This is a genomic window from Halobacteriovorax vibrionivorans (assembly GCF_003346865.1).
Classification (GTDB): Bacteria; Bdellovibrionota; Bacteriovoracia; order Bacteriovoracales; family Bacteriovoracaceae; genus Halobacteriovorax_A; species Halobacteriovorax_A vibrionivorans.
The window spans coordinates 288,357-403,699 of record NZ_QDKL01000001.1; the positions used below are offsets into that span (position 1 = coordinate 288,357).

The following is a 115,343-nucleotide window of genomic DNA, read 5'->3' on the forward strand; positions in this document are numbered from 1 at the left end:
ACGACAAGCTTTCATTAATATAGTTATTAACTTCACTAGATGAAGGAAAATTTGTATAATCATCAGTAAGATCTTCCATCGCCTCTTGTGATGATCTGTCTTTAATTGGCCTTCCATCCGGACCAATGACATCATCAACAGCATCAAGAATATCTGATTCTTTATAGATACGTTCGGCCATCATCTGAGATTGACCATTTTGAATTTGGTCACCAGTCATCTGACATGACGTACTCACGGCCAAAATTATGAATATAGAAATAATGTGTTTTAAACTCATCTAAGTTCTCTCATCTCGGTAACTTATCGGTAAATTTCACCATAACTTTAAATGTAATATCAATAACTTATTAACTTCACTCAATAGTATTCATGGGATGTAAGAACTTGTTACAAATTACTCATGACGCTACCCTGTACTTTTTACACATAACGTTGATAGAAGGATGCACGCACAAAAATAAGGAAAGAAAATGAATTTTAACTTCAATGTATTACTCACTCTTACTCTACTTCTATCATCTGTTAACACTCTTGCTATCGATAAGGTTGTTTACGGTGAAGATAATCGACTAGATCAATATGAAGTTATGAATCAAACAAAGCTAGATCTTCAAAGATCAACTCTAGCAATGATACCAAAAAACAAATTAAAGAAACAAAAAAATCAAGACTCAGATACATACAAGGCCATCGACTCTAAAATCAACCTTTGTGAAGGCGAAAGATTTAATAAACAAGTCGACGTTGCAGACTGTTCAGGCTTTCTAATTGAAAAAGATGGAAGACAATATGTTGCAACGGCAGGTCACTGTGCAACTTCAGTAACAGATTGCTACGATAATTACTGGGTTTTTGATTATTCAAAAAAAGATCCTCGCGACGATGCTAGAACAATTGAAGCAAAGAATGTTTATTCTTGTAAGAGAATTGTAGTACAAAAACTTAGCCGTTACACAGGTGAAGACTTCGCCCTAATTGAATTAGATAGAAGAGTTGAAGATCGTGCACCACTTGAATACCGAACGAAGAAATCTGAAAATATTAGAAAAGGTGAAAAAGTATTTGTTATTGGACACCCATCAGGTCTGCCTTCAAAAGTAGCTGCAGGAGCCTATGTACGTGATGATAGCGACTTCTATAGCTTCGAAACAAACCTAGATACATTCTCTGGGAACTCAGGTTCAGCAGTATTCAACGAAGAAACAGGAATCGTTGAAGGAATCCTAGTTCGTGGAGACGAAGACTACAAATACAATGCTCGTAAAGATTGTTACGAAGCAAATGTTTGTAAAATGGGTAGCTGTGGCGGTGAAGAAGTATTCAGAATGAATAGAATTCTCTACCTAGGAAGATAAAACTATAAAGAAAACTTACCTTCCAAGCAAGAGTTCACACGTTCTTTTGCTTGGTTGAGATCCTCATTAAAAACTGCTCCAACTTCAATCGATAGATTCTCAAGTAGCATTTCAAGATATTTCGACTCTGCTGCGCCTTTGTCACTAATTTGAAGTAGCTGTTGAATATTAGTTACAAAAGTATCGATATCTTGTTTTTGAATATTAGACTTAAAGAAGTTAATACGATCCTTTTTAGAGTCAAACTCTAAAGGCTTACTCTCTTCAGTAATACGATCAAGAGTTTTACTTAATTCATTTTCAGAACTTAAAGGGCGAAAAGCATCTTCTTTTACCGTTGGAATCATTGTAGTTGAGCGACCTTCAGTAGACTCAATAATATAAAACTCTGCACCACTCATATCTTTAATTTCTGTTATAACACCAACACCAAAGTTTATTGATACTACTTCTTGTCCGATTTCTAATTTTGGCATAATTCCCCTTTCGTTAGATAATTATTATATCACACTTGAATTCGATTTTCTCTAAGGCATTTGATTCGTAACGAGACACGTCAAATGACACCATTAGCTTTCTAGATAATGAGTAAAGTGATATAAGCCTTTTAATATACATAAGTACAAGGGGTATTAAGAGTGAATAATAATTCTTTTCAACAGGCAATATTAGAAGGTATTCCTAAGGTTTTACCAAAATATAAGAAATATGAAGAAGATATTAACCACGCACCTAAGCGCAAGAAAATACTTAATCAAGAAGAAGAGAAGCTTGCCCTTAAAAATGCACTACGCTACTTCCCAAGTGATTTACATGCTGAACTAATTCCAGAGTTTAAGGAAGAGCTTGAAAAGTACGGTCGTATCTATATGTATCGCTATCGCCCTGATTATAAAATTCATGCGCGATCGATTGATGAGTACCCTCACAAGTCAAAACAAGCAGCGGCCATCATGCTAATGCTTTCAAATAACTTAGACTATGCTGTAGCTCAACACCCTCATGAGCTAATCACTTATGGTGGAAACGGTGCCGTTTTTCAAAACTGGGCCCAGTATCTTTTAACAATGCAATATCTTGCGACAATGACAGATGAGCAAACACTCGTTCTCTACTCTGGTCATCCAGCAGGATTATTTCCATCCCACAAAGATGCACCAAGAGTTGTTGTGACTAATGGAATGATGATTCCAAATTACTCAAAGCCAGATGACTGGGAAAAATTCAATGCACTTGGAGTAACTCAATACGGACAAATGACAGCAGGTTCATTTATGTATATTGGGCCACAAGGAATTGTTCACGGAACAACTATCACTGTTTTAAATGCTCTAAGAAAAATTTCTAAAGAGGCCGTTACTGAAACAGCTGGTAAAGTTTTTGTTACTGCAGGACTTGGTGGAATGTCTGGAGCGCAACCGAAAGCCGCGGTTATCGCAGGTTGTATCGGTGTTGTTGCGGAAGTCAATCCAAAGGCCGTAAAGACTCGCCATGAGCAAGGATGGGTTGATGAAGTTTTCACTGATCTTGATGAGCTAATGGCAAGAATTAAAAAAGCACAAGATAATAAAGAAGCTGTCTCCCTTGCTTACCAGGGAAATATCATTAACCTTTGGGAGAAGATTGCTGACAGTGATCTTCATATTGATATTGGCTCTGACCAAACTTCTCTTCATAATCCTTGGGCCGGAGGTTACTACCCTGCTGATCTTTCATTTGAAGAATCAAATGAGATGATGGCAAATAACCCAGAACAATTTAAAGTTGAAGTTAGGAAGAGTTTAATAAGACACGTAAACGCGGTTAATAAACTTGCAGATAAAGGAATGTACTTCTTTGACTACGGAAATGCATTCTTACTTGAAGCATCTCGCGCAGGTGCTGATATTATGAAAGAAGGATCTACTGAAGACTTCAAGTACCCTTCATACGTTCAAGATATCATGGGCCCAATGTGCTTTGACTATGGCTTTGGTCCATTTAGATGGGTTTGTACTTCTAGCACTCAAGAGGATCTTGATTTAACAGATCAACTTGCAACAGAAGTTCTTGAAAGACTAATGCAAGAGTCACCAAAAGAGATTACACAACAGATGCAAGATAATATTACTTGGATTAAAGGTGCTAAAGAGAACGACCTTGTGGTTGGCTCAAAAGCACGTATCCTTTATGCTGATAGCGATGGAAGAATTGAAATTGCTCTTGCCTTTAATAAGGCCCTTCGTGAAGGAAAGCTTAAGGCACCAGTAGTTCTAGGTCGTGACCACCACGATGTTTCAGGAACAGACTCTCCTTTTAGAGAGACATCAAATATTTATGACGGTTCTCGCTTCACAGCTGATATGGCCGTACAAAACTTCGTTGGTGACTCATTTAGAGGAGCAACTTGGATCTCTCTTCACAACGGCGGAGGTGTCGGTTGGGGTGAAGTTATGAACGGTGGTTTTGGAATGGTTCTCGATGGAAGCGAAGATTGTGATCGCCGTATTAAGTCAATGCTATTTTGGGATGTGAATAACGGAATTAACCGTAGAAGCTGGGCCCGTAATGAAGGTGCAACTTTTGCAATTAAGAGAGCGATGGAAAAAGAGCCTCTTTTAAAAGTCACTCTACCAAATCTCGTTGATGATAAGTTATTATAATAAAAAAGAGAGCTCCCATAAGGGAGCTCTACTTTTATTCTATGCCACAGCTCGATAGTTAAGGCTAAAGGGGTAATATATCTCCTGGGCATCTTTATTAATTATATCTTCGACCAAAGATATAAATTCAAATTCATCTAATCCATTTAAGGAAGCAGCAGTCCAAATTGGTGTTAATTTCTCTGAGAATAAATCGGCATTAAAATCACCATCAATCGTCGTTTCTAAATAGATACCTTGAACTTCATTTCTTGCTTCATTTAAAAATGTTTGCTTAAAATTATCTTTTTGCATTAAACGTCCCCTGAAAAAATAAGTAGCGTGTACTTCATTTCTACAAATCTATTTTGCTACAATTTTTAAATACTAATAATTTTTTTGGATACTCGTTTAATTTCAAGTACTTCTGAAGATGAACAATAAATGATCTTTGCTTTTGTCAAAAAAATTTCGTCACTTTTTCATGGCACCAAACAATTTCAGTTTAAGCCCTTTCAAAACTAACGATATCGTTAGGCTTTTGTCGCTCTTTTCCCATTGTTTTCTATTTCAATTCAATTTATATTGGCCCCATGAAAGGTATAATTCTTCTAAGTATTGCATGTGCGATTTGGGGTATGGGCTTTGCCGGAACTCGCTTTACTCTTGTTGACTATTCACCAGTATGGTCAAATTCTCTACGCTATATTTTTGCCGGTCTTTTCGCTTTATTAATCCTTCTCTTTAGAGGTGATTTTAAAAAGTTATCAAATAACAAAGATGAAGTTATCGGTGGATTAGTTTGCTCAGCGCTACTAATGACTGCTCTTCAACTGCAAACAGTTGGGATTGCACTAACAACAATGGCCAAATCAGGCTTCTTTACAGTCTTTTATGCCGTTATTACGCCAATTATTGCGGTTATCTTTCTTGGACAACGTGTTCGTAAAACCTTCTGGCTCCTTCTCATGACTTCAATGCTTGGGATTATGATGATGAATGGTATGGACTTTAATAATTTTAATATTGGTGATGGTTTTGTCATCGTATCAGCAGTCTTTTTCTCTCTTCATATTATAGCAACAGATCGCTATGCAAATAACGTGGATGCAATTCGTTTTAACTTTCTCCAATGTATCTTCATGGGGATTATGGGATTAGTTTTTGCTCTAATTTATGAAGGAGCAACAAGTCTTGAAGTTCTCTACTCTGCAAAGGCGCTAAGCTTCCCTTCTGCACTATGGGGATTCTTAATCGTCTCTATCTTTTCATCACTAATTGCTTTTTCTCTACAAATAGTTGCACAAAAAACAATCCCTGCTCATATTGTAGGTTTAGTCTTTTTAAGTGAATCAATTTTTGCGGCCTTATTTGGCTACCTATTCTTTAAAGAGACCCTGGACCCTACGGCCATGTTAGGAGCTTTTGTCATTGTAATCTCAGTAGCTCTTGTACCGCGTTTCACTAATATTAAAAAAGAAGATGATAATTCAGATGGTGTTTTTGATGAAATAGAAAATACCGGGGTATCGTCTGTTGTCAACGATACCCGAGTATTATGAAAGTAAAATACAGCAATTAAGCTGCAAGCGGTATATCGTCAGTGAATGGGAAAACGACGTTATCAAAGTAAGTTGGAATAATTTCAGAAACTAAAGTTGAAAACTCATCTTCAGTTAGTCCATTTATTTGGGCATCGGACCAAATAATCACTAATTTCTCATTAAAGACGTCACAGTTGAACTCGCCTTTAATTTTTGATTGAGAGACGATTGATTTAATTTCATCTCTTGCATGGGCAATAAAAGTCTCTCTAAAGTTTTCAATATTCATTTATAAACTCCTCTTCCTTCACTCATGATTGTTGAGCTATTAACTATTATGCGCAAGAAATGTCGAATTCTGAGATAATCTTTACTTTTATGTGATTACAGTACTCTATCTACTGCAACTGGGGATGAGTCGTAGTTAATTTATTTATTGAACATGATCGCGATTGCCTAGAACTTGCGCCACTGTCAATAAAAACATGAGCTTATATTCTCAACAATTTTAGATGAGACAAGATGTTAAACCCTTCTTCTTCAAATATTTTTGATGATATTCTTCTGCCTTTACGTAATTTTTAAATGCTTCTAATTTAGTTACAACGGGATTTGGGAAGCGATTACTTTCATCAAGCTCTTTTATGGCCTTTTCACCTTGAACTCTCTGATCCTCATCCAAATAGAAAATTACACTTCGATATTGGCTACCCACATCTACTCCCTGACGATTAAGTGTCGTAGGATTATGGTTTTTAAAGAAGACATCCAAGAGATTTTCAAATTTGATGACATTAGGATTGTAGGTAATTTTAATGACTTCAGCATGGCCAGTTGTATCAGTACACACTTCTTCATATGTTGTTTGATCCGACTTACCACCAGCATAGCCAACTTCTGTTTCAACTACTCCAGCTAACGTTCGGAAGGTCTCTTCAACACCCCAAAAACACCCTGCGCCAAAAACAGCTATTTGATTTTCATTTGATGTCTCATTGCTCATTGCAAACCTCCGATTTATTTCGTAATTTATCCCAAGTATGAGCAAGAAAACAAGAAAATTCTTAGAAAAGAAATTAGAGAAAGAACTAGAGATAGCCAAAGAAAAAGCTGTTCACGGACAACATAAAATTATTATTGTCTTGGACCACTTAAAGGGTGGCTTCAACATAGGAAAGATCCTTAGGTCATGTGAAATATACAGTATTTATGAAGTCCACATTGTTGGAACGAAGTTCTTCGATGTCACAATTGCAAAGGGCGCTCTTAAAAGAGTGAAAACATTCTTTTTCAATGAGATTGAAGAGTCAATTGAGCGAATAAATGAACTTGGTTACACTCCTCTCACTCTAGATTCAAAAGCAGAAACATTTCTAAATAAATGCGACCTTCCACAGAAGTCAGCATTTATCTTTGGTCACGAAGAATTTGGGCCACTGAAAGATATGCCAGGAATAAAAAGGTTAAAAATAAAGCAATACGGTCTAACTGAATCTTTAAATGTTTCAATAGCGGCAAGTATTGTTATGTACGAATACACAAATCAACACGCAAGCGAGTAATTAAATATGATTGAAACAAATGGCCTCACAAAGAAATTTGTAAGTTACAAGAAAGAAGAAGGTTTTAAAGGTAGTGTAAAGTCTTTCTTTAATAGAAGCCCCATTACAAAATATGCAGTAAAAGACTTCAGCTTCAAAGTCGAAAAGGGTGAGATCAAAGGTCTCTTAGGTCCAAACGGTGCCGGTAAAACAACTCTTATGAAGATGTTAACTGGTATCATCGTTCCCTCTGATGGAGAGGTTTCAATTGCAGGTTATAAGCCGTGGCAAAGAGATAAAGAATTCCGTAAGAAAATAGCCCTTGTTATGGGGCAAAAGTCGCAACTATGGTGGGATATTCCGGCCATGGACTCATTTAAGTTACTTCAAAAATATTATGAAATACCAGATGATATGTTTAAGAAAAAACTTGGCTATATGGGAGAGCTTCTTGATGTAACGGAACTTTTTCATATTCACGTAAGAAAGCTTTCTCTCGGTGAGCGTATGAAGCTTGAACTAATGGCCTCTCTTTTACATGAACCAGAAGTTTTATTTCTCGATGAACCAACTATTGGACTTGATCTTGTGGCCCAAGAAAATATGAGAAACTTCTTAAAAGAGTATCACGCAAAAAATGACCTATCGATTATTTTAACATCGCATTACATGGCCGATGTACAAGCACTTTGTAAGGACCTTGTTCTTATTTCAAAGGGACAAAAAGCATACGATGGGCCTCTAAAGAATTTGGAGAGAATTCTTGGTGATAAGAAGTCTGTTTACTTTAGCTTTGATAAATCAATTGATAGCAATGAAGAGTTTTGGACTAAGCTAGATTGTGATTTCTTTGATCACAATACAAGTGTTGAATTGAGAGTAGATAAAGAGGAGCTATCACAATTATCCTCTGCAATTCTTTCTAAGTATCCAGTTATCGATTTTCATACAGAAAAGCTTCCTATTGAAAAAGTAATGAAAAAGATTATGGCGAATCCGGAGATCTTAAGTAATGTCTAATCTTATTAAGTGGTGGCAAACAATTAAAATTTCCGTAGTGAAGTATACGGCATATCGCCTAAACTTCTTTTTACAAATTATTGGACCTGCTATTGTCTTCCTATTTATTAAATACAATCTTTGGACGGCAATTTTTGAAAGTACAGGTCTTGATACTATTAAAGGCTATACTCTTAGTGCAATGTTAACTTACCACGTATGGGCCTTTGTTGTCTCACAACTTGCACAAGGCCACACTGCTCTAAACCTAGCACTTGATATTAGAATGGGAAGAATATCAACTTATCTCATCTACCCTTTTAACTTCTGGGAGTTCCACACGGCATCATTCATTGGATTTCAAATGATTCAATTATGTGTCACAGGTTTTGCAATATTCTTCTTTTCTCTTGTTGGAATCCTACCAAATATAGACTTTATAACTCTTTTAAATGGAGTTGCCGTTTGCCTCTTTGTAAGTCTATTTTGGTTTTCTCTACAATACCTAACTGGGGTTATGGCCTTCTGGCTTGAAGAGACATGGATCCTAAGGGTTATGCTTCAAATGATCACAGTATTTTTATCCGGAGCAATTATTCCTTTAGAACTCTATCCAGACTTCTTTAGAGAAATTCTCATGTACACACCATTCCCTTATCTAACCTACTACCCGATTAAAGTCTTCATGGGTGAGCCAGTTAGTTACTCAACGTTCTTTAGCGTATTAGGTCCTTGGCTTATAGGTGTTAGCGTAATCTGTACATTAGTCTGGAAACGTGGAATTAAACTTTATACGGCAGCGGGGATGTAATGAGTTTTAAAAACGAATGTAAACACTACTTAAGCGTTTATTCAAAGTTTGTCTCGACAAGTACTTCAGTAGCAATGAGCTTTCGTACTAGCTTTGTTCTCATGATCTTTATGGATCTCTTTTTCTTTGCTTCAGCATATTTCACACTAGACTTTATCTTTGATCACGTTGATCAAGTGAAGGGCTGGAACAGAGATGAATTCATGTTATTTTTGACATATATGCTTTTAATGGATTGCTTTCATATGATTATCTTTAGTCAAAACTTTTGGCGCTTTAGTGATGATCTAAAATCTGGTCAGCTCGATTATACAATCCTACGACCTCTCAACTCAATTTTCAGTGTCTTCTTTCGCTATGTACGCCCATCATCTCTTCCGACATTGATTCCAGCGATCTCTATATTTTGCTACTACGCTAATGCCAACGGCTTTACTTTAATACAATGGCTTCTTGTGCCCCCATTACTTATCCTATCATTAACATTACTAGCAGTTATTGAATTCGTTATAAGTTGTGCAATGTTTTGGCTTGTTGAGGGTGTTGGAATAAATTTCTTTAGAATGCAGATGCAACAATTATCACGTTGGCCAGATCTAATCTATGGAACAATGACAAAGAGAGTTTTTTCTTTCTTTATTCCAATTCTGCTAATTGGCTCTGCACCAGTACGCTTCCTACTAGATATGAGTAAGTGGCACTACCTTCTGATCATGGTAGGAGCAACGATAATCTTTTGGTTTGTTTTAAAGATACTTTGGGAAAAAGGCCTACAAGTCTATGATTCAGCCTCTTCGTGACAAAGGAAGAGTACTCATAAACTTGAGGCCAGATTATTTTAGGCAGCTTTGGGGGCCGCTTCATCGCCAAGTATGGCAGTTTCAATTTCATCAATTGATTTATTAACGTGAACAACTTCATTTAAAAGTTTTCCAGCAACTTTAGACGCTTCCTCAGCAATACCTGTATTAGATCTTGAAGACAGATCAATACTTGAGATAGAACTTTGAAGCTCTTCAATACCTTTTGCTTGTTCAAAAGTGGCAGTTGAAATCTCGTTAATGGCCTTTGTCACATCATCAACACTTTCAACAATACTCTCTAGAATATCACCACATTCTCCCGCAACCCTAGTTCCAGAGTTAACACTATCTCTAACTTTTGAAACAAGTGAATTAAGTGTTTCGTTAGATTCTGTAATCATACGATTTACTTCCTTTACACTTGAGCTAACCATTTCGGAGATATCAATAGAAGCGTGTCCACTCATCTCAGCAAGCTTACCAACTTCTTCGGCAACCACTGAGAAGCCTTTACCAGACTCTCCAGCTCTCGCCGCTTCTACTGATGCATTAAAAGAAAGTAGCTTTGTTTGAAAAACAATATCATTAATAACCTGTGTTCTTTCTTCAATTTTTTCAATTAGATTGATAATCTTCTGCATCTTTTCTGTATTTGACCCCAGCTCTTCAACCATCTCGACAATATCGCTATCAATTCCATTCATTGAATCAATCATTTTCTTAACGATCTTCTGTCCAAAAGCAGCCTTATCTAAACTCTCTTTTGCAAGTTCTGTAGACTCTTGAGCATTATTTGAAGTCACCCTAATCATAGAACTTACTTGCTCGATTGCCGCAGAAGACTCCTGCAATGAGAGATCTTGGTTTCGAGAAGAAGATGTTAGATTATTTGACGTAAGTGAAATATTATTTGCACTTTTAGTCATAAAGTTTGAGCTCTTTGCTAAACGCTCAAGTGTTTCTCTAATACGTAAAGAAATCTTATTAGCGTAAACAACACCGGCACTAAGACCTAGAATCACCCCAATAATTGATACAACGAGAAGTGTATAATTAAGAGAGCTTACAGTCTGATTAAATGCTGCCGCAGAAGTTACAACTTCTAGAGAAATCTTTTTAGTGTAAAGATCTAAAGCGACCTGATAACTTTCAGCTGCCTCAGGACAATGTACATGAAAGATCTCTAATAACTCTTTTCGCGCTTTAACACTTCCGTCTTTTGCTAATTCAATAGCCCTTGCACCAACCGCTTTAAAGTTTATCCACTCTTTTTCAAGATTATTAAAAATCTCTTTTTCATTTTCATCGCGGATCTTTGACTTTAACTTCTTAGCAGCATTATCGTATTTTGTAATCATCTCAAGAGTTGAGTTTATCGCTGCTTCATTTTCTGATGCGGTATTATTCTCAAGCCCTAATGTTCGAACAGAAATTCTAGTTTTCTGATAACTAACATCCATTTCATTGAGAAGAATACTGCGTGGTATAATATCGCGACTAAATTCATGAGACTCATCGCTCAATTTTGAGATTCCAAAATAGGATACAGTACTAATCGAAATGCTAACAATTGATAAAAAGACACATAGTAAAATTAATTTAAACTTAAAACTTTTGTTCATTTATCACCCCTAGTTATCGCAACTATCGGGCAATAAGATCAATAACTTAATCTTTGTTTATGTAGTTAACCTTAATTCAACTGTTAACCCTTGCAAATTCAACTGTTAACCTTCTAAGTTAAATAATGGCCTTTTATAAATAAAAAAATCTAGTGAGATTCTATCTTGTCACAGGCCCCTTGATGCTTAATTGGAACACCCTTGCATCGAGCATTACATGAGCTACCATAAGTTTTTCCATCAACACCACAAACAGGTTTCCAAATCATAGGACATACACAAGTAGATGGTTTAGGCGGAGAAACATGAGAAGGCTTATTTTTCTTTTTTTCAACAACTTCACAAGCACCATTCTTTATATCAGTTGCTCCTGAAGACTCTGCCATACAAGCATTTGTATAAGTAACTCCATTGGCACAAACCGGAAGGTAATCTTTTGAACAAAGAAGAGCATATATTTGAAACTGAGATAAAATTAAAAGAAGAGATATTATTTTCATAAATAAATTATAACACAAAGGCTTCAAATGGCCTTAATCTTGGAATTTCATGCGCATCATGTTAATAATAGTGCCCTAAACGACTAGAAAAAGGATAAGTACATGGAAAACTTTATTGATCAAATTATCAAAAATTTAAGTGCCAATGGTTTCCCTCAAAAGAAGGTTTCTCTACCAACAGAGAAAATGTATGAAATCGCAGATTCAAAAGGTCTTAGTCTAAATAAAGTTCTCGATGAACTTCGTGAAAAAAAGATGATCGGTAGTGAAATTGGCCCAGAAAAAATCATCTTCTCAATGGAGAAGTTTGAGAATCAAGAAGATATGTATGCAAAGGCACAAGAGATGATGTCTCAAATGTCACCTGAAGAAATGCAAAAGATGCAAGAGATGGTTCAAAATATGACACCAGAACAGCGTGAACAAATGATGGAACAGGCCCGTAAGATGGGGATGCTCTAATAAAGTCATTCTTTAGCCTCCCACTTTCACAACTAGAGTCCTTTGTAATTGAGCATGGGTTTACAAAAGTCCATGCTCAAACAATTTATACTCAAGTTTATAAACACAGTAAGAAGTCGTTTCACGAAATTGAAGGCTTACCAAAGAAGCTCTACCCTCTTTTAGAAGAAAACTTTATTTTTGATTTTCTTGAAATAGCAAAAGTTCAAGAGTCTATTGATGATAAGACCATTAAGTTACTTTTTAAGCTTAGCGATGGACGCACAGTTGAAACCGTTTGTGTCCCCTTTCAAAAGAAGTACACTCTATGCCTATCTTCTCAAGTTGGCTGTTCAATGAAGTGCTCATTCTGTTTTACAGGAACACAGGGCCTTACTCGCTCCCTTAAAGAAAAAGAGATCATTCTTCAATATATTCAAGCGTATAACTTCATTAAAGAAAAGTTTAATGGCCATCAAGCGGCTCCTAATATTGTCTTTATGGGCCAAGGTGAACCACTTCATAATATTGAAGAAGTAGCACAGGCAATTTCAATCCTGAGGATAAATGAAGGTATGGGCCTAGGTCCAAGACAAATCACTCTTTCAACAGCAGGCTATTTACCAGGGATAAAACGCTTTAAGGAATTAGGTAGTATCAACTTTGCTCTTAGCTTCCACTCACCATTTAATGATGAAAGAAGTGAACTTATTCCATTAAACAAGGCTTACCCTATTGAAAAACTAATTGAGGAATTAAAAGGCCTTAAACTTATGAAGCGCCAATACCTTACTTTCGAGTACCTTGTTATCAAGGACTTAAATCATAGTAAGAAGCACTTAGAAAAGATTGGAGAGCTTTTAAAAGGAATGCCTGTTATCTTCAATCTCATTCCATTTAATGAATTTCCTGGTGCCCCTTATAAAAGGCCACTGATGGAATCTGTTGAAGAATTTAAGGTTGGCCTAATGGAGCTTGGCTTTCATGCAAAAATAAGAACGACTAAAGGAGATGACATCCTGGCGGCATGTGGCCAGCTTACATCTGAAGAGCTAGAGGAAGCGCTCTGCTAAGTCAGCTTCAGGAATAGGACAGACATCAAGTTCTTCCCCAATAATATAACGATTCTTTGCTATAAACTGATAAATTCCATCACGAATGAAACGCGGGATAAAACGAAAGAGTTTAAAATATGTATGACCCAGCGTCACCATGATATTAATGGCCGCATCAGACTTCGTTGAAATCTTACCATCTTGATAGAAAACGACAGTTGATAAATTCTTAACGAAATCTTGTTCTAGATAATTTAGCGCCTTCTCATCTTGGAGATGACAGAATTTGATCCGTTTCTTACGATCAATTCGATAAATAAATTTGATGATGCCATTACAAATCAAGCACTTACCATCGAGAAAGACGATATTCATGGTTTATATCTTACACTAAAGTCATTCAATAATCTAAATTGTAAAAATTATATTGAGACACATACTGATACATAGTTCATCTTTCTTATGCTAGATTTTGGCCAACATTAATCAAATATTTGAGAGAGAATTTATGAAGAACGCCCTACTTCTAACAACACTTGTATTTACCTTAGCTGGTCTCACTTCTTGTGGTGATCGCTCTTCCCTATACGACAACACTGGCCCAACATTAAATAGCCAAGGCCTTGGTGGAGTCTCAATTGCATCAGCTCTAAATGAAGCACCTTTTGTATGTGATCGATATTCAAAAGATGGATGTATAGATGAAGTCTTACTGATGGGTAAATTAAATCGTGGGCGACTTCAAACATGTGCATCGTTCTTTGTTGGTGATAACTTAGTTGCTACAGCAAAGAAATGTCTTCCAAGACAAGAAAGAGATCAATCTTTTGGAGACTGGATGGCATCTGCATGTAAGCAAATTGCTTTCAAGGATTTAAAAGGCTTCACTTACACATGTGACTCAATTGAGAACCAAAGATATTCTGAAATTGTTCTAGTTAATACAAAACAAAAAAGTAATGTTGGATTCCTAGAAACAACATTTGATGGTGTTAAGTTTGGAGATAAGAATAAAACTTTTGAAATAACTTCATTCTCAAGAGGTGGAACAACAAATTACGCACTCTCAGAAGGAAAGTACACTCGAGCAAAGAAAGAATGTAAAGGTATTACAAATTCACTACTTACTACAATTAACGGAACAAAAGATTCTAAGAACTTTGTTCTTTCTAATTGTGCAATCGACTGGAACTCAACAGGTGCTCCAGTAATTGTAGATGGAAAAGTAGCTGGTATGCTTCATGGAAAGATTGAAGGTGATGCTGATTTCGGTGCAAAAGTAAGTGAAAGAGACGGTGTTGCTCTTGCTGAAAACTTTGCATGTCAAACAAAGTTCAACCCTTCAACTCCAGCTGACTGTAACCTACACCATGATACTCACAAGCGAAATGCTCTAACTAACTTGATTCAAGAAGCGCTTGTAAATAATGGTTCAACTTTTGAATCTTCATCAAAAGATATTACAATTTTTAGAAAAGATGGAGATCTATTAGTACTTGAAACTCAAAAACCAGCTCTATGTTCTTCAGTTGGAGACACTGGTAGCTTCCAAGCATGTAAGGTTAAGCTTCCAATGAAGAATAAATTCTTATCGATCATTGATATTGAAAATGTTGCTCTTGATTGTGAAAGTCCTGTAGCAATAAGTTGGAAAGCTGTTAATTATAATGATGAACTAACAAGAGCACTAAGCTTTGATGATTTAAGTCTAAATGGTTATCACACTGATTTAAACTTTAAGAAATTAAATTCATGTCTATAAGTAAAAAGGCCGTCAATAAGACGGCCTTTTTTATTTAAAGTGTATTTTGTAAAAACTCTCTCATCATCTCCCAAGATTCTTTATCCGCTTTTTCATTATAAGCTAACGGTAAGTTAAACTTCTTTCCTTTTTCTGTCGCAGCAGGATTAGTAAAGGCATGAGTGGCACCTGGAAGGTTCACAAACTTCATGGAAAGTTTCGAATCTCTAATAACATTCTTAAAGCTCTTTATATCTTCTTTTGAAACAAGTGGGTCATCGGCACCATTAATTACAAGTAATTTAGCTGTTGATCCCTTTTTTACTGTCTTTATTCCACCTAGAGATCCATGAAATGAAACCACTGCTTTTAGATCTGCTCCTTGAGTTGCATTAAAAAGAACTACTGCCCCACCAAAGCAATATCCAATTGCACCTATTCTTTCAGGGTCGACACTTTCTTGCTTCTTTAAAAGTTCTACCGCAGCATTAAACTTTGCCTTTAACAATTTAGGGTTGCTAAAAGCCTGCTTTGAGAATTTCATCGCATCTTTTGGATGCTCAGCAGTTTTTCCATCACCATACATATCAAGAGCAATAGCATTATAGCCAAGATCAGCTAATTGATCGGCCCTCTTTCTGGCATAATCATTATGCCCCCACCATTCATGAACAACAACAATACCAGGGCGCTTATCATCAGCGCTTCCATTAAGTGCCATATAACCTTTGAAATTCTGTTCTCCTACTTGGTAGTCAACATCTTTCGTTGTGACTGATGAACAGCTTACAAAGCTGAATAAGAACAAAATAGGTAGTAAAATTCGCATTATTCCTCCTTAAAGATTGACTGGCCCAATGCAATTGGTTAATTATGCATTATGACAAAAGATAGCTTATATAATTTAACTTTAGAAAGTTTCCCATATGATGAAGCAAAAATCATGGGAAAGTGGGTCTATAAAAAGTTAAATTTCAACCCTGATACATGGGAGCATGCGCCAAGAGTGGTACGTGAAAAAGCTAAGGAATATGACCTTTCTTTACTCAAAGTATTATGGCAAGGCCTGTCAAAAGATGGGACGAGAAAGTTTCTCCTAGGTCTTAAAGATAAGAATTCAATTGAAGCTGTTTTGATCGAAAGTGAAAATGACAAGCGACTACGATCAACTCTTTGTATCTCATCACAAGTTGGCTGTGCAATTGGCTGCACCTTTTGTCATACTGCCACCCAGGGCCTTACAAGACATCTGACGACAGCTGAAATTGTCGGTCAATACTTAACTGTATCAAGCTGGATGCGCGAGAATGTAGATAAAGATTATCAAATCTCAAATATTGTTTTTATGGGCCAAGGTGAGCCTCTTCATAATTTTGAAAATGTTAAAAAGGCCTGCTACCTCTTAACTGATCCTTTAGGAATTGCCCTTAGTAAGCACAAGGTAACTATCTCAACATCAGGATTAGTACCCAAGATTAAGCAATGGGAAGAGCTACCGGATGTGAATGTTGCCATTTCACTACATGCAATTAGAAATAACCTACGCTCTGAGCTTATGCCAATTAATAAGCGCTACCAAGTTGATGGCCTACTTGAGGCATTGAAAACAATTCCTGTTAAAAACTCTCGACGTATCATGTACGAGTACTTACTCATTAAAGATCTAAATGATACTCAAGAAGATATTGATGGCCTCATTGAAAATCTGCCTAAAAAAGAATCAAAAATTAATATTATCCCTTTTAATGAGTACCCAGAAAGTAAGTTCAAGAGACCAAGTGATGAACACATTGAATGGTTTCAAAGATCACTACAAGCAGCGGGACTAACCTGTACGGTACGAGAAACAAAGGGCGATGATATTTTAGCAGCTTGTGGACAATTAAAGACTCAGTACGAAAAGCTCAATCTTCCTAACTCAAACTAATTAACTAGTTTCGTTATTAACTTTTTATAGCTTATCCCAGCTGACTCTGCAGCCATCGCAAACTCATCTTTCATGGCGATATTTGGATTTGGATTGGCCTCAATAATATATGGGATCCCATTTTCATCAACACGTAAATCAATCCTAGCATAGCCATTTAACTCAAGAACTTTATATGTTCGCTTACAGATTTTTATTATTCGCTCTTTAACTTCTTTAGGAATATCTGCTAACTCAATATCGATACCTTTTGATTTGCGATACTTCATATTCCATTTGGCCTTCTCTGAATAGAGTTCAAGTTCAGGCTTATCAACTTTGTTAAAACGAAGTTCAAGAATTGGTAGAATCGTTAATCGTTTATTACCGATAACTCCCACAAAGAATTCACGACCTTCGATAAATTCTTCAACAATGACCTCTTCTTCGTATTTATCCATGAGATACTTAATACGTTCAAGTGCCTTCTCTTCACTTTTTACAATTGAAGCTCCACTAATTCCTAATGAAGCATCTTGGTATAAGCACTTAACGATTAGTGGGAACTTCAACTTCTTAGAAAGCTTCGTTTTTTTACGATTTTTAAAGACTTGAAATTGTGGTGTTTTTATTCGGTGATATGAAAGAAGCTTCTTGGCCATTGCCTTGTCACGTGCAATCATTAAGCCTCTTGGATTATTACCTGTATACTTAACCTTAAGTAGCTCTAAGTAGGAAACCACATTTTGATCAAAGAGAACGTTACCATTGAATTCCTCAAGTAGATTAAAAACAATATTTGGTTTGAATTCATCGATGGCCTCTCTAAGAGGCATTAAGTCAGAATAAAGACCTACGACTTTTACGTTATGACCAAGACTCTTTAAAGTCTTAATAACATTGTATTCAGTAATCCAAGGCTTATATTCAAAATCTTCCCGTGCTTCCTCCTCCTTAGAAATATCTTGAGGTGGAATTAGATCTGAATGGACAAGTACGAGAACTTTCTTTTTACTCACATGATAATCCTGTCGCGGCCCTCAGTGAAAAACTTTTTAGTATGACTTAGCAAAAGTTTCTCTAAGTTTTGAGTTCCTCTTTCATTTGGAATATATAGCTTCTTAACCGAAGTGATATTCTCCAAATCTTTAACAACAGAATCTATTTTATATTGATATGTATTAGTCTTCAAGGCGATGTTTCTAATTAACTTCTGGCGATTATTTTTTAGAACAACTCTTAAATCTGTTCCAGTTGTTGAATTATCATTTAAGTATGACTCAATATGCTTAAGACTTCGTCTCGTTAAAGACTGCTTACGTAGTCTCTTCTTCTTAAGCTGAAGATACTCTGCTACAGTTAAGGTGCTCTCCTCTATCGAGTCGACTTCTTTATAACAAACGACATTTGGCTTCTTACCGCGTAAACTCTTCATTTGAGAATCAACGTATTTAAGCTTTGTTAGAGCTGGCCAGTTTTCATATATATTTCTCCAATTTGATCTTGGAGTTAGCCAGGTTGCAAATGTTTCTGCAAAGTCTTCCTCAGGATGGGCCTGAGCATAATGATCTTCTAAGTGATATACATAATTCTTAGAGAAAACTTTAGGAATATATGAATTTGGATAACGTTTATCATGATCACCAAAGATACTCTTTCTTCTTTGCTCATCTTTTAAAAAGTAGGCATTATCCATAACATGCCCACATTCGTGTCGCATAAGCTTCATAAACCAGTCACGAGTTTCACCTTCGACATGACCGATGTACTGTCTTTCTAATGCTATTAAACGTGGGTGCATTAGAGTAAATGGTATCGCAATTCCAGAGATAGAATCAGGACAAAACCAATCATCACTAAGCCAAACCTTTGGTCGAACTAATAAATTCTTATTTTCTAATTCCTGATTTAGCTGATCTAAACAATTTGAAAAAATACTCTTATCAAATGAGATATCGAGTTCCCATAATTGGGCCCCCAATATATCTCTTTGATTAGAATTTTCTAAATTTAGTTTCTTCATTTGCTCTTCCAGTTAAGGGCCAATTATAGCTGTAACTGGAAGAAATTAAAGAAGAAAGGCCTTGGCATGAATTATTTATAAGTCATTAATACAGACTTGGCCGTTACGATTAATCTTGAGCTTAAAGTCGACTCCCTCGATCTTTGCTCGAATATGAGAGAGATGCGTATTTATCGTTTTATTGGTCACAACGACAGGTCCCCACGCTCCCATTACTAATTCTTCTAATTTGTAAATTCTCTTTCCCCCTGAGATTAAAAAGTAGAGAACCTTATACTCTGTTTTTGTTAAAGCTACCTCATTATCTCCAACATAAACCTTCTCCTCTTTGTGGTTAATCCTCAGGTTTCTAAATCCTACCCAATCATTCTGGATAATAAATGTCATATTTTTAACTCCTCCCCCTTCAATAAATTAGGTTAATGGGAGGCGAAAAAATTAACAACTTATAGATAGGAAATGTCTAAACAATTATCCTAATCATAGAAATATTATTTCCTACAGATATGAAAAATGGCTATAAATTCAATACATTACAGATCGTGTAAGCAAATTTGGTTGTTGCGATTTATACGAATCCTGAAATCAACACCTTTTGTTTTATGTCTTAGGTGTGTGAGGTGGGTATTGACAGTTTTATTTGCCACATCTACATCTCCCCATATAAATTTAACTAGTTGCTCCCTCGGATAGACTCTTTTGCCACCATCGAGAAGAAAAAATAGGATCTTACACTCGGTTTTTGTCAGCTCTACCTTTCTTTCATCAACATAGGCTACTCGATTTTTTGGGTCCAAGGACAGATTTCGAAAAGATAGGGTCTGATTATTTGAATTATTAAGTGGTTCCATATTCATTTCTCCTCCAGAAGAATCATTGAGAAAATTTTATTCCATTGAACATGTCCATGTTTGTGAGGTAAAAATAAACCTATAGGGATTATTCACATATTAATTGGACTTAAGAGTAATTGATGAAAAATAAGAAAGTACTATTTTGGAGCGGTGGTTTAACCTCTCTTGCAACATTAAAGAAACTATTAGAATCACATAAAAAGGATGAAATTATTCTTCTTTGTCTTCTTAATAAAGAAGGTAATGAATTAGGTCATACAGGAATCCCCGAAGAAGTACTCCAGCTACAAGCTCGATACTTAGGTTTAAAATTAGTACGACTCTATCAAGATGAGTTAAGTAAAAAGGTCTTAGAGAAATTTGTCCAACAGGGATTTGAATTCTATTGTGGGTCTCGAGATGGCCACTTCATTGAAACAACCCCTCTACTGAATTCCCTAAAAGTTGAAACTCCTCTTAAAGGTATTGCATATACTGAGTTAATGGAACAAGACCAGTCGAGAACAATTCTAACTTCGGTACAAAACGAAGAGGATCAAAGGTTACTTGGTAAAGAAATAAGTGATATTTCACAATATCTTCAACAGAGTAATCAGCGACTAGATACTTTTGTGATTTACGATCCACTTTTTCGAATCCGCATTCCATTTTCAAAAAATATTGTTGTTGAAAAAGATGGTTATTTTATCTGTAAGATAAGAAGCGTTTAGTATTCAAGAAGTTTTCTCTTAACTTGAATTTATTTTAACATTACCTCCATACTTGCTTGCCTCTTGGGTCATATAATCAATGGTGATCACTTTTGGAGGTTTTATGAAGTCAGAAAGTAAAAGAAGGAAGTTTCTCTTTGTTGGTGCTCGAATTGTTATGGGAACGGTTCTACTTCTAGGAGGAGTTACTCCAGGTCTAGGGCTATTAACAGAGTCACAATTTACACCTGAGGCCCTTTCCTTTATTAATTCTCTGCAAGAAACTGGTTATCTTTACTACATGATTAAATCACTTGAAATTGTACTTGGGACAATGTTTCTATTAAATTTGTTCATTCCATTATCGGCCGTAATTGCAGCACCACTTGTAATTAATATCTTATTTTTTGAGTTATTCTTATGTAACTCATTTTTAATAGCGCCGATATTACTAATTGCCTGTGAGACAATCGTGTATCTAGAGCATCGTAAATTATTTAATTGGTTATTTAAGTATCAAGTTCATACACATACAAATGATTTAGATGCACCAGATATGATTATTCTCTCAGACTTAAAAGAGAAAGATCCTAAAACTTATAAAAATGTCGTCAATTCTCAGTACTATCACAATATATAATTTCTATCTTATGGCCCATTGTCTTCAAGCTCTTCTTGACAGACAATGAGCCTCCTGTGAAAATTCATGAATTGAAAAATTCGACAAGGTGAACTCTGTGAAATTCAGAGACTGTCCCGCAACGGTTAAAGTCCGATCCCTGTTTTTTAAACTTTATATCTCGGAGGAAGATCATAAGAACGCCACTTATTCTATTATCTATAGTTTCATTACCAATTCATGCTGACATTTTTATCAAGGCCTCAAAGCTTGAAACATCAAAAGAAAAAATAACTAGCGATGTGACTGTCATTACCGCCCAAGAAATTGAAGACTCTGGAGCAACGACCTTGCAAGAGCTTTTACAAGGTAGGTCATCAGTATTCATACCCCAAACAGGAGGACTTGGATCAATCGCAAGTTTTAACTTAAGAGGACTACCAACAGGTTTTTCTAAAGTTATTATCGATAATATCGAGCTTGTTGATCCAACTGATATTAATAACTCTTTTCAAGTGAATAATCTTTTGCTCGAAAATATCGAAAGCATTGAGATCTTAAAAGGAAGTCAGTCGATACTCTATGGATCAAACGCTGTTGGTGGTGTTCTAAAGATTAATACAAAGAAAGGACATAAGAACAATTCATTAAATCTTGAATACGGAAGTTTAAATACAGTTAAAGCTGGCCTTCAGAGCAGCGGCAACTCTGATAAGCTCAATTATGGATTAAGTGCGAGTTACCTCTCAAGTGATGGCTACTCTGCTGTCAATGAAGATAGAATCGAAAATGCAGAAGATGATTCATTTAAGAACTTAAACCTCAATCTTAATTTAAGCTATCTTTTAAACGAACAATTAGAACTTAATTATCAAGGTCAACTTCTTGACTCAGAAGTAGAAATTGATGGTTTTGAATCCACTCCACCGTATGGTCCAATCGATGTCGTTGAAAACGATCTTAATGAATACCTTCAATCAAATCATTACCTAGGGTTTAATTATTTTTCTGAAGATGAAAAATTAACGATAACTCCAAGTATTCGTTATTCACATATTAAGAGAGAAGACCCTACGAATAGCTTTACGCCATTATATAAAGGTAATGAAATACAAGCTAAACTTGATATTAAGTATAAGCACACTCAAAACCTAAGCCTACTTTCTGGAGTTGAGTACACAAAGCAAGAAGACGAAGTTGAGAATTCTCAAAGTGAATTATACTCAGTTTACACTGCAGCAAACTTAAGTCTTGAGAAATGGTTTTACGATCTTGGACTGCGATTTGATGACTTCTCATCAATACAGTCTAATAATTCAAACGTAATAGGTAGCGCAGGTGCAGGTTATCGAATAAATAATGAGACCTCTTTAAAGGCACATATTTCACAAGGATTTAAACTTCCTACACTTTATCAACTGGCCAACCAAGTTGATGATTTAAAACCAACAGATAGTATAAATACTGAGTTTATCTTTAGCTACAATACGATAATGTCTCAATTTGAGGCCGCTATATTTAACTATGATCTTAAAAATCAAATTGATTACGATACTACTGCTTTTGGTTATGACAATATAGCAAAATCTCAAATTCAAGGGATTGAATTAAATCATTCAATAGAATTTAAAAATAGTTTTAATATAAAGACATCTCTAACTTTTCAACGTGCAAAGAATGAAACAGATGATTCTGATTTATTAAGAACACCAAAACAATTAGGAAGCTTAGTTCTTGGTTATCAAATAAGTAAAAATCAAAGACTGATTAATAATTGGCAATACGTTGGAAAGAGAAAAGATGTTGGTGGAGAGCTACCGTCCTATGTTGTAGGTAATTTCACTTATCATTATAAAAACTTTTCTTTTAAAGTTTTAAATATTCTTGATAAGAATTACGAAAACGTCGAGTACTATGGAACGATGCCTAGAAGCTATTATCTCTCTTATAAACTCTCATTTTGATGATATCTTTTAACAAGACTCATCGCTATGAAAAATGAAACTATAGAGCCAATATTTAAGAGATAAAAGAGGTAGAAAGCGTTGCCAGCACCAAAGCGCTCAGCGATTGCACCAAAGATAAAGTGCATGATTGCAATTCCTACTCCAATATAACTCATGGTACTACCAAGGACGACATGGTTCTTTTTTGGAAATGAATTTGAAATCCAATCGACAATGACAGGGAAACAAAACGACATAAACAGCCCTGTCATTGCATAAAATATTTGATGTATCTCACCTAAGCTAAAACAAATTAATGTCGAAACTAAAGAGATAATAATTAACTTTTTCGATTCTAATTCAATCCTAAAAAATGCGAATCCTAATCGCCCAATCATAAGAAAGAGAAAGAAATAAGAAAGATAATTATTTGCTACGTATTCACTAAATCCATGGGCCTCTACAAGATAATACTTAATTCTAGAAGAAACCATAATCTCCGAGGCTACGTAACAACCAGCAAACAGGCCAATTAAGAGATTCATGAAAAATGCATCCTTCATTGTACCGTGGTTTTCTTTTATATCTTGATGATGACTATCATGAGTAAAAAATGAATAAATCAAAACAATAGCACAAGGAATTGCTAAAAATTTAAAATAGTGAATCCAACTAAGATTAACATAAAGAAATAGTGATAATAATTGTGGGGCAAGGAGCGAAGAAAGCCCATAAGCTCCATGTAGCCCCGATAAGAATCGCCTTTTTTGAAAAGGTGGTGCTCCCGAATCAACCATAAAATTCATCGTGATACCAGTAATTCCAAATCCAAAACCAGCTAAGGCTCCAAAGACTAAACTTAAGTCGAAGTTTTGAAAGTCTCCTCCTGCACCAATACCATATGTTCCAATTGCCATCATGATCATAGCAACTCGAGTTGAGACAACAGGCCCTAGCCTAGGTAGCCAAAGAGAAGTTGATAGGTATGCTAGAACAGAGGTAATAGACATTAGAGAAAAGATTAATGAGCCCTTATCAGGCCCAATTGAAAAGAAGCGAAGTAGTTCTGGATAAACGGCCCCACGTCCATTATCAATAAAGCTTAGAGCGACTAAGGACATATAGCCTAGAATTACGTATCCAAAATTTTTCAAACTTCTTCCTCTATAGTCTCTTACTTAAGCAATAAGAGACTTATCCTTATATAGTAACCATAATTGGTGGATTGCACGTGTCGCTGCTAAATGTAGACGTTTACGAGCAGTGTTATCAATTGGATAGTTTTCCTTATCGCAATCTGGAATGATGACATAATCAAATTCGAGTCCTCGGATTTGTTCTACTGTTGTGACTTCAATCCCAGGCTTCAGTGAGAAGTTCTCATCTAAAACAAGTCGAACACTTCCGACCTCTTCAATTTCTCGATACAGTTCTCGCGCCACACTCTCCTTAGCACAAATAATGGCAACAGAGGCCTTCGGTTCGCGATTCATTAGTTCAATAAGAGCACTACTCACTAGCATCGCCGCATGTTCCAAATGTTGAACAGATGTTTCAACAATTGGTCCACCATCTCGCTTTGAATCAGGTAATTGCTTAGGGGCAAGTGGACCTAGTACATGATGAGCGAAAGAGACGATCTCTTTTGGTGAACGGTAAGAAACATTGAGTTCTTCAACTTGAATATCATCGACATCTAATTCAAGGTTATGACAGACATCGTGCCATGAAGTGAATTCAAAAGTGCGATCAATCTGCTGAACACTATCTCCAGCGATTGTGAAATTTCCATCACGATGTTTAATTTGACCAAGTAGCTTAAGTTCACTTTGTGAAAGTTCTTGTGCTTCGTCTAAAAAGATATGCTTATAGAATTTAAATTCACGGCCAAAATACTTTAAATGTCCAAATTGTTTTACAATTAAATAATTATAAAGTGATAGATCGTACTTATCCACAAATCCGGTGACTTCACTATCACGAGACTCTTTACTAACGTAATCACTATCAGAGTCCATTAACTGAATTTGTTTTGCAGTATAAAACTTTAAGTCCTTAAGCATATGTGACGTTACTTGACGATTAGTCATCTCAGGAAGTTTTTCCATTAGACTATAGTCTGAAAAGATATTTAATAACTCTTCTCGTACATTTTTAAAGCTCTTTAATAACTTTCTTAATTCTACTTTTAAGATCGAATCATGAGTCTTCTCACTAACTCTCTTAAGTTTTAAATAAAGAGGGCCATCTTGATTATCGAAAAATTCAAGGTCACGATCTTTAAGTTTTGCTCGAATTCCTTCTTCTTTCTTTTCAAGATATTCATCAATTAAACTAAGAAGCTTAGGATTTCTTTTTACAGTGGCAATTGAATCCATCGGATTATATTCAATCTTCTTAGGTATATTTCTTATATTTTGAAAAATAATCTTTTTAATAAGATCATCAAGAGTAGAGACTCTTACATTTTCAAGATTAGACTCAATTAGAAGCTTCTTTGAAAGCTTAACAAGTCCTTGGTTTGGAACAATAACCATTACATCTTGTTGGCGAATTCCATCTTCACGACAAAGTTTTGCAATCCTATAAAGAGCAACTGTAGTCTTACCACTACCTGCTCCCCCCGTAATTAGAAGTGGCTTATTCACACTTTGATTAACAAGGTCATATTGAGTTTTATCTAGGAGTGAGATTACTTCTGGCCCATCAAATCCAGTACGCCCACTACCAAGGGACTGATTTGCACTCCCTTCTCCTCCAGCAAGTTTTTTAACTGTTTCATTTAGGGACATCCATTTATTATCACGATAAACAAATGAGTCCCCTTCTCGGTCAACTCGTACCAGTTGTCCATCTCTAACAGTTAAGATGGCCTTCTCTAAAATACGTCCTTCGATAACTCGATCATCGAGATCAAAGTCAAAGTCATCACCTTGTCCATATTGATAGAAGATTCTCGCCATTGGTGATTTCTTCCAGTCAATAATCTTAAACTTTAGCTCTTTATGTGAAAATGGTACGTGTCCAATAAGGAAGTCTTTTAACTTTCCATTTTGCTCAATTTTAAAGTGACCAAAGAATGGAGATTCCAGGCTTGGCATACTTTGGTGCTGTTCGTAACGCTCGGCCAATTGATTCAATAAATTCATCTGCTGGATAATTCCAGGTAAATCATCTTCCTTACAATTTAGCGACTCGTCGCGCAAAGCCTTAATATTATCTGCAATATCGGCCAGTGCTGCGGCGTTTAAATCAGGTAAACGTTTTACCAATTGGATTGTTTCCTCAAGGAATCCATTGATTTTTTCGATGTATTTTACATTATCTAATTCACTCATTCTTTATTTGCCTTCTATCAAATACATTGTTAGGCTGAGACTTTATACTCTTTTTTATTAATAAACACTAACAACATGAGGGCTTATTATGCCAAAAGTTATCGGATTTAACTACACATTAACGAACTCAAACAATGAAGTTTTAGATACTTCTTCTGAACATGGTCCACTTCTTTTTCTTGAAGGTGTTGGACAAATTATTCCAGGACTAGAAGAAAAGGTTATTGGAATGGCAGTTGGAGAAAAAGCAAAAATTGACGTAGCAGCAGCAGATGCTTACGGAAATAAGAATGACGAACTAATTATTAAAGTTCAAAAGTCACAATTTCCAGCTGACGCTCAATTAAATATTGGAGACGTATTCCAAGTAAACCAAGATCAAGGTCTACCTCCATTTACAATCGTCGAACTACAAGGTGAAGAGGTTACTCTTGACGGTAATCACCCTCTTGCAGGACAAGATCTAACTTTTGATATTGAAATCACTGAAGTTAGAGAGGCAACTGATGAAGAAGTTGCTCACGGTCACGCTCACGGTGTAGGTGGCGTACAGCACTAAGAATTTACTTTTCTTAAGTTAAAAAACCACACAAAACCCTTTTACTATTAAATTAGACTAATTTTAGTGAGGGTTTTGTGGGGTATATTCAAAAATATCTTTTTATAATATCCATTCTATTTACTCCTAAAATAATTCAGGCCAAAGACCTTGGTGGAAATTTTAGTCTATACGGAAAGCTTTCAATGGCCGCTATTGGCCAAGCGGGAGTTCAGTCGCTAAATAATAACTCCTCTCGTTTTGGGTTCAAATATGAGAGAGATGACCTACTCGAGGGGTTCACCACTGGTCTTCGTGCTGAGTTTGGAATCAATACCAGCAATACGAGCCAAAGCGTTCAGGAAATTCCTAATACGACCGGTCGTTTTCAAGTAGATAATACTAGCGACCGGCCATTTTCAACAAGACTAACTTACCTCTCCTTATCCAAGGGAGACTTTGAGGCAACGATTGGAAAGAACTGGTCTGTCTGGTACGACATATCTGGCCTAACAGATATCTTTATGGTGACAGGTGCATTTGCCTCTTCAACTTATACTTCAAATGGTGAAGTTATTGGAACGTCTCGTGGAGTCGATCTAGTCCAACTACGTTATAAGCTAGGAAATATTCACTTGGGGGCCCAAGCAAAACTAACAGGAGATGAGTCAACAGATATAACCGACTCTGCTGGCAATGTTATTGGCCAGCTCGTCTTAGAACATAGTATTGCAGCTTCTATTCGCTATATCACAAAGAATATCATTCTTGGTGCAGCTGCAATTAATCTCATTACAGATAGCACAGGAAAAGATATTAGCGAGACATCGGTTTCAGTTGGAGCAAGATACATCTATAAAGAATTTTTTACAGCATTTAATTATGCTGATGCAAAGGATCTTGAGCTAGTGGATGGAAACTTTATTAGAACTGATGACTTTGAGGGATTAATTGGTTGGAATATCACAAAGAGACATCAATTAATGATCGGCTATAATTGGCAAAATTCTGATGAAGTTAATTATGAAGACTACGAAATGTCCTATTATCTTGCCTCTTATATTTACCGATATGGTCAAGTTGAACTAGGTCTTGAGTTTGTCTTTGATGATAGCACTGAGCCAAGTGGTGAGCGCCCGGAAAACCATCAAGTTATCCTAGGCGCAACATTGTATTTTTAGAAGTTCTCAGGTGGAACTTTCTTAAACATAAACGCAGGGATTACACTTGCAACTAGTGTATAAATAACAAGCCCCGAAACGATCTCTAGTGGTATATCAAATCTTTCTCTTGAAATTTGGGCCATAACAAGACCAAAGATAAGAGTTGGAAGAAGTGACATAGTAATTTCCTTACGATCAGGCCAAAAGTCCTTCATAAAGAAGTTCATATTTGAATATGTATTGATAATTCTCAATGGAATAAAAACTCCTAAGAAAACTAAACCAATGATTAATCCTTCAGTACTAAATAGGTCTTTTGTAAAACTAACCCCTGCTTTGAAGAAGTAGAATGGGATAAAGAATGAGAAGAACATTTGTAAGTTCTTAATGATCTCTTCTGACTTATCCGATTTTCCAAAGTGCTTAAACTCTGAAGCAATAAATCCTACGATAAATGCACCAACAAGATAATAAGTTCCAATCTTCTTTGTAATTACACCACAGATAAGAGCTGTAAGAATAAGGAAACCAACTTCTGAGTCTTTTGCATAAGGCGCTATATACTTGAAGAATAATTTATATGCTAATGGTAAGAAAACACTTAGTGCAATAAGAACCATTGTTGAACTTCCAAGGTTCACAAGGCTTTCAGACTGCAATGTAACAAAGAGTAATAAGATCGCTGCAATTTCTTTAGAGATGGCCTTTGAACGAATCCAATACTCTTGACCTTCTGAGAATCCATAATTTTTTAGAGAGTTTAAAATAAAGCCTGTCGATGGCGTCATAATACCAAGAGCAATTAAAGTCGCAGGCCTAAAGGCAATTTCAAAGTAAAGAGAAATTCCAAAAGCAACTAAAAGCGTAATTGCTAACATTTGAGTTACTCCTAAAAATAACTCCTTCCAATTTTGCTTTAGCTCTTCTATTTCAACTTCAAAACCAGCAAAGAGAAATAAAGAAGTAATACCAAGACGAGATAGCATAAGAAGAAGCTCATCTCCTCTAAACCACCCCAGTCCTAATCCAGCTCCGACACCCAATGCAATCGAAGAAATCCCTATTGGGATCTGAAACCTCAGTAAAAGCTTTGGCAATATTAAGAGCACTGTAAATAGAATTAAATACTGTGCTTCAGTATTAACTAAGTGAATCATATTTAAATCCTTTCCAAATATTCTTTATAGTTCCCAGGAAAAATTCTTACTTCACCTTTATCGACTTCGTAAACCTGTTCGGCCAACTCACTCAAAAAGTGTCTATCATGGGAAACAAACATTATCGTCCCTTCATATCTCTTAAGAGCATCTAAGAGGACTTCTCTCGATTTAATATCTAAATGGTTTGTTGGCTCATCGAGAACCAGAAAATTATTATTTTGTGAAAGAAGAGTTGCAAGAACAAGTCGCGACTTCTCTCCTCCAGAAAGATACTTAACTTTCTTATCAACGTCTTGCCCGCGAAATAAGAATGCCGCAAGAAGGTTTCTAATATATCCATCACTAGCTGTTGGTAGATCCTTTCTTACTTCATCAAAAACTGATGATTCAGGATTTAATACCTCTAGTGAATATTGTGAAAAGTAGCCAAGTTTAATACTTGGGCCAATGCTAACAATTCCTTTTGTTGCGTCTGTATGGCCAGTGATACATTTTAATAACGTTGACTTACCTGCGCCATTAACACCCACAACGGCAATTTTATTTGTTCTTTTAACAGTTACTGAAAGGCCATCAAAGACATCGTGTTGCGCTCCTTCACTTAAAGGCCAAGACTTTGCAAGGTCCTTAATAATAACAACATCATCTCCACCTCGCGGAGGTGTTGGAAATTGAAAGCTTATGCTTTCTTCTTCAGCAGGAACTTCAATACGATCAATTTTATCTAATTTTTTTACACGAGATTGTACTTGTGCCGCATGAGAGGCGCGGGCCTTAAACTTTGCAATAAATTCTTCTTCTTTGGCCAACATATCAGCTTGCCTTGAAGCTTGAGCGATTAATTGCTCTCTTCTAATATCTCTTTCTTTTTCGTAGAACTCATAATTTCCCGAGTATGTGGTAATTCTCTTATGAGCGATCTCAATAATTTTATTACAAACATTATTCATGAAGTCGCGATCGTGGGTCGTCATAAAGATTCCCCCTTCAAAAGTCTTAAGCCAATCTTCAAGCCAAAGAATCGACTCCATATCAAGATAGTTTGTCGGCTCATCCATGATAATAAGATCAGGACTTATCACAAGAACTCGCGCAAGGGCGATTCTCATTTTCCAACCACCAGAGAAGTCTTCAATCATCTTCCCGTGATCTTCTGGCATAATCCCCAGTCCTGTCAGAACTTCTTCAGCACGAGTTTCGAGGTCATAACCACCTCTTTTTTCAAACTCTGATTGAACATCACCCATTTTCATGAGGACATCATTCATTTCGTCATCACTCATATTGGCGCAATCGGCCAATTTATCTTCAAAAACCTTAAGTTTTTCACCTAATTTTGAAATTTTATCATCTCCAGACATAACAACTTCAAGAGCTGTTTGGCCCGCAAGCTCACCTACTTTTTGTGAAAAATAGGCCCAACGTAATTTATCGGGAAATGACACTTGTCCTTCATCTGGCTTTTCTTCTCCAATAATCATTCGAAATAGTGTTGTTTTACCAGCTCCATTTGGACCGACGAGACCAACTTTTTCACCTGGATTTATTTGAAAACTTCCTCCTGAATAGAGAGTTTCACTACTTTGAATTTTTGAAATATTGGAAACGTTAAGCATATGAACAAAAGTCCTTTATTTTTGATTACTTATAAATGATTTTCAGGTTGATTAATTTTATCACTATGTTATTAACTATGTCTTTAACATTTGCAATTTTGTGCAAATAGTTATTCTGGATTTATGGATTTGAGACTATAATTAAGCTTATGAAATTAGAGAATATTTTTATTAATGCAAATGGTGAAATTAAAAAGTCAGTATATTTAGTATTACTGATTATTCTTTTCTATTTTATTAATCACTTTGTCTCTTTTGTACTAAAGAAGACAAAGTCAGTTTCTACAGAGCAGAAAAGACGTTATGTTGTTAATACAAATATCTCTCTAACAATTTTATTTGCTTTTATTGCACTGTATATATATTCGGCAGAGATTAAAAACTTGGCCTTTTCACTCGCTGCTGTTCTTGTTGCTATCGTCCTTATTACAAAGGAATTCTCCCTTAATTTAATTGGTGGAATCTATAAAACTTTCTCTGGTGGCTTCATAATTGGTGATGCTATCGAAGTCGATGGAAGAAGAGGAAGCGTTATCGATCGCGATCTTTTTACAACGACTCTTTTAGAATTTGGGCCAAATAAGAACTCTCATAATTTTACGGGACGCTCCATCATTATCCCAAATTCAGTATTTCTAAGCTGTAAGGTAACAAATGAAACATTCTTAAAAAGCTATGTTCTTCATAGCTTTAATATAATATTAGATCCTCATGATGATTGGGAAAAAGCAGAGCAAATACTCCTTGAAAGAGCAGACTTCTATTGTTCAGAGTATTTTGAAGTGGCCCAAAGAGCTCTTAATAAGCTATTTACAAAGTCTCACCTTGAAACCCCTCTTTTAAAGCCAAGAGTTCAAATTACTTTTAATTCAAAGGAAGAAATTGAGTTAAATGTAAGAATCACGGCCCCTTTTCGCACAAAAGGAACAGTTGAACAAAAGATTATTAAAGACTTTATGCGCGAGTTCTACAATTAATTAGTAGTGTCATTTTGTCTCTAGACAGCATCACTCCCCCGACGATATAGATTGTTCATATTTCGATAGGGGGAAATAAATGAAATCAATCTTTGGTATATTTCTTATCATGCTAATTTCTATTTCAAGCGCACAGGCAGGTATCTTTCCAACAAAACTTGCTCCTTTTGACCAAGCTGGATCTTACTTTGATGAAGACCAAGGTCTTATTATTGGAAGCGATGGATTAAAGTATTGGCATGTGGATAACTATGAAATGCGAAATGAAAAAGGTGTAATCTTTAAATTTGGACTATTCGCAATTAAATCATCAGATGGAAAGCGATATAAGAAAGCAAATAAAAGACATATAAAAGAGAATTGGGATGAGAGAAGATATCCCGTTAAATTAAGTATGCGAATGCTCACAATTAGAGAGGATGCCGATATCGACTTTAAAGAGTTATCAAGAGCAGTTGAAAATGGAGAAAGCATTTATCTCTCTGAACAAGAAAGAACATCACTATCTGCTTATCTTACAATGAGACAACATGATCAAGACAGCTGGGATGGTAGTTTTCGCACAAGCAGAAGTTCAGGAAAAACTGAATGTACAACAATTGGAATGAATACTTTTTGTACGACAAGATCATATTAAAAAGCCTTCTAAGAAGGCTTTTTTTTTAATTTAAATCTTTCATCAATGCTTTAAATTCTTCACCAACTCTTATTACTTCTTTCTTATCAGACTCTTCGAAAGCCTTAACGATTTTATCTGTCGTTGTTAATCGATATGAATTAACATCAAGCTTTCCCTTAAACCACTTATCCATATGCTTCACATGCTTTAATCGATCATCTAAGAAGAAAATCGCTTTATACTTCTTTTTTAAATTAGGTCGATTAATAAGATAAGTAAGCATCTCACCTTTGTTTAACCCTGACGTTAAGAAGACACCATCTGCATAACGAACCTTTCGCCCATTCAGCTTAGTAGAAAATGGCCATTTCGGTGCATTCCTCTTATCAAAATCAACGCCATTTCGATTCAGTTCACGAATTGTTGCTGGATGATTAACTGGCCCACGTGATGTTAGAGCAACAACCCCATAATTAGCTTCCTGAAGGCTTCTGATAAGCGATGGGATCTCTTTTTCGACAAGTAACATACGTGACAAGAAAGTCGCATTATACGAGTACTGAAGCACTCCCCCAACAGATTTTGCGATACAGTGTTTTGGGCATCCTTTTTTTATCTGATCTTTTTGCCAGTTAAACCACTGATCACTAGCAAAACTCGTTTTAAAACGCAGTAAAGTATTATCAATATCGTAGATGACAAGAATGTCACTTGGAGCGACTTTATTCTTTAAAGCATAGTGAGTTACTTTCTTATAAAAGTTAGTGTGTGAAGAGATTTCTTCATAAGCAAAAGTATTAAAAATTAATAAAAATGAAATTAAGAATTTCATAAGGTCTCCTTTCTAAGGCGAGAAGCTTAGCAAGAAGAGCAACAAAAGACAAAGGCCTTCTTTTTTATTAGAAGGCCTTATTTTAGATATTAATTTTACTTAAGAAATAAGTTTAAGATGCCATATCATCAATATCAGGCTCGTGCTCAAGCCAAGCACTCTCTGGATCAAGGATCTCGATATCTTTATGAGGCATCTTTTTGCGATTACGCATTTTCTCTTTTTTCTTCTGCACTTGCTTTTCAATTTTAGCAACTGCTAGGTCAATTGTTTTGTAGAGGTTTTCCGAATGAGCTTCAGCATGGAAGTCAAACCCTGGCCCTAGAACCTCAATTTCAGCATAGTGCTCGCGACCATCTCTTACTTCACAGCTCCACTTCAAATGGAGATTACCGTCCAGATATTTTGCAATCTTCTCTGACTTTTCGTGGATTCTCTCATCAAGTGCTGGCGTATGCTCAAGGTGTCTAAAACTTACTGTAACTTTCATAAAATACATTCTCCTCTATGATATAAAGTATCTTGGAACTGACCTATCGGCTGTTTTTCCAAAATATCGAGCTATTTTACTTTTCTTTTTGACGACGACAAAATGCCAAGACTTTCTCGGTACTTAGCGACTGTACGTCTTGCTACTTTCATCTCCTCTTGACTCAAAAGGTCGGCAATCTTCTGATCTGATAGAGGCTTCTTTGGATTCTCATTGTCTACAAGCTCTTTGATTTTAAGCTTAACAACTTCACCTACGGCATCCACTCCACCTTTATCTCCACCAATTCCAGCGTTGAAAAAATACTTTAATTCAAACATTCCAATTGGTGTGTGCATATACTTATTTGAAGTAGCACGTGAAACTGTCGACTCATGAACTCCTAATTCATTGGCAACATCTTTTAGAACCATTGGCTTTAAATGCTTAGGTCCTTTTTTAAAGAACTGCTGCTGTTTTTTCACAATTGATTTTGCCACTTGGTCAATTGTTCTCTGTCTCTTATTTATAGACTTAATTAGCCATAAAGCCGACTTAAGTTTTTCTTCCACAAATTCTTTAGCTTCTTTATTCTGTAGGGATTCTGCTTGATTAAGCATATCCTGATACATTTTAGAAATTCTTAATCTTGGTACACCGTCGTCATTAACCTGAACAACGAATTCTCCACCGATTTCAACTACGTAAACATCAGGAGTTACATAATGAGTTTCTCCCCCACCAACAAGTCTTCCTGGCTTTGGATGAAAATTATGAAGTAGTTTTGCTGTTTCAATAATCTGCTCTTCTGCAACACCAGTATCAGCTGTAATTTTCTTATAATCTCTATTTTTAAGATTCGTTAAATGAAAACGAATAAGTTTTTCTAGTAAAGGTGAACGCTCTTCAGCGATACGCGCCTGAGCAAGAAGACAATCAACAAGGTCTTGAGCACCACATCCTACAGGATCAAGTCTTTGCACAAGCTCCAGCATTCCCAAACACTCTTCACGCTCAAGGTTTGAAGTCTCAATTAGTTCATCAAACTTACATGAGAGATAACCATCATCATTAATATTTCCGATGATCTCAATTGCAAAATCAATTTCCACATCGTTAAGGTCTTCCATACGTAGCTGCCACTCTAAGTGCTCAGCTAGTGAAGCACCTTTGGAAACCATATTTTCATAATTAGGCATATCATCTGGACTAAGAGATGGTGTTGCCATATTTGGTTCATATGTAGTTGAGTTGTAACTATCGACATACTTTTGCCAGTCGATATCGTCACCACTACTCATCATGGCCTCTTCTTTAAAATCGTCGGCCTTTGCTTCTTTAGATTGATTCTCTAACTTATCTAGTTTGTAATCTCCCTCACCATGGGAAACTTCTTCTAGCATCGGATTTTCAACCATCTCCTTAGCAATAACATCTGTCATTTCTAAGTGACTTAATGTGAGTAGTTTAATCGCCTGCTGAAGTTGCGGCGTCATCACGAGTTGTTGAGACTGATTTAGACTTTGTGAAAGTTTAGTGGCCATAGTGGTTCCTTATTCATTTCGTAACCAGACCTCTACTTTAGTTTATTGGTCTAGCTACATTTTAAATTCTTCACCAAGATAGAACTTCCGTGCTCTTTCATCGTTTACAATATCTTCCGGTGTCCCACTTACAAGTAATTCTCCACTACTCATAATAAACGCGCGATCAACTACTCCAAGTGTTTCTCTAACGTTGTGGTCGGTAATGAGGACTCCAATATTCCTCGTTTTTAAGCTGTTAATAACAGTTTGAATGTCATTAACGGCTAACGGGTCAACTCCAGCGAAAGGTTCATCGAGAAGGACAAACTTTGGCTCTAATGCCAGTGTTCGTGCGATCTCAACTCTTCTTCTTTCCCCACCGGAAAGAGCTGAACCGAGAGACTTACGGATATGTCCAAGACCAAAGTCGCTTATCAAGTTATCAAGAAGTGTCTTCTTCTTGGCCCTTGGTAAGTCTCGGTTTTCAAGTACCGAGTAAATATTGGCCTCAACCGATAAATCTCTAAAGATGCTAGCTTCCTGAGGAAGATATCCAACACCTTTTAGGGCCCTAATATGAATTGGCTGCTCCGTTAAGTCTTCACCTGAGAGATCAATACTACCCTCATCTGCTTTAACGAGCCCAACCATCATGTAAAACGATGTTGTCTTTCCAGCACCGTTTGGGCCGAGTAAACCGACAACTTCTCCTTGCTTAACATCGATGCTTACGCCTTTAACGACTTCTCGTCCGCCGTAAACTTTCTTTAAACCATGAGCTGATAACTGTGCTATTTCTTCTGACATGCTATTACCTTATTTTAAAATTCGTATTAGCATCATCAACTTCAATGGTTTCGATGTCTCGCCTAAGAACAATTGTGTTACCTCTCAATAAGTCTTTCTTTTGATAAACCCTTGGAAGACCTAGCAGAACGATTTTTTCTTCTGCCATAAATCCCTCGAGTCTCTCACTGAAAGCCTTCCTTTTGAAAGGTGGCTGTCCTTTAGGAGAAACAGTTTCCTCAATAACCACATCGTCATAAAGTGCATAATACTTGAGCTTTTTGTTATAATTATCTAGGTAGATTTCGCCATTTCGAGCACTTGCAACTAGTTGAGATTTAAGAAATTTTACATTTCCACTCAAATTGGCATTGCGCTTGCTCTTATCGACGACAATCGAGTTGGCCTCAAATTTGATATCATCTTCATAGGCCCTCGTTCGACTTACCTTTCCTTTTACATTTCCATCATATCTAACTAACTCATTTGAGAGATTGTATGAAAGATTATCTGCGCCAACTTCAATTTCATAAGCAGCATCGAAATTCTTAGATGATGATTTTGCATTTCCTTGAAAATTTACCATTTGGGAATTATCAGAATATGTCATTGAGTCAGACTCGATACGAATATTTGGATCTCTTAAGATGACATTTCCTCTTAAAGAAAGATACTTCTTATTAACATTGATTACACCTGTGTAGGCATCGTAATACATCGGCTGCGACTGATAGTCGTTTATTAGAACCCCACTCGGCTCTGTTAGAATCAAAACATTGGTTGTTAAATTTTGTGAAACCTCAGCAGCATCTAAATGATAACGTCCTTGCTTATCAGACATTTTAAAGTACTTCACATTTTTAAAATATGAGTAGACGTCTTGATCAAGAAGCTCATTCATACTCTCATCAATACCCGTTGTATTGTAAGTAACAAAGAGTCCCATATATGTAGAAGCGAAGATGCCAAAGAGAAATAACCAAATTGACAACCTCTGTCCAACGCTTAGCAAAATAAATTCCTTAAAAATTGAGTAAATAATCAGCTATTTACGTCCTTCTATTTTACGACAAATATCCGCGTCATGCCAATTGTAAGTATTGGAGTCTTTTCCAATGGTTGCGTATTTGGTAGAGTTAATCGCTCAGGAATACACAACACATATGGGAAACAATAATATGACTTTAGAGATTGAGAAAATCGTGGCCGAAGGAGTAAAGCTAACTCCAATGATGGCCCAGTATCACGAGATCAAAACCCAATATCGCGACCACATGCTAATGTTTCGCATGGGTGACTTCTATGAAGTTTTCTTTGAAGATGCAATTAACGCTTCTAAGATTTTAAATATTGCTCTTACTCACCGAGGAAAACTTGGAGAGCACAAAATTCCAATGGCCGGTATTCCACATCATGCAGCCGCAACTTATATTGATCGCTTTTCAAAAGAAGGATTAAAAGTTGCAATATGTGAACAGGTCCAAGATCCAAAAGAAGCAAAGGGAATTGTTGAGCGTGCAGTAACTCAAGTTGTTTCTCCAGGGATGCCCTTTGATCTCGATAAGACCGACTCAAAAGAAGATCAATTCATTGTCGCTTGTAATGAAACAAATGGACGCTTTGAAATTATCACAATCGACTTCACAACAGGATTCTTCAAAGGTTTTATTCTTGAAACTTTTGAGGACTTTATTGAAAAGCTTCGTGTTCTTGCACCAAAAGAATTTCTTACATACCTAGGTCAATGGGATAAGTATGAAAACGTTGCGACTTTAAATGAACACAACGGGACTCTAGTTACTCACCTTTCAAAAGAATACTTTAAAGAAAAGTACTCGAGTGTCTATATTGAAAAATTAATTCCGACTTATAAACGTGACCAAGTTATCAAAGAAAATGAAACGGTATTAGAACCAATTGGTGCCCTTTCATATTATATTTGTTCAACTCAAAACCACGAAGGATTCTCTCACCTTCATACTTTTAGCCTAAGTGATGAAACAGGCTCAATGAAAGTGACGATACCAACTCTAACTGGACTTGAGATTCTGCCAAAGTCTCGTGAAACCTATAAAGAGTCTCTCCTTGGTTTTATGGATAAGACAAAGACTTCAATGGGTTCAAGAAAACTTAAAACGATTTTCACATCTCCACTTACGAGTAAGGCAGAAATTAAAAATCGTCTTGATACAATTGAGTACTTCTTAAAAAATGATGAACTTCTACAAGATACGCGTGAGTCATTAAACAACGTACGCGACTTAGAAAGAATTCTAGCAAAGGCCGCGACAAATCGTGCAAATGCCGGAGATCTTCTTAATATTGCAAGTGCTGTTGATGTCTATGAAGATCTATTAAACTCTCTTAAGAAGCTTCCTACTAATGTCTTTGGAAAATTAAATAAAGAAGCAAAAGAAAGTCTTTTTGAACTTCGCAATGAAATTAAGTTAACGATCAATGATGAAATTGGTGCAAGCCTCGATAAAGGAAACTTAATTAAGGAAGGTGCAAATAAGACACGTGATCGCCTTGCTAAAGTTTCACAAAATACGGCCCAGGCCCTTGTTGAGCTTGAAAATCGATACCGTGAAGAGACAGGAATTCAAAAGCTAAGAATTAAATCAAATAATGTTGCTGGATACTTCATTGAAGTTTCAAAAACTCATACAGATAAAGTTCCTGCAAACTTTGTACGTAGGCAAACTCTCGTAAACTCTGAAAGATATGCAACAGAAGAACTAACTCAATTTGAGAAAGAAGTTGTGGTAGCTCGTGAGAAACTTGAAAAGTTAGAAAGAGAAATCTTTAAAAACCTAATTAAGCAAATCACAATGCTAAGTAATGCTATTCAAAACCTAGCAAATATTCTGTCCACAACAGATACTCTCCAATCACTTGCTTGGATAGCTCGTAATGAAGAATTTTCGAGACCGACAATTTCGGACAAGTCCCGTGACATGGATATTCACGGTGCATGGCATCCGTTAATTAAAGCTGCTATAAAAGATCAGTTTATTCCTCACGATCTCAAACTTAATGAAAAAACATACTTTGGTCTTATCACTGGTCCTAACATGGCCGGTAAGACAACAGTTATGCGTGAAATCGCAATCATTCAATTACTAACGCAAATTGGATCATACGTTCCTGCTGAAAATGCAAAAGTTAGTATCTGTGATTTCTTATTTAGTCGTCTTGGTGCAAGTGATGATATTTTAAAAGGACAATCAACTTTCATGGTTGAGATGGCCGAAACAGCTGAGATTCTAAGGCACGCAACAGAGAACTCTCTTATCATTCTTGATGAAGTTGGACGAGGAACATCGACTTATGATGGCCTTTCTATTGCGTGGGCACTAGTTGAACATTTCATTGAAGAAACAAAAGCTCTATGTCTTTTTGCTACTCACTACCATGAATTAATTGATCTTGCTGATAGTTATCCACAAGCAAAGAACTTAACAGTAGAAACTTTAAATCATAAAGGAAATGTAAAATTCCTATATCGCCTAATAGAAAAAGCAGCTTCGCAGTCATTTGGTATCTACGTTGCTAAACTTGCTGGCCTTCCTCCTTCTGTTTTAAAACGTTCTCAAAATGTTTTAAAGAGCATGGAGAAAGAAACAAATATTTCAAAGGCCCTTTTAGGACAAGATGAGACTGCATGTGGTGAGCAACTTGATTTCTTTAATATTGAAGTAACTCAAGAAGTACCTGACTATTTAAAACAAGTTGAAGATGATCTAACAAAAATGGATATTAACAACTTAACGCCAATTCAAGCACTTAATAAGCTTCATCAATTAGTCGACCAAATTACTTTTAGCTAGATAATTATAGAATAAGCAATATTTTCCAAGGACGTGTTCAACACGTCCTTTTTTTTTATTCCCATGCCTAGATGCCGATACGTAGGGCATGAGCGCAAACCAGAAACTGACAGAAATTTACGATCATTATAAACAATCAAAAGCGGCCAAGAAGCTTCGAAATGATAGGCTTAGAAAAAGAGCATATGCATTTATTTGTGACCTCTACATTATTGTCTTTGCCAATAAGGCCCTTTCATTTGTTTGGCTATCTTTTATAAATAATTATGTTTCAAATATTTCAACGTCACCGAGAGTTTCGACGTTTACGTTTCAAGCCCACACAACAAACCTATCCCTGGCGATCATGTTCTTTAGTTATTTCTTTTTTTCTTATTACTTAGGAAATGGACAAACGCTTGGAAAAGCTTTCTTTAAGCTAAAGGTTGTTAGCTCACGAGATATGACAGAAGAATTAAGTGCCCTCGACTGCTTTGGCCGCTCTATTGGATATGTCTTTGCTAGCCTACTAGCGTATCTACCACTTGCCTTAAACTTTGTTAGGAAAGATCAAAAAGGTGTTCAAGACTTTATCTCTCACACTCATGTAGTATGTATGGATGATTTTGAATATGCCTTAGCACAAGCGGAAGTATCAACTCCTGAAGAAGCACAACAGATCGCTCTCTTTGAAGAAGTTTCTTAGTCTTTTCTTAGGGGCGCGGGTACCAATGGAACTTTCAATAGTTTAGCCCCTCATTTCCAATTGAAAACATCATAATCTTCTTTAAACTTACGTTTTAAATCGTTTTCACAAGATAAAATGATCTAAAGAGACTTATATAGGGCAGCTTAAGCACTTATAAGTAAGCTAAGTACCTGAAACTTCCATTGGTACCCGCGCCCCTAAAAGTCTAAGTCAGAAAAGATTTCACTGGCGCGCCCAACAACGCGAGACTTTAATTTCTCATCAGAAGTAGGTGCTTTTGATTCTTTATAAGGCTGCATCACAGACTTAGATGCGACTTTTGATTTATTATAGCCTTCACTATCACTCTTAAAGAGATCTCTCTGATCACTATCTTTAGAATCCCATGGCCTTTTTACATTGGCCTTTAACTCACCTTTTTGCTTACGACGTGAGCGCTCTTCTTTATGATCGAGAATAATCTCCAAAAGAGATTCATCTGAACTCTCAATACGTTTTTTAATTTTGGATTTTGAAGATTTTTCAAAAGTTTTATTTAAACTTAGGGCCATAATATTCTATTTTATCTGCCCCTATGATTTCGTGCAACAAAGATCTTACTATTTGTCGTAAAGCTCTTTAATACTGGCCTTAAGCTGGTCCATACTTTTTGTTTTAAGAATAACTTCATCACTATTTAAGAGAACCTGAACTTCTCGGTCTACAGTTCGTCCATTTTGCCTAACAATATTATCAAGTACTGTAATACTGCAATTATCTCTTCCTTCTATATAATGATGTTTAACATTAGAGTCCTTTGTTTTCTCTGACATTCGTAGGTTTCGACTTGTTTGCCTCTCTAGAATCCATGCAATAGAAGCAGCATCGCAAAGTTTTGCAAGATCAAGTCTTGAAACATTCTCATAACAATCCTCTTCCAAAACACCTAATGCTTGTAGCTCTTCTTTTTCCATGAAGCTTAGAAGACCTTCATCCATTGCAATCTTTAAATAGTCTTTTGGATACTTCCCGTCTCCACATGGAACTTCTAAATTACCACCGAGTGCCTGATAATGAGACATCATATTTACATTATTAACAACTGCTCTTTCTTTGAGCTTTTTAATCATTTCTTCTTGTTCATAATTCATTTGAGGATATGAGCTTGCACCATTTGGTAGCATGGCACTACTTTCTTCCTTCCACTTATTAGTGTTTAGATAAACACCTTTTGCATACTCACAAGCGAGGTTATCGCCGAAGTTATTACGAAAAGACTCAGTAACATCAATATGTTTCTCAATTAGACCTGAAAGTGGTGTTGGTTTTCCACCTAAGGCCCTGGTCGTAATTTCATGTCTGATTAAATTCATAACTTTATCATTAGATAACTCCCCTTCTTCTAACGAGAGTTTCATTAATTTATAATAACCATCAGTCAAATTGCCGCTACTATCCACACCAGTGTACATAGCATATTGATTGGCCGCTTCGGCCAATTTCTCTCCGGAGAAATTATCCTTTAAGTATTTAACTAGACCGTCTACATCACCTTGATAACTAATATAAGCTTGAGCAAGTTCACGATCTTTATAGGACTCATCAGAAACATTATATCCCGTTGCCTGGCTTGATCTGATTAGACGATCGATATTTGGGCTAACGGTATAACGTCCAACTCCTGTTTTAGAATCAAATTCGTAGAAAGGAGTTGTCGAGCGACTAATTAAATCAGCAACAATTTCTTCGCGATCTTGTCGTCTTAACTCATTTTCAGGATCAACACTATTGAAGTATTCATCCAGATTAATAGTGTCTTTATCAGAATTGCCAATATGATATTGAAGTTGGTTCATTGCGTATTGCTTTGCAATCTCCTTCTTTTTCTTTGGAGTTAGCTCGTTAGTGATTCCAACGCCGTAACCCCCCATACCGCTTCCAAAAACTCCCCCACTCATACCGCCACCAGAAGTAGTTGGGAATCCTCCGCCAGAAAAGCCTCCACTCGGATAGCCTCCTCCTTGGCCCTCACTTGCACCTTCCATAATGACACATTCTACACAGTCGGCCATCTCTGAAAGGTCTTCAAATAAACCATCAAAGGCAAGAATATTTAATGAAAAAAGAATAAGAATCGATAGATTAAGTGCTTTCATACTGCGCTTTTCGACAAAATTCTTTGGTCAATTTAATAATCAGAAAAAATCTAAATAAAAAGGAAATATTAACCTTAGAAGAATGCAACGATGGCACAAAGGACGACAAAAGCGATCAGGTTTAAGATTGCACCAAATCCGATCATTTTCTTCATTGAAACGAGGCCTGTTCCATAAACGATAGCATTTGGCGGTGTCGCGACAGGAAGCATAAAGGCCATATTGCAACTGAAAGCAATGACAAAAGCTGCGGTTGTTGTTGAAAAACCAACTTTTGCTGCAGCCGCAATTAAAATCGGAACAAGAATATTTGCAGCGGCCGTATTACTTACTAACTCAGTTAAAAGAATTGTAATGGCCACAATAAAAATTAGAATAACTGAAAAACTAAAGTTACTAAATATTGTAATGATATTATTTCCAACATACTCTGCAATTCCAGTTTTAAAAAGAGTTGTCCCAAGGGAAAGACCTGAAGCAAAAAGTAACAAAGTTCCCCAATCTATTTTCTTAATGTCCTCTTGCTCCAATAGCTTTGTTTTACTATAGATTGGAAACATAAAAAGTGAGCACGATGCAATGATAGCAACCATGGCCGGTGTCACATACTTATGCAAATAGATGGTTAAAGCATTGGCCTTACCAAGAACAAAAGTTGCAATAGTTGGAGCAAACCAAAAGAAAACCGTTAATGAGAAAATGGCCATTAAACGAAATTCATTATTTGAAATCTTATGGTCCTTTCCTAAGCTTAGAATGAGATCCTTCTTATCAACCTTAGGTATGGACTCTGTAATTTTACTCTTGGCATAAAGAAATAAAATCAACATGAAACCACAACTTAAAGGCAAACCGTATTTAAACCAATCCCAAAATGTTAAGCTCTGCCCTGTATGCTGCTCTAATAAACCCATCGTAATGAGATTTGGGGGTGAACCTATTGGCGTTGCCATTCCCCCGACAGTGGCTGCATAGCCAATAATTAAAAGAAAATACTGTTTTGTAATATCCTCTTTCACTTTAAATGACTTTAAGATACCAAAAGCTATCGAGATCATCATAGCTGCTGTTGCGGAGTTTGAAACCCACATCGAAAAAGTAGCAGTTACAACGATAATTACCGCAAGTGTTCGATTAAAACTTCCATTGATAAACTTTGAACTTAATATTGCAATCGAAATTTTTCGATCTAATCCTAATTTCTCCATCGCACGAGCTAAGAGAAAACCTCCCATAAAGAGAAAGATTATTGGTGAGCTAAAACTACTAAAGGCTTCCTCAAAAGATATAACTCCAAGTAAAACTGTTAGAGCAACTCCCATAAGACCTGATATAAATAAAGTAGTACTTGAAAGTAGCCACTGAACGACAACATAAGAAAAGATTGCTAAGAATTTTTTAGCATTTTCTTCTAAAGGTAAATTTGAAGTATAGACAAGAAAGAAAGCAATGATGCCTAAGAACTGAAAGATGACTGACTTAGCAGTGTTATTCTTCCACTCAGTTCTAAATTCATCATATAAGCTTTTAATCATAGAGTCTTCTTAAGTATCCTCCTGTCGCATTAGCAACAGGAGGAATATTGGATTATTTTAAGAAACTAAAGTGTAATTCATCAGTCTGCTCTTTTGAAGGAACAGATGGAGCATTCGACATCATATCACTTGCTGTCGTTGTTTTTGGAAATGCAATTACGTCACGGATATTGTCAGTTCCTGCCTTTACCATTGTGATACGATCAAGCCCTAGAGCAATCCCACCGTGCGGAGGAGTTCCATATTTAAGTGCATTAACAAAGAAGCTAAATTGCTTTTCAACTTCTTCTTCACTCATTCCAAGAACTTCAAACATTCTCTCTTGAACAGCACCATTGTGAATTCTAATCGATCCACCACCTAGCTCGTAACCATTACAAACGAGGTCATATGCTTGAGCTGGAAGATTCTTTAGAACTTCGTTTTTCACGCTGATTTCTTCATTCATAAACTTATCCATTTCACTTAATTTTGGAGAAGTAAATGGATGGTGTTTTGCGTATAATCTTTCTTCATCAGCTTCAAAGCATGGGAAGTCATTTACCCATAAGAAAGCATATTTCTTATCACTATTTTCAATAAGCTTAAGCTCTTGTCCAAGGTGACGACGTAGAGCATCTGCACTGTCATGAACGATCTCTTCTTTATCAGCAAAGAATAACCATGTTCCAGATTTTGAATCACCATCAAGGTCTGGAAGACTTGATAGATTAGCTAGCACATCGTCAGTGATAAACTTAGAGATACCACCAGATGCTTTCCCCTCTTCAACTTTAAAGAAGGCAACACCTTTTCCACCAAATGGCTTAACAACGTTTACAAAACCATCAAGGATCTTACGTGAAAAAGTTCCCATCGTTGCAGGAACGAACATGGCCTTAACCATTCCACCAGATTCAATAGCATTTTTAAAAACACCAAATTCAGTTTCTTTAAAAAGATCAGAAACAACATGTTGCTTAAGACCGAAACGAACATCTGGCTTATCAGAACCATAATCTCTCATGGCATCGTTATAATTCATTACAGGAATCTCATAATCTGATTCTAATTCAAAAATATTTTTCATTAGATCTGTTGCAAGATTCTTCATGTACTCTTCTGTCGCAAAAGAAACTTCAATATCCACTTGAGTAAATTCTGGCTGACGGTCAGCTCGAAGATCCTCATCACGGAAACACTTACAGATTTGGAAGTACTTATCAGTTCCACCAATCATAAGAAGTTGTTTTAGTGTTTGTGGTGACTGTGGAAGTGCATAAACGTGACCTGGATGAACACGAGAAGGAACAACATAGTCACGAGCACCTTCAGGAGTCGACTTATATAGAATTGGAGTTTCAACTTCAATAAAGTCGTTTTCGTGCATTGTATTTCTAACGTCTAAAGTAATCTTAGAACGTAGTTTTAAAATATCTTGAAGCTTCTTTGTTCTTAGATCAAGGTAGCGATACTTAAGCTTATTATCTTCTGTTGCTTCAGTCGCTCCATATGGAAGAAATGGAATATTGTTAATATCACACTCTGATAGAACTTCTAATTCTTCAACATGGACTTCAACTTCACCTGTTGGCATATTCTTATTTAAAGCTTCTTCTGGACGCTTTGCCACTTCACCTTTAATCATAATAACTGATTCGAGGTGACACTTTTTAAGAAGATCAACGTCGCCTTTGAAATTTGTAAAGTTAAGCTGAGTTAAACCAAACTTATCTCTTAAATCGATAAAAGTAAGTCCACCTAGGTCGCGGTTCTTATTTACCCAACCGCATAGTGTTACTTTCTTACCGATGTCTTCGGCCCTTAATTCTCCTAAATTGTGAGTTCTCATCAAACCCTTAATCTGTGACATGCTAATCCTCTTGATATATAGTTTTTGTGTATGAAATTTATAGCAAATTCTACACATATTCTCAGTATTTTTTTCTACTCAGTCGTTTTGTTTTACGCCACACCTAGTCATGCTCAATTTATCAATAAAAAATGGGGTGTAAACACGATGATCACACCTAGTAAGAAAGAAATTAAGGTATCCTGGGCCGTAAGCGAAAAAGAGAAACGCCAAGGACTAAGTGGACTCAAATCAGAGGCCATGAAAGAAGACGAAGGTTTACTCTTTGTTTATCGTCGAATGATGCCACTAAAGTTTTGGATGCCAAATACATTCTTTGACTTAGATATTATTTTTCTCGATAAGAATTTTAAAGTTGTGGCCATTGAAACTCTTCCTCATTACCCGGGCCGAGAAAACCCTAAGAAGATTCCAATAACAAAGCCTTATCAAAGCCAATTTGTCTTAGAATTACATGCTGGAATGGCAAAGAAATTGAAGATAACGAAGGGCTCCCAACTTAAATGGAAGAAAGCCCTCTCACAGAAGTTTCTGAATTCTCTGGGAATAGAATAAGATACTCATCACGTGCGATATAACCTAAGTGATCGCGAACAAGCTTCTTCTTATACTTATTATTTGTGCGAATTAATTCTAGCTCCTTCATAAGTCCGGCATTCTCTTCTTTTAAGAGATGGGCCTCATGATAGGCTTGATCAAGAGTTGATTTCTTATCAAAGTATTCAATAACGCCACCTTGAGAAAAAATTAAGCGACCTAATAGGAATAGACAAAATCCCCAACAAAGCTTAACACCCCAGCTCGTTACCTCGCCTTTCTTTCTCGACTTTGACTTAACTTTTCTCTTTGCTGAAACTTTAGCTTTTGGTTTCGTTAAAGATTTAGCTTCTGATTGTTGTGCATAAGTCGGCGCGGCCGGTGCTGTGGTCTTCTTTCTAAGTGGTGAAGACATTTCGATATTATTTGAATCAGTAATTGGTTTTCTTGTTGCTGCTGATGCAGTTGTTGATGGCCTTGCAGATGAAGATGGAGCTGACATTGATGCTCTTCTTGCTCCGGACGCTGAAGCTTGTGCTTCTTTTGCCATTCTCTGCTCTCTAAGCTTTGCTAAAACTGATGAACCAGAAGATTTAGGCGCTTCACTCGCAGCACTCGCTTGCATACGTGATTGAGGAGATGGTCGACTTCCTGGTGTTGGAGGTGGAGAACCTGCATCACTTTGACGTCTTTGCATCTTTGCACGATTGCGCTCGATTGCTTTTTGCATCGCCGCACTTCTCGAATTAGACTGATTTGAACTAGTTGAATTTGTAGAGGCACCAGACGACGCTGGACCACGGTTCCTTCCTAGTGAAAATTGCAAACTTACATCCTGTTTTTTGCTAAGCGTTCCTCATGAACACTTTTTTTCCCAATATCAATATTTTAATGCGTTTCAAAAAATGACACAAGTCTTTTTCCGTAGGAAATCTTCTCGTGACGCACCGTCAAAAGCTTTCGGCCATTATGACAGTAAATTAAATCCTTGATCCGTATTAAGTGATTCTACACGAAGCCAAAACTTACGAATTGTAGCTAATTCTTTTAAGTAGAGGTTCAAAGTGCCATCAAGCCCTTTTAAGATGTGAGCATCACTATCTAACTCACCTTCTTCAAATAGTGCTGATAATTCGTCAAATACTCGGTGAAAGCGATCTTTTGGCTTAATAATAAAATGCTTTTCTGAAACATTGTATTCAAGAAAGGACATTTTACTCTCAAGATACTTCTCTAAACGAGAAAATAAGATGCTAGCAATACATACATCACCAATTGGGCCAAGCTTTAAGCGCTGGCCATTTCCTTCAAGTTTATGACTTTTGAAATTAATGCGAATCGCATCATCACTTCTTTGATACCACCAGCTAAAGCCAGGGTCAGAGATATTACAAATGAGATCTTCTTCTAATGGGAATCTCTTATTGAATACCTGATCAAAAATAACCTGAGCAAGGTCAAGGTTATCAACTTCATAATAAAGAGACTTAGAAACTTCATCTTGGTCGATACGAAGAGCTTTTAAGGTCGCAGTATCACCAATTAAAGCCGCCTCAAAAGTGTCACTGATATTATCTGTGATCACTCCACGCAGACTAAAAGTTGAGCTACTCTTAACGATATTAAACACGAGTCCACAAGTTTGCGGATAATCTTGTTTTTGAACTTCTTTATTTATTTGTTCAGACGAGTGGCCGAATAAAAACTCATTTCTAAAATCGTCGTCTGCTAAAATTTCGTCTTGTGTATTAAGGTTAAATGTCTCTTGTGTGAGAAAATCAAACTCGTTGTGCACCAACCCCTCCGTAGGTAATACATATACTTTATAGTCTAAAGGGTTTTGCTACGTGTTGGCAAGAATTTGGACGCGTTAAAAAATTGCGACAAAAATCTTTAAAACGAGAATAACAATCATTGGAGAGATATCGAATGGAATATCCATCTCTGGCAACATTCTTCTCACAGGGCCACAAGTATAATCTGAGATCTGTTTAATTCTAATGGCAACAGGATGAGATTTATATTGTGGAATATAAGAAATGATGACATCGATGATAAGAATAAAAATGTAAATATCGATTAGTGTGCGAATCAAAATTAATCCCCTTGATTGGCAATTAGAATATAGAACTTCCTAAAAAAGTTCAAGCACAAGCAAAAGATAAAACCTAAAACTATTTAACAATTGGAGAGCTTAAAGCTTCTTTAGGTGCTTTATTAAGCTTAGTACAAGCAATTTCGTACTTATTCTGACAAGAAAGCTCAAGATATTTTTGTGACTTGGCAGCGAGGCCATCTTGATGATAAAGATCAGATAATAAGAAGCATGCTGGAGCATTATTTTCATTCTCACAAACATAGAGAAAGATATCTCTTTTAAAAAGAACATAACTTCCACCCAAGAGGAGAAAGAAGACGCCAAAAAATGTCCAATTCTTCTTATATCGTTTCATCATTCAAATAAACTCATTTGAGAACCCATGACAATATCGTCAAAGGAGATACCCTTAAATCTTAGCACATCAGTTGCGACAGGAGATAGTTGTTTATCGATATAGTGCTGATAATCGATATCACGAGGTGATAAATCAATTGGTACTGGCCCGTGTAACGTCATCAAGTAACTGATTTGACGGATATCTTTATCTGGCTCCTTCTCTTTTAAAAGTTTTGCTGCTTTTACATGAGGAGGGTTCGACTTTGTGTATTCACTGATATCTTTTGATAGTCTCTTGGAATAAACAAGATCCTGATCATAAATTCCATTCTTTAAGTCATTCACATAACTCTTAATATATTCATTAAGTGATTCGTCCTTAAAGAACATTTTATAAATTTCAAATTGAAAATTCTTTGCGGCCTTTGTCCAATCCGAGCGAACAAACTCCATTCCAGAAAAGTGTAATTCATCATTACCAAGCAATCCAGCATAGCGTTTTTTAGCTCCTTGCTCAGATCCCCTCATCCCAGGAATAAACAGCTTTTTAAAATACTTCTCGTATTCCATCTCTAAGAATGATTCCACATTGAATTCTCTTTTAATCAATTCTGCAAGATGATTAGTAATTTTCCTCGCAAGAGAGTTAGCTGCTTTATCTTTTTGAGAAACATCTAAGAATTTTAATTTAACAAAGATAGAGTCAGTATCACCATAGACAACCTCATAGCCCAAACTTCTAGCATGATTCATGGATTCATTAAGTAACCATTGGCCAGTTGAAGTAATAGAAGTGGCAAGATCAGCATGATAAAAACGACATCCACCAGAGCCCATAACACCGTAGAATGAATTCATAAGAATCTTTACTGCTTGAGAAAGGTTCTTATCTTGGCGATGCTTTGCAATCTCTCTTTGTCCTAAGAGGTAGTCGATCTGTTCAGGTAGAATATGTTCTGTTTTTGAAAATGAAACACCATTCTTTAAACGTGTTCCATTAACATCTCCTCTTAAACGAGAAAGAGGATCGATTTTAAATGTTTTAATTATTGTTGGATAAAGAGATTTAAAGTCTAAGACGACAACGTGCTCGTGTAATCCCTTTGTTCCTTCAATCACAAGTCCACCAAGAGATGCACTTTCTTTATCAATATCTAAAGTATTACCGGCGATAAATCCTTTACGATGTAAGCGTGGTAAGTATAAGTGATCAAAAGATCGAGTTGAACTGGCAAGTCGATCAATTAGCATCCCGCTATATTGAACACGACGAAAGAGATGATCATAGATTTGTAATTTTTCATAGATATCTAAAACGAGTGTACAATCGAGAATATTATACTTTGCTAAGGCATGTTTATCTTCATTAAAACGTCTTGTGATCTCTTCGACTTTCTCCATTCCCGTCGCAGAGATATCTTTATTCGTTCCCAGAACTTCACTTGCGACTGTATCGAGTTTAAAGTTTTCAAATGAGTAAAAGGCCGATCTCAATGTTGGTGGGCCATCAATAACTTGGCGTCCGGCTATTGTAGAAAACCAGCCTGCCCCTTTTCTTTCACGTAAACGAACTTGAGAGCCATCACGGCCGAGGTTTAATCTTAAGCCTAGTTTTTGGCATTTTCGATCAAGAAAGTTTAAGTCAAAGCCAACAACATGCCACCCCACAATAAAGTCTGGATCGTATGTTGGAAATTCATTAATAAATGCATTCAATAATTCTTTCTCACTCCCATAGAAATGAGTTAAATCATCATTTGTATATGTTCGAGACTCATCAAGCATATAGACTTTCTTATACTCAGCCTCACCGATTTGATGGATAGCAATTGAATAGAGATCATCTCCCATACTCGTTTCAATATCAATGGACATGATATTAAACTTTGGTATCTGATGCTGATCAGTTAATGCTTTAATTTGTGGATTGGTAAAGACACGAGTTTTGCCGATCTTTTGACATGGACCTTGAAGCATAACTTCACCATTTATGAATCTCTCCATAAGAAAGCGCTCATTTGGTCTAACATCACTTTCATAAGTACGAATACCGTTTTTATGGAAATGCTCACGTGTATCTAAAAGATCTTTGTGTTTATTGAAATAAATTCCATCAACCGTTCGGCCATTGAAGGCCTTAAGGCCAAGTTTTCTTCTCTCTCCTTGAAAACTCATATTGAGTTCCACATCAGACTCGATAAAGAACAGAGGTTTTTCAGTTGTGATAATAACTTTAACAACATCCTCTGGAATCTTAACCCAATAGACTAACTCCATATGATCGTTGCGATCAATAATTTGGTCTTGAAGAATAAAGCCTTGGCAATGAATGATTTCCGTCATGAAAATACACTATCCTATTAAATCTGATTTGTCTTTTTTTATACATTTCTTAAGTTTAGTGATTCGTCATTTCCCCGATATGCAGGGCATGACAATAACAATCGTATTTACACTATTTAATTTAGTTTTTCTCGTGGACTACTTTTCGGAAAAGGGTCAAAAAGGCAAGAAGTATCGCTTACTTAGCTATATGTTTCTTGGCGTTTTGTCCCTGCTTTCGATCCAAGTATTCCAAAACGCTGCAATGCCTGTGGTATTCGGCTTATTGGCCCTCTGTTCCTTGGCCCTAACCCTTGTTAATGAATTTATTAATCCCCCTAAAAACGCTAAGGAACGTGTTTACAATGGATGTGTCAATATGCTCTTGCCGACAGCATTGCTTTTCATCGCACTACGTTGGTTCCCGTCGGCTTCTGACACTAGTGCATTACAAGGAGGACCCGACACAAATCGAAACATCTTCATTATCCAAACTCTCTTAGTCCTTGGTTTGGCCTTTAAGTATGCCCCTACTCTCATCTTCACAAAGAAGGCCTCTAAGGAAATTAATGAAGACTTAAAAACTATCAAGTTATAGCCTCTCCCTCAGGCTATTAAAGTGGCCATGATTATCTCAAATATGCTAATGTTGTTGCACTTAAACGGAGATAATTATGGCCACTTTTAAATCAACAAAACACTTTTACGGATTCCCATGTACTCACCGTCAGTGGAAAGCAGAATCTCACTGCCGCTTTGTTCACGGATACTCAAGATCATTTCACTTTGAATTTGAATGTTCACAGCTAACAAAAGAAATGTGGGTAATGGACTTTGGTGATCTTAAAGATGTGAAGGCATGGCTTGATGATATGTTTGACCACACTTTCCTAGCATCACAAGATGATCCATTTATGGAAGAATTTAAGAAGCTCGATGAAGCAGGAGTTGTTCAACTTCGCGTTCTTCCAAATGCAGGAATGGAAGGAACAGCTCAGTACGTTTATGAAAAAATGAGCGAGCTAATCAAGAAGAAAACAGACGGTCGCGTTTGGATTTCTCGCCTTGAAGTTAAAGAAAACGAAAAAAATTCAGCAGTTTATATTCCATAATTATTAAGTACACGGTTCCTAGTGTGATTTCAGGGACCGTGTACTTAAAATGAAAAGCTGCTTAAAATTTTCGATAATAATCACATGCCTTTTTCACATTAATCGATCGTCCCTCCAGCTCTTTATGTACACAAAGGTTTTCTTTTAGAAACACTTCTCCGGCTGTCAATTTTAACTGCTTAGTATTCCGTTTAAATTTTAATAATGTATGGTCGACTAGAGTATTTAATTCATCATCTCTTAAATTATTAAATATATATTTGAAATCATCAGAAAACTTTTTTATATCACTTGGTAAGATTAGGTCATCAGTCAACAAATCACGAATGTAGGAAACAAACACAAATCCCCCCAAAGAACACTCTTTTGACCTAAATGTATTATAAAGAAATTTTACATAAAATTCATATTGATTAAATTTTTTTATGTCTGATTGAAACTTTCGGATATCTTTTAAGATATACATATCAAAACAATGATATGGTTGCTCTACTATCTCCCTTTTTCCTGTTAATGTATTCTTTAAGGCAAAATGCTTTATCTTATCTGTTGTCTGTCTTAAATTAAGATATTGATCAATAACTTTATTAACATTTTTCTTATCTATACTTGGGCTATCATTCTTTAGTGAAAAAAATTCCTTCAAATAATATTCACATGAACCTATTTTATTATTAAAACAATCGTATGAAAGTACTTCAAATTTTTCAGCCTCTCTTTTGTCTTTGTATATTTTATTTCCTGGGCCATGTCTCCATTGACTTACAGCGATAAAATAAGGTGCCCATAAAGGATAGAGCAAGGTAGAACTTTGAGAAAGTGCTAAACGCGCGATGCTCTCACGATCAGACAAGTAATCATAGTACTTCCCTTCAGGGTAAAAACTTTTATCTACGAAGTTATCAAGTTCCTTAATTAAAATAATCTTTAAAGTCAAAAGAGGTATAAGCAATAAAAAACAAACCAATTTAATATATTTGAAAGAAGTCTTTTTAAGTAAAAAATAGACAACAATTATAATTACAAATAAATCTAAGGGTAGTAGCATTAGCACCCTTCCTCCTTCGATAAATTACACTCAAATCCCTGGATACTTTTCATAAAAGTCATAAAGGCTAATCGACATTGAAAAGTTAAAAGTTGAACAAACTCGTCAACTTGAGAAAAGAAAGAGTTTACTCATACAAATATTTAATATTGCTCAATTAAGAAGTGCCAAAAATTCCAAAAGTGACAAAGATGAGCATCATCAGCAAATAATTCCATTGATTTTCTTTAAAAAATGAAAAATTAAGAAATATTAAGGTGTTTTCGATGAGATAAAGTATCGAAGACACTTGAATTATATTGCTACGAGTAATATATAGTTGACTAAAAAAGAAAGGATCAAAGTTATGAAAATTGCGCCACTAAACTCTTGGATGGATATTAAAGAAAGACCACTCGTTATTGCAGGACCTTGTTCAGCAGAAAGTGAGGAGCAGGTTTATCAGATCGCCAAAGAGCTAGTTGCCAACGGAAAAGTTGATGCCTTTCGTGCAGGAATTTGGAAACCAAGAACTCGCCCAAATACATTTGAAGGTGTAGGACTTGTGGGCCTTCCTTGGATGGAGCGAGTAAAAAAAGACTTTGGTATTCCTATTACAACTGAAGTGGCCAACGCTTCTCACGTTGAACTTGCCTTAAAACATAACGTTGATATTCTTTGGATTGGTGCTCGTACAACAGTTTCACCATTTGCCGTTCAAGAAATTGCTGATGCTCTAAGAGGTGTTGATATTCCAGTCATGGTAAAGAACCCAATCAATCTAGACCTCGCACTTTGGATGGGTGCTATTGAAAGATTTTCAGCAGTAGGCCTTGATAAACTAGCTGCCATTCACAGAGGTTTTTCAAGTGCTGAAAAAACGAAGTATAGAAATAAGCCTTACTGGGCAATTCCTATTGAACTTAAAAGACTAATGCCAGAGCTTCCGATTATTTGTGACCCTTCTCACATTGCTGGGAATCGCAATCTGATTGGAGAAGTTTGTCAGAAGGCCATGGATATGAACATGGATGGTGTGATGGTTGAAACACATATTACACCGGAAAAAGCACTAAGTGATGCCGCTCAACAGGTAACTCCAAAAATGCTTCACGATATTATCACTCACCTACAAGTAAGAGATGCTATTGGCCTGAATGATGGTTTTGAAGATGAGCTAAACAAACTTAGAAATAAGATCGATCAAGTTGATAATGATATTCTAGAGATGATGCATATGCGTATGAATATTGTTAAGCAAATTGGAAAGCTTAAGAGTGAAAATAATGTAACTCCACTTCAAGTAGGAAGAATGGATGCTCTTATGAAAGACCGCCTTGAGAAGGGTAAGAAATTTTCTCTCGACCCAAGATTTGTTGAAGAACTCTACCATGCAATTCACACTGAATCAGTTAGAGAACAAACACGCATGATGAATGATTTTAAAAAAGAATCTTAGTTCATATAGATAGGTGTTATAATCAAATTATGAAAGTATCTGATCGAGTAAACGGAATTGCTCCGTCTGGAAGTATCCAGGTTGCAGCACAAATAACAAACCTTAGAAATCAAGGTAGAGATATTATTGGCCTCAATGTTGGCGAGCCCGACTTCTCTCCTCGCGAGAGTATTCTTGAAGCAATCTATGAAGCTTTAAAAGCTGGAAAGACAAGATACTCGTACGTTCGAGGTGAACCAGAACTTCGATCGGCCATTGCTGGCTACTTCAACATGCGTTGTAAAACTGATATTCATCAAGAAAACATTCTCGTGGGTAACGGATCAAAGCAGATTATTTTCAACACCTTTCAATCAATTCTTAATGACGGAGATGAAGTCATTGTTCCTATTCCATATTGGGTAACAATTCCTGAAAGTATTAAACTTGCAGGAGGAGAATCTATCTTTGTTAATTCAAAAGAGAATTTTCACTTAGATATTAAGGCTATTAAAAAAGCAATTTCTAAAAAGACAAAAGCAATCTATATCAACACGCCTAATAATCCTTCTGGGGTTGTTTATACCAGAGAAGAGCTCACTGAATTAGGTAAACTATGTATCGAGCACGATCTTATGTTAGTAAGTGATGAAGCCTATGAAAGTCTCACTTACGACACAGAATTCATCTCACCTCTTATGCTTGGTGAAGAAATCGCCAAGAGATCCGTATCAATCCAAAGCTTTTCAAAGACGTTTTGTATGACTGGATTTCGCGTAGGCTATATGGTTGCTCATGAAGACTTCATAAAGAAAGTTGATAGTTTTCAGGGCCATCTTTGTGGAAATATCCCTTCTTTCACTCAACTTGGAGCGGTTAATGCAATTAAGCACCAAGAGGAAATCATTGGAGAGATGTTATCAACGATGAAAGAAAGAAGAGATGTAGCCTTTAAGCTCTTTTCACAATTATTTAAAACAAATGAACCTCAAGGGGCGTTTTATCTATTTTTAGACATTACTCCTTATATTGAAAAAGGCTTTGTTAAGGACTCGATGGAGATGGTGCAAAAGCTCATTGAAGAAGCAGGTGTTGCTCTTGTTCCAGGAAAATTCTTTGGTATGGATAATTATATTCGTCTTGCCTTTACTGATACAGTAGAGCGAATCGAATTAGCTTATGAAAAAATTCAAAAGGTTCTAGCATAATGAAAGTTGGTATAATTGGTTTTGGACGACTAGGTAAATTAATATCAAAATACCTCGAAGAAGATTTTACAGTTGAGGTTTACGATATTAACCAAGATGTAAAAGAGGAAGTTGAAGCACTGGGATGCCGCTTCAAGTCTCTAGATGAAGTCTGTAAGAACCCAATCGTTATACCATTTGTTCCAATGAATAAATTTGAATCAGTAATAAAAGAAATAGCTCCAAAACTTTCAAAAGATGCTCTCCTTGTGGACGTATGTTCCGTTAAGGAGATGCCCGTTGAAGTTATGAAAAAGCATCTTCCTGAATCAGTGAGTATCCTTGCAACTCACCCAATGTTTGGGCCAGACTCAGCAGGAGAAACCCTATTTGGAACAAAGATTGCTGTTTGTCCGGTACGAATTGAGGACAAACTCTATCAAAAGATTTGTGCGTTCATGCGCTTTCATGGAATTAAAGTTATAGAAACAACAGCAAGTGAGCACGATAAACAAATCTCCCACTCTCTTCTACTCACTCACATGATAGGAAGAACATTGATGGATATGGATGCTAAGAAGCTTGCCATCGATACAAAGGGATATCGTAGACTTCTTAAAATTCTAAAAACCGTTGAGAATGACTCTTGGGAGTTATTTGCAGATATGAATGAACATAATAAATACGCCAAGGAAACGAGAGAAGAATTCCTCGCTTCTTTTAATAAAGTGATTAAAAGGTTAGAAGATTGAAAGTAGCTTTTCAAGGAACGAAAGGATCTTATTCAGAAGAGGCCCTTTATAAATATTTTGGAAAAGATGTTGAAGCTATCGGTATTGCCCTAAGTGAAGATGTCTGCCAAGCACTAGAAGACGAAGACGTCGCCTGTGCCATCTTACCTATAGAAAATAGTATTGTCGGCAATGTCGATATTAATATGGATTTAATTTTTAAACATGACTTCTTTGCCATTGGCGAACTCTATCTAGAAATTAATCATTGCCTCATGGCAAATCCGGGTGTGGAGACAGATAAAATCAAAGCTGTCTATTCTCACCCGATTGCCTTGGCACAATGCCACGGCTTCTTTAAAGAAAAGAAGCTAAAGCCTGTTGCCGAATTTGATACAGCAGGTTCTGCAAAAATTATCTCTGATTCAAAGTCAGAAACAGAAGCCTGTGTTGGCTCTCGTCTTTGCGCCGATTATTACGGGCTAAATATCATTCAAGAAAAGATTCAAGATGAAGCGGATAATTACACTCGCTTTCTAATTTTTGTAAAAGAGAAAAATATTCCAACAGGAATTGGAAAAGAAAAGACATCGATCGCTTTTACAACAAAGCACCATCCTGGAGCACTTCTTGGATGCCTTCAAGTCTTTGCAAGTTACAATATCAACCTGACAAAACTTGAGTCTCGCCCAATTCCCCATCAACCATTTAAGTATATCTTCTATGTTGATTTCATGGGTGCCCTTCATGATAAGAAGGTGCAAGAATGCCTTAAGGAATTAAAGCGTGATGCAAATGATATTAAGATTCTTGGAAGCTACCCTGCTGGTTCTTTTTAGGCCTTAACTTTTCTTATAACGACAAATGATGTGTCATCAAACTTAAGCCACTTATCTTCAGTTTGAGTTTTACAGAAGTTAACGAGATCCTCAAAAGATTTGTCAAAGCCACCTTGACCAATAAGCTCAGTAAGAGTGTCGTGGGGAATATTATCAAAGAGTCCATCACTACCGATAAGTACAGTGTGCCCTTTTTTCATAATAGACGATGAAGTTGACTCAATTTTAATAAGATCATCACCCATAAGATTATTAACGTAATTTCTTTCTGGATGGCTTAAGGACTCCTCTTGCCCAAGGACTCCGGCCTTAACCATATGCCCTACTCCAGAATGTGGAGTCGAAGTATAGAGTTCATTTCCATGAGCATTCCAATAAAGAATCTCAGAATCGCCCACGTGATAGAATCTAATATTATCATCTTTGATTTCAGCAAATGCCAATGTAGCACGTGCACCGGCCTTTAGATCATTAACTTTTTGATTAGCGGCCTCTATTAAATCAAGGCTATTAGAATTTGCGCTATACTTTGATATCTCTTCACTGATTGCGACGGAAGCATCTCGTCCTCTAGGATGGCCACCAGCACCGTCAGCAACACCAAATACGAAAGACTTCTCATCCCCACTTATAAAAAGAGAGTCTTCATTTTGCTCTGTTCCCTCTTTGTATTTATGACGAGAAATAAAATAACCAATTCGATAATCTCCAAAATCAAAGAGATCACTTTCAAATTCGTTAATATCACAGATAATCTTCTTAAATGGCATCCGACCAATCCATTGTTTCTAAGTGAGAACGAAGCATTCGTATATTTTTAAATCGTTTTAAGATCATCCCTCTTTTAAGTCCACAAATAATGTACTTGATGGAAGGTGATAACTTTTTGTAATGCTTTTGTCCTCCTAGAATATCATAGAAGATGCGAATGATTTTAATAATATCTTCATCGCGATTCTCTTTTTTTGAATCACCCCAATGGTGAAGGTCAATGATCTTAAGATCAAACTCTAAACCGAAGCGGCGAATGATGATATTTTCAGTGTGGAGGTCTCCGTGATACTCACCTTCAAGGTGAATGGACTCGACACCACAAACAATGGAATAAAGTAAGTGAATTGCAGAGAAAACGTCTAAGCGCTTTCCTCTTTGTTTCTTAATAAAGTCATCTAGCATCTCCCCTTCAATAAATTCTGAAACAAGACAAGCGACCTTCTGACTCTTAAGTGTAATGATTTCATGAGATAAGCAGTCCATAACAATTGGACTATACATAAGTTTTTCAAGTTTTAAGGCACTACGAGTGCTAACTTTGAATTTTTCATTTCTTTGTGGAAAATATATTTTAACAGCTCGGATGATATTGGTGTGCTTTTCTCTAACTTTATAGACTTCGCCTTCATATCCAGCACCAAGTCTTTCAACAACAATATAGCGGCTAGCGATTCTTCGCCCAGGAGCAAGATCAAATGACTCGATCATATCTTTTTTCTTAATGCTCGCCATACTGCTCTCCAAAATTCATTTTCTCTAACATATATTTCTTAAATAATTTTCTAATAACAAAGATCTCAGCAACTAAGAAAACAAGAAACACCAAATAGAAGCCGATAGACTTGAAAAATGCCCAAGTCGAAGTTGTTTCATAGATTGCTAAGTATCCCATAAAAATACCATTAATTAGCAAAAAGAATGCTAGATGATATTCTATTTTTTCCATAATAAATTCAGGCATGGGGACTTTTTTCTCCATGTCCTTCATCATCGTAAGCATCAAACTCTTTCCTCTTTTTAAATTAAATATCAAGAATGAAGAAAGAAATATTCCAGTAAAGAATGGTTGAAGTTTAAACCACACTCCATCTTTTCCAATTAAAGAAATTGGCCCCAAAATCAAGATAATCACAAAGTTTAGTTTTGAAATTGAGTGGATATGTTTAAAGAATATCTTTTCAAAAGCGATTTCTAAAATAGCAAGGGATAGCCCACCAATAATGGCGATCTCTACTGTTTGCGTCTCCTCCAGATACCAATAAAGCAGTGCAGGCAAAAACGAGATTAGAAATAAGTTATTCTTTTTCATAATTAATTTGAATTATGCGACGTTTTTTCTTTTCTGGCAAAACTCCTCAAATTCATCGCGAAGATCACTTGGTTCAAGGATCTCAATATTATCACGCATAGAATAAAGCCAATCAAAAAGGTAGAGAGACTTCTCAACTGACGCTGCCCAAATTAACTCTCCATATTGATTGGTCGTGGAATAAGGATGACCAAGAAAAATCAAATTACTTATCGGTGGAATTTCAAATCCATATTCAACCTTAAGAACGAGACGTTGGTCACTACCATCAATATGCCTTAAGGCATTAATATACTCCTCTATCTCAAAGCGAGAATAGAGAGAGCGATAATCGAATTCCTGGAATTCAATATCCTCCACCTCATTCATATCAATTGTGATCAATTGCTTAGTCTGAACATCCTCACTAATTACCTTATAAAGATTTTGGGAAAGAACAACTCGCCATGGACGAACTTTCTTCTTCGATTGATCCAGGAATTTGAATTCACAAACCCTCCCATCTTTTGATGCAGCTTGAATATCTTTAATCAATTCACGGTGACCATTATTTTGTAGAAGAATATCTCCATAATCACGACGCCAAGAAAGTGGCATAAGAAGAAATTCTTCATTCTTTGGACGAAGGTCAATTGCCAGTCCGTAGAAGTGAGATTTCTCATAGAAGAGATAAAACTCATCACGATTTATTTCGTTTTTTCTCAAGAAAGACACAAGGTCCACTGGCTTTCTGATTTCTTCTAAATGGAATAGGATATTCCAAAAATTTTGATCTTCAATAGACGAAAATGACGTCATTACAGCTCCTTAAATAACCTACTATATTTATCGGATATGGCCATGATTTCCTTTAGTGATTTTTATAGAAATTAATGAGATAATAAGGCCATGGTACTGAAATCATTACTAAAAAACCCAGTGCTAGGCTTTGGAATCTTAATTTTTATTTTATTTTTATTTCAGCTTAGAGACAACAACATGTTTGAGCAAAGGGCCCAAAGCATGAAGGCGACGTCTTGTCGCTCAGTAAAGGTGCGCCTAGACAAGTACCTTCACCCTTCTTGGACTCTAAGATGTAATGATAATAATTTAGAAGTAACGATTCCAGCAGACGTAAAAGTTATTCCAGAAAATATCGAAGATAAAGAGATTCTACGTAAGGAAATGTACAAGGCGTTGGCAAATTCTTATATCTCTATTGCAAAGTACGCTCTACCAGAAAGCCTTGAGAGAACAATGATGGTTGTCGTCAAATTAGTTCACCCAAAGATGGTCCTCTCTTCGATTTCTGAAGGAAAATATGTTGTAAAACTTGCTACACTTAAGAATAAGAATAACTTAGCTCGCCACATCCACCAGACTATTCAAGTCCAAGAGATCACAGAATAAATCAGCTGTTTTTGCTTTAAAACAAGACAAGTGGCCATTTACCTCTAAGCAATATTGATAGGCATGAAGATATAGACGCTTATCTCCACTTTGATAATTATCGTTATAAATAGGGTCCCCTACAATTGGAAAGCCTGCATTTGAAAGTTGAACACGTATTTGATGACGATGACCTTCATATAAACTGACTTCCACAAGACTAAGATCCTTGCTTTCATGATAATAAAGAGGACGAAGCTTTAGACATGCTTCACTACCAGCTTCACTAATAATCATCTTCTCACCTTTTACTCCTGAGGAGATGAGTCGATCTTCTAATTTTAATTCTTCTTCAACTTTACCATTAACAATTGCAAGGTAGGTCTTCTCCTTTGCAATCTGTCCAAAAGAGTCCCTAAGGTTTTGGTGAATAAGCTCATCTTTTATGTAAATTAGCACACCACTTGTTAATTGATCTAAGCGATAAAGTAGGCCCTTTTCATAATCTCCTCCCTTTTTACCAAGGCTTGAAAGGTTGAATCTCTTTCTCATAAAGTTTAAAACTGTATTGGTTTCGCTATAATCCATTGGATGCCCATGGATTCCATGAGGCTTATTAACAACAATGAAAATATCATTTTCTTCAATCACTTCAATTTCTGGCCCATGATAAATTGGGTTTACAAGAGAGCGATTTAGAAGATCATGTGGAAGGTAGAGCTCACCTTTTTCCTTCAGTGAGGATTGAAGAGCATTCTTAGAAATATATGAGGTCTTAATGGCCTTATTAGATAAAAGGAGCTCCTCTTTGAGAAACTCCTTTAAAGTATTTTTTGCATTTAGATTACAGAAATTCTTATTGTGCATCGACTTTATGGCCATTGTCTTCAAGGTCACGTTTTCTAATTAAGAAGACAACCTTGCGATTTTCACGATCAACTTCCATTTGAGAACTACCTGGAAGATCAGTTAAACGTGTATCACCATAGAATACTGTTGAGATTCTCTCTGGTGCGACACCGCGCCTAATGAGTGATTTTGTTACGGCCGTTGCTCTTGCTGAAGACAGCTCTAAAGCATCACTTTTTCCATCTCGTGAGACTTCACCGCGAGCGGCATGCCCAATAACAAAGACCTTCCAATTCCTCTTTTTAAGAAGATTTATCATTCTCTGATAACTTGAAACCGCTATTTTATTTGAATCAATTTCAACTGAGCCTCGCTTAAAATAAATCTTATCTTTAAGTCGAACGGCAATGCCCTCAGCTTGCTCATACACAGTGACGTTTTCATTGAGGTTAAACTCTTTAAGGTCATAGCGCATATTTTTTAGGCTCTCATCTGAGCCACGATTAATTTCATGCTTATCAAGGATCCCTTCCATCGTTAGAAACTCAATTGGAAAAGGACGGATAGGAGTTTGAGATTCCATCATTGTTGGAAAATTATCTGGAGACTTACCTTTTTGGATAACTTCACCTTGTTGAAGAACGTTACCTCCAAAGGCATTACGAATCGAACCTAGAGCGGCTTCATACTTTGCTGTTTCTGTCTTTGCAAACGATAGTAGAAGTACGAAGAATGTCAGTAGAAGCGTAACCAGATCGGAGAACGTGGCCATCCACCCCGGTAAACCCTCTTCACACGGTGGACATTTTACATTTCCTTCATCTACTGCTGCAGCACTTTCATCTGCCATGGTCTTACTCCTTGATCACCTAATTCGTATTTAATCCTCAAATACTTATTTTATTCTTCACCACCGCCGTCATCGTCAGATGATCTCTCACTTGGAGGTAGGAATGAATTTAATTTTTCAATAATCATACGTGGGTTCTCACCCGCTACAATCCCTAGCGTTCCCGCAATAACAATACTCATGGACATAAGCTCCATCTGAGAACGATATTCAATCTTATTCTTAACCGGGTTTGCAAAAACGTTGGCAATGATGGCACCATAGAACGTTGTCAAAAGGGCAACGGCCATGGCCGGACCAATGGCCGACGGATCTGAAAGGTTCTGAAGCATTTGTACCAGACCGATTAGGGTCCCGATCATTCCCATGGCCGGACCGTCAGCAGCAACCCCACCAAAAACATCTGAACCTGTTTTGTGACGAGACTCCATTGAGTCGATATCCATTTGTAGAATTGATGCAATAACTTCAGGTGGTCTATTATCTGCTGCTAGTGTCATGGCCTTCTTCATAAAAGGATCATCAATTTCCGCTTTCTCAAGAGCGAAAACCGACTCACGACGAGCTAGTTCTGCTAGTTCTTTAATCTTATTAATCTTTTCTTTAGGATCAACTGCAGTAAAGAAGAAAGACTTCATGGCAATTGAGACAAGGCCTTTAATAACTTCCATTGGCCAGCGATAGAGTGTAACCCCAACAAGTCCGAGGAAAACAACTAAGATCGATGGCACGTCGATGAAGATCGAAATCGCTCCCCCCGACATGATGGATCCCAAGATCCCACCAACCGCTAAAACTAAACCAATAACTGATGCTATATCCATACAACATTCCTGTGAAAATATTCCTTTATCAATCTAAGTATCGGAAATAAGAACGCTGACCTTAACAAAAAATTAGTAAGTTCTTTAAATTGCTATGTTTGGAAAAAAATACCGCTGAACGCTTTATTGAATTTTGGGGGTTAAATAAACAAAATGCCCTTTAAGCAATACTTAAAGGGCAAAAGGAGATTATTGAGAAACAAGTCCTATGTTTCCAAAATTTTAACTGACTAGTTTAATCGAGTAGTATCGACGCCATTTTCTTCAAAAGTCGCGTCTAAAAACTTTAGCATCTTTGCTCTCAATTCATCCATTGAAACGGTGTCATCAACCATCAACTCTTTCTTAATGAAATCTGTTGGTACGCCTGATGCTTCAACTAAATCTTTTAATTGCACCATAACTTCCTTGTTGTGAGTATTATCGATATTTGTTGTGTTGTCTTTGTTTGCCATTTCCATTGACTCCCTCTCCAGTGACAAGTTTTTTAACCTATTCCTTGGCAAAGCAATCCTTTGCTTCACTTTGTCACAAAAAAATCATATCTAGCGTCAAAGATGAATGTCAAAACTATCAATTTGATTGTAAGATTTTATTAGAAATTTACATCTTTAAAGAAAACCTTAAGAAAACTATTAGTTTTTGCGAGTAACTCATCGAATTCACTGACTTCTTCACTAAGTAGTGTAATACCACCCCCACTTCCGTAACGGGCCGCACCAGTGGACTTAATTACATCTAAAGAGCGTATATTAATCGATGCCTTAGCTATCTTATCAACGGCCAAAACGGTAGAACCCGTATATAGCCCACGCTTTTGCGCTTCGATTTCCTTGATTAACTTTAAGACTCTTTTCTTTGGAGCACCGGTGATGCTACCACCAGGAAAGATGGCCTTGAGTACTTTTGGTATATTTAAATGATCTTCTTTCACGCTTATTCTTGAGTATTGATGAATTAAGCCTGGTACTTCAAAGAATTCACGCAATGATTCGACAACTGAGAAATTCTCACCAATGCCAGAAAGGTCGTGGCGTAAAAGATCCGTAATAATATTGAGCTCACTTTCATTCTTTACATCACCAATTAAAGAATCACGTCCCAACTCTTTTTTAATTGTTCCCTTAATAGGCCTTGTTACGATTTTCTTTTCAATAAAATCATACTCAAAAAGGCACTCTGGTGAATTACTTAGAATAAGTCGATCTTGTAGCGGCAGGTTTATTAAATGTGCAAACTCTCCCAGACTTGAAAAGATTGATTCATATCGAAATGACTTTTCTAATAAAGAAATATCATTAACTTCTAATGGAATTATGTGAGTAAGGTTTAACTGATAGCAATTGCCATCTAAGAGGTTTTCATAAGTTGCCTTAAACTTATTACGATATTCATCACGAAAGCTTTCACAAGTAATCCTTGCACCACTGAGAGCATCATCTTCAATAGTGGTGAGCTCACTAGTTGATTCAAAGTTTATGAATGTAGCAAGATTAACCTCTTCTTGTGTTAATAAATCATCCCACTGAAAGAGATGTCCTAATTCATATTCTAGGATTTGAACTTGCCACTTTTTATTAAACAATTCATCAAATGCTTGGGTATCAAACTTTTGAACTTCATTTGTTAATACATTCGTAATGGATTTATTTGTAACTTGAAAATATTGGACAGGCTTCTCAAGTTTTAAGAAGCCTGATTCTGTTTTAAAGAGAGCGTAGCTCTTATCCACCTGGTTGGTCTTCAGCACCATATGCAATGTTCTCAAAACTAGTATGAGCACCAACGAAAGTTAGCTTCGCTGTTCCGACTTCACCACCACGGTTTTTACCAACAATTACTTCTGCAATCCCTTGATCTTTAGTATCAGGATTGTAGTACTCATCACGGTAAACGAACATAACGATATCGGCATCCTGCTCAATTGAACCAGATTCACGAAGATCGGATGTCATAGGTCGCTTATTTGGTCTTGCCTCAACACCACGGTTAAGCTGTGATAATGCGATTACAGGACACTCAAGTTCTTTGGCCATATTCTTTAGGCCCCTTGAGATTTCTGAAATCTGCTGCTCACGAGGTAGGGCCTTATTATGTGAACTCATTAGCTGAAGGTAGTCGATAACAACCAGACCTAGACCTTCAGATGCCTTAATCTTACGACAGGCAGACTGAATATCAAGTAGGTTTGTACCAGCATTATCGTTGATATAAATTGGAAGTTCAGCAAGTTGCTTAATCCCTTGCCCAATTCTTCTTAGATCTGTTTCTAAGAAATCTTTTGTACGAATTCTCTTAGAATCAACTTTAGCTCTTTGAGTTAGAAGTCTCATTGAAAGTTCTTTTGCCATCATCTCCAGTGAGAATAGAGCAACAGGAAGCTTTGAGATTTCACATGTATTTTGAGCAACGTTAAGAGCGAGGGCCGTCTTCCCCATGGCAGGACGGGCAGCAAGGATAATTAGCTGACCAGCTTGCATACCAAGTAAAAGCTTATCAAGTGCAGGATAACCAGTAGGTACACCTTGAATCTCACCCGCTTTACGTGAAGTATCCTCGATCTCTTTAATATTTTCTTTTAGACATTCATTAAGCTTAACCATACTTCCTTGCTTGGCCTCATTTGTAAGACCAAAGAAAGTTGCTTCAACTTCTTGAATGAAATCCTGCGCATTTCCAGAAAAGGTTGCACCCTTATCTGCAACTTTACGGGCCTGACGAACAAGCTCTCTTAGAGATGCCTTATCGCGAACCGTCTTTGCATAGTGACGTAGGTTTACACTTGAAACCTGATCTTCTGTAATATCGAGGATAAATCCTTGTCCCCCAATCTCCTCAAGACGATTATGCCCTGAAAGATGTGAACAAATTGTTACGTAATCAACTGGACTATTTGAATAGACCATATCTTTAATAGCATCAAATACAATTCCATACTTTGGATCGTAGAAATCTTTTCCTTCAAGTTTTAAGTCTGAGATTTCATCAAAAGACTGACTGTCTAAAATTAGACAAGAAAGTAGCGACTTTTCAGATAAAGTATCATTAGGAAGTGTAATTCCCTTTTTCATGTTTGTATTGTTGCCGTTGGATAAGTCAACCATATCTGCCCCGTAATATGATTAAGTAATAGAAAGAAAAAGGGAGGCTTTAAGCCCCCCTCTTAATATTTAGAAAAATTAGCTTCTAAGAATTTTGTTAGCTTCCATTTTAAGCTTTTCATCTTCAGTCATTTCAGCTTTTTCTTCACCGTCAGTACCGTTTTCAGCTTGTTCTTTTGCAAGAGCTTCTTTAGCAGCTTTAGCAGCAGCTAGTTCTTCAGCTTTTTTCTTGTTCTCTTCTTCTTGCTTTGGATCCATTTTTACAGTTACTGTAAAAGCAGCTTCAATTCCAGAGAAGATAGTAGCTTTAACATCAAATTTACCAACTGAACGGATTGGCTTCTCTAGAAGAAGGTGTCTTCTTTCTACAGTGTGACCAAGCTTTTCAAGTTCTTGTGCAAGATCGTTAGTTGTAACAGAACCAAATAGTTTACCGTTAGTTCCAACTCTTTTTACAAGATCAATATTTAGACCGTCGATAGCTGAAGCAACTTTCTTTGCTTCACCCTTGTTTTCTTCTACTTTTTTAGCAAGTAGTTTTTCATAGTGCTTAACCTGTGCTGTGTTTGACTCATCAGCAAGAACTGCAGCACCATTTGGGATTAGGAAGTTTCTTGCATAACCAGCAGATACGTTAACGATCTCACCAACGTTACCAAGAGACTTTACAGTTTCTTTAAGAATAACTTTCATTTTATAGCTCCTTATTTTTTTTAAAAAATCTTCTAAAGTTGGCCCATCCATCGATGAGTCCAACAATCGCAATAAAGCGATGGGCAAAGAAAATAGTCATGATAGCAAGAATTGAGCGAACAAAACCTGTTACCTTGATGTATTTTAGGAAATCGAGGTAAACCCCCATTCCTTGAAAGAAGTAAAATACGCCTAAGCACATTAAAATGTTAAGGCCAACAACCTCAACAACTTCTCCTCCTAAGTATTCCCCGCCTAGAAATAATGCTAAACCAGCAATCAAAATATATGAAAAGAACTCTGGTACTTGGAATTTCACAAAGTCTTTTAAGCTATACTCATGCCCATGTAGCATTTTCCACATTTTTGCATTTCTTAGTAACATGAAACTTGTTAACCAAAGGATAAAGAATGTACCAACAAAAACCACTGAAAAGAACCATTGATAAATCATCTTGATGATTTTCTCTGGATGCTCCATAAGGTCTTGGTAAGCTATTGCCATCTCCCCACCACGAGCAATGAAGTCTTCATAGTCAGGAGCACTCTTTAATTGATCAATATTTTCTGTAACAGTTGTTGTAATCGCTTGAGAAAATGTCGATGGAAAAATTAATTCAACCATCCCAATTAAACTAAAGATTACAATTAATAGTAAAAATCCTCTTCTTAATAACCCTGTAACAGGATTTTCATTGCGAAGAATTGTTGAAGCACTTAGGAATCCAATAATCACAGCATAGAAAACAACATAAGCTGAATTCGCCAGAATTATGAGTCCTTCTCCAAATTGCGCCGCAATTAATGAGAGAATAATTACTGAACCAAAAGTTACAAAAGTCTTTAAGTTCCCGTATAGCAAGAATGCGAATGCAGCAGGAAGTGGAGCGAAGATTGCAAGCGGACCTGCTGTGCTCAATATCAAACAAACCACGCACAAGAAGATAAGCTTCCCAATAGTGAAGTTCTCTTTTGAGATTGGTGTGAATGTATTTGGCTTTTCTTCTTTCATTTAATACTTAATTTCCACTATTTCCTTAATTACATTAAATCTTCAATCACATCTTAGTGAGCGAAGTCACCTCTAACGTGAGATACTAGACCAATGTTTCTTGCTCTTTTAATAGCACTTTGGGCCCATCTGTGGTGCTTAGTAGAAACACCAGTTACTCTTGCTGGTTGAATCTTACCAAACTCGTTAACAAGCCAGTTATAAGTCTTTGGATCTTTCCAATCTGCAGTGATGCTATTTGCCTTGAACCAGCAGTGCTTTCTCTTAGCAAATCTTCTCTTATCTTTTTCTGCACCTTTATCTAGTTCATCAGTTTGTGAACCTGGGTGAGCTTTTGAGAATGGAGTCTTGTAGTTTTTAACAGCTGTTTCAGCATCTGCTTCGTCAAGTTTAACGATTAGGTACTTGTGTACGTGCTCGTTAATTCTGAAACGTCTTTGAAGTTCAGTGTTAAGGTCTTTGTTTCCTGAAACGATGAAATAGATGTAGTTACCTTGTTTCGCACCGTTCTTGGCAGTTTGAGCAAAAGTTCTCATTCCCCAATCATCAGTAAGGTGAACATCACCATCATAAGATTTTGCAACTTCAGCAACTAAATTTTTAAGTTTAGTTTGTTGCTCTTCAGTAGCGCTTGCGTGAGCTACTAATGCTAACTCATAAATCATACTTTATCTCCTGGACAATAGTTGTTATTGGCTTCCCTACCACAGGGAAGCGAGTAAAATTAACGGTCAAATGTGGTGCTAATCTACCAGTAACCTGGCCTTGTGTAAAGGAAGTTCAGGTACGCGGCACCTTTATACAATTCTAATAACTTACATCATATATACACTCAAATGATTAAGTAGTTTCAATACTTTAAGAAGTTGAGAGAGGAATAACATCCGTAGCCCGAGCGAAATGCATGAAAAAAAATGGTAAATAATTACAATTACGTGAACAAATAAGTTCTAAGCTACTGAAATTGCATAAAGGTGTCGCGTACCTCAGTTCATCCATTCAAGAAGAACATCGATTTTGGCATTGATGTCATCGATTTCGAGGATGCCCTGCTTCAAATCAGGGGAAGTTATAACAAATTCAGTGATGGCCCCAACAAGAACAATCGGATCTTCCGCCGCGTGCATAAGAGCATCATACTCGGCCTGATTTTTAAAAAACGACTTGGCCCATTCACGAAATACGAGCTGCAGTTTTTGCAATGAAATCATATGCTCTGGCATCACTGTTAAAAACTCAGGAATATTTTCCACTTCGATTGTATTATATGGAGCATCTTCGTTGTAGACACTAATGATTTCACCTTTTGCAAATGGCTCAAGAACAACGAGCATACTGCCATCTTTCGACTTTTGAAGAATCTGCACACGGCCAAGGCCAGTAATTCTTCGCACACTTCCATACTTTTCATGCTCTATAGGAATACTTCCGTGATCAGCTGAAGCATGCTGGCCGAGATTAGCATATGTCAGAGCAACCGGAACCCCTTCCATTTCAGCATCATGAATCATGCGAATATAGCGGGGTTCAAATATATTGAGGGGTTTTCTCAGAATTGCCTGATACGAAACTTTATGTAATGGGAATAGAAATGCTCTCATATAAAGTTCCCTATCGTACAGCCAGGATGCGAAGCAACCCGGCTATTTTAGAAAATCTCGTATTGTTCAACGTGATACGAGTTCTCTGAGCGAATCTGTAGCGTTACGCTAAACACTTCTTCAATCGTCTCTATGATATCCAGCTCTTCACTACAAAGAGAAGCTGTAACCTCAGGATGAGCGTAGATTGAAATCTTCTTCTGCTGTGGATTGTTACGAATTTTCTTTTTAAGTTCGCGAACAATCTCGTAACAAACAGTATGTACTGTCTTAACAATTCCATTTCCTTCACAATACGGGCATGGCTCACACATAATACGAGTCAGGGTATCGCGAGTTCTCTTTCTCGTCATTTCAACGAGTCCAAGTTCAGAAATAGGTAAGACCTTTGTCTTTGATCGATCTTTCTTTAATGCCTCAACAAGGGTGTTATAAACGGTTTCACGATTTTCAATTTTTTCCATATCGATAAAATCGATAATGATAATCCCACCGCAATTTCTAAGCCTTAGCTGATAAGCAATTTCTTTTACGGCCTCAAGATTTGTTCTTAGAATCGTCTCCTCTAAGTTCTTGCGCCCAACAAATTTACCAGTGTTAACATCAATTGAAACAAGTGCTTCAGTTTGATCAATATTAAGTGATCCACCCGAGCGAAGGTAAACTTTATTACTTAGTCCCCTTTCTATCTCAATTCCTACTCCAAACTTTTCAAAGATTGGATTAGTCTCATCAAAGAATTTTGCCTTACCTTTAATCTGTGGCAGATACTTAGTAGCAAATTTCTCAACTTCCTTAACACCATCTTTGTCATCGATAATAATATTATCAACATCTTCATCAGTTATATCTCGTAAAACTCTCTGAATAAAAGTTAAGTCTTCATAACAAAGAGCTGGAGCTTTTTCTTTTTCTGACTTCTTTTGAACTTCTTTCCAAATCTTAGTCAACATATCGTAGTCAGTTTTAAGAGTTTTATATGAACTCCCCTCTGCTACTGTTCGCGCAATGACACCTTTTCCCTCTGGACGGATTGTCTCAAGCATCTCTTTTAAACGATCACGCTCTTCTTCATTTTCAATACGACGAGAAACACCAGTGTGCTCAATAAATGGCATGTAAACCACATAGCGTCCTGGAATTGTGACATGACGAGTAACTCGTGGCCCCTTTGTCGAAATTGGCTCCTTTGCAACCTGAACAATGATCTCATCCCCTTCTTTTAAGAATGATTCAATCGTTGCCGTCTCTGGACGCATACGCATATCAACTTCTTCCGAAAGTGTTGCTAGCTCATCAGGGATCACAAGGCTTCGCTCTTTCTTTTCCTTACGAATCTCTTCCGCTTTCTTGGCCATCTCTCTTTGTTCATCAAGAGTTGGTAAGTATGCGTCATCAACGTAGAGGAATGCTGCTTTTTCGTAACCAATATCAACGAATGCAGACTGCATTCCAGGAAGAACTCTTAAAACTTTTCCTCGGTAGATATTCCCTAGCCTTGGATGAGGATTAGAGTCTGCTTTGACTCTCTCCATTAGAAAATCGAGAATCTCTCCATTTTCCATCAAAACAGCACGCCATTCGTTAACTGTTTTGTTAATAATCAAATCTTTAGACATATATATTCCTTTTAAACTTTATATCGTTCTTTCGATAACGCGCGAGGTAAACCGGCGAGCACAGCTCAAGCCAAGACTTTAACCTACTAATAATTGTACGTGTGAGCAAGGTTTTACGCTAGAAGATATAATATTCCGCGTTAACCTACTCAACTAATCAGTTTTTTGTAAAATTAGAATTTTAGATAAAGATACCTGCCACACAAGCAGTCATGAAACATGCTAGTGTTCCAGCAATTAGAGACTTAACCCCTAGTTTTGCTAGGTCTTGCTTACGATTTTCAGCAATACCACCAATTCCACCGATTTGAATTCCGATTGAAGAGAAATTAGCAAAACCGCAAAGAGCATAAGTTGCAATAGTAATTGAGCGCTCTGATAAGTTACCCATATTGTCCTTTAGATCAAGATAGGCCACAAACTCATTTAGTACGAGTTTTTTACCAAGAAGCATTCCAACAATTTCTGCATCCTTCCACTCAACTCCTAATAACCAAGCAAATGGAGCAAATAATTTCCCCATAATGAGCTCAAGAGTAATTCCTTCTGCTCCAAATAAACCGGTTACATAACCAATGGCACCATTAAGCATTGCTACAAGAGCGATAATGGCAATCAACATTGCACCAACATTAATAGCAAGCTTTACACCTTCACTTGCTCCGTTGGCAGCAGCATCGATTAAATTAACACTATTATCTTTTAATTCTAATTTTAAATCACCTTGTGTGAGAGACTCTTCAGTCTCTGGAATCATAAGCTTGGCACAAACAAGTGCTGCTGGAGCTGACATAACAGATGCAGACAGTAAGTGAGCGGCATCAATTCCAAATCCAACATATGAAGCTAAAACCCCTCCTGCAACCGTGGCCATCCCACCAGTCATAAGGGCCATTAATTCAGATTGAGTCATTTTCGAAACAAGTGGCTTAACCACAAGCGGTGCTTCAGTTTGGCCAGCAAAGATATTTGCAGCTGCTGCTAGAGACTCTGCACCAGAAGTTCCCATAACCACTGACATTACTTTTGCAAAAGCTTTGATAATGATTTGCATTATTCCTAAATGGTAGAAAACACTCATTAATGATGACATGAAAATAATGGTTGGAAGAACCATAACAAAGAAAATGAAACCTAGTTTTGGTACATTTGTTAATGGCCCAAAAATAAAGTTTGAGCCTTCATTAGTATAATTTAAAATGGCCGTAAAAAATCCACGCGCACCTTCAAAGAAGTTTTGCCCAACAGATGTTTTTAAAATGATTAGTCCAAAGAAAACCTGGAGAAGCACACCTGAAATAACAAGTCGCCAATTAACTTTTTTGCGATTAGTCGATAAGGCAAAAGCGATTGCTAGCATAACCACTAGCCCAAGTGCTGAGATAAGTCTTTCCATTGTGTCCCCGATGTCAATTCAGGGCCATTATAGATTGATTAAAAATTAAATGTCCATCCCACTTTCGGATTTACACTATTAAATTTCTTGATATCTTTAGCTGTATTAATAGCATGCCAATTCAAACGACTCCTTGTGTCAAAATTCTTAATACTTGTTTGCTGAATTGTTGCTTGAGATTTCTGAGCTTGATTATAAGCAACAACACCAACTCCAATGACAATCCCAACTGAAGCACCAACAAGAATATTCTTCAAATGGTCACTAGGCTCTTCAACAAATGAAAGTGTTGATAGACCTAGAATTGCTCCACCGAGACCGAGACCAGCAACTGTTGTTAGATCTCTAATCCCCTCTTCTTTGAAATCAGTTTGAGCAATTGAAGAAAATGAAAAACAAAGCGTTAAACATATTATAATTAATTTTTTCATGAACATGTAAATCCTAAAACGTTGGCGCAAAGCGCATTAAGTTTCATCATTGCCACCTCTAAAGGCCGCCACTATAATGACTCTTTTACTATTCTATACGCAGAAGTAATTTGATGCAATAAATGCGCGCCAAATTATGGAAATTGAAAATAAATTAAAGGAATACTATGTCACAAAACTTCAACGCATATCAGATCATTTCGAAAAAAAGAGATGGGAAGAGATTAACAGACGAAGAAATAAAATGGTTCATTAATGGAATCACTAATGGCGACGTCGCTGACTATCAAATGTCTGCACTTCTTATGGCAATCTACCTAAACGGGATGAATGTAAAAGAAACAGCGGCACTAACAGATGCCATGCTCTACTCTGGAAAAACACTCAAGTTTAAAGGTGTGAACGTGATCGACAAACACTCAACAGGTGGTGTTGGTGATAAGGCCTCTTTTATTCTTGGGCCAATCGCTGCAGCATGTGGTGTAAAAGTTCCAATGATGGCCGGGCGAGGACTAGGTCACACTGGTGGGACAGTTGATAAAGTAGAATCAATTAAAGGATTTAAAACATCACTGACTCTAGAGCAATTTAAGAAGCAACTTAATAAAGAAAAGATTGTTCTGATTGGACAAACAAAAGATATCGCTCCAGCTGATAAGATTATCTACGGACTAAGAGATGTAACGGGAACAGTTGAATCAATTCCTTTAATTACAGCTTCTATTATGAGTAAGAAACTTGCTGAAGGTGCCAACGGTATTGTTATGGATATCAAAACTGGTGATGGTGCATTCATGAGCGATCTTAAAGATGCAAAAGCTCTAGCAAAGAGTTTAAGAGATACAGCAAAGCGTTTTGATAAGCGTATGGTTACAATGATTAGTGATATGAACCAACCACTTGGTCAATATATTGGTAACTCACTTGAGATTATTGAATCAATTGAAACTCTAAAAGGAAATGGGCCAAAAGATTTAACGGACCTAAGTGTTAAGCTTGCTGGTGCCATGGTTTATATTGCAGGAAAAGCAGAATCAATTAAAGAAGGTGAAAAGAAAGCACGTGCAGTTATTGATAACGGAAAAGCACTTAAAGTTTTCAAGAATCTTATAAAAGTTCAAGGTGGAGATGAAAAAGTTTGTGATGACTACTCTCGCCTACCTGTTGCAAAACATAAGACAGTTTTTAAAGCACCTAAGAAAGGTTATATCTCAGCTATCGCATGTAAGCAGATGGGACTTCACTGTGTAAGTCTTGGTGGTGGACGTGCTAAAGCAAATGATAAAGTCGATTTTGGTGTTGGTTTTGTATTAAATAAGAAAGTTGGTGAGCAAGTTGCTAAGGGTGATGAGCTTGTTGTGATTTATCATAATAAGAATCAGAAAAAACAAGTAGATGGTATTTTAGCTGATCTTAAAAAAGATATTAAAATCACTACTGCTAAGCCAAAGCCAACTAAGTTAATTTTTGAGACGAAGGAAATCTAATGAGTGATTTACTTAAAAGACTTGAAGAATCAAAAGACTATATTGCGAGCAAATTTGATAAGACACCAGAGATTGGAGTTGTTCTAGGTTCTGGTCTTGGAGGATTTGCGGATCTTTTAGAAAATAAAGTCGAGCTTCCTTACGAGGAAATTCCAGGTTTTAAAAAGACAAAAGTAAAAGGACACAAAGGACAATTAGTACTTGGTGAACTTTCAGGAAAAGTTGTTGCAGTTATGCAAGGACGAATTCACCGCTATGAAGGACACTCTCTTGATGAAGTTGTTTTTCCAGTACGTGTTTTAAAAACACTCGGTGTAAAGAATCTTATTATTACAAATGCAGCAGGTGGAATTAATCTTGATTATGGATCAGGATCTCTTGTTCTTATCACTGATCATTTAAATATGACTGGCGAGAATTGTCTTGTCGGTGAAAATATAGAAGAGCTTGGAACTCGTTTTCCAGATATGACTTATGCATGGTCACCTGCTCTTCGAGAAGTGGCCTTAGCTTCAGCAAAGGCAATTTCATATGACCTGAAAGAAGGTGTTTATGTTGGTGTACTTGGACCAACTTATGAAACACCTGCCGAAATTCGCATGTATCGTGGACTTGGTGGAGATCTCGTTGGAATGTCCACAGTTCAAGAATGTATCGCTGCAAATCATATGGGATTAAATGTCCTAGGTATCTCTTGTGTGACAAATATGGCGGCAGGGATTGAAAATACTGTACTTAATCACGATGATATTAAGCATGAAGCAGCACGTGTGATGGAAAAGTTCCTAGAATTACTAAAAGAAACAATAGCCCAAATTTAATAATTTCTCTCTACCTCGGTAGAGAGAACTTTGTTATAATAAATACAATATCTAACCACGAGTGAATACTCGGCTTTCATGGATTGTAAATGGAATCAAATTCGAATCAATCATCTAGAGAAATGCTCGAGGACATGAGTTTTTGTGTCTTTGATCTTGAAACGACAGGTGGAAATCAGAAAAAAGACAAGATTATCGAAATCGGGCTCGTCCAAATTGATAACTTAAAAGTTGGTGCTACAAAAAGTTTTCTCATCAACCCTGAAAGAAAGATTCCAGACTTTATTCAAAAACTAACTTCAATTTCCCAAGAAGAAGTAGAAGATGCACCAAAGATTGATGAAGTCATCGAAGAGGTTTTAGAATTTATTGGAGATCGCGTTCTCATCGCACACAACTCTTCATTTGATATCCCATTTTTAAATTCTGTTTTAAAAAGACTTGGGAGAAAAGAGCTAGAGAATAAGGGCCTTTGTACAAACCTTATGACAAAATACCTTATTCCAACCCTCATGAACTCAAATCTAAATTATATGTCGAGAATCTTTGAAATCTCACATAACAAGGCCCACCGCGCTCTTGATGATTCAATTGCAACAGCGGAGCTATTTCTAAATTACTTAAATATATTTATTGCTAAGGGTATCAAAAAGATCAACCATCTCTACTACCCTAAAAACCGCTATGAATTGGACCTTTGTAATTTCAAAAAAGCATCGAGTAACTTAGAGGAAATTCGAGATAAAATGAAATCGATTTTTGCTCCTTTTGTTATTACAGTAAAAGGAAAGAATGGAATTATTCTCTTCTCTTATCCTTGTACAAATAAAGAAAATGAAATTACATATATTTGTGATCGTATTGCTGAACTTGAATGGCAGACAATCTCAATGAAGCTTTCAGGGCCAATCCTTGAATCTCTTATTCGATTCAATCATTCATATGCAAAAATGGATGAGACGGACAAAGAGAAATCAATTGATCTATTAAAAGAGAACCTCATTGGTAAAGAAAGCCTCGAGGAACTAAAAGGCCAATACAAAGAAGAGTTACAAAAAATAAAACAATGTGACTTTGTTCTCATGAATCACCTGGTACCAGAGCAGTATACAATCTACCCTCTAGGTGCACTTGGTATTCGCCAAGGACTAATCTTTCGCTATCCGGGACACGATAAGAAATTAATTCAATACATTAATTCAAAAACCAACCGCAAGAAGTCAGGGAAGCTAAAAGAAGTTAACTTTCCAAAAGCACTAGCTGATATTACAAATCTCTATATGGCAAAGTGTATGAGAGAAGAGCGTGAACTTATCATCTTTAAAGACTCTTTTGCTTTAAAGAATAAAGAATTCTTCTTTGTGGAGTTTGAGAAATTCACACAGGCAAACCCTAATAGGTATAACTACCCAAAGGCCTTTATTTAGAGAAGATTATAGATAATTATATCTTGGCCAATGATATCCACACGGGAATTTTCAAGTCCTAATAAGTGACCAATCAGTCGCCCTAGAATCTTACTCTTTTGACCTTCTAGATTTAAATTTTTCACATTTAATTTGATGTCACTTCCATTTAAAGTGAAAGAACACTTTATAGTACTATCCCCTTTTTCAATGAGAAGTTCATGATTTTTTAAAGTCATCATCTCACTTAAAATTAAATAAAGAATAATTGGTAGTGAAGCACCACATATTTTTGCATTTTCTAATTGTGCTGAAACATTAGTTTCGATTGAAATCCCTGATTCAATTTTTCGATTACTAAGAAGTGTTGTTGCTTGCTCTAGAATTGTTCCAAAACTTTGGTCGAAACCTTGTTTTTCTTTAAGACGTGAAAAACCTAAGAATGTACTCACTAGGTTTTGACAACGTTTCGCTGAAGCTTTCATCTCTTCTAAAGTTGCAGCATCTTCTTCGGCCCAGTCTTCGAGCTCTAACATATTAATTGCCGCTAGAATTCCGGCCAATGGATTATTTAATTCATGAGCAATAGAGCTAGTAATAATACCAAGCTCTGAATGTGATTTTGAATAATTAAACTCCTGTCTTACAAGACAGATGATTTGTAGATGATTAGATGTTGACGATAGGATCTTATACTTATTTTCATCAATATCAATCCAGCCACTATCAACAGACTTCAGAAGTTGTCCTGGAGTTATTCCTAATTTTGAAAAATGATCGTTGTGAAAGTTTACAATATCATCATTTAAAATTACCACCGGAAAGCTAAGCTGATTGATCAGCTCACTGATACCGATTGCTTCATTTGCCAAGTCTTTATCATTAGCACTGATAAGGGTGATGGCATTTGCGATTCCAATGGCAAACTCTTGAGTATTTTCACCTTTATTTTTTAAAAGATAATAATTCTCCTCATCTTCAAAACAATAGTCTTCAACGACTAAGTAATTTTGAGAAGTATTCTTTTTTATTTTTGTAATAGCGAATTCATTCTTAACATCATTGAGTTTAAAAATTGTACCGATAAAGTTACTATCACTTTCTTGATAGACCTTTTCAAGTATTACCCCACCTTCTCCAAGTTCATCTAAATTTGTTAAGTGCATGCTTTCATTTAACTTATAAAGTCGCTGTAGAGCGCGGTTAAAGTGCACTAAGTTCTTTAGGTGATCAATACTTTCAACTTCTATAAGACAAGATTGAAGCTTTATAATAAGAGGTGATCCTGATTCTATTTCAAACTCAATTGGATATTCTAGGTCTTCATGAACTGGAGTGAAGCCAGCATAAACGAGCTCTCTTAAAACTTCTTCCTCAAGTGAGATATTAGTATGATAGTAGAACTTATCAACACCACTTGAAGTCGCATTGGCTTTTTCAGCACCTAGCTCCAATGAATTAATCATGCCTTTGTCCCCTTATGAAGAGTAACCTTGCCGTCGGCATAATGAATATCAACATCCACATTTGATAATTTATTCATCTCTTTTGCACTTCCAATAACCTTATCTCCAATTTGAGTATAAGCATAACCACGAGTTAAAACGTTACGAGGATTCAATGCTGAAAGAATCTTTTCAAATTCTAGGTTGCGATTTTTAAATACTTGTACCTTTTCTTTAATAGCACGAGATAGCTTTTGAGCGATACGATCAAGCTCATAGCTATATTCATATAGTGAAAGAATTTGTTCCTTTCTTTTTATTAAATTAAGTTTTTCAAGATCGTGTTTATATTCTGAAATCTTTGATCTAAGTGCTTGTAAGAAACTTAGTGGTGACGTTTCGGCCAGAACTTCATATCGAGTTCGAAGTTGGCCATCCATTGCGTTTTTAAGATCTTTTCTAACTCTATTTAAATCAGTTTCAATTGATAAAAACTTCTGCGTTAAAACTTCTGCGGCCGCTGATGGGGTCTCTGTTCGTAGATCTGCTACATAATCAGAAATTGTAAAATCAACTTGATGTCCTACTGCACTAATAGTTGGTATTGGACAATTATAAATATCCCAGGCTAGAGCCTCATCGTTAAATGCCCAAAGATCTTCCATGGAGCCACCACCACGAGTTAGAACAATAACGTCTAACATATCCTTAGTGCGCCCCTCTTCTTTTGCCTTGAGATGGTATGCAATTAATTTCTCTAATGCTTTTCTGATTGAAGCTGGTGCGTTATCCCCTTGAACAAGTGCCGGTGATAATAAGACTTGGTGATAATCAGACCTTCTTGCTGCAACATTTAAAAAGTCTTGTAGTGCTGCTGCGCCACGAGCAGTAATAACACCTATTTTCTTAGGCATTGAAGGAATTGGTATTTTTGAACTCATATCAAAAAGACCTTCTGCCTGAAGCTTCTTTTTTAGTCTTTCAAATTGCTCCTGTAGATCTCCTTTTCCAGCTGGAACGATACGCTTAACAATTAACTGAAACGATCCTCTTTTTGGGTAGACCGATACTGAACCAGAAACGATAACCTTGTCTCCGGCCTTGATATTTTTAATTATCGGATTTCTCATGGCGTCCCCTCTAAAGAGGGCCATATTCATCAAAGCATTTGCATCACCTAGTGAAAAATACCAATGACCAGCACCAGAAGAACTCAAATTTGAGACCTCACCTGTGACACTAATATTTTGGTAATTAGACTCGAGATTATTTTTTATATGGGTAATTAATTGGGATACAGAAGGTACTTTATTGGTCATTCAATAATGATGTCTTGAAAGGTGCGAAGTGAGAAGACGGACAGCGTCATCCCACTTCGAATATTTCTACATCTTCTTGAATTTATTAACAGTATTTAAGAATTTAATTGCCTGAATAACCTGATAGTCCTCTGAGGCCGAATACTTTCTATCTTTGTCTTTATTCTTGATATGTTTATTAATTTCACGTGCTCTTTCAATTCTCTTTTTACGAGCAATTTTCTCACGCTTAAGTCGCGCTTTTTTCTCTTCTTCAGTCTCAACAGTAGCAGTTAGGTGGTTTCTTAAATCAACTTCACGAATTCCACCATCGTCATACATATTCTCTTCAACAAACTCACCTTCGACCTGAGAAACCATAACATCTGGTTTGATCCCAAGGGCCTGAATCTTTCTTCCCTTTGGTGTCATATATTGAGCAATAGTAAGCTTAATTCCTGCATCTTCCGTAATTTGAGAAACAGTTTGCACACTTCCTTTACCAAAAGAATTTGTTCCAACGACGATTGCACGTTTATGATCTTGAAGAGCACCTGCTACAATCTCAGAAGCTGAAGCACTTTTTCCATCAATAAGAACGGCCAGAGGACAATCCAATTCTTTATGTCCGCTCTTTTTCACATAACGTATCTCTTTATTCTTAGGGTCACGTCCTTCTGTTGAAACAACGACTCCATCATTTAAGAAAATCGAAGATAGATTTACTGCTTCATTTAAAAGTCCACCAGGGTTTGATCTAAGATCAAGAACAACACCTTTAAACTTCTTACCTAATTCCTTCTTATGCTTTTTTAATGCACGAACAACATGTCTTGCAGCATCTTTTTGGAATTGGCTTAATCGAATGACTACATAGTCTTTAACAGCATACGACTTAACAGGCTTCGTTTTAATTTTTTGTCTTTTAACATCAAAGTAACGGATATCTCTTTCACCAGCTCTAAGGATACCTAAATTAATAACAGTTCCAAGATCACCTTTCATGCGATCAACGGCTTCATCAAGAGTTATACCTATTGTCGACTCATTATTGATCTCAACAATCTTATCACCTGGCTTAAGACCAGCTTTTTCCGCAGGTGAGTCTTCAATTGGTGTCGTAATAACAAGTACACCATCTTTTTGTGTTACTTCAATTCCAAGACCACCGTATTCACCACTTGTATCTTCTTGCATCTTTTTAAATACTTCTTTATCTAAGAAAGCGGAATGCGGATCAAGTGTTTGAAACATACCCTTAAGTGCTCCATCAATGAGCTTATCGATATTAACTTTTCGATAATAATTTGTTTCAATAATATGGATAACTTTATTAAAGAGCTCTAGTTTTTCAAAACGTGAAGCTTGTGAATCCTTTTCCTTGGCAAAGGTAGGAGTAACTAAGGCACTTAGAGCAAGGGCCAAAACTATCTTCTTCATATATAAATCCTAATCTTATAATTTTATTTTATCGTTAATTAACTGTGCTGTATTTTGTGCAGTATTCTTCTTTCTAACTTCAAAGTAAACCTTACTAAGATTTCCTTTCTTGATAGAAAAACGAGTTTTAGCAAGCGTGGAACCAAGTTTAACCTTTTGTCCTTTTTTCACACTCGCAGCAAAGTCGCCAAGATAAATACTTCTAACATCTCCACCATGAGCAACCATAATGACATTACCAACATTTGCAAGAGAACCTACATACTCAATTGTTCCCTCTTTAGTAGCATAAACACCTTCGCCACTTTTTACTGTATAAGTAATCCCCTTTGATCCATTTTCAGCTGAGATATATTTCTTTAAAGGAATTGCAAAATTTGCTGCTAGAGTTGCGGCAGAAGACTTACTCGCATTCTTCGCTTTTGCAGCTTTTCTACGAGCTCTTTCTTTCTTTGCTCTTTGTTTAGCAAGATAAGACTTTTTTAACTCACCATATTCATTTTTAAGTTTTTCATGATTTTCTTTTTCAGTAAGAAAAACCTTAACTGTTGAATTCTTTTCATTTTCAAGATTTCTAAGAACTGAATAAAGCTCTCTTTCAACCTTGGCAGTCTCTGTTAAGCGTGTTCTTAGATCAAAAACTTTCTTTTTTAGTTTTGTACAATATTCTATCTTCGACTGAATCTCTTTCTTTTCTTTCTTTAAAGATTTTAAGAGTAGTTGATTTTTTAATAAATCTTCATGAGTTGAATTTTCAAGATAACTTAGGGCCACATGACGAATTGCTTTTTTAACTTTCGTCTTATCATCTTCTAACTCATATAATGATTGATTAAGATTTTTTTCTATTTCAAATATTTTATAATCAAGATCCTGTCTTGACTTCATTGCTTGCAAGTAATCTTCATTCTTTATTTGTAGCTTTTCTTCAATTGAACGAATCTTCTTTTTATAAGAATTAATCTTTTCTCGACTACTATTAACCTCTTTCTTTACAGCGTTATAATTTGTCGCTGCATTAGAGTTTAAAGCAATTGAAGATGCAATTAAAAATGAAAGGAGTACTAAGCTTTTTGCCATTCAAGTTTCCCAAGCGTATACAAAGCTGATGTTGAAATTAATAAAGCGCATATAGTTGCGACCAAGATTTCATTTGGAGCAAAGAAAGCAAATGAGATAACAATTCCAAAAAGAGTCCATATAAGAATATTTGTTAAATACATCTTTAGAGCTACGTTCTTTTTTCTTTGAAATTTCTCAATTAAATATGACACTTGCTTAAGGTCTTTTCTAATTGCAACAAATGCAACGATCCAAAAGATTGAAAGAACAACGATAGCAACCTGTAATGGTCTTCGCTTAACTTCCGTCATAACTTCCTTCCATGACTGGTGATTCGAGATTTTCTTTCTAATACCACCTAAAACGACGTTATCTTTACCTGTAAGTCTCACTAAATACTCACGTATGAGATTAGTTGAACTCTCCGATACTTTCTCATCAAGAATAATTTTTAATCCTTTCATTGAGATAACTTCTGTAATTTCATTCTTATCTAGATCAAGAACATCTTTTAACTGTTTAGTAACATTTAAGTTTTTAGAAGCACTAATACTTTCGATTGCCTTAACACCTGGAAGACCTTTAATTTTTCTTGTAATACTATTTGTATTTAGGTCGCCATCAACTAGAGCATTAAAGTAGTACTCATTTTGCATTGATGGAAGAGCACGAGAGATCTTCGCCTCAAAGTGATTATAATTTGATACGGCAACAACAAGAGTCATTGTTAAAATAGAAAATAGGATTTGACCAAAGAGATTGTTCTTTGAAAATCTTGCTAATTCCTTTAAATAAAACATGCATGCCCCGAATGAATAAGTCTAGAGTTGTCTAAGTGAATAATACGACCAGTGAATCTTTGCACTAGCTCGCGGTTATGAGAGGCCCAAATAATCGTTGTTCCTCTTTTAGAATTATAAATATTTAATAAATCAAATAAGCGCTTCGTATTATCAAAGTCTAAAGAGCTTGATGGCTCATCAGCAATGAATACATCTGGCTTAGAAAGAAGTGCACGAATGATGGCAACCTTTTGCCTAAGTCCCCCATTGGCATCTTTTGCTTTTAATTTTATACGATTTTTTATTCCAAGAATTTTTACTAACTCATTTAAATCACTTTCAAATTCTTTTTTTGAACGATAAACACTTGGATCAAATGAATACTGAAGGTTTTCTAGTAAGCTCATGTGCTCAACTAATCTTAAGTCCTGAAAAACCTGAGTTGTGAAAACGCGATCATCAATCTTAATATTTCCACTTGTTGGTGCAATATTACCAGCGAGTACGTTTAACAACGTTGTCTTACCAGCTCCTGAAGCTCCCGTCACAAAGACGATTTCACCTTTTCGAATCTGTAAATTAATTGAAGAGATGGCCTTGATGCCACCAAAATCAACCGTTACATTTTCTAGGTTAAAGCACATATTGGTGCTGAGGTTTTGATTACCAAAGAGTTGATGAGTTTGATTTGCGTAACTGCTTGAGATCATTGATATGAGTCCTTCATTATAATATTCAAATCTTCCTAACTTGAATGTGGGCAAAAATCCTCTTTGCCACAGTACAATTTTATAACAAAATCAAATATTAAGCAAAGGTGGATGAAAAAACCAACCCACCGCGTCAGTTATAGAAAAACTTAACATAACTCACCTTGAACATGGCCAATTTCGAACGTAGAATCATATAAATTTGATGCTCAAGGAGTCAGAAGTGCTTGAAAAAATTAACAATAGACAAGTGGATCCGAAACACCTTTCATCTTTTCTTAGATCACGAAATTGTATCGATGATTCAAGTGTCGATAATTGTCTATCATTTTATGACATCATCTATGTAATCCAAAATGACACCAATTCTGAAAGTAATCGCTTTAAAACCGAGTATATTGATCAACTAGAAATCAATTTAACTCTTGCTTATACTGATCGCCAATTGTGTGAAGAACAAATTCAAGAAGGTCAAAGGATTCGTCCCATTACAGTGGGAATGCTTTGTCGAGAAACAAAATCAAAATCTATCGAAGTCGTTGGGCTAAATATGGATAAAGATCTTGGTATGACAAATTTTGAAAACTTTATCTTTGTTCCACCATTTGATGAAATTACTGGCCAATATATTTTATCACCAAGAGATGAGGCCATATCATTATTATCAATTGATAATGAATCTCACCGCTTTATGGGTGTTGAAGCAACATTCTTTTCAATCACAAATAAAGGCCTTGTCACTTTTGGAAGTGAAGAAAGACAAGATTATCTCAATAACCTTATTGATAATTTAAGCTTTGTTATTCCAAGAATACCTCAGCCAAAAGGTAGTGCTAATATTATTTGCCTGCTATTAAATCTTGAAAACTCAATTGAAGAGAGAGCTTTTGTTCGCGATTATCCTACTTTTGATAATTATACAGAAGTCCTATTTGTAAATTCAGAGCTAGACTTGCTTACGGGAAATCTCAGTACTATTGATTACGATGGTGCAAGCCTTGAAGGTATTTATCTACCACTTATAAAGAGAGCGAAGGGACGTCTAAATTAATTAGATAATCCCTTCATCCTGAAGAATTTGATAAGCTCCATCTGAGCAGAAACAATTTGGCGTGTAGCTCATGGTATTTGATAGCTTAGAGATTATTGAGTTCTCCACATCTGCTAAGAGCTGTACCTGGCCATCATCAAAACAAATTTTCACAGGATCTCTTTCAAGTAAAAGATTCGTTTTATTTGTTTCCTTTGCTAACTCTCGAGGACTTTTAACAAAGATAATTTTCTTCTTAGGAAGATCAGGGATAACCCAATCAGCAGCTCCACCTTTCATCTTTACAATATTGACAATATCTTGGGCCTTATTTTCTGTTTTCTTATAGAGCTTGTCATTAAAGCCAGTATTATCTTGTTCCAATAGGCTTTGTGAGAATTCGCTAATATCAATATTCTTAGCTCCATGACGAAGAAGAAGGATTTTTGCCATATCTTTAATATGTGGATAACCATCAAACTTTCCATCAACTAATAATTTATGAATCGTATTCATAAAGTATGAATCATTGAAACCGTAGAATCTCATTGGATCGTTACTGATAATATCTAAGAGTTCACTGTAGCGATAAATATGGCCTTTCTCTAGCATATGATAACAAAGCGTATCAGCGATAGAGTCATATTTTGATCCACGAGGAGAGCGAATAACTTGTGAGTACCAAGCAAACCTTGCATTTAGAAAGTCCTCAACACAGTGAAGAGCATTTTCTTTGATTGCTAAGATATCATGTCCCGCAACTTTCTTCGTTGTGAAATGATGAAGAAGATACTCACGATCATAAGTTCCATATTTTAATCCCGTATAATGAGCATCTCTTAAAAGATAATCCATACGATCACAATCAATTTCAGAGTGTAGAATTTGATTGGCAAGAATTGAAGAGTGAGTTCCTTTTACAAGATCTGAAATTTCTTGTGGATCAATTCCATGATCTTTAAGAATACGTGTTAGACCACCTTCGTAATCAGTATTTTTAATAATAAATGAACCAAGATTTTCGTGGTCATCTTTAAGACCTTTTCCACCTTTCTTATTAGTAGTCTCCCCTATTTTGATATAGGCCATCTCAGTTGTATGAGAAAAGAGAAAAGTACCAATATCGTGGAGTAAGGCAGATATACGAATGGCCTGATGATATTTGGCCTCTTTGGTTACTTGAATTTTTTGAAATAACTCGTGATCTTCAACACCTCGTCCAACAGATCTTAGAATATGATGAGCATTATTTAAAACACCAATTGAATGGCCATAGCGAGAGTGCTCAGCACCATGAAATACATAGAATGAAAATCCTAATTGTTTGATCCATCTAAGACGTTGAAAGAATGGGCTGTGAATGATTTCCATCTCTAGAGGAGTTAAATCAATAAAACCATAGAGAGGGTCATAGACCTTTAAACCTTTTTTGGTTTGTTCAGCAACTTCCATGTTGATCCTTTGAAAACTAAGATGCCCGTAAAATACGGGCATCTTATATTGTATGATATTTTTGCGACTTTTTGACAAGATTTTAAGATTTTTTCTTTCTTCCTCTTTTCTTTACAGGAGTAGTAGCAACTTTTAGAGCTTCGAACATCTTCTTAGCTTCAGCTCTTAAGTTATTTTCATAGATAAAGCGGTAAAAATTCTCTAAATCTGGTGAATTTCTGAAGTTCTTCGGTAGTCTATTGTCTTCTGTTGACATGGTTTCTCCTTATTAGACTAACATATTAACTTCAAAAACACGCTTTATCAATTCTGTTTAAACTTCTTTTAAGCTTCCTTAGCTTCAATCATTCCGTAGCTATGCAGCTTGTTATAAAGAGTCTTTACAGTAATACCAAGAACTTTTGCTGTTTTAGTCTTGTTACCACCTAAGTGCTCAAGTGTATGACAGATATGCTCTCTCTCAATTTCACCAAGCGTCATTTCTCTAAATACTCTAATCTCTTCTTTTTCTTCATTAATTTCTTGTTGCTCAACTTTAATGCTATCAGCTAAGTGATCTCTTTCAACAATCATTCCTGGTGATAGAACATAAGCTCTTTCCATGATTGACTGAAGCTCTCTTACGTTTCCTGGCCAATTGTAATCTTCAAGAAGTTTTACAACACCTGGAGACATCGACTTTTGTGTTTCAGCTGACTTTCCAAGGTTAAGGAAGTGGTTAGCTAGAACTTCGATATCAGACTTTCTTTCTCTAAGAGATGGTACTCTTAGACCAATAGTTGATAGATTGTAGAATAGGTCTTCTCTAAAAGTTCCTTCCTCTACTCTTTCTTTCATATTATGTGCTGATGCAGCAATAATTCTTACGTTTGATCTTAGTTTCTCATGAGTTCCAACTCTAGAATAAGCTAGGTCATTGATGAAGCTCATTAGTCTTGCTTGTACCTTTACAGGCATTTTTTCAATATTATTGATGAAAATTGTTCCACCATTAGCTGCTTCTAGGGCACCTTTCTTTACTCTAAATCCTCTAACAGCATCAACTTCTTCTTTTCCAAAGATTTCTGCTTCTAAGTAGTCATCGTTCCCCATTGAACAGTCTACAACGATGAATGCGTGGTTCTTTCTTTCTGATCGACAGTGAATTCTTCTTGCGATCATCTCTTTACCAACACCAGTTTCACCGGCCATATAAGAGTTAACATCTGATGCTGCTACACGATCAACAGCAATTAGAAGCTCTTGCATGATTTCTGATTTACCAATGATTTCTTTCTCTTGAGTAGTTGAACGAGAAAGGTTTACACCTGGTACAGAGTTCTTTAACTCATGGTCTTTTTCTTCAATTTTTTGCTTAAGTGACTCATTTAAGAATTTAGCTGAAAGATACATCTTCATATTCTTAAGTGGCTTTTGGATAGCATTTAGTCCTTCAAGCACAGTATTGATATCTTCTTTCTTAAAATTAACTTCTTCGTTATTACCTTTAAAAGAGATTGTTCCGATGATTACTCCGTCGATGATCATTGGTACACATAATTCAGAGTGTGAATTTTCTTCTTTAGTAGAAGCAAAAAGTGGATCTCTTTGTACATTATTTGAAAAGTAAGCTCTCTTAGACTTAATTACATGTCCAACAGCTCCTAGTCCTTTTGAAACTCTCTTAGCGTTTTTAACTGCCTTAGCATTCTTAGAAACGATTCGACAGCTTCCATCTTCGTGAGCAAGGTTGATGATGATTTCATCGCATGCAATCTCTGATTTGAAGAATTTTGATAACTCACTAAAGAAAATCTGCTCATCTAAAGTTGTAAGAAGAGTAGACAGTAGGTTTTCAATTTTTGTTGATTCTTTTTTCATTTCGATTGTCATGTAAAAACTCCCGTGTATTTTTTATTGTGTGTGTCGCACAGTGTTAAACTATATTCATGATACAGTGCGTCTGAATTTTTTACAAGACTAAAATACTCGGGTGTTCAAAAAAAATATAGATATACAGTAATTACAATGACTTAAGCCATCTACCACTTGTACACTTTCCGAAGTTTGAGGTTAGTGGACCCAGGATTTTACCCCAAGTGTCCATAATATAGACATTCTGAGTGGCCTTAGATTGTGAAATTACCCTCAAACTTGTAAAAATAATGAACTGTCCATCTTTTGAGTACTCAGGATCCTCATTTGAGCCGAAATCCTTCGTTAATCTCACTAGGTTTTGGCCATCGGCCCCTACCTTAAACAGGTCAAAACGGTTATCAAGCCAGCTAGAGAAGACAATCTCAGAGGCATTTGGGTGAAATCGTGGAGTCGCATTATACTTTCCAACGTAGCTGATACGCTTTACATCCTTCTCTATTCCAGAGGGATCCATCGTATAAATCATTGGTTTACCAGGTCTTCCAGAAAGGAATGTAAGGATTGTCCCCTCTGCATTAAGAGATGGGTCCACATCTGGTGCAAATTTCTTTGTTAATCGCGTAAGCTTTCTTGTCTTTAAATGCATACGATAAAGTTCTGCATTTCCTTGGTGAGAAAGAGTTAAAATGATCTCTTCCCCATCGTTAGTAAAGATTGCACCAGAGTTAAGACCTTTACGTTTAGAAAGGATCTTTGTTTTTCTAGTCGCAACATCGTAGATCATAAGGTTTACGTTCTTCTTTGCACCTTTTACTGACTCATCAATTAAGCTGTAAACAATCTTACTTCCATCATGAGAAACAGCAGGAGAGATAACAACTCCGTTGTGCCAAGTAAGTCTCTTTGGGTTTGCACCGTCAAAGTCCATGATGAAAAGCTCTTTCTTTCCTTCTGGTAATTTGTGATCTGAAACAAATACAATCTTATCTTTAAAGATTGATGGCTTTCCTACAATAGCGCGATAAAACTTGTCTGCAATTTCATGGATTGCACTACGGTTATTTTGATCATATGCAATACTTCCTGTTACTAATTCTTTTTCGTTTGAAGTATTCCATAAACGATACTCTAGATTTGTTGTCCCATTATCACGGTTAACACGAAAGCGAGCAAGAAAGTTTGTCTCCTTTGCTTTATAAGTAGAGAATCGTACATTATCAAAAGATGTTTGAGAGATTCGTCGTGGTAGAACCTGAAAATAATTTGAATAGAACTTAAAATCATTTCTTACGATATTTATGTAATTTTCAGCAGCTTCTAATTCATTAGGCGTAAATGCACCCTCAGAGAAGACTTTTTCAACTAATAGGGTTTCTTTTACAACTTCTGCTTCACCAACGGAAACAACAGTTAGCCCATTTTCAGCTAAAACATTTGTAAATAATAGTAATGATATAAAAACACTTAAAATATACTTCATTGTACCTCCTATATAGGGAAGGCCAGAACAATTTCTCCAGCGACTAACCTATTGGTGATTTCCTTATCTGGTCTAGGGAACTTCTTAACGGAACGAATTGAGCTAATTGCTTTATTATCGTATTCTTTATTACCACTAGACTTTATAATTTTATAATCTAATAACTTTCCTTGGGCATTAATAAAAATTTGCACATGACAAGATAGCTCTAAATTTGCAAGATAAGCTGGAAGCTTCCAATATCTTCTAACCTCTTCCATTACACTTAAAACATACTCATCAAATGCACCTTGAGCCTGGACACTACTTGTTCCAGTATATGAGCTACCTTCACTTAATTTATTACCAGCAGCGATAACACCGCTATAATCAGTATTATCTTCGACTTCTTCTATTTTTTTAACTTTCTTTCTAGGCTTATTGTCTTCTTTAACATCTCTTGTGGCATATTTAGAAAGCATATCGGCCAATGACTTTGTTTTCTTTTCTTTCTTTAAAATTGCCTTATCACTTCCACCTGTGTCTTTCATTTCAACCTTAGGTTTTGCCACTTTATTCTTTGGTGGTGGGCTTAGTTTCTTTAATTCCTGATAAGTCATCTTAGGCATGGCCACAACATCAACCTTAATGGCTTTTCCAATGACTCTCATTTTATTAAGGTTTGCTTTCTCTGGATCAAAAGGAGTTCCTAATTTCATGATCGAAAATAGATACAAAGCCGCCACTAAGAGAACGTGTCCCCCTAATGATATTGAAATGTATTTATTAAAATTATTTTCGATAATTCTATTCCTCTAATTCTGTTACCAATGCAATATTGTTAATATTATTTGATTTCAGATATGACATGAGTTTTGCAACTTTTCCATATTCTAACTGATAATCAGCTCTTAAAAATAAAGTCTGAGACTTTGTTTCCTGAAGCTTCAAATTTAAAACCTTTATAAGTTCGGCCATTAAGATCTTATCTTTACCAACATAGAACTCTTCAGAGTTCGTAAAACTTAAAACAACTTGAGACGAACTTAAGTTCATGACATTCACTTCCTTAGTTTTTGGAAGAGTTAGTTCAATACCATTAAGCATAAGAGGTGCCGTTATCATAAAGATAACAAGGAGAACCAGCATAACATCCACGAGGGGTGTTACGTTGATTTCTGACATTGGCCCATCGCCATTTCCACCTGTATTCATTCCCATGAAATACTCCTAAGACTTTGAAGAAATATAGCGTTCTACTTCATTAATAAATTGATTACTAAAAATATGAAGTTGTTCTCTAAGTTTATTTCTTCTTTGACCAAATTTATTAAAGTACCAAGTTGCAGGAATCGCTGCGACTAAACCAACTGCTGTAGCAACTAGGGCCTCAGCAATACCAGGTGCAACAGTCTCTAGTGTCGCTCCACCACTAGCAAGCCCTGAAAAGGAATCAATAATCCCCCAAACGGTACCAAATAAACCAACAAATGGAGTAATTGATCCAATTGAAGCTAATGTTGTTAGATTTGAACTCATCGTCTGATCGACTTCAACAACTTCATTGCTAAGAGTACGCTCCATTGATTGGTTTGCTATCGAAGCATAGTGTTCTTTAATAGCAGCATAATTTTCACCCAGAGCAATTTCTGTTTTCTTTAGTTCACGATAACCAGAAAGAAAAACTCTCTTTAGAGGACTTTCTTCAATGGTCTGTGCATCGTGATATGCTTCTTCTAATGAAGTTACTCCACTAAAAAAGTTTTTAAAGTCATTATTGGCCCTTTCCGCTTTTTTGAATGCAGATAGCTTTTGAAAGATAATTGTCCAAGACAGCACTGAGGCTGCAACAAGTAATAGTAAGTCGATTTTTACGACAATACTAGAATCAAGTAAGATTTGAAAAATATCTAAGTTGTGACCTTGCACTATACTTCTCCTTGCTTACGTAAAAAATATGAGTAAGCGATTGTTACAATTAATAAACTTATGGCCGGCATTAGCAGGCTCGTTAAGCGTGAGAAAAACATCGAGTAATATGTCCCCCACAATGGATCATGACCTAAGAATGCAAAAAGCGGAACAAAGACTATTGATACAAAGATCATTCCCTTTAAGACTGAATAGTTAAATAAATACAGATGAATATAGGCCATATAAAATAATAAGAGGTGACCAATTTCTAAACTTGTATTTCTTGGAAAAAGAACAAATAAAGAAAGATAAACAAAAGATCCTTCAACAAATATATGAAATAACCTTCCAACTCCCCTTTTCTTCTTTAGAAATAATTTTGAATTTAAAAAATCAAAGAAGAAAAAGGCAAAAATTAAGATATTGTGGATAATTAACTGAAAAACAGAAAATTGAACATTCTCTAAATGACTTGGACGAATAAAGAATAAGAACACCAAAATTGAAGCAAACGATACTAAATAAGTAGGTGTCGTAATATTATTATACCAATCAAAAGAGAGCTGACTTCGAATATCCTTAATTCGAATATCTGAAAATAGATATGCTGATGCAAAAAATCCCAGAATTCTGGCCATCACGAGTAGTTGCCATGAAAAGTCATATAGCCAATTTTCTACAATTATCAATTTATGGCCAAGACGAAAGTGAAAGAACGAAGCTATAGAAACTAATATAAAGTAAATTACCCAATACATAAAAATTGAGATTGCATACTTTGAGGTATAAATAGCTTTTTCTTTGGCGAATAACTTCATATTAATTAGTCGTTGGGTCTATCCATTTTAGCTGTAATTCAGGTGATGGATAAATCTTGGAATAATGCTTATAAAGTAAGTTCCCCTTTGTTAAAGAGTCGATCTTCTCTAATAGACTATAGTAATTCTTCCAATATTTAGGATTATTTTTCAAAATAACATCCATTTTCTTCGTTACTGTAAACTGATCTTTAAAAGAAAAGCCAGAGTTAAAAGCAATATCAGAATACTTAGCTAGAACCTTTTCAAATGCTTCCTTTGGGAATTCTTTCTTATAAAAGTTACTATTCATTAACTTCAATAATGTCGCATCATCGAATTTACTAATAAATTGTTCATTTTCTAGTCTTAATAAGTCCTCAAACATTAACAGAGATATTTGAAGTTTTGATAAGTCCATAGCACGGATAAATGGAACACTTACAACAAAGAGATAGTCTTTTCTTGAAAGTGGAAAACCAAAATGCGTGATATTTGCAGAGTTCACATACAGAACTTTAAACTTTAGGCCAAAGTAGCCAACTTCTTTTAGAAAGTTTTCAAAGTACTCAGTAACTCCAAATTCAGGTTTATGAAAATCCCACTTTAGTAGGTTTACATTTTTGACAAGCCAATACTGAGTCATAATTTCCCAGAAGTGTCTTCCTCCTGGTGTATTATAGAAAGCCTTCTTCTTATCTTCGATCGAGTCTTTCTTTTCCTGAGCTTTAATCTTTTTCTTCTTGGCAACTTTTTCAAGGCCATCTTTTTTTAATACTTTTTGAATTTTATTAAAATTAACAAATTCATTTTCGACAGGTAGTTCACTTTGATCTGACTGAGCAAATGGAGATGAAAAAGATGTAAGAATAAATCCTAAAATTAATAACCTTTTCATTATCGACTCTCCCCTCTTCTTAATAGATCCTGGAGACGTCCCCAATAGTGAATTTCAGTTACACCGATTTCAATATTATCAAAGAAGCGGCGATATAAATCCTGCCAGCATTCTTGTGGTTTTGTTTTCGATAAAACATCCACACTCATAAAGCCTTGGTAATTAGAATATTCAACATTGTAGAAATTCGACAGCGGAGCACTTTTTACATAAAAAGGTTGTCCACACTCAAAAGTTGAAAGAACCCTTGAGAACTTCGATGGATTTTGATGTAGCTGAGAGTATACAGTATTCACGTAATAAATCGTCTTCTTAACATTAGAAGATTTATCACTCTTTGCTTGCCCAAAAGCTTGGGTTGCAAATAATAGAATTAGAATAGTTTTCTTTATACTTTCCATCTGAATTGTATCGTTTCCCATTCATGACATTGTGGACAACGCCAAAAAATATCATCTGAATTATAACCACATTCTCGACAATAGTGCTTTGTAACTGTTTGGCGCATATTATCGAGTAGTCCTTTCATTTGTGTAACAGCTTCTTCTTTTTTACCGAGCTCAATTAAGATCTTAATATATTCAGACTTAAGAGCATCAGAAGTTGTATTCTCACCTTTTTCCCAAGCACTTAATAATTCATAAGCTTTATGGAGTTGGTGTTGTTGTTTAAAAAGTCTAATCTTAGTTAAAATGATCGATTCATTTGAAAGAAGATCAGCATCATTTAATTCTAAGAAATATTCAACGACTAAATTAAGTCTCTTAAAATACTTTTCCTTCTCATCTTCACTTCCTTTAAATCCTTCTTCTAAAGACTCAAAAGCAAATGAAGCATACATTGGTTGCTCTTTTAAAAGCTCTAATAAGTTAAGCTTAGCCTCATCAACATTACCTTCATGAAGAAGAATTCTAAGCTTTAATATTTTGGCCGATACAGAAGGAGCAAAACGAAAGCCATCTTCTAAGTCTTCAGCCGCTTTTGAAAGCTGTCCGTTCTCAAATTGTTTCTTGGCCTTTTGAACAAGAATATGAGAAATCGTTTCGGATTGATTTTCGTGTCCTACTTTCGATAGCATAATGCGATAATTATATGCCTGATCCCAGTCACCAATATCTTCATAAATTCGACAAAGAGATTGAATAACATCAAATTCATCGCGATTGATTTTTAAAACATCTTTATATGTTTCAATGGCCTTATCAACGAAGCCACCTTTATCAAAATCAATTGCTAACTCTTTGAGAGCTCTTATTCGATCAGACTCAGAGATATTATCCCTTGCGATAAGAGAGCGGTGAATACTAATGGCCTTTTCAATTTCACCATTGCTTCGAAATAGTCCACCAAGCGCGAAATATGTATCGATTGTTTCACGGTTAATATCAACAGCACTAAGGAATTCTTTAATAGCAAGATCACGATTACCTGAGATTAGATATTGTGTAGCATTTAAGAATACTTTTGACTGAGCTTCGAAAATAGAATTTCGATATCTTTTTGAAAGTTTTACACCTGTATCCTTCTCACTAAAGTAGTGATAAATCAGGATAAGAGTAAAAACAAAGGCCACAACAGCTAATATATGATCTTGTAGCCAATTTAAGTAGATATGCATTATACCTCAACTATTTGTACATGATATTCGTCGAATTGCTCATTTTCACATATTCAACAAAGCTAGAAACAGCACCCTTCACATCCTCTAGATCTTGAATAAGAGAGAAGAAGTTGCTTTTCTTTTTAATTTTAATTTCACTTAGGTTTAAGTCACCTTCAAGCTCAAGTGTTTTATGCAGACCACGTGCACATGGCCAAAGTCCAACAAGATCATCTACTAGACCAAGCTTTTTAGCTTGTGCTCCAGAAAAAACCTGACCTTGAGCAACTTCATTAATTGGTGAAGTTAAGCGCTCTTTTCTTTGCGCTGATACGTCATCTATAAATTGCTTATGAACATCTAAAGTCATTCTTGTCATAAGTTCTCTTTCTTCTGGTGTCATGGAACGATTTGGCTGACCAATATCTTTATAGCGACCAGCTTTAATTGTTTGTGGGTTTACCATGGCGAATTTATATAATTCTGATAAATCAACAAATTGCATGATTACACCAATTGAGCCCGTAAGAGTTCCTGGTGAAGAGCAAATCTTCTCTGTAGCTGCGCCAATATAATAACCACCGCTTGCAGCAATTGATGAGAAAGAAGCATAAATAGGCTTAGGTTTTTTTGTTATTTCTTTATACTGACCAACTCCTCGAATACGAAGAATTTCTTGATAAATTTCTTGAGTTGGAGCAACAGCTCCACCAGGTGAATTTACTCTTAAGATAATACCTTTTACTGCTTCATCAGCTTCTGCCTTATGGAGAAGTTCAATGACTTTCTTAGACTCCATAATGACACCCTCAACTTCAATGAGAGCAATCTTATCTTTTGATTTCGTTGATGATGATGCAATGTAGTCGTTGCTACCCTTAAAAATATTTACCGTATATACTGAAAATAAAATAAGCACGACAAAGAAAACCGCCACTAAGGCCATAAGGCCCACAACTGCACGATCTTTTGATTTATTATTCGACAAAGCATCCTCCCTGAGCTTATAAAACCATACCTCTATCTTCCCAGAAATATTGGATTTCGTAAACTTTTTAACATGTTACAAACTTGCCTATTAAAGTAAATCTGCTGCATTCCGAAAAGTATATTGGATATTAACCTAATGGGAATATGTGAGGATTTTATGAAATCAGTAAACTTTAAACTTTTGGTATTTACTACCTTAGTAATACAGTCGGGTTTATGTTCTGCTGAGAAATATGAAGCACCTGCATTTTTTCACTCAGAATCAAAGAAGCCCATCTCATTTAAGCAGAAAGTAGTTAACAAAAAAGCTACAGTAAAATGGCAAGATGGTTATACTGTTGATCAAGATGAGCAAGCGGAAAAGTCAAAACGTCTTCCATCATCAAAGAATTCAAAAGTTAAATACTGGGATTACGAGAATAAGAAATAATCGTCTTTAATTAGTCCCAAAGATTCGCATCTTTTTCAAGCTCACTCTTTAGCTGTCCACATGCTGCAAGGATATCACTTCCCTTTGTCGTTCTAATAGTCGTCGTTATTCCACCATCTTCTAGCTGGTTTTTAAACCAATTGATTCGACTTACACTTGGACGCTTGAAGTTTGATTCTGGATATTCATTAAATGGGATTAAGTTTATTTTTGAAACCTTTTTTGGGAGTAGATTCAAGAGAGCTGTCACATCTTCGGCTCGATCATTATACTGATCAATTAATAAGTATTCATATGTGATATAACGATGTGCTTTTAGCGGAATTTCCTTAATGGCACCAAGAAGACGATCTAAATCAAATGCCTTATTAATTGGCATTAATTCAGTACGAATATCATTATGGGCAGCATGTAGAGAAATAGCGATATTCACAGGCGGAAAATCATCTAATTTCTTAATCTGAGGAACAAGTCCGGAAGTTGAAATCGTAACTCTTCTTTGAGAAAGACCTAATGCCTTTTCATTAACCATTAGCTCAGTTGCTACTTTTACATTTTCAAAGTTATGAAGAGGCTCACCCTGTCCCATAAAGACGACATTTGATAGACGCTCTTCTGGCCCAACCTTATCACGTAGAAACTTTGTTACGGCCAGGAATTGACCAATGATCTCACCTGCTTCCAAGTGTCTCATTAGGCCCATTGTCCCAGTATGACAAAAGGTACAACCAATAGCACAACCAACTTGAGAGGAAACACAAAGAGTCTTACGGTTTGAACGAGCAGGAATCATAACAGTTTCAACTGTCTTATCATCTCGCATGGCCACAAGAAATTTTCTCGTTCCATCCTTTGATAGGCCATTCCATACAATTCTAGGAAGGTTAAAATCAAAGTTTTCAAGCAGAAGATCTTTTAGATTTTTGGAAATATTTGTCCAATTTTCAGGGTTAAACTCATATTTTTCATAAACCCATTTAAGAATCTGAGTGGCCACAAAAGCCTTTTGACCATTGCTTTCAAGAAATGATTTTAATGACTTAGGTGAAAGTGAATAGAAAAGTGGCCTTTCCATTAAATACTCCAAAAAATGCTAAGTGCTATATATATGGTCAGTCCATAATATTTACAAGCTTGTCTGTAGTTTTTTTGCGATTTCAGCTAGATTTATAGTTAGATTTAGAAGAAATACAATAAAAAACAGTGAAAAAGGATTCGATTTGAAAAAGTTAAGCATTTTCATGATTTTAACAACATTCATTAATATCAATGTTCATGCAGGAAATAACCTAGCAAATCTCATCTTTAAGGTTCCGGCTAAATCTCAAATATTAGAAACAAATAGTTCTATTAAGTGCCAAGACTGCACAATTCCAGAGCGCTTTACTATATCTGTTTGGAATATGTACAAAGGTAGTGAACCAAGTTGGCCAAGAGAATATCAATCAATGGATGCGCAGAGTGATCTTATATTAGGTCAAGAATTTCTTCTTTCTGGGGATATGAAAACAGAACTTGAAAACCCAGTTAATTCAGAAGTTGTTATGGCCACATCTTTTATCAATACTAAAAAAGAAGCAACAGGTGTCTTCACATCTTCAAAAGTTAGTTCAATTTCAAAAAAAGCATACCGAAGTCAGTCACGTGAGCCTCTAGCAAATACACCAAAGATGGGACTTGTAACAAGCTACCCTCTTTCAAATGGCAAAGTCCTTACTGTCGTAAATATTCATGCTTTAAACTTTGTTGGAATAATTCCTTTCTATAATCAAGTCTCTGAATTAATTGATGAGGTGAAAGATCTAGAAGGTCCAATTATCTTTGCGGGCGACTTTAATACTAATACTCCATCTAAAACGATTTCAATGAATCTACTTTTTAAAGCTCAAGGCTTTAAGAAAACTGAATTCTCTGGAAATGATGATCGCCTTACTTTTCTAGGGCAAAAACTCGATCATTTCTGGTATCGAGGACTCCAACTACTAGAGGCCCGCGTCTTAAATGAAAATGAAGGATCGGATCATAAACCAATGCAGGCTACCTTTGAAGTCAGTTATTGACACTATATCTAAGAAAAAGAAAATTTCACCTCTCTATTTTTGCTTAAATACTAAAATTTAGAGATAATCTTAGAAATTAATATTTCAAACAAAAGGATTTGTTATGAAAATGCTTATGATAAGCATGCTAATTTCTATGGTATCACTACCTGCTTTTGCATCAGTAAATAATAAACACTCTTTCATTCACAAGATTCCAGCTAAGAATAAGATTATTGACTTTCACCAAGGACTTTCTTGTCGTGATTGCTATTTTCCAAATGAGTTCAAATTAACTGTATGGAATATGTATAAAGGAAAGAATGAAAGCTGGGCAAATGACTTTGATGATCTCATGTATGAAAGTGATATCTTGCTAGGACAAGAGTTTAAGCTTAAAGGTGAAATGAAAGATAGACTTATAAACCCTTTTGAACAAGAGGTGATTTTAGCAACTTCATTTATTAGCTGGCGTAAGTATAAAACAGGTGTAACAAATATTTCTAAATACCCGACAGTACAAATAACACCCCTAAGAAGTAAGGTGAAAGAACCTTTTATTCGCACACCAAAGCTCTCTTTAGCAAGCAGTTATCGTCTTGAAGATGGTAGAGATATTACTTTTATCAATATTCATGCAATCAATTTTGTAAGAAAGAGAAAGCTTGAAAAGCAACTTAAACAAGTTATTGAATATATCAAAACAACTTCCGGACCAGTTGTATTTGCAGGAGACTTTAATACAAATTCTAAAAAGAAAATTAAGATGATGAGAAAGCTATTATCAGAACAAGGTTTTACTGAAGCTAGCTTTACTGGCCAAGATAAAAGAATGAAATGGCTTGGTAATAAATTAGACTATATTTGGTATCGTGACCTAGAGCTTATTGAAGCCAATGTCCTTGGACATATTCAGGGTGCAGATCACAAGCCTCTGCAAGCAAGCTTTAGAATTCCTATCGAATAATATTCGATAGGAATCCCCTTTTTACTCGATCAGGGTTTTCTAAAATATTTCCGTGTTCAATAAACTTATCAATTAAATCTCCAATCTTATTTGAAGCTTCTAGAGAATTATTAAATGCCTCTGGAGATATAAGGCAAACCTTATCTTGTTTGAATTGTTCGCTTAAATCGTAACTAAACTTCGTCAGCTCTTCTTCATCAAAGAAACCACTGATATACCCATCTGATGTAACTTCAATTCTTTGATCTAAGTCGAGATCATGAAAGTTGATCGATGTTTTAAGAGTAAATAATGCACGAATCAAAAAGAGATTAACCTTTTCACTATACACGTAACTTACATAGAGAATTTTATCTTCACGTGATGCCATAATTACTCCGATATAATCCCAAAGTCTAAAGAGATTGTCCCCTTAGGCATAAAACTTAATTCAATCTCATGAGGAGTATTCGTGATTTCAACATGATTTTGATCGATCATTTTTTGAAACACATATTCCGAAGGATACTTTAAGCTTAATTTCTGTTTATAACTAGAAGGATTAAAGAAACTAACTCTTTTAACCTTGTCATACTTTAAGTCTGAAGAGGCCACTCCTCTTTCCTGCCACTTGTATCTGATTTCACCACTATGAGAAATCTGGCAAGAGCTATGGCCAATACTTGTTGTCACTTTCTTCCAGAAATTATCGAGTTCATCATCTGAGCTTTCTGAAAAGTCATCACTATTAAATATTAATAATCTTCCCTCACCCATTGTGATGGTATTTATCTCTGTTAGATAACGAATTTTTTCAACACTTAATTCATTTTCAAGATAGAAGGATTCAAGTCTTCTTTTTAGGGCCACATCGAGCTTTGCAATATCAATAATAACCTTTCCACCACTCATAAAGAGCTTAAGCACCTTCCCCAATCTCTCAGTCGATATCTCACTTCCATTAAAGTAGAAGAATTGAAATGAACTTTCGACATAGTCTTCCCAATCAAAATTTTCAATATTAGAAAATCGGTAATCCCAACTAAAGTGCTTCTTACAGAAGTCTAAAAAACCAGATGTTGCAATTTGATCCTTACTTCTTTGATCCTTTACATTGTGAAAGATATTGACGGCGCTTGAGGCCTTAAAAATAAAATCATTATCCGCAATTATCGTTTTTTCATTAAAAAACTCATCTAGGCGAGATGAATTAATAACCTGCTTTTTCAAGTCAGAATAAATACCAACTTTATTGCGGTTAGGAAGTAAAATAGAAGAAGGCATAATGCCATTATCGAGACTCTTTAGTGCATCATCGATAATTTTAGTATCACTAATCTGATCTAGCATACGAGCTTCAATTGAATTCATCTCCCCTTCTAAGAAAGAGAAGTTCTTCACTCCCTGCCAATTTTCTTTTAGTGAGTTCTTAGAAATATCTTCATAGATACTTGAGATCGTATCATTGTATTCAATAATAAAATCCTGCTCTTGATCGGCCGTAATCTTGTCTAGTTTTAACTCAGCTTTTTTCATTTCAATAAATTTGGAAAAACCACTATTAAAAGCAACTGATCGATCATAGAGATAAGAGCGAAAATAGCCATGAGTATAATGACCACAATTAGCACCCCAAAGAGGAGCTTTTATTTCGTTCTTTTCAAAGTATTCAGAAAGCTGAGAACAAAATCTTGAAAAGCCTTTATAGACACGAGGGTCATAAAAGCTATAGAACTTATGTATTGTTCCTTCACTATCTGCACTTGCTCGATTAATTCCATACTCATCACAGCTTGCCGTACGGGCCAAGAGATATGGAATACCACCATTTGGTAAATAAGGAACAGGAGTAATCGGAAGTAAAAAGATAATCTCTTTTTCTAGCTCACGACAGATATCATAGAGTCTTTTGAAGTCCGTTTCGGGCTTTTGATCCGCAAAGTCGATCTTATCCCCAGTGTCCGTATGGAAACTCCAATTAATTGGTACGATTATCTTATCAGTTAATGACGTTTTCTCGATTTTGGACTTCCACAGGGAAGCGGAAGTTTTCCAATAGAAGAACCAATTCTCCCCTGGAAATACCGTGTCCTCATCCTTGACTACAGGTGTTGTAAGCATCTATCTACTCCTTAAAAAAATTGTAGGGCATGTGAATCGCTTTGACAATTTCAAGTACTTACAAATTTCACCTACTTAATCAATATATTGTATTGTCAAAAAACATTTACCCTGCCGTTTGCCATTGGATGTAAGACACGGTAAGTTATTTCGACTAAAATATGACAGAGGGGAACAGATTTATGTGGTATTTCACAGAGGAAGAGAAACAAATCCAAAAAATGTGTCGCGACTTTGCTAGACAGGAGCTTGCTCCAGTTGCAGAAAAGCATGATACAGAAGAAAGCTTCAACATGGATGCTTTCAAGAAGATGGGTGAAATCGGAGTCCTTGGTATTACTGCTGATCCTGAATACGGTGGTGCAGGAATGGGTGCACTATCAGCAACGATTGTTATGGAAGAATTTGGAAAGGCCTGTGCTTCATCTACTCTTTCATATCTAGCTCATTCAATTCTTTGTGTTAACAACATCGAAAACAATGCTTCTAAAGAACAAAAAGAAAAATATCTACCAAAACTAATCACTGGTGAGCACATCGGCTGTATGGGAATGTCTGAACCAGAATACGGATCAGATGCAGTTGGTATCCAAACAAAAGCTGAAAAGAAAGACGACCACTATCTTCTTAACGGTACTAAGATGTGGATCACAAATGCTCAATACGCAGATATCGCTTACGTATACACAAGAACAGGAAAAGAGAGAAAGAACCTTTCGACTTTCATCCTAGAAAAAGATAAAGGTCACTTTGACTTTGGTAGCCCTATCCACAAAATGGGAATGCGTGCATCACCTACTGGAGAGCTAATCTTTGACAACTCTAAAGTTGGACTTGAACAACTAGTTGGTAACGAAGGTGATTCAATTTATCACATGATGAAAAATCTTGAGATTGAAAGAATCACAATTGCAGGTATCTCACTTGGTATCGCACAAGCTTGTGTTGATCAGTGTATTAAATATGCTAACGAAAGATCACAATTTGGAAAAAATATTGGTGAATATCAAATGATCCAAAAAATGATCGCAGAGATGGCAACAGAAACTGAAATGATGAGAAACTTCCTCTACAACGTAGCTTACCGTTACGATCAAGGAGAGAAAGGTCCAGTAGTTGCAGCTCAGGTTAAACTTGCGATTCCAAAGATGGCAACTAAGATTGCTCTTGATGCTATCCAACTTCACGGTGGATACGGTTACTCAAGAGAGTTCCCAGTTGAGCGTATGATGAGAGATAATAAGCTTAATGAGATTGGTGCTGGGACAAATGAGGTGATGATCATGATTATCGCCAAGAACCTACTCAAGGCCGCTCAAGCGTAATTCAGAATTCAATTTTCATATAACAGGCCAAGTAGTTTCAAGTACTTGGCCATCTATTTCGATAAATATTACAACTCCATTGCGACGCGCAAAAACGTTAGGTAGTATCCCTCAATTCGATGGGAGGGATAATGAACAACAAAATCAAAAAATTAATACTTCTTGCTGCTGTTTCAACACAGGCACTTGCACTTGTAAAAGTTGATGGAAAAGTCGATGTCTATAATTGTAATGAGTTAAAGCGTGGCCAAGAAATGAGAGTAAACTTCTCACCAAGCTTCAGTCGTACACGAGTTGAGATGAAGTACACGCTTAAGCGTGCAAACGTTGCAGGCGAACACTATCTCGCTTATATCAATTTAAATATAAAATCTGATAATTCCAAATTACGCACTCGTTTACTTAGACATATTAAAAGCTGCTATGAAACCAAAGGATCAAACCTTGTTGATGGTGCAGGAAGAAGATTAAGTTTAAGACTATGGGATAAGAGCACTAGAGTTGATAAACCACCAAAGGTAAATATCGGTCTCCAAGGTAGAGGTGCTCGTTCAAATTCGAGAAATTACGCTGTTGATTTATCTTGTGGAACTGTTGTTCATGAAGCACTTCACTTAATGGGCCTAGTAGATGAATACGAAGAAAAGTGGAATGCTTGGAATCCAAATATTCTTGCACGTGTAACATCGAAACCAATTGTGAGTACAAGTACAGGTGCACCTGTTGCAATGAATTGTCGTGTCTTAGGAGCTAAGCACTCCGTCATGAGAAACCACGGGTATTTGAATTATAGAAAAGACGTAATATTCACAAAGCATATGGACACAATTATTTATGCAAATTGTAAGCCTAAGAATAAAGATGTTTATTCATGTATGAAGAATGCTTATCGAACAACAGAGGACCATGGTGGATTCTATGGCTGTCGAGAGATGGATAGTTCATGCTTTGATGAAAATTGGCAAGGTTATTAAAACTCCATACTACTATCGTGCCACTCTCCTACCTCTAGATCACCATGGCTTGATTTAGCAGGAACAGCTTTAAGACTCTTATTTACTTTTTTAAATGACTTATAATTTACCACATGAGTACTTGCTGAAGCAGGTGCTCTTGTTTTGATCTTATCAACTTCGGCCATCATCTGACGTCCCATCTTTTTAATCGTTCTAGTACTATCTAGATTGTGAGCATCAAGTCTTTGCTGGTAATCCTTTTCTATTTGAGCAAGCTTAGTCTTATATTGAAGCTCGGTCATTTTTAGCTTTTTAAGTTCCGATAATTCGTTTGATACTTTAGTAAGATCACTCTTACTCTTAGCGACGATGGCCTTTAAAGACTCAATATGGCTTTTCTTACTATCAAGTGTCTGACTAGCAATGGCCTGAATTTTCTTATCGGCCATATATTTCATCTTTTCCATTTTAAGCTTATCAAGCTCTTGAGACATACTTGAGATGATTTGATTTTTCTTTTTAAGTTTTACACTACTTTGATACTTACCATAACCTAATAGTAGAACACCCACTAAAAGAGCTATATTTGACGTCGAAAAAATAGATGCACTACTCTTCTTCGACTTTGTTCTAGATTTGCGAAGCTTCTTCGTTGTCGTTGAATACTTCTTAATACTGTCTGGTCTAAATTCTTTTAAAGTTTCCATGTACCTATTTTAAGTAAGATCTGGAAATTAACTAAGGATATTAAGCGTGAAAGAGTAAAATTAGATACTTAGAGTAATTTTTGGGAGTAGATCCTAGGCCAAAAAAGTTGGCGGCCTAGGACAATATTGGCCTAACGACCAAGAAACTGGTTAGCAAATTGCTTTGCCATAGGATTAATAAGTAAATGCATGATTGTGATAACTGCAAAAGACGTGACAATTATCATGTAAGGAAACGAATTCGTTAATTCAAATTCTTCGGCGCTTGTGGCTTTAGCTCCATGGCCTAAATTAACATCATGTTGTCTCATAGTATTCTCCTTGCTAGCGCGTGGAAGGGAGTTTCACCCTTTTCTATATTGTAACGTAGTTTTCCACTAAATAAAACCTAGTGAAATGGTTATTATGATAACCTATTGTAATCACGTACTAAAAAAACAGACTTAGATCATTAAATTCATAAAATTTAACCATTTAAGATTTATTTGGTAGTGTATGTGGATTTTAAAATTAAATGAACAATTCTAAAGGTTTAGCTATGAATGATATGCAAAAAGAAATCGTTGAAGGCCTAAAGCGCTTTCGCCTAGAAAAAATAGAACCTCTAATGGAGCACGATGACTTTGAAGGTAAATTCCGTATGGAAATCTTCAACGAACTTGGAGAACTTGGCTTTACAGGAATGACAGCTTCAGAAGAATACGGTGGATTAGATTTACCATGTCAGGATTATAGTTACGCACTTGAAGAGATTGCAAAATCATCAGTTGCCTATGCTGTAACAATCTCAGTTTCATCAATGGTACAAACGATTATCAATACTTTTGGAAACAAAGAACAAAAAGAAAAATACCTACCTCCTCTAACGAGTGGTCAGGCCATTGGTGCCTTTGCCCTATCAGAGTCAGGAGCAGGCTCAGATGCAGCAAGTTTGAAAACTACAGCTAAGAAAGTTGAAGGTGGATATATCCTTAACGGTTCAAAGCTTTGGATCACTTCAGGTGGAATTGCTAAAACTTATGTTGTCATGGCAAGAACTGGTGGAGAAGGAGCAAAAGGCGTTTCTGCATTCATCGTTGAAGATGGAACAGAAGGTTTTACTTACGGTAAGAAAGAAAAAAAGATGGGTTGGAATATCTCTCCGACTCGTGAACTACTTTTCGAAAATTGTTTTATCCCTGAAGAAAACCTGCTTCAAAAAGAAGGTGAAGGTTTTAAAGTTGCCATGAGTGGGCTTGATAAAGGTCGTGTTGCGATTGGCTCAATCTCAGTTGGTTGTGCTGGGCGTGCTCTTGATGAAGCAATTAAATATTCATTAGAAAGACAGCAATTTAAACAGGCTATTTTTGACTTCCAGGGACTACAATTCATGATGGCCGATATGGCCTGTGATGTAGAAGCTGCAAGACTACTAGTTCAAGCAGCAGCTAAATCAATTGATGATGGAAAGTCTAATCAAAAACTTGCTTCAATGGCAAAAATGCGCGCAAGTGATACGGCCATGAAAGTAACAACTGATGCCGTCCAGATCCTTGGTGGTGTTGGTTATACGAAAGAATATCCAGTTGAGCGTTTCATGAGAGATGCTAAGGTTCTTCAGATCGTTGAAGGGACTAATCAGATTCAAAAAGTTGTTATTTCAAGACAACTTAAAAAGGAATATGGGCAATAATGCAAATCGAATTTAATTCATATATCCAAGAATCTGATAAGACAGATTTAATCCAAAAGGAAGTTGATAACTTTCTTGCATCGGAACGTTTCGATTTTGTTAAAACGCTATCTGATAAAAAATATCAAAATCAATGTCATACTATCTTTGAACGCTTTAAAGATCGCTCACACTTTGTTCAAATTGGTATTGGTGGAAGTTCACTTGGGCCAGAAATGTTAATCTCGGCACTATCAAAGAATACAGACCGCACATTTCATTTTATAAATAATATCGACCCAGATAAAACTGCTCAGCAAATCAATCAGATTAATTTTAAAGATGCCCTTTTCTATGTTGTATCAAAGTCTGGTGGAACTGCTGAAACACTCGCATCATTTGCCATTATGGTTAATGAGCTCAAAAGTCATGGTGTAAAAGAAAGTGAGCTTGCTAATTACTTTGTCTTTGCCAGTGACCCATCAACATCTCAATTAAGAGAGCTTGGTGATGACCTTGGAATTACAACTTTAGATATCCCAACAAATGTTGGTGGCCGCTTCAGTGTTCTTACTCCTGTAGGATTACTACCTGCTCTATTTGCCGAAATTGATATCGAAGAATTATGTCGTAGTGCTTTTTCATTTGGAAGTGAATTATCAAATCTTGATAGCTTCAAAAAAGCGGTATCCATGATTTTAAATCATCATGAAAATGGTTATGACCAAACTGTCTTTATGCCTTATTCAAGCCGCTTAAGAGACCTTTCGTTTTGGTTTATTCAGCTGTGGGCAGAGAGTCTTGGGAAAAAAGACAAAGATGGAAAAAGAGTTGGACTAACACCAATTCCAAGCTACGGTGCAACAGACCAACACTCACAGATGCAATTATTCATGGAAGGCCCACTTAATAAAGTGATGCTTCTAATAAATATCAAAGAAAGTGAGCACGATTTAAAATTAGAAAATCAATTTGATCACCCAAAACTTCAAAAGCTCAGTGGATTCACTTTGAAGAATTTAATGGATTCAGAGTTTTTTGGAACAAAGAAAGCACTTGAAGAACAAAACGTTCCACATATTGTTTTTAATATAAATAAACTTAATGAAGAAAACTTGGCCAAACTAGTTATATTTTTTGAATTTTTAACGGCCGTCACAGGTTTTTGCCTAAAGATTGACCCTTTTAATCAACCAGGAGTTGAGGCCGGGAAAATATATAGTTTTGAATGGCTTCATAACCTATGAGAATTACTCGGTTTATCCACATAGAAATGTTTTCCAATCTTGATTAAAATTGGGCCAGTGGTTAAAATTTACGGGTATATAACGAACTTCATAAAGTATTGAAAGGACAATTTAATGAGTGATGACGCTACTCTAGTTTTAACTGATATTAAAGCAGCCTTAGCTTCGGCAAATAAAGAAGCTGAAGATAAGCCAGCGGCCCTTCTTGTAGTAGGAGGAGAACTCAACGGAACTCTTTTTGATCTTACAGAACAAGAACTTACTGTTGGCCGAAGTGCAAAGTGTGAAATCCCACTAGAGTTCAATGGTATCTCTAGAGAGCACTTTAAGCTTAACGCTACTGAAGAAGGTTATAATGTAGAAGACCTTGGTTCACGTAATGGAACTTTTTTAAATAATAGTAAAATCGAAGCTCCTACTGAACTTCAAAAAGGTGACATTATTAAAATGGGTGCTATTGCACTTAAGTATCTCCCAAAAGGAGACCCAGAGAGGCTTACTTACGACAAGCTTCAACTAGAAGCTAATACAGATGGATTAACTTCTTGTTATAATAAGTCATACTTTAATAAGAAACTTGATTTAGAAGTAAAGAAATCAAAAGTAACGGGAACTCCCCTATCTTTAATTGTTTTCGATCTAGACCATTTCAAAAAACTTAATGATAACTACGGACACGATGCTGGTGATTATGTTTTAAAAGAGCTAGCTGAAGTTATTCGTACAAATGGAATTAGAGAAACAGATATTTTTGCTCGTTATGGTGGTGAAGAATTTGTTGTTTTACTTCCAAAAACTAATATTAAACAATCATACGAAATTGCTGAGCGCCTAAGAAAGGCAGTTGAAACTCACGATTTTATTTACGACGATAATAAGTTGCCTGTAACTGCATCTATTGGCGTTTCCGACTACAGACAAGGAGTTAGTAGCGGGACAGATCTTTTTAAAAGAGCCGATGCTGCTGTCTACAAATCCAAGGAGGGAGGAAGAAACCAGGTTAATTTCTATCGCGACTAGTTCGTACTAATGGAAATAATAGAAAATACTAAAAATAGAATTAACCTTCTTCCTGAACACTTAATTGATCAAATCAAGGCCGGTGAGGTTGTCGAGCGCCCGGCCAATGTTCTAAAAGAATTACTAGAAAACTCAATCGATGCAAATTCGAGTAAGGTTCGAGTTACCATTTTAAATAATGGCCTTGATCTTATTGCTATTGAAGATAATGGTGATGGTATGTTCTTTGATGAACTACCCTACGCTTTTTGTCGTCACGCAACTTCTAAAATTAATAACTTTGAAGATATATATCGCCTAAATACCTTTGGCTTCCGTGGCGAGGCACTTGCTTCAATTTCATCTGTTGCAAGAATCTCATGTCACTCCGCTCCTCGCGCGAATCCTGAACAGGGAGCTAAATTTGTTATTCATGGCGCGCAAACTGTCGAGCATTCAAAATATGCAAGTCACAAATGTGGAACTTCTACATATGTAAAAGATTTATTCTTCAACACTCCTGTACGATTGAAGTTTGTAAAATCAGGTCAGAGTGAAAAGAATGCACTTAAACGTGTAATCAATTCATTTCTTATCAACTACCCTCACGTTGAATTTGCGATTACATGGGAAGATAATGACCCTGAAATATATAGAGCGCAAGATGATATAAAAACTCGAATAGGCGAAATATTTAAAAAGAAAAGTCGAAAACATCGCCCTGAGATATTTGATACTGATGGAGAATATCTTGGATCTCACTGTAAAATGTATATCTCTAAAGACTCGTCTAAAGGATATAGCGGGAAACAACAGTATCTCTTCGTCAATAATCGACTCTTCACAGACAAGAAGCTTCATCAAATTATCATTCGAAATATGGAAAAGATTTGGCAACCAGGTCAAACTGGTGACTATATCATGCAATTACATGTTCCAGAAAATGAGATCGATGTAAATGTACACCCAAATAAAACGATTATTAAATTCTTAAAAGCAAACGAGATTTTTTCTTTAACCAGCGCCACTGCAAAGAAGTTAATCTCAGAAAATGAAGATAAAGTAGAACTCAATACACTTGCTATTGATGAAGAAGAAACAAATTTAAACTCACTTTCAAATAGTTTATTTAATACAGGATTTTCTGGGCATATCGAATCAAACTCTAATCAATCGAGTTTAGATCTCTCTCGCTTTCAACAAGAAATCGATGGCCATGGTCAAAGCTCTTTATTTGACTCTGGTGTTCAGCACGAATTAACAATTTGTGCTCTTGGAGATAATTTATTTCTCTTAAGTCACATTGATCGCGGAGCATACTTTCTGGATGCACAGAATTTAATAGAGAAACTAATGGAAGTAGTGGATCTCGATAAGATGACTCCTCTTCTTATTTCTGAGCCAATTTCATATGATCAAAAAGAGATGGAAAACCTTCCGCAATACTTTAAATTCGGCTTTGAAGTTGACCGACTAGATGAACATACATGTGTTCTTCGCTCCGTCTCTCACCTCTTTGAGGACCTCCCTTATGCAAAGATGTGTGAAAATTTATTAAACGGTGAAGAGATTATAAAAGATGTCTTCATTCAAGGAAGTGATATTAGAAAGCTTTTATCCATCATTCCTTTCTACGATCTTGTGGAATTAAAACTCGCTAAAACCATTAGTGCAAAAAAACTGAAGAAGTTACTCAAATGACAAATAAATTAATTCTCATATTAGGTCCAACAGCTTCTGGAAAAACCGGATTAAGTATCGATCTCGCCAAGAAAATAGGTACTGAAAAATGCCATGTTATTAATTTTGACAGCGTCCTCTTCTACAATGAACTAAATATCGGTAGCGCCAAGCCAGACGAAAAAGAAATGGATGGTGTCACTCATCATCTGGTAAGCATCTCTCCTATCACACAGGAACTCAATGCTTCTGATTTTGTCGAACTTGCAAAGAATAAAATTAATGAACTCCATAAGAAAGGAATCGTTCCAATTTTAGTTGGAGGGAGTGCATTTTATCTACGAAGCCTTATTAGAGGAATGTATGACTCACCCACAACTGATGAGTCCATCCAAGAAGAAGCAAAGAAACTCTATGAAGAAAGTGGAATGGAGGCGATCGTTAACTACCTTTTAAAGAACGATCCTGAGTCTCTTGAAAACCTCCATGAGAATGACCACTATCGTAGAATTAGAGCTTATGAATATCATCGCATGACAGGTAAGAAGATTTCTGATCAAAAGAAAAGTGCTGATGAAGCAGGCGCATATGACTTCTCAAAGAATATTCATGGTTGGGATACCTTGAATATTTGTCTCGATCTTCCCAAGGAGGAGCATTGGGAAATTATCCTAAAACGTACCAAAGATATGCTTAACCAAGGCCTTATTGATGAAGTCTTTCAAATTATGAAAGACCCTGCCCATCACAAAGAACTAAAAGCATTAAAAACGATTGGATATAAAGAAACAATTCAATTTCTTGATGGTGAAATTAAGGATCATCTGGAATTATGCGAGAAAATTTATTTTGCAACGAGACGCTTAGCAAAGTCTCAAAAAACTTTCTTAAAGAAAGTTTCACCACTTAATCGATTTCATCCTATTAGTGAGCGAAATGATGCCATTAAACTTGCCTGTAACTTCATAAATGAATAAAGTAAGACAATAAAGAAATTAAAGAGGTCAATTTTGAAGAAGATGAAAATTATTATTATTTCTGATGGAACGGGATCAACTGCAAAGGCCATTAGCCGTGCGGCAATGACACAATTCCCAGAAAGTGAAGTCTTCTACACTGGTTTTAAAAATGTTCGAACAAAAGAACAAATCAAATCAATCTTTGATGAAGCAGCGATTCATCATGATCTCGTCATCTATACAATTGTCTCAGCTGAATTAAGAGAATATACAAAAGATATTTCAATGAAAAAGCATGTTAGATCCCTAGACCTTATGGGACCTGTCTTAACAACTTTTTCAAACTACTTTCACCAAGAGCCAAAAAGTGAACCAGGTCTACTTCATGCGGTGAACTCTGAATACTTTGATCGAGTTGCGGCCATGGAGTTTACTCTAAATCATGACGATGGAAGAAATGTTGAAACTCTTCATCTGGCAGATGTAATCTTAGTTGGTATTTCTCGTACTTCGAAAACACCACTTTCAGTGTACCTCTCTCAACATGGTATTAAAGTTGTTAATATCCCAATCATTAATGGACAAGAACTTCCTAAAGAACTTTATGAAATCGATCAAAGAAAAATCTTTGCTCTAACAATTGATCCTGAAGCTCTTTATTCAATTCGTAAAAATCGTTTAAATAAACTTGGGGCAACAGAGCACACTGGTGACTATGCCGATACAAATAAAGTTATCGAAGAGATCGAATGGGCCAATCAAATCTTTAATAAGAATAAACGCTGGCCGGTTTTTGATGTTACCGACCGCGCTCTCGAAGAGACGGCCACTGATATTATGAAGTTGTTACAAATGCGAAAAAATAACATATTTAAACAACTTATGAGTGAGTCAGACGAATAAGTCACTAGAATTACGAAACTCTCAATAAGAATTAATCTAGCTTTTCTTATTATTTTACTAAATTAAATAACCCTTTAAGCCGAAAAAGAGTATACACAGATATATAGGCTGTGAATGTTACGTATTTAACAAAGGGTTCATCGTGTCTTTAAAGCGTTTATTTTCTGGTAAGATCAAGGTCAAGGGAGCTGGGGCAGATGTTCTCTATAAATTTGAAACAAAAGAGCCCACTCTTGATGAGATAATGATGACAAATTTTAGGGACCTGCAATTTAGCGAAGAAGAAAAAAGGGTCCTAACCGCAAAAAATCGTCGTGACATCTACCGCTTTCAACATCTCAATCAAAAAGAAATCTCTAAATACGCAACTAACCTTTTAACACTCATTAAAAAATCAAAGAAAGATAGAGTTCAAGTAGAAACAGATCATGCAGGTACACTTATTTGTCTTGCACTAATCTACTCAGGAAAGATTCCATCACATATTGATGTCCATTTTAAGTTGAAATCTGCTCCGCTGAGTTTATTTCCAAAGCAATTAGCTAAGAATAGATTTCCAGGACATAATGTTTCAATTTCAATATGTAATTCAGAAAGTTGGTTAACAGACTTTCGTTCTCTACAGAAAGTTCCTGATCATATTGAACTTAGTCATATTTCACCACAAGAAGACCTCGATCTCGTTGGCTAAACATTGACAATTGGCGACATTCCTTCAATCATTTAATTAGTGAGAAAACTAATCTTTCTTCTATTTATTTGTGCCAGTACATTGGCCAATTATCCTTATCTAGACTTTGATACGTCTAGCTTAAAGTTAAACTCATATACCTATCGACGCTATATTAGGCCTCAACTTCGTTCCATGAAGAAAGACTTTTACTATGTCGTCAAAAGAATCACCTATACATCTCAAGACTTTATCAACTTAAGAGAAAATAGCCTTAATTTAAACCTTGCCTTTGATGAAGCCTATGAAAAATGTCGTAGGAATCAAAAGCTTTGTTATGAAGATCTTAAAGATGTTATGGGAAGAATCCAGGCAATTGAGCGAAATGTAAAAAGTCTTAGAGATGACTTTATAAAACTACCAAAAAAGCAATACGATAAAGTTGATGGCTACATAGCACTACTTTCTAATCTTGATCAAATTGACAGTTATAATTTACAGATACAGTCTTATGTTCAACTACTACATCTAACAGATAAGACTAACTTTGCTATCTATGCTCCACGTATTGATAAGTATCGAAGCTATGTAAAACAAATTTATAATCTTGCTAACGACTCATTTCTCTATATTTTACCTACGGAACTAAAACCATCTTTCGAGCAATTTATTGATAATTTCCTCTCTCCTGTTGAGGTTTATATGATTCCTCAAATGAATAAAGATTGGTTCTTTGATCGCTTAGGTGATTTAAATATGCAGTGGAATGTTTTTCACATGGATCTTGAAAAAGGTCAGACTGGTTTTCCAAAAGAATACGTTAGAAACGTAAAAATCATGCATCGTCGTTGGAATTCAATTTTAAAACTGATGTTCTAATCATGCATAGAGGTCGACTCCGGCTCCTGCCTCTCGTCGACATACCGTCCATCCTGGACATAAAAAAGGCTCCGTAAGGAGCCTCTCTTTATATAAGAAATTTAAATCTTAATTAGATTTTAGAACCTCTACCGTACTTCGTCTGAGTTTTCTTTCTTCTCTTCTCAGCAGCTTGTAGCTTCTCTTTATTTCTAATAGAAGGTTTCTTATACTCTTGTCTCTTTCTGTATTCTCTAATAACACCGAAAGCTTCGCAGTATCTCTTGAATTTCTTAAGAGCTCTTTCCGCACTTAATCTTTCATCGATCTCGATTTTGATTGAGTAATCTTTAGACATAACATTCACCTCCTTCTATTTTTTTTTCTCACTACCTTTAACGACAGCTTTAATGAGATTTCTTCGTGGCTTAACGCCGCAAATTTTGTCTAGCTTAAATTGGTATGTTAAATTACACGACGGCCCCACATTGTGTCAATGGCCAGTATAAAATAGGTAATTTATGCAACAAGGTTTATTTAACGCACCAGATTCTAAATCAACTCCTCTCGCTCATCAGGTAAGGCCTGAAAGCAGGCAAGACTACGAAGGGTTTGACGCACTTGCTAAGCGTTTTCCTTTCTTACGTGGCGAAAATATACCTTCATTAATAATATGGGGACCTCCAGGTAGTGGGAAAACGACTTTGGCGAAGGTTTTAGGCCATGAAATCAATGCTAATTTCTATGAATTCAGTGCCGTTCTCTCTGGTGTGGCAGACCTTAAGAAACTCATTCATAAGGCCCAAGAAGAGTCTCAGGACTACCAAAGAAAATCGATTATCTTTATCGATGAAATTCATCGTTTCAATAAGGCCCAGCAAGATGCTCTACTTCCACACGTTGAACAAGGAAGTTTCATCTTAATTGGTGCAACAACTGAAAATCCCCGACGCAGTGTAAATCGTGCACTCCTATCTCGAATGAAAATCATTGAGCTAAAATCTTTTTCCACAGAAAAGATCCGCTCTCTTATTACGAAAACAGTTGAAAAGCTAGAGCGTAAACTTTCAAAAGAACACCTTGATCTTATTTGCGATTACGCTAATGGCGATGCACGTATAGCTCTAGGAAGCTTAGAGGTTATCTATTCTCTTGATGAGGATGTGGATTTTGAAACAGTAAAAAATATCATCAAAGAAAATTCACGAAACTTTGATGCCGGTGGAGACCGTCACTATGATGTTATCTCGGCCTTTATAAAGAGTATGAGAGGAAGCGATCCTAACTCGGCCATTTTATGGCTTGCTGTTATGCTTGATGGTGGAGAAGATCCTGTCTTTATTGCAAGAAGACTCGTCATTTTTGCCAGTGAAGATGTCGGAAACGCCGATCTAAATGCACTAACAGTGGCAACAAATGCTCTTCATGTCGTTCAAAATATCGGTATGCCTGAAGCACGTATTACACTGGCCCAGGCAACAACTTATTTAGCAAGCACAGTAAAGAGCAATGCTGCCTACATGGCCATAAACGAGGCCCTCGCTTACGTAGAAGACTCTCAAACAATTGAAGTTCCAGAGCACTTAAAGAACTTTCCCGATAAATACCATAAAGTGAAATATCAATATCCACATAGCTTTGATGGATCATTTGTCAGACAACAATACTCTCCAGAAGGTACGCCTAAGTTTTATCACCCAAAAGAAATTGGTGTGGAAAATAATATTAAGAAGCGTTTATCTGAGCTGTGGGGAGATTAATCCCAACGCGAATAAATAATGAAAGCGTCAGTTTGTAGATCTTTTGTAAT

Annotated in this window: 120 protein-coding genes and 1 riboswitch (2 of these 121 cut by a window edge); of the genes, 46 read left to right on the forward strand and 74 right to left on the reverse strand. The window is 36.2% G+C overall.

Annotated elements, in window-relative coordinates:
• Window positions 1–280, reverse strand: the beginning of a protein-coding gene (locus DAY19_RS01435; protein ID WP_133296858.1) for a hypothetical protein. The gene continues 1,016 nt to the left of window position 1, outside the view; 280 of the gene's 1,296 nt are visible here — the first part of the coding sequence; its start codon is at window positions 278–280; its stop codon lies off the left edge, out of view.
• Window positions 281–473: 193 nt separating this feature from the next.
• Between DAY19_RS01435 and DAY19_RS01440 the strand changes: the two genes are divergently transcribed.
• On the forward strand, window positions 474–1,358 hold the full coding sequence (locus DAY19_RS01440) for a trypsin-like serine peptidase (protein ID WP_114705406.1): 885 nt from the start codon (window positions 474–476) through the stop codon (window positions 1,356–1,358).
• Between the two features lie 2 nt (window positions 1,359–1,360).
• On the opposite strand, the gene DAY19_RS01445 is transcribed toward DAY19_RS01440, so the two are convergent.
• Window positions 1,361–1,834 (reverse strand): CarD family transcriptional regulator, encoded by a 474-nt coding sequence (locus DAY19_RS01445; RefSeq protein WP_114705407.1) that lies wholly within the window; start codon window positions 1,832–1,834, stop codon window positions 1,361–1,363.
• A gap of 162 nt (window positions 1,835–1,996) precedes the next feature.
• Between DAY19_RS01445 and DAY19_RS01450 the strand changes: the two genes are divergently transcribed.
• Window positions 1,997–4,000 (forward strand): urocanate hydratase, encoded by a 2,004-nt coding sequence (locus tag DAY19_RS01450; protein WP_114705408.1) that lies wholly within the window; start codon window positions 1,997–1,999, stop codon window positions 3,998–4,000.
• A 39-nt stretch (window positions 4,001–4,039) separates the two neighbouring features.
• On the opposite strand, the gene DAY19_RS01455 is transcribed toward DAY19_RS01450, so the two are convergent.
• Window positions 4,040–4,294, reverse strand: a complete 255-nt coding sequence (locus tag DAY19_RS01455) for a hypothetical protein (RefSeq protein ID WP_114705409.1) — start codon at window positions 4,292–4,294, stop codon at window positions 4,040–4,042.
• Between the two features lie 278 nt (window positions 4,295–4,572).
• Here DAY19_RS01455 and DAY19_RS01460 point away from each other — a divergent pair, with 278 nt between their 5' ends.
• On the forward strand, window positions 4,573–5,541 hold the full coding sequence (locus DAY19_RS01460) for a DMT family transporter (protein ID WP_114705410.1): 969 nt from the start codon (window positions 4,573–4,575) through the stop codon (window positions 5,539–5,541).
• A 16-nt stretch (window positions 5,542–5,557) separates the two neighbouring features.
• Here DAY19_RS01460 and DAY19_RS01465 read toward each other — a convergent pair whose 3' ends face one another.
• Both DAY19_RS01465 and msrA read right to left on the reverse strand, forming a co-directional pair.
• Window positions 5,558–5,812, reverse strand: coding sequence for a hypothetical protein (locus DAY19_RS01465; protein ID WP_114705411.1), 255 nt, complete (start codon window positions 5,810–5,812; stop codon window positions 5,558–5,560).
• Between the two features lie 219 nt (window positions 5,813–6,031).
• The gene (gene msrA / locus DAY19_RS01470; RefSeq protein ID WP_114705412.1) at window positions 6,032–6,526 is read right to left on the reverse strand and encodes a peptide-methionine (S)-S-oxide reductase MsrA; all 495 of its coding nucleotides are present in this window, start codon (window positions 6,524–6,526) and stop codon (window positions 6,032–6,034) included.
• 37 nt (window positions 6,527–6,563) lie between these two features.
• Here msrA and DAY19_RS01475 point away from each other — a divergent pair, with 37 nt between their 5' ends.
• Genes DAY19_RS01475 through DAY19_RS01490 form a run of 4 tightly spaced genes read left to right on the forward strand, consistent with a single transcriptional unit; the run spans window position 6,564 to window position 9,674 of the window.
• Complete coding sequence (locus DAY19_RS01475) at window positions 6,564–7,085, forward strand: TrmH family RNA methyltransferase (protein ID WP_114705413.1); 522 nt, start codon at window positions 6,564–6,566, stop codon at window positions 7,083–7,085.
• A gap of 6 nt (window positions 7,086–7,091) precedes the next feature.
• The gene (locus tag DAY19_RS01480; protein ID WP_114705414.1) at window positions 7,092–8,084 is read left to right on the forward strand and encodes an ABC transporter ATP-binding protein; all 993 of its coding nucleotides are present in this window, start codon (window positions 7,092–7,094) and stop codon (window positions 8,082–8,084) included.
• Window positions 8,077–8,874 (forward strand): ABC transporter permease, encoded by a 798-nt coding sequence (locus tag DAY19_RS01485; RefSeq protein WP_114705415.1) that lies wholly within the window; start codon window positions 8,077–8,079, stop codon window positions 8,872–8,874. Before DAY19_RS01480 ends, DAY19_RS01485 begins: the two co-directional genes overlap by 8 nt.
• Window positions 8,874–9,674 carry an ABC transporter permease gene (locus tag DAY19_RS01490; protein WP_114705416.1) on the forward strand — a complete coding sequence of 267 codons (801 nt, stop codon included), beginning with the start codon at window positions 8,874–8,876 and terminating at the stop codon, window positions 9,672–9,674. The genes DAY19_RS01485 and DAY19_RS01490 overlap by 1 nt, the downstream gene beginning before the upstream one ends.
• Before the next feature lie 38 nt (window positions 9,675–9,712).
• Here DAY19_RS01490 and DAY19_RS01495 read toward each other — a convergent pair whose 3' ends face one another.
• A complete protein-coding gene (locus tag DAY19_RS01495; protein WP_114705417.1) occupies window positions 9,713–11,299 on the reverse strand; it encodes a HAMP domain-containing methyl-accepting chemotaxis protein in 1,587 nt (528 codons plus the stop codon).
• A 149-nt stretch (window positions 11,300–11,448) separates the two neighbouring features.
• Complete coding sequence (locus DAY19_RS01500) at window positions 11,449–11,799, reverse strand: Kazal-type serine protease inhibitor family protein (protein ID WP_114705418.1); 351 nt, start codon at window positions 11,797–11,799, stop codon at window positions 11,449–11,451.
• Window positions 11,800–11,901: 102 nt separating this feature from the next.
• On the opposite strand from DAY19_RS01500, the gene DAY19_RS01505 reads away from it, so the two are divergent.
• Entirely contained in the window at window positions 11,902–12,261 is a 360-nt protein-coding gene (locus DAY19_RS01505) for a hypothetical protein (protein WP_114705419.1), read from the forward strand.
• Window positions 12,262–12,308: 47 nt separating this feature from the next.
• The gene (gene rlmN / locus DAY19_RS01510) at window positions 12,309–13,313 is read left to right on the forward strand and encodes a 23S rRNA (adenine(2503)-C(2))-methyltransferase RlmN (RefSeq protein ID WP_233500238.1); all 1,005 of its coding nucleotides are present in this window, start codon (window positions 12,309–12,311) and stop codon (window positions 13,311–13,313) included.
• Here rlmN (DAY19_RS01510) and DAY19_RS01515 read toward each other — a convergent pair.
• Window positions 13,293–13,670, reverse strand: coding sequence for a thiol-disulfide oxidoreductase DCC family protein (locus DAY19_RS01515; RefSeq protein WP_114705421.1), 378 nt, complete (start codon window positions 13,668–13,670; stop codon window positions 13,293–13,295). The genes rlmN (DAY19_RS01510) and DAY19_RS01515 overlap by 21 nt on opposite strands.
• Window positions 13,671–13,803: 133 nt before the next feature.
• On the opposite strand from DAY19_RS01515, the gene DAY19_RS01520 reads away from it, so the two are divergent.
• On the forward strand, window positions 13,804–15,057 hold the full coding sequence (locus DAY19_RS01520; RefSeq protein ID WP_114705422.1) for a hypothetical protein: 1,254 nt from the start codon (window positions 13,804–13,806) through the stop codon (window positions 15,055–15,057).
• A 34-nt stretch (window positions 15,058–15,091) separates the two neighbouring features.
• Here the strand turns inward: DAY19_RS01520 and DAY19_RS01525 are convergent, their stop codons facing one another.
• A complete protein-coding gene (locus DAY19_RS01525; RefSeq protein ID WP_114705423.1) occupies window positions 15,092–15,865 on the reverse strand; it encodes a dienelactone hydrolase family protein in 774 nt (257 codons plus the stop codon).
• Window positions 15,866–15,916: 51 nt separating this feature from the next.
• Here DAY19_RS01525 and rlmN (DAY19_RS01530) point away from each other — a divergent pair, with 51 nt between their 5' ends.
• Window positions 15,917–16,963, forward strand: a complete 1,047-nt coding sequence (gene rlmN, locus DAY19_RS01530) for a 23S rRNA (adenine(2503)-C(2))-methyltransferase RlmN (RefSeq protein WP_114705424.1) — start codon at window positions 15,917–15,919, stop codon at window positions 16,961–16,963.
• Here the strand turns inward: rlmN (DAY19_RS01530) and DAY19_RS01535 are convergent.
• From DAY19_RS01535 to DAY19_RS15505, 4 genes are all read right to left on the reverse strand, one after another.
• Window positions 16,960–17,961, reverse strand: coding sequence for a D-alanine--D-alanine ligase family protein (locus DAY19_RS01535; RefSeq protein WP_114705425.1), 1,002 nt, complete (start codon window positions 17,959–17,961; stop codon window positions 16,960–16,962). The genes rlmN (DAY19_RS01530) and DAY19_RS01535 overlap by 4 nt on opposite strands.
• Entirely contained in the window at window positions 17,958–18,965 is a 1,008-nt protein-coding gene (locus DAY19_RS01540) for a putative zinc-binding metallopeptidase (protein WP_114705426.1), read from the reverse strand. Before DAY19_RS01540 ends, DAY19_RS01535 begins: the two co-directional genes overlap by 4 nt.
• A 75-nt stretch (window positions 18,966–19,040) precedes the next feature.
• Window positions 19,041–19,352: a winged helix-turn-helix domain-containing protein gene (locus DAY19_RS01545; protein ID WP_114705427.1), complete on the reverse strand. Its 312-nt coding sequence runs from the start codon at window positions 19,350–19,352 to the stop codon at window positions 19,041–19,043.
• 146 nt (window positions 19,353–19,498) lie between these two features.
• Window positions 19,499–19,822: a winged helix-turn-helix domain-containing protein gene (locus DAY19_RS15505; RefSeq protein ID WP_114705428.1), complete on the reverse strand. Its 324-nt coding sequence runs from the start codon at window positions 19,820–19,822 to the stop codon at window positions 19,499–19,501.
• Window positions 19,823–19,938: 116 nt separating this feature from the next.
• Here DAY19_RS15505 and DAY19_RS01555 point away from each other — a divergent pair, with 116 nt between their 5' ends.
• The 3 genes from DAY19_RS01555 (at window position 19,939) to DAY19_RS15120 (ending at window position 23,091) form a co-directional block, all read left to right on the forward strand.
• A complete protein-coding gene (locus tag DAY19_RS01555; RefSeq protein WP_114705429.1) occupies window positions 19,939–20,529 on the forward strand; it encodes an adenine nucleotide alpha hydrolase family protein in 591 nt (196 codons plus the stop codon).
• A 103-nt stretch (window positions 20,530–20,632) separates the two neighbouring features.
• Window positions 20,633–21,148: a hypothetical protein gene (locus tag DAY19_RS01560; protein ID WP_114705430.1), complete on the forward strand. Its 516-nt coding sequence runs from the start codon at window positions 20,633–20,635 to the stop codon at window positions 21,146–21,148.
• 71 nt (window positions 21,149–21,219) lie between these two features.
• Window positions 21,220–21,298: riboswitch (adenosylcobalamin-variant (AdoCbl-variant) riboswitch) on the forward strand.
• Window positions 21,299–21,417: 119 nt separating this feature from the next.
• Window positions 21,418–23,091 (forward strand): TonB-dependent receptor plug domain-containing protein, encoded by a 1,674-nt coding sequence (locus DAY19_RS15120; RefSeq protein WP_255509251.1) that lies wholly within the window; start codon window positions 21,418–21,420, stop codon window positions 23,089–23,091.
• Here the strand turns inward: DAY19_RS15120 and DAY19_RS01575 are convergent.
• Together DAY19_RS01575 and DAY19_RS01580 are read right to left on the reverse strand one after the other, a co-directional pair.
• Window positions 23,073–24,227 (reverse strand): MFS transporter, encoded by a 1,155-nt coding sequence (locus DAY19_RS01575; RefSeq protein ID WP_114705431.1) that lies wholly within the window; start codon window positions 24,225–24,227, stop codon window positions 23,073–23,075. The two genes, DAY19_RS15120 and DAY19_RS01575, sit on opposite strands and share 19 nt — an antisense overlap.
• A 24-nt stretch (window positions 24,228–24,251) precedes the next feature.
• Entirely contained in the window at window positions 24,252–26,411 is a 2,160-nt protein-coding gene (locus DAY19_RS01580; RefSeq protein ID WP_114705432.1) for a UvrD-helicase domain-containing protein, read from the reverse strand.
• 88 nt (window positions 26,412–26,499) lie between these two features.
• Between DAY19_RS01580 and DAY19_RS01585 the strand changes: the two genes are divergently transcribed.
• Window positions 26,500–26,970, forward strand: coding sequence for an FKBP-type peptidyl-prolyl cis-trans isomerase (locus tag DAY19_RS01585; RefSeq protein ID WP_199506598.1), 471 nt, complete (start codon window positions 26,500–26,502; stop codon window positions 26,968–26,970).
• A gap of 77 nt (window positions 26,971–27,047) precedes the next feature.
• Window positions 27,048–28,130 (forward strand): porin, encoded by a 1,083-nt coding sequence (locus DAY19_RS01590; RefSeq protein WP_114705434.1) that lies wholly within the window; start codon window positions 27,048–27,050, stop codon window positions 28,128–28,130.
• On the opposite strand, the gene DAY19_RS01595 is transcribed toward DAY19_RS01590, so the two are convergent.
• Both DAY19_RS01595 and DAY19_RS01600 read right to left on the reverse strand, forming a co-directional pair.
• Window positions 28,127–29,269 carry a cation:proton antiporter gene (locus DAY19_RS01595; RefSeq protein WP_114705435.1) on the reverse strand — a complete coding sequence of 381 codons (1,143 nt, stop codon included), beginning with the start codon at window positions 29,267–29,269 and terminating at the stop codon, window positions 28,127–28,129. The two genes, DAY19_RS01590 and DAY19_RS01595, sit on opposite strands and share 4 nt — an antisense overlap.
• A gap of 2 nt (window positions 29,270–29,271) precedes the next feature.
• Window positions 29,272–30,888, reverse strand: a complete 1,617-nt coding sequence (locus DAY19_RS01600) for an ABC-F family ATP-binding cassette domain-containing protein (RefSeq protein WP_114705436.1) — start codon at window positions 30,886–30,888, stop codon at window positions 29,272–29,274.
• 149 nt (window positions 30,889–31,037) lie between these two features.
• Between DAY19_RS01600 and DAY19_RS01605 the strand changes: the two genes are divergently transcribed.
• Together DAY19_RS01605 and DAY19_RS01610 are read left to right on the forward strand one after the other, a co-directional pair.
• Window positions 31,038–31,865: a mechanosensitive ion channel family protein gene (locus DAY19_RS01605; RefSeq protein WP_114705437.1), complete on the forward strand. Its 828-nt coding sequence runs from the start codon at window positions 31,038–31,040 to the stop codon at window positions 31,863–31,865.
• A gap of 79 nt (window positions 31,866–31,944) precedes the next feature.
• Window positions 31,945–32,502 (forward strand): hypothetical protein, encoded by a 558-nt coding sequence (locus tag DAY19_RS01610; RefSeq protein WP_114705438.1) that lies wholly within the window; start codon window positions 31,945–31,947, stop codon window positions 32,500–32,502.
• A gap of 25 nt (window positions 32,503–32,527) precedes the next feature.
• On the opposite strand, the gene DAY19_RS01615 is transcribed toward DAY19_RS01610, so the two are convergent.
• The 5 genes from DAY19_RS01615 to DAY19_RS01635 form a co-directional block, all read right to left on the reverse strand.
• Window positions 32,528–33,316, reverse strand: a complete 789-nt coding sequence (locus tag DAY19_RS01615; RefSeq protein WP_114705439.1) for a DUF2608 domain-containing protein — start codon at window positions 33,314–33,316, stop codon at window positions 32,528–32,530.
• A 112-nt stretch (window positions 33,317–33,428) separates the two neighbouring features.
• On the reverse strand, window positions 33,429–33,806 hold the full coding sequence (gene hpf / locus DAY19_RS01620; RefSeq protein ID WP_158536735.1) for a ribosome hibernation-promoting factor, HPF/YfiA family: 378 nt from the start codon (window positions 33,804–33,806) through the stop codon (window positions 33,429–33,431).
• Window positions 33,807–33,877: 71 nt separating this feature from the next.
• Window positions 33,878–35,329, reverse strand: coding sequence for an RNA polymerase factor sigma-54 (gene rpoN / locus DAY19_RS01625; RefSeq protein WP_114705441.1), 1,452 nt, complete (start codon window positions 35,327–35,329; stop codon window positions 33,878–33,880).
• A gap of 54 nt (window positions 35,330–35,383) precedes the next feature.
• Window positions 35,384–36,118, reverse strand: coding sequence for an LPS export ABC transporter ATP-binding protein (gene lptB / locus DAY19_RS01630; protein WP_114705442.1), 735 nt, complete (start codon window positions 36,116–36,118; stop codon window positions 35,384–35,386).
• Between the two features lie 4 nt (window positions 36,119–36,122).
• Window positions 36,123–37,088, reverse strand: coding sequence for an LptA/OstA family protein (locus tag DAY19_RS01635; protein WP_114705443.1), 966 nt, complete (start codon window positions 37,086–37,088; stop codon window positions 36,123–36,125).
• A 124-nt stretch (window positions 37,089–37,212) separates the two neighbouring features.
• Between DAY19_RS01635 and mutS the strand changes: the two genes are divergently transcribed.
• Window positions 37,213–39,927 (forward strand): DNA mismatch repair protein MutS, encoded by a 2,715-nt coding sequence (gene mutS / locus DAY19_RS01640; RefSeq protein WP_114705444.1) that lies wholly within the window; start codon window positions 37,213–37,215, stop codon window positions 39,925–39,927.
• Between the two features lie 88 nt (window positions 39,928–40,015).
• Window positions 40,016–40,612, forward strand: a complete 597-nt coding sequence (locus DAY19_RS01645) for an RDD family protein (RefSeq protein ID WP_114705445.1) — start codon at window positions 40,016–40,018, stop codon at window positions 40,610–40,612.
• A gap of 200 nt (window positions 40,613–40,812) precedes the next feature.
• Here DAY19_RS01645 and DAY19_RS01650 read toward each other — a convergent pair whose 3' ends face one another.
• The 4 genes from DAY19_RS01650 to aspS form a co-directional block, all read right to left on the reverse strand.
• On the reverse strand, window positions 40,813–41,166 hold the full coding sequence (locus DAY19_RS01650) for a hypothetical protein (RefSeq protein ID WP_114705446.1): 354 nt from the start codon (window positions 41,164–41,166) through the stop codon (window positions 40,813–40,815).
• A 48-nt stretch (window positions 41,167–41,214) separates the two neighbouring features.
• Window positions 41,215–42,750: a hypothetical protein gene (locus DAY19_RS15305; protein WP_199506599.1), complete on the reverse strand. Its 1,536-nt coding sequence runs from the start codon at window positions 42,748–42,750 to the stop codon at window positions 41,215–41,217.
• 74 nt (window positions 42,751–42,824) lie between these two features.
• Window positions 42,825–44,285, reverse strand: coding sequence for an SLC13 family permease (locus DAY19_RS01660; protein ID WP_114705447.1), 1,461 nt, complete (start codon window positions 44,283–44,285; stop codon window positions 42,825–42,827).
• Window positions 44,286–44,337: 52 nt separating this feature from the next.
• On the reverse strand, window positions 44,338–46,137 hold the full coding sequence (gene aspS / locus DAY19_RS01665) for an aspartate--tRNA ligase (protein WP_233500229.1): 1,800 nt from the start codon (window positions 46,135–46,137) through the stop codon (window positions 44,338–44,340).
• A gap of 30 nt (window positions 46,138–46,167) precedes the next feature.
• Here aspS and DAY19_RS01670 point away from each other — a divergent pair, with 30 nt between their 5' ends.
• On the forward strand, window positions 46,168–46,692 hold the full coding sequence (locus DAY19_RS01670; protein ID WP_114705448.1) for a DUF192 domain-containing protein: 525 nt from the start codon (window positions 46,168–46,170) through the stop codon (window positions 46,690–46,692).
• Here DAY19_RS01670 and DAY19_RS01675 read toward each other — a convergent pair.
• The 5 genes from DAY19_RS01675 to DAY19_RS01695 form a co-directional block, all read right to left on the reverse strand.
• On the reverse strand, window positions 46,637–47,500 hold the full coding sequence (locus tag DAY19_RS01675) for an FtsB family cell division protein (RefSeq protein WP_114705449.1): 864 nt from the start codon (window positions 47,498–47,500) through the stop codon (window positions 46,637–46,639). The genes DAY19_RS01670 and DAY19_RS01675 overlap by 56 nt on opposite strands.
• 141 nt (window positions 47,501–47,641) lie before the next feature.
• Window positions 47,642–48,469: a hypothetical protein gene (locus DAY19_RS01680; protein ID WP_114705450.1), complete on the reverse strand. Its 828-nt coding sequence runs from the start codon at window positions 48,467–48,469 to the stop codon at window positions 47,642–47,644.
• Window positions 48,470–48,544: 75 nt separating this feature from the next.
• A complete protein-coding gene (locus DAY19_RS01685) occupies window positions 48,545–48,769 on the reverse strand; it encodes a YggT family protein (protein ID WP_158536736.1) in 225 nt (74 codons plus the stop codon).
• Between the two features lie 79 nt (window positions 48,770–48,848).
• A complete protein-coding gene (locus tag DAY19_RS01690; protein ID WP_114705452.1) occupies window positions 48,849–49,130 on the reverse strand; it encodes a hypothetical protein in 282 nt (93 codons plus the stop codon).
• On the reverse strand, window positions 49,127–51,454 hold the full coding sequence (locus DAY19_RS01695; protein WP_114705453.1) for a DNA polymerase II: 2,328 nt from the start codon (window positions 51,452–51,454) through the stop codon (window positions 49,127–49,129). Before DAY19_RS01695 ends, DAY19_RS01690 begins: the two co-directional genes overlap by 4 nt.
• Between DAY19_RS01695 and DAY19_RS01700 the strand changes: the two genes are divergently transcribed.
• Entirely contained in the window at window positions 51,453–52,031 is a 579-nt protein-coding gene (locus DAY19_RS01700; protein ID WP_114705454.1) for a hypothetical protein, read from the forward strand. The two genes, DAY19_RS01695 and DAY19_RS01700, sit on opposite strands and share 2 nt — an antisense overlap.
• Window positions 52,032–52,107: 76 nt before the next feature.
• A complete protein-coding gene (locus DAY19_RS01705; protein ID WP_114705455.1) occupies window positions 52,108–52,545 on the forward strand; it encodes a 6-carboxytetrahydropterin synthase in 438 nt (145 codons plus the stop codon).
• Between the two features lie 61 nt (window positions 52,546–52,606).
• On the opposite strand, the gene DAY19_RS01710 is transcribed toward DAY19_RS01705, so the two are convergent.
• A complete protein-coding gene (locus tag DAY19_RS01710) occupies window positions 52,607–53,599 on the reverse strand; it encodes a hypothetical protein (protein ID WP_114705456.1) in 993 nt (330 codons plus the stop codon).
• Window positions 53,600–53,939: 340 nt separating this feature from the next.
• Between DAY19_RS01710 and DAY19_RS01715 the strand changes: the two genes are divergently transcribed.
• Genes DAY19_RS01715 through pheA form a run of 4 tightly spaced genes read left to right on the forward strand, consistent with a single transcriptional unit; the run spans window position 53,940 to window position 57,767 of the window.
• Window positions 53,940–55,031 carry a chorismate mutase gene (locus DAY19_RS01715; protein ID WP_199506600.1) on the forward strand — a complete coding sequence of 364 codons (1,092 nt, stop codon included), beginning with the start codon at window positions 53,940–53,942 and terminating at the stop codon, window positions 55,029–55,031.
• A 29-nt stretch (window positions 55,032–55,060) separates the two neighbouring features.
• Complete coding sequence (locus DAY19_RS01720) at window positions 55,061–56,218, forward strand: pyridoxal phosphate-dependent aminotransferase (RefSeq protein ID WP_114705457.1); 1,158 nt, start codon at window positions 55,061–55,063, stop codon at window positions 56,216–56,218.
• Entirely contained in the window at window positions 56,218–56,949 is a 732-nt protein-coding gene (locus DAY19_RS01725; protein ID WP_114705458.1) for a prephenate dehydrogenase/arogenate dehydrogenase family protein, read from the forward strand. The genes DAY19_RS01720 and DAY19_RS01725 overlap by 1 nt, the downstream gene beginning before the upstream one ends.
• Window positions 56,946–57,767, forward strand: coding sequence for a prephenate dehydratase (pheA, locus tag DAY19_RS01730; protein WP_114705459.1), 822 nt, complete (start codon window positions 56,946–56,948; stop codon window positions 57,765–57,767). The genes DAY19_RS01725 and pheA overlap by 4 nt, the downstream gene beginning before the upstream one ends.
• Here the strand turns inward: pheA and DAY19_RS01735 are convergent.
• The 4 genes from DAY19_RS01735 to DAY19_RS01750 are packed head-to-tail and all read right to left on the reverse strand — an operon-like array spanning window position 57,764 to window position 60,648.
• Window positions 57,764–58,537 carry a PP2C family protein-serine/threonine phosphatase gene (locus DAY19_RS01735; RefSeq protein ID WP_114705460.1) on the reverse strand — a complete coding sequence of 258 codons (774 nt, stop codon included), beginning with the start codon at window positions 58,535–58,537 and terminating at the stop codon, window positions 57,764–57,766. The genes pheA and DAY19_RS01735 overlap by 4 nt on opposite strands.
• Entirely contained in the window at window positions 58,527–59,273 is a 747-nt protein-coding gene (locus tag DAY19_RS01740; protein WP_114705461.1) for a protein kinase domain-containing protein, read from the reverse strand. Before DAY19_RS01740 ends, DAY19_RS01735 begins: the two co-directional genes overlap by 11 nt.
• On the reverse strand, window positions 59,260–59,850 hold the full coding sequence (locus tag DAY19_RS01745) for a septation protein IspZ (RefSeq protein WP_114705462.1): 591 nt from the start codon (window positions 59,848–59,850) through the stop codon (window positions 59,260–59,262). The genes DAY19_RS01740 and DAY19_RS01745 overlap by 14 nt, the downstream gene beginning before the upstream one ends.
• A 12-nt stretch (window positions 59,851–59,862) precedes the next feature.
• Window positions 59,863–60,648 (reverse strand): WYL domain-containing protein, encoded by a 786-nt coding sequence (locus tag DAY19_RS01750; protein ID WP_114705463.1) that lies wholly within the window; start codon window positions 60,646–60,648, stop codon window positions 59,863–59,865.
• Window positions 60,649–60,738: 90 nt separating this feature from the next.
• On the opposite strand from DAY19_RS01750, the gene DAY19_RS01755 reads away from it, so the two are divergent.
• Window positions 60,739–61,239, forward strand: a complete 501-nt coding sequence (locus tag DAY19_RS01755) for a hypothetical protein (protein ID WP_120405299.1) — start codon at window positions 60,739–60,741, stop codon at window positions 61,237–61,239.
• Here the strand turns inward: DAY19_RS01755 and DAY19_RS01760 are convergent.
• The 13 genes from DAY19_RS01760 to DAY19_RS01820 form a co-directional block, all read right to left on the reverse strand.
• Window positions 61,189–62,100 (reverse strand): pseudouridine synthase family protein, encoded by a 912-nt coding sequence (locus DAY19_RS01760; protein WP_114705465.1) that lies wholly within the window; start codon window positions 62,098–62,100, stop codon window positions 61,189–61,191. The genes DAY19_RS01755 and DAY19_RS01760 overlap by 51 nt on opposite strands.
• Window positions 62,075–62,917, reverse strand: coding sequence for a flagellar motor protein MotB (locus tag DAY19_RS01765; RefSeq protein ID WP_114705466.1), 843 nt, complete (start codon window positions 62,915–62,917; stop codon window positions 62,075–62,077). Before DAY19_RS01765 ends, DAY19_RS01760 begins: the two co-directional genes overlap by 26 nt.
• A gap of 50 nt (window positions 62,918–62,967) precedes the next feature.
• Window positions 62,968–63,741, reverse strand: coding sequence for a motility protein A (locus DAY19_RS01770; protein WP_114705467.1), 774 nt, complete (start codon window positions 63,739–63,741; stop codon window positions 62,968–62,970).
• A 230-nt stretch (window positions 63,742–63,971) separates the two neighbouring features.
• Window positions 63,972–64,202 carry a hypothetical protein gene (locus tag DAY19_RS01775; protein ID WP_114705468.1) on the reverse strand — a complete coding sequence of 77 codons (231 nt, stop codon included), beginning with the start codon at window positions 64,200–64,202 and terminating at the stop codon, window positions 63,972–63,974.
• Between the two features lie 134 nt (window positions 64,203–64,336).
• On the reverse strand, window positions 64,337–65,473 hold the full coding sequence (locus DAY19_RS01780) for a chorismate-binding protein (protein WP_158536737.1): 1,137 nt from the start codon (window positions 65,471–65,473) through the stop codon (window positions 64,337–64,339).
• Window positions 65,466–66,812 (reverse strand): replicative DNA helicase, encoded by a 1,347-nt coding sequence (gene dnaB / locus DAY19_RS01785; RefSeq protein WP_158536738.1) that lies wholly within the window; start codon window positions 66,810–66,812, stop codon window positions 65,466–65,468. Before dnaB ends, DAY19_RS01780 begins: the two co-directional genes overlap by 8 nt.
• Before the next feature lie 108 nt (window positions 66,813–66,920).
• Window positions 66,921–67,535 carry a 50S ribosomal protein L9 gene (rplI, locus tag DAY19_RS01790; RefSeq protein WP_158536739.1) on the reverse strand — a complete coding sequence of 205 codons (615 nt, stop codon included), beginning with the start codon at window positions 67,533–67,535 and terminating at the stop codon, window positions 66,921–66,923.
• 1 nt (window position 67,536) lies between these two features.
• Complete coding sequence (locus DAY19_RS01795; protein ID WP_114705472.1) at window positions 67,537–68,547, reverse strand: DUF2232 domain-containing protein; 1,011 nt, start codon at window positions 68,545–68,547, stop codon at window positions 67,537–67,539.
• A gap of 53 nt (window positions 68,548–68,600) precedes the next feature.
• Complete coding sequence (rpsR, locus tag DAY19_RS15185; protein ID WP_158536740.1) at window positions 68,601–69,212, reverse strand: 30S ribosomal protein S18; 612 nt, start codon at window positions 69,210–69,212, stop codon at window positions 68,601–68,603.
• Between the two features lie 321 nt (window positions 69,213–69,533).
• Window positions 69,534–70,148: an LON peptidase substrate-binding domain-containing protein gene (locus DAY19_RS01805; RefSeq protein ID WP_114705473.1), complete on the reverse strand. Its 615-nt coding sequence runs from the start codon at window positions 70,146–70,148 to the stop codon at window positions 69,534–69,536.
• A gap of 47 nt (window positions 70,149–70,195) precedes the next feature.
• Window positions 70,196–71,767: an Rne/Rng family ribonuclease gene (locus DAY19_RS01810; RefSeq protein ID WP_114705474.1), complete on the reverse strand. Its 1,572-nt coding sequence runs from the start codon at window positions 71,765–71,767 to the stop codon at window positions 70,196–70,198.
• 181 nt (window positions 71,768–71,948) lie between these two features.
• Window positions 71,949–73,163: a NupC/NupG family nucleoside CNT transporter gene (locus tag DAY19_RS01815; RefSeq protein WP_114705475.1), complete on the reverse strand. Its 1,215-nt coding sequence runs from the start codon at window positions 73,161–73,163 to the stop codon at window positions 71,949–71,951.
• Between the two features lie 38 nt (window positions 73,164–73,201).
• Window positions 73,202–73,594, reverse strand: coding sequence for a hypothetical protein (locus DAY19_RS01820; protein ID WP_133296860.1), 393 nt, complete (start codon window positions 73,592–73,594; stop codon window positions 73,202–73,204).
• 167 nt (window positions 73,595–73,761) lie between these two features.
• On the opposite strand from DAY19_RS01820, the gene DAY19_RS01825 reads away from it, so the two are divergent.
• The 3 genes from DAY19_RS01825 (at window position 73,762) to DAY19_RS01835 (ending at window position 77,329) form a co-directional block, all read left to right on the forward strand.
• Window positions 73,762–75,081, forward strand: coding sequence for a thymidine phosphorylase (locus DAY19_RS01825; RefSeq protein ID WP_114705477.1), 1,320 nt, complete (start codon window positions 73,762–73,764; stop codon window positions 75,079–75,081).
• Complete coding sequence (locus DAY19_RS01830) at window positions 75,081–75,902, forward strand: purine-nucleoside phosphorylase (RefSeq protein ID WP_114705478.1); 822 nt, start codon at window positions 75,081–75,083, stop codon at window positions 75,900–75,902. The genes DAY19_RS01825 and DAY19_RS01830 overlap by 1 nt, the downstream gene beginning before the upstream one ends.
• Window positions 75,903–75,991: 89 nt before the next feature.
• A complete protein-coding gene (locus tag DAY19_RS01835) occupies window positions 75,992–77,329 on the forward strand; it encodes a 3'-5' exonuclease (protein WP_114705479.1) in 1,338 nt (445 codons plus the stop codon).
• Here the strand turns inward: DAY19_RS01835 and DAY19_RS01840 are convergent.
• The 6 genes from DAY19_RS01840 to DAY19_RS01865 all read right to left on the reverse strand — a co-directional run bounded on the left by DAY19_RS01840 (window position 77,326) and on the right by DAY19_RS01865 (window position 84,045).
• Window positions 77,326–78,774, reverse strand: a complete 1,449-nt coding sequence (locus DAY19_RS01840; protein WP_114705480.1) for a histidine kinase dimerization/phospho-acceptor domain-containing protein — start codon at window positions 78,772–78,774, stop codon at window positions 77,326–77,328. The two genes, DAY19_RS01835 and DAY19_RS01840, sit on opposite strands and share 4 nt — an antisense overlap.
• A complete protein-coding gene (gene xseA, locus DAY19_RS01845; RefSeq protein WP_114705481.1) occupies window positions 78,771–80,072 on the reverse strand; it encodes an exodeoxyribonuclease VII large subunit in 1,302 nt (433 codons plus the stop codon). The genes DAY19_RS01840 and xseA overlap by 4 nt, the downstream gene beginning before the upstream one ends.
• A 66-nt stretch (window positions 80,073–80,138) precedes the next feature.
• The gene (locus DAY19_RS01850) at window positions 80,139–81,491 is read right to left on the reverse strand and encodes a S41 family peptidase (RefSeq protein WP_114705482.1); all 1,353 of its coding nucleotides are present in this window, start codon (window positions 81,489–81,491) and stop codon (window positions 80,139–80,141) included.
• Window positions 81,492–81,506: 15 nt separating this feature from the next.
• Complete coding sequence (locus tag DAY19_RS01855; protein ID WP_114705483.1) at window positions 81,507–82,571, reverse strand: murein hydrolase activator EnvC family protein; 1,065 nt, start codon at window positions 82,569–82,571, stop codon at window positions 81,507–81,509.
• Window positions 82,556–83,353, reverse strand: coding sequence for a hypothetical protein (locus DAY19_RS01860; protein ID WP_114705484.1), 798 nt, complete (start codon window positions 83,351–83,353; stop codon window positions 82,556–82,558). Before DAY19_RS01860 ends, DAY19_RS01855 begins: the two co-directional genes overlap by 16 nt.
• Entirely contained in the window at window positions 83,341–84,045 is a 705-nt protein-coding gene (locus DAY19_RS01865) for a cell division ATP-binding protein FtsE (RefSeq protein WP_120405308.1), read from the reverse strand. Before DAY19_RS01865 ends, DAY19_RS01860 begins: the two co-directional genes overlap by 13 nt.
• A gap of 223 nt (window positions 84,046–84,268) precedes the next feature.
• Here DAY19_RS01865 and DAY19_RS01870 point away from each other — a divergent pair, with 223 nt between their 5' ends.
• Window positions 84,269–85,096 (forward strand): hypothetical protein, encoded by an 828-nt coding sequence (locus tag DAY19_RS01870; RefSeq protein WP_114705486.1) that lies wholly within the window; start codon window positions 84,269–84,271, stop codon window positions 85,094–85,096.
• Here DAY19_RS01870 and DAY19_RS01875 read toward each other — a convergent pair whose 3' ends face one another.
• From DAY19_RS01875 to sppA, 12 genes are all read right to left on the reverse strand, one after another.
• Window positions 85,097–86,527 (reverse strand): HD domain-containing protein, encoded by a 1,431-nt coding sequence (locus tag DAY19_RS01875; protein ID WP_158536742.1) that lies wholly within the window; start codon window positions 86,525–86,527, stop codon window positions 85,097–85,099. It lies immediately after the preceding gene.
• Window positions 86,528–86,609: 82 nt separating this feature from the next.
• Window positions 86,610–86,783, reverse strand: coding sequence for a hypothetical protein (locus DAY19_RS15190; protein ID WP_158536743.1), 174 nt, complete (start codon window positions 86,781–86,783; stop codon window positions 86,610–86,612).
• A gap of 68 nt (window positions 86,784–86,851) precedes the next feature.
• The gene (locus DAY19_RS01880; RefSeq protein ID WP_114705488.1) at window positions 86,852–88,399 is read right to left on the reverse strand and encodes a sigma-54-dependent Fis family transcriptional regulator; all 1,548 of its coding nucleotides are present in this window, start codon (window positions 88,397–88,399) and stop codon (window positions 86,852–86,854) included.
• 130 nt (window positions 88,400–88,529) lie between these two features.
• Entirely contained in the window at window positions 88,530–89,864 is a 1,335-nt protein-coding gene (locus DAY19_RS01885) for a TolB-like translocation protein (protein ID WP_114705489.1), read from the reverse strand.
• 8 nt (window positions 89,865–89,872) lie between these two features.
• Window positions 89,873–90,562 (reverse strand): TonB family protein, encoded by a 690-nt coding sequence (locus DAY19_RS01890; protein WP_114705490.1) that lies wholly within the window; start codon window positions 90,560–90,562, stop codon window positions 89,873–89,875.
• A gap of 88 nt (window positions 90,563–90,650) precedes the next feature.
• The gene (locus tag DAY19_RS01895) at window positions 90,651–91,064 is read right to left on the reverse strand and encodes a biopolymer transporter ExbD (protein ID WP_114705491.1); all 414 of its coding nucleotides are present in this window, start codon (window positions 91,062–91,064) and stop codon (window positions 90,651–90,653) included.
• A gap of 9 nt (window positions 91,065–91,073) precedes the next feature.
• Window positions 91,074–91,772, reverse strand: a complete 699-nt coding sequence (locus DAY19_RS01900; RefSeq protein WP_158536744.1) for a MotA/TolQ/ExbB proton channel family protein — start codon at window positions 91,770–91,772, stop codon at window positions 91,074–91,076.
• Window positions 91,772–92,575 carry a hypothetical protein gene (locus DAY19_RS01905; protein WP_114705493.1) on the reverse strand — a complete coding sequence of 268 codons (804 nt, stop codon included), beginning with the start codon at window positions 92,573–92,575 and terminating at the stop codon, window positions 91,772–91,774. The genes DAY19_RS01900 and DAY19_RS01905 overlap by 1 nt, the downstream gene beginning before the upstream one ends.
• Before the next feature lies 1 nt (window position 92,576).
• Window positions 92,577–93,452: a hypothetical protein gene (locus DAY19_RS01910; RefSeq protein WP_114705494.1), complete on the reverse strand. Its 876-nt coding sequence runs from the start codon at window positions 93,450–93,452 to the stop codon at window positions 92,577–92,579.
• Window positions 93,452–93,874: a hypothetical protein gene (locus tag DAY19_RS01915; protein WP_120405311.1), complete on the reverse strand. Its 423-nt coding sequence runs from the start codon at window positions 93,872–93,874 to the stop codon at window positions 93,452–93,454. Before DAY19_RS01915 ends, DAY19_RS01910 begins: the two co-directional genes overlap by 1 nt.
• The gene (locus tag DAY19_RS01920) at window positions 93,841–95,070 is read right to left on the reverse strand and encodes a hypothetical protein (protein ID WP_114705496.1); all 1,230 of its coding nucleotides are present in this window, start codon (window positions 95,068–95,070) and stop codon (window positions 93,841–93,843) included. Before DAY19_RS01920 ends, DAY19_RS01915 begins: the two co-directional genes overlap by 34 nt.
• A 10-nt stretch (window positions 95,071–95,080) precedes the next feature.
• On the reverse strand, window positions 95,081–96,040 hold the full coding sequence (gene sppA, locus DAY19_RS01925) for a signal peptide peptidase SppA (protein ID WP_114705497.1): 960 nt from the start codon (window positions 96,038–96,040) through the stop codon (window positions 95,081–95,083).
• A gap of 159 nt (window positions 96,041–96,199) precedes the next feature.
• On the opposite strand from sppA, the gene DAY19_RS01930 reads away from it, so the two are divergent.
• Window positions 96,200–96,472: a hypothetical protein gene (locus tag DAY19_RS01930; protein WP_114705498.1), complete on the forward strand. Its 273-nt coding sequence runs from the start codon at window positions 96,200–96,202 to the stop codon at window positions 96,470–96,472.
• 10 nt (window positions 96,473–96,482) lie between these two features.
• Here the strand turns inward: DAY19_RS01930 and rlmN (DAY19_RS01935) are convergent, their stop codons facing one another.
• Window positions 96,483–97,547, reverse strand: coding sequence for a 23S rRNA (adenine(2503)-C(2))-methyltransferase RlmN (gene rlmN / locus DAY19_RS01935; protein ID WP_114705499.1), 1,065 nt, complete (start codon window positions 97,545–97,547; stop codon window positions 96,483–96,485).
• Window positions 97,548–97,692: 145 nt separating this feature from the next.
• Between rlmN (DAY19_RS01935) and DAY19_RS01940 the strand changes: the two genes are divergently transcribed.
• Both DAY19_RS01940 and DAY19_RS01945 read left to right on the forward strand, forming a co-directional pair.
• Entirely contained in the window at window positions 97,693–98,532 is an 840-nt protein-coding gene (locus tag DAY19_RS01940; protein WP_133296862.1) for an endonuclease/exonuclease/phosphatase family protein, read from the forward strand.
• 103 nt (window positions 98,533–98,635) lie between these two features.
• On the forward strand, window positions 98,636–99,478 hold the full coding sequence (locus DAY19_RS01945) for an endonuclease/exonuclease/phosphatase family protein (RefSeq protein ID WP_114705501.1): 843 nt from the start codon (window positions 98,636–98,638) through the stop codon (window positions 99,476–99,478).
• On the opposite strand, the gene DAY19_RS01950 is transcribed toward DAY19_RS01945, so the two are convergent.
• Complete coding sequence (locus DAY19_RS01950) at window positions 99,468–99,848, reverse strand: hypothetical protein (RefSeq protein WP_114705502.1); 381 nt, start codon at window positions 99,846–99,848, stop codon at window positions 99,468–99,470. The two genes, DAY19_RS01945 and DAY19_RS01950, sit on opposite strands and share 11 nt — an antisense overlap.
• Window positions 99,849–99,850: 2 nt before the next feature.
• Complete coding sequence (locus DAY19_RS01955) at window positions 99,851–101,578, reverse strand: hypothetical protein (protein WP_114705503.1); 1,728 nt, start codon at window positions 101,576–101,578, stop codon at window positions 99,851–99,853.
• A 182-nt stretch (window positions 101,579–101,760) separates the two neighbouring features.
• On the opposite strand from DAY19_RS01955, the gene DAY19_RS01960 reads away from it, so the two are divergent.
• Complete coding sequence (locus tag DAY19_RS01960) at window positions 101,761–102,903, forward strand: acyl-CoA dehydrogenase family protein (RefSeq protein WP_158536745.1); 1,143 nt, start codon at window positions 101,761–101,763, stop codon at window positions 102,901–102,903.
• A gap of 131 nt (window positions 102,904–103,034) precedes the next feature.
• Window positions 103,035–103,877, forward strand: coding sequence for a hypothetical protein (locus DAY19_RS01965; protein WP_114705505.1), 843 nt, complete (start codon window positions 103,035–103,037; stop codon window positions 103,875–103,877).
• Here the strand turns inward: DAY19_RS01965 and DAY19_RS01970 are convergent.
• Together DAY19_RS01970 and DAY19_RS01975 are read right to left on the reverse strand one after the other, a co-directional pair.
• A complete protein-coding gene (locus DAY19_RS01970) occupies window positions 103,874–104,566 on the reverse strand; it encodes a hypothetical protein (RefSeq protein WP_114705506.1) in 693 nt (230 codons plus the stop codon). The genes DAY19_RS01965 and DAY19_RS01970 overlap by 4 nt on opposite strands.
• Window positions 104,567–104,697: 131 nt before the next feature.
• Window positions 104,698–104,877, reverse strand: a complete 180-nt coding sequence (locus DAY19_RS01975; RefSeq protein WP_114705507.1) for a hypothetical protein — start codon at window positions 104,875–104,877, stop codon at window positions 104,698–104,700.
• Between the two features lie 203 nt (window positions 104,878–105,080).
• Between DAY19_RS01975 and DAY19_RS01980 the strand changes: the two genes are divergently transcribed.
• From DAY19_RS01980 to DAY19_RS02015, 8 genes are all read left to right on the forward strand, one after another.
• Window positions 105,081–106,238 (forward strand): acyl-CoA dehydrogenase family protein, encoded by a 1,158-nt coding sequence (locus DAY19_RS01980; RefSeq protein WP_233500231.1) that lies wholly within the window; start codon window positions 105,081–105,083, stop codon window positions 106,236–106,238.
• The gene (locus tag DAY19_RS01985) at window positions 106,238–107,464 is read left to right on the forward strand and encodes a glucose-6-phosphate isomerase (RefSeq protein WP_114705508.1); all 1,227 of its coding nucleotides are present in this window, start codon (window positions 106,238–106,240) and stop codon (window positions 107,462–107,464) included. Before DAY19_RS01980 ends, DAY19_RS01985 begins: the two co-directional genes overlap by 1 nt.
• Before the next feature lie 114 nt (window positions 107,465–107,578).
• Complete coding sequence (locus DAY19_RS01990) at window positions 107,579–108,484, forward strand: GGDEF domain-containing protein (RefSeq protein WP_114705509.1); 906 nt, start codon at window positions 107,579–107,581, stop codon at window positions 108,482–108,484.
• 9 nt (window positions 108,485–108,493) lie between these two features.
• Complete coding sequence (mutL, locus tag DAY19_RS01995; RefSeq protein WP_114705510.1) at window positions 108,494–110,164, forward strand: DNA mismatch repair endonuclease MutL; 1,671 nt, start codon at window positions 108,494–108,496, stop codon at window positions 110,162–110,164.
• Window positions 110,161–111,120 (forward strand): tRNA (adenosine(37)-N6)-dimethylallyltransferase MiaA, encoded by a 960-nt coding sequence (gene miaA, locus DAY19_RS02000; RefSeq protein ID WP_114705511.1) that lies wholly within the window; start codon window positions 110,161–110,163, stop codon window positions 111,118–111,120. Before mutL ends, miaA begins: the two co-directional genes overlap by 4 nt.
• Window positions 111,121–111,162: 42 nt before the next feature.
• Complete coding sequence (locus DAY19_RS02005; RefSeq protein WP_233500239.1) at window positions 111,163–112,005, forward strand: pyruvate, water dikinase regulatory protein; 843 nt, start codon at window positions 111,163–111,165, stop codon at window positions 112,003–112,005.
• A gap of 142 nt (window positions 112,006–112,147) precedes the next feature.
• Window positions 112,148–112,696, forward strand: a complete 549-nt coding sequence (locus DAY19_RS02010; RefSeq protein ID WP_114705513.1) for a hypothetical protein — start codon at window positions 112,148–112,150, stop codon at window positions 112,694–112,696.
• 39 nt (window positions 112,697–112,735) lie between these two features.
• A complete protein-coding gene (locus tag DAY19_RS02015; protein ID WP_114705514.1) occupies window positions 112,736–113,554 on the forward strand; it encodes a hypothetical protein in 819 nt (272 codons plus the stop codon).
• A gap of 112 nt (window positions 113,555–113,666) precedes the next feature.
• Here DAY19_RS02015 and rpsU read toward each other — a convergent pair whose 3' ends face one another.
• A complete protein-coding gene (gene rpsU / locus DAY19_RS02020) occupies window positions 113,667–113,891 on the reverse strand; it encodes a 30S ribosomal protein S21 (RefSeq protein ID WP_114705515.1) in 225 nt (74 codons plus the stop codon).
• Between the two features lie 163 nt (window positions 113,892–114,054).
• Between rpsU and DAY19_RS02025 the strand changes: the two genes are divergently transcribed.
• The gene (locus DAY19_RS02025; protein WP_114705516.1) at window positions 114,055–115,293 is read left to right on the forward strand and encodes a replication-associated recombination protein A; all 1,239 of its coding nucleotides are present in this window, start codon (window positions 114,055–114,057) and stop codon (window positions 115,291–115,293) included.
• On the opposite strand, the gene DAY19_RS02030 is transcribed toward DAY19_RS02025, so the two are convergent.
• Window positions 115,290–115,343, reverse strand: the end of a protein-coding gene (locus tag DAY19_RS02030; RefSeq protein ID WP_114705517.1) for a hypothetical protein. Its footprint extends 345 nt past the window's final position; only the last 54 of its 399 coding nucleotides appear in the window; its start codon lies beyond the right edge, outside the window; its stop codon occupies window positions 115,290–115,292. The two genes, DAY19_RS02025 and DAY19_RS02030, sit on opposite strands and share 4 nt — an antisense overlap.

What these genes read in the sequence shown, in the direction of transcription:
- DAY19_RS01980 (WP_233500231.1), top strand. Translation starts at nt 105,081, where the DNA reads ATGAACAATTCTAAAGGTTTAGCTATGAATGATATGCAAAAAGAAATC.
- DAY19_RS01725 (WP_114705458.1), top strand. Translation starts at nt 56,218, where the DNA reads ATGAAAGTTGGTATAATTGGTTTTGGACGACTAGGTAAATTAATATCA.
- DAY19_RS01950 (WP_114705502.1), bottom strand. Translation starts at nt 99,848, where the DNA reads ATGGCATCACGTGAAGATAAAATTCTCTATGTAAGTTACGTGTATAGT.
- DAY19_RS01545 (WP_114705427.1), bottom strand. Translation starts at nt 19,352, where the DNA reads ATGACATTTATTATCCAGAATGATTGGGTAGGATTTAGAAACCTGAGG.
- lptB (WP_114705442.1), bottom strand. Translation starts at nt 36,118, where the DNA reads ATGTCAGAAGAAATAGCACAGTTATCAGCTCATGGTTTAAAGAAAGTT.
- DAY19_RS01560 (WP_114705430.1), top strand. Translation starts at nt 20,633, where the DNA reads ATGAAGTCAGAAAGTAAAAGAAGGAAGTTTCTCTTTGTTGGTGCTCGA.
- DAY19_RS01820 (WP_133296860.1), bottom strand. Translation starts at nt 73,594, where the DNA reads ATGAAAAAATTAATTATAATATGTTTAACGCTTTGTTTTTCATTTTCT.
- DAY19_RS01890 (WP_114705490.1), bottom strand. Translation starts at nt 90,562, where the DNA reads ATGAAATTAGGAACTCCTTTTGATCCAGAGAAAGCAAACCTTAATAAA.
- DAY19_RS01690 (WP_114705452.1), bottom strand. Translation starts at nt 49,130, where the DNA reads ATGATGAAACGATATAAGAAGAATTGGACATTTTTTGGCGTCTTCTTT.
- DAY19_RS01695 (WP_114705453.1), bottom strand. Translation starts at nt 51,454, where the DNA reads ATGACGGAAATCATTCATTGCCAAGGCTTTATTCTTCAAGACCAAATT.
- DAY19_RS01500 (WP_114705418.1), bottom strand. Translation starts at nt 11,799, where the DNA reads ATGAAAATAATATCTCTTCTTTTAATTTTATCTCAGTTTCAAATATAT.
- DAY19_RS01885 (WP_114705489.1), bottom strand. Translation starts at nt 89,864, where the DNA reads ATGAAGTATATTTTAAGTGTTTTTATATCATTACTATTATTTACAAAT.
- DAY19_RS01525 (WP_114705423.1), bottom strand. Translation starts at nt 15,865, where the DNA reads ATGCGAATTTTACTACCTATTTTGTTCTTATTCAGCTTTGTAAGCTGT.
- DAY19_RS01775 (WP_114705468.1), bottom strand. Translation starts at nt 64,202, where the DNA reads ATGGAAATGGCAAACAAAGACAACACAACAAATATCGATAATACTCAC.
- DAY19_RS01850 (WP_114705482.1), bottom strand. Translation starts at nt 81,491, where the DNA reads ATGAAGAAGATAGTTTTGGCCCTTGCTCTAAGTGCCTTAGTTACTCCT.
- mutS (WP_114705444.1), top strand. Translation starts at nt 37,213, where the DNA reads ATGGTTGCGTATTTGGTAGAGTTAATCGCTCAGGAATACACAACACAT.
- DAY19_RS15190 (WP_158536743.1), bottom strand. Translation starts at nt 86,783, where the DNA reads ATGTCAACAGAAGACAATAGACTACCGAAGAACTTCAGAAATTCACCA.
- DAY19_RS01865 (WP_120405308.1), bottom strand. Translation starts at nt 84,045, where the DNA reads ATGATCTCAAGCAGTTACGCAAATCAAACTCATCAACTCTTTGGTAAT.
- DAY19_RS01555 (WP_114705429.1), top strand. Translation starts at nt 19,939, where the DNA reads ATGAAAAATAAGAAAGTACTATTTTGGAGCGGTGGTTTAACCTCTCTT.
- DAY19_RS01460 (WP_114705410.1), top strand. Translation starts at nt 4,573, where the DNA reads ATGAAAGGTATAATTCTTCTAAGTATTGCATGTGCGATTTGGGGTATG.
- DAY19_RS01910 (WP_114705494.1), bottom strand. Translation starts at nt 93,452, where the DNA reads ATGAAAAGGTTATTAATTTTAGGATTTATTCTTACATCTTTTTCATCT.
- DAY19_RS01750 (WP_114705463.1), bottom strand. Translation starts at nt 60,648, where the DNA reads ATGACGTCATTTTCGTCTATTGAAGATCAAAATTTTTGGAATATCCTA.
- DAY19_RS01945 (WP_114705501.1), top strand. Translation starts at nt 98,636, where the DNA reads ATGAAAATGCTTATGATAAGCATGCTAATTTCTATGGTATCACTACCT.
- DAY19_RS01765 (WP_114705466.1), bottom strand. Translation starts at nt 62,917, where the DNA reads ATGGCAGATGAAAGTGCTGCAGCAGTAGATGAAGGAAATGTAAAATGT.
- DAY19_RS01715 (WP_199506600.1), top strand. Translation starts at nt 53,940, where the DNA reads ATGAAAATTGCGCCACTAAACTCTTGGATGGATATTAAAGAAAGACCA.
- DAY19_RS01445 (WP_114705407.1), bottom strand. Translation starts at nt 1,834, where the DNA reads ATGCCAAAATTAGAAATCGGACAAGAAGTAGTATCAATAAACTTTGGT.
- DAY19_RS01605 (WP_114705437.1), top strand. Translation starts at nt 31,038, where the DNA reads ATGAAATTAGAGAATATTTTTATTAATGCAAATGGTGAAATTAAAAAG.
- DAY19_RS01705 (WP_114705455.1), top strand. Translation starts at nt 52,108, where the DNA reads ATGGCCACTTTTAAATCAACAAAACACTTTTACGGATTCCCATGTACT.
- rpsR (WP_158536740.1), bottom strand. Translation starts at nt 69,212, where the DNA reads ATGATTTATGAGTTAGCATTAGTAGCTCACGCAAGCGCTACTGAAGAG.
- mutL (WP_114705510.1), top strand. Translation starts at nt 108,494, where the DNA reads ATGGAAATAATAGAAAATACTAAAAATAGAATTAACCTTCTTCCTGAA.
- DAY19_RS01465 (WP_114705411.1), bottom strand. Translation starts at nt 5,812, where the DNA reads ATGAATATTGAAAACTTTAGAGAGACTTTTATTGCCCATGCAAGAGAT.
- DAY19_RS01740 (WP_114705461.1), bottom strand. Translation starts at nt 59,273, where the DNA reads ATGGCGAGCATTAAGAAAAAAGATATGATCGAGTCATTTGATCTTGCT.
- miaA (WP_114705511.1), top strand. Translation starts at nt 110,161, where the DNA reads ATGACAAATAAATTAATTCTCATATTAGGTCCAACAGCTTCTGGAAAA.
- hpf (WP_158536735.1), bottom strand. Translation starts at nt 33,806, where the DNA reads ATGAAAGTTACAGTAAGTTTTAGACACCTTGAGCATACGCCAGCACTT.
- DAY19_RS01440 (WP_114705406.1), top strand. Translation starts at nt 474, where the DNA reads ATGAATTTTAACTTCAATGTATTACTCACTCTTACTCTACTTCTATCA.
- DAY19_RS01505 (WP_114705419.1), top strand. Translation starts at nt 11,902, where the DNA reads ATGGAAAACTTTATTGATCAAATTATCAAAAATTTAAGTGCCAATGGT.
- DAY19_RS01735 (WP_114705460.1), bottom strand. Translation starts at nt 58,537, where the DNA reads ATGCCATTTAAGAAGATTATCTGTGATATTAACGAATTTGAAAGTGAT.
- DAY19_RS01520 (WP_114705422.1), top strand. Translation starts at nt 13,804, where the DNA reads ATGAAGAACGCCCTACTTCTAACAACACTTGTATTTACCTTAGCTGGT.
- DAY19_RS01720 (WP_114705457.1), top strand. Translation starts at nt 55,061, where the DNA reads ATGAAAGTATCTGATCGAGTAAACGGAATTGCTCCGTCTGGAAGTATC.
- DAY19_RS01745 (WP_114705462.1), bottom strand. Translation starts at nt 59,850, where the DNA reads ATGAAAAAGAATAACTTATTTCTAATCTCGTTTTTGCCTGCACTGCTT.
- DAY19_RS01985 (WP_114705508.1), top strand. Translation starts at nt 106,238, where the DNA reads ATGCAAATCGAATTTAATTCATATATCCAAGAATCTGATAAGACAGAT.
- rlmN (WP_114705499.1), bottom strand. Translation starts at nt 97,547, where the DNA reads ATGGAAAGGCCACTTTTCTATTCACTTTCACCTAAGTCATTAAAATCA.
- DAY19_RS01600 (WP_114705436.1), bottom strand. Translation starts at nt 30,888, where the DNA reads ATGCTTAACGTTTCCAATATTTCAAAAATTCAAAGTAGTGAAACTCTC.
- DAY19_RS01810 (WP_114705474.1), bottom strand. Translation starts at nt 71,767, where the DNA reads ATGTCTAAAGATTTGATTATTAACAAAACAGTTAACGAATGGCGTGCT.
- DAY19_RS01495 (WP_114705417.1), bottom strand. Translation starts at nt 11,299, where the DNA reads ATGAACAAAAGTTTTAAGTTTAAATTAATTTTACTATGTGTCTTTTTA.
- DAY19_RS01650 (WP_114705446.1), bottom strand. Translation starts at nt 41,166, where the DNA reads ATGGCCCTAAGTTTAAATAAAACTTTTGAAAAATCTTCAAAATCCAAA.
- DAY19_RS01485 (WP_114705415.1), top strand. Translation starts at nt 8,077, where the DNA reads ATGTCTAATCTTATTAAGTGGTGGCAAACAATTAAAATTTCCGTAGTG.
- DAY19_RS01840 (WP_114705480.1), bottom strand. Translation starts at nt 78,774, where the DNA reads ATGATTAATTCATTGGAGCTAGGTGCTGAAAAAGCCAATGCGACTTCA.
- DAY19_RS01610 (WP_114705438.1), top strand. Translation starts at nt 31,945, where the DNA reads ATGAAATCAATCTTTGGTATATTTCTTATCATGCTAATTTCTATTTCA.
- DAY19_RS01585 (WP_199506598.1), top strand. Translation starts at nt 26,500, where the DNA reads ATGCCAAAAGTTATCGGATTTAACTACACATTAACGAACTCAAACAAT.
- DAY19_RS01880 (WP_114705488.1), bottom strand. Translation starts at nt 88,399, where the DNA reads ATGACAATCGAAATGAAAAAAGAATCAACAAAAATTGAAAACCTACTG.
- DAY19_RS01920 (WP_114705496.1), bottom strand. Translation starts at nt 95,070, where the DNA reads ATGCATATCTACTTAAATTGGCTACAAGATCATATATTAGCTGTTGTG.
- DAY19_RS01955 (WP_114705503.1), bottom strand. Translation starts at nt 101,578, where the DNA reads ATGCTTACAACACCTGTAGTCAAGGATGAGGACACGGTATTTCCAGGG.
- DAY19_RS01475 (WP_114705413.1), top strand. Translation starts at nt 6,564, where the DNA reads ATGAGCAAGAAAACAAGAAAATTCTTAGAAAAGAAATTAGAGAAAGAA.
- DAY19_RS01615 (WP_114705439.1), bottom strand. Translation starts at nt 33,316, where the DNA reads ATGAAATTCTTAATTTCATTTTTATTAATTTTTAATACTTTTGCTTAT.
- DAY19_RS01875 (WP_158536742.1), bottom strand. Translation starts at nt 86,527, where the DNA reads ATGGAAGTTGCTGAACAAACCAAAAAAGGTTTAAAGGTCTATGACCCT.
- DAY19_RS01960 (WP_158536745.1), top strand. Translation starts at nt 101,761, where the DNA reads ATGTGGTATTTCACAGAGGAAGAGAAACAAATCCAAAAAATGTGTCGC.
- DAY19_RS01700 (WP_114705454.1), top strand. Translation starts at nt 51,453, where the DNA reads ATGAAAATACACTATCCTATTAAATCTGATTTGTCTTTTTTTATACAT.
- DAY19_RS01540 (WP_114705426.1), bottom strand. Translation starts at nt 18,965, where the DNA reads ATGAAGAAACTAAATTTAGAAAATTCTAATCAAAGAGATATATTGGGG.
- DAY19_RS01580 (WP_114705432.1), bottom strand. Translation starts at nt 26,411, where the DNA reads ATGAGTGAATTAGATAATGTAAAATACATCGAAAAAATCAATGGATTC.
- DAY19_RS01970 (WP_114705506.1), bottom strand. Translation starts at nt 104,566, where the DNA reads ATGGAAACTTTAAAAGAATTTAGACCAGACAGTATTAAGAAGTATTCA.
- DAY19_RS02005 (WP_233500239.1), top strand. Translation starts at nt 111,163, where the DNA reads ATGAAAATTATTATTATTTCTGATGGAACGGGATCAACTGCAAAGGCC.
- DAY19_RS01990 (WP_114705509.1), top strand. Translation starts at nt 107,579, where the DNA reads ATGAGTGATGACGCTACTCTAGTTTTAACTGATATTAAAGCAGCCTTA.
- DAY19_RS01645 (WP_114705445.1), top strand. Translation starts at nt 40,016, where the DNA reads ATGAGCGCAAACCAGAAACTGACAGAAATTTACGATCATTATAAACAA.
- DAY19_RS01930 (WP_114705498.1), top strand. Translation starts at nt 96,200, where the DNA reads ATGAAATCAGTAAACTTTAAACTTTTGGTATTTACTACCTTAGTAATA.
- DAY19_RS01760 (WP_114705465.1), bottom strand. Translation starts at nt 62,100, where the DNA reads ATGGCCATAAAGTCGATGCACAATAAGAATTTCTGTAATCTAAATGCA.
- DAY19_RS01515 (WP_114705421.1), bottom strand. Translation starts at nt 13,670, where the DNA reads ATGAATATCGTCTTTCTCGATGGTAAGTGCTTGATTTGTAATGGCATC.
- DAY19_RS01455 (WP_114705409.1), bottom strand. Translation starts at nt 4,294, where the DNA reads ATGCAAAAAGATAATTTTAAGCAAACATTTTTAAATGAAGCAAGAAAT.
- DAY19_RS01835 (WP_114705479.1), top strand. Translation starts at nt 75,992, where the DNA reads ATGGAATCAAATTCGAATCAATCATCTAGAGAAATGCTCGAGGACATG.
- aspS (WP_233500229.1), bottom strand. Translation starts at nt 46,137, where the DNA reads ATGTCACAGATTAAGGGTTTGATGAGAACTCACAATTTAGGAGAATTA.
- DAY19_RS01805 (WP_114705473.1), bottom strand. Translation starts at nt 70,148, where the DNA reads ATGAGAGCATTTCTATTCCCATTACATAAAGTTTCGTATCAGGCAATT.
- DAY19_RS01860 (WP_114705484.1), bottom strand. Translation starts at nt 83,353, where the DNA reads ATGTTTTATTTAAAGGAATTAGCAAGATTTTCAAAGAACAATCTCTTT.
- DAY19_RS01975 (WP_114705507.1), bottom strand. Translation starts at nt 104,877, where the DNA reads ATGAGACAACATGATGTTAATTTAGGCCATGGAGCTAAAGCCACAAGC.
- DAY19_RS01815 (WP_114705475.1), bottom strand. Translation starts at nt 73,163, where the DNA reads ATGGAAAGACTTATCTCAGCACTTGGGCTAGTGGTTATGCTAGCAATC.
- DAY19_RS01480 (WP_114705414.1), top strand. Translation starts at nt 7,092, where the DNA reads ATGATTGAAACAAATGGCCTCACAAAGAAATTTGTAAGTTACAAGAAA.
- rpsU (WP_114705515.1), bottom strand. Translation starts at nt 113,891, where the DNA reads ATGTCTAAAGATTACTCAATCAAAATCGAGATCGATGAAAGATTAAGT.
- rplI (WP_158536739.1), bottom strand. Translation starts at nt 67,535, where the DNA reads ATGAAAGTTATTCTTAAAGAAACTGTAAAGTCTCTTGGTAACGTTGGT.
- DAY19_RS15305 (WP_199506599.1), bottom strand. Translation starts at nt 42,750, where the DNA reads ATGAAAGCACTTAATCTATCGATTCTTATTCTTTTTTCATTAAATATT.
- DAY19_RS01915 (WP_120405311.1), bottom strand. Translation starts at nt 93,874, where the DNA reads ATGGGAAACGATACAATTCAGATGGAAAGTATAAAGAAAACTATTCTA.
- msrA (WP_114705412.1), bottom strand. Translation starts at nt 6,526, where the DNA reads ATGAGCAATGAGACATCAAATGAAAATCAAATAGCTGTTTTTGGCGCA.
- DAY19_RS01905 (WP_114705493.1), bottom strand. Translation starts at nt 92,575, where the DNA reads ATGAAGTTATTCGCCAAAGAAAAAGCTATTTATACCTCAAAGTATGCA.
- DAY19_RS01855 (WP_114705483.1), bottom strand. Translation starts at nt 82,571, where the DNA reads ATGGCAAAAAGCTTAGTACTCCTTTCATTTTTAATTGCATCTTCAATT.
- DAY19_RS01965 (WP_114705505.1), top strand. Translation starts at nt 103,035, where the DNA reads ATGAACAACAAAATCAAAAAATTAATACTTCTTGCTGCTGTTTCAACA.
- rlmN (WP_114705424.1), top strand. Translation starts at nt 15,917, where the DNA reads ATGACAAAAGATAGCTTATATAATTTAACTTTAGAAAGTTTCCCATAT.
- xseA (WP_114705481.1), bottom strand. Translation starts at nt 80,072, where the DNA reads ATGACCAATAAAGTACCTTCTGTATCCCAATTAATTACCCATATAAAA.
- DAY19_RS02025 (WP_114705516.1), top strand. Translation starts at nt 114,055, where the DNA reads ATGCAACAAGGTTTATTTAACGCACCAGATTCTAAATCAACTCCTCTC.
- DAY19_RS01895 (WP_114705491.1), bottom strand. Translation starts at nt 91,064, where the DNA reads ATGGGAATGAATACAGGTGGAAATGGCGATGGGCCAATGTCAGAAATC.
- DAY19_RS01595 (WP_114705435.1), bottom strand. Translation starts at nt 29,269, where the DNA reads ATGATTCACTTAGTTAATACTGAAGCACAGTATTTAATTCTATTTACA.
- DAY19_RS01670 (WP_114705448.1), top strand. Translation starts at nt 46,168, where the DNA reads ATGAAATTTATAGCAAATTCTACACATATTCTCAGTATTTTTTTCTAC.
- dnaB (WP_158536738.1), bottom strand. Translation starts at nt 66,812, where the DNA reads ATGAAAAAGGGAATTACACTTCCTAATGATACTTTATCTGAAAAGTCG.
- DAY19_RS15505 (WP_114705428.1), bottom strand. Translation starts at nt 19,822, where the DNA reads ATGAATATGGAACCACTTAATAATTCAAATAATCAGACCCTATCTTTT.
- DAY19_RS01770 (WP_114705467.1), bottom strand. Translation starts at nt 63,741, where the DNA reads ATGGATATAGCATCAGTTATTGGTTTAGTTTTAGCGGTTGGTGGGATC.
- DAY19_RS01830 (WP_114705478.1), top strand. Translation starts at nt 75,081, where the DNA reads ATGAGTGATTTACTTAAAAGACTTGAAGAATCAAAAGACTATATTGCG.
- rpoN (WP_114705441.1), bottom strand. Translation starts at nt 35,329, where the DNA reads ATGGCCACTAAACTTTCACAAAGTCTAAATCAGTCTCAACAACTCGTG.
- DAY19_RS01795 (WP_114705472.1), bottom strand. Translation starts at nt 68,547, where the DNA reads ATGAAAGAAGAAAAGCCAAATACATTCACACCAATCTCAAAAGAGAAC.
- DAY19_RS01490 (WP_114705416.1), top strand. Translation starts at nt 8,874, where the DNA reads ATGAGTTTTAAAAACGAATGTAAACACTACTTAAGCGTTTATTCAAAG.
- DAY19_RS01825 (WP_114705477.1), top strand. Translation starts at nt 73,762, where the DNA reads ATGTCACAAAACTTCAACGCATATCAGATCATTTCGAAAAAAAGAGAT.
- DAY19_RS01660 (WP_114705447.1), bottom strand. Translation starts at nt 44,285, where the DNA reads ATGATTAAAAGCTTATATGATGAATTTAGAACTGAGTGGAAGAATAAC.
- DAY19_RS01755 (WP_120405299.1), top strand. Translation starts at nt 60,739, where the DNA reads ATGGTACTGAAATCATTACTAAAAAACCCAGTGCTAGGCTTTGGAATC.